78 protein-coding genes are annotated in these 89,550 nt (G+C 48.3%); 52 read left to right on the forward strand and 26 right to left on the reverse strand.

Annotated features, from left to right (window positions below):
* The first annotated feature begins 159 nt into the window (after positions 1 to 159).
* From ABEW34_RS24935 to ABEW34_RS24950, 4 genes are all read left to right on the forward strand, one after another.
* On the forward strand, positions 160 to 2,298 hold the full coding sequence (locus tag ABEW34_RS24935) for a discoidin domain-containing protein (RefSeq protein WP_430162370.1): 2,139 nt from the start codon (positions 160 to 162) through the stop codon (positions 2,296 to 2,298).
* 135 nt (positions 2,299 to 2,433) lie between these two features.
* Positions 2,434 to 3,324, forward strand: a complete 891-nt coding sequence (locus ABEW34_RS24940) for a carbohydrate ABC transporter permease (protein WP_430162372.1) — start codon at positions 2,434 to 2,436, stop codon at positions 3,322 to 3,324.
* A 1-nt stretch (position 3,325) separates the two neighbouring features.
* Complete coding sequence (locus ABEW34_RS24945) at positions 3,326 to 4,165, forward strand: carbohydrate ABC transporter permease (RefSeq protein WP_430162374.1); 840 nt, start codon at positions 3,326 to 3,328, stop codon at positions 4,163 to 4,165.
* A gap of 102 nt (positions 4,166 to 4,267) precedes the next feature.
* A complete protein-coding gene (locus ABEW34_RS24950; protein WP_430162376.1) occupies positions 4,268 to 5,350 on the forward strand; it encodes a peptidylprolyl isomerase in 1,083 nt (360 codons plus the stop codon).
* A 181-nt stretch (positions 5,351 to 5,531) separates the two neighbouring features.
* Here ABEW34_RS24950 and ABEW34_RS24955 read toward each other — a convergent pair whose 3' ends face one another.
* The gene (locus tag ABEW34_RS24955; RefSeq protein ID WP_430162378.1) at positions 5,532 to 6,389 is read right to left on the reverse strand and encodes an SDR family oxidoreductase; all 858 of its coding nucleotides are present in this window, start codon (positions 6,387 to 6,389) and stop codon (positions 5,532 to 5,534) included.
* A 157-nt stretch (positions 6,390 to 6,546) separates the two neighbouring features.
* Positions 6,547 to 6,963, reverse strand: a complete 417-nt coding sequence (locus ABEW34_RS24960) for an Rrf2 family transcriptional regulator (RefSeq protein WP_430162380.1) — start codon at positions 6,961 to 6,963, stop codon at positions 6,547 to 6,549.
* 211 nt (positions 6,964 to 7,174) lie between these two features.
* On the opposite strand from ABEW34_RS24960, the gene ABEW34_RS24965 reads away from it, so the two are divergent.
* From ABEW34_RS24965 to ABEW34_RS25000, 8 genes are all read left to right on the forward strand, one after another.
* Positions 7,175 to 8,341, forward strand: a complete 1,167-nt coding sequence (locus ABEW34_RS24965; protein WP_430162382.1) for a TerD family protein — start codon at positions 7,175 to 7,177, stop codon at positions 8,339 to 8,341.
* A 404-nt stretch (positions 8,342 to 8,745) separates the two neighbouring features.
* Complete coding sequence (locus ABEW34_RS24970; RefSeq protein ID WP_430162384.1) at positions 8,746 to 9,633, forward strand: carbohydrate ABC transporter permease; 888 nt, start codon at positions 8,746 to 8,748, stop codon at positions 9,631 to 9,633.
* Positions 9,634 to 9,651: 18 nt separating this feature from the next.
* Complete coding sequence (locus ABEW34_RS24975; protein WP_430162386.1) at positions 9,652 to 10,509, forward strand: carbohydrate ABC transporter permease; 858 nt, start codon at positions 9,652 to 9,654, stop codon at positions 10,507 to 10,509.
* A 56-nt stretch (positions 10,510 to 10,565) separates the two neighbouring features.
* Positions 10,566 to 11,840 (forward strand): ABC transporter substrate-binding protein, encoded by a 1,275-nt coding sequence (locus tag ABEW34_RS24980; RefSeq protein WP_430162388.1) that lies wholly within the window; start codon positions 10,566 to 10,568, stop codon positions 11,838 to 11,840.
* Between the two features lie 36 nt (positions 11,841 to 11,876).
* On the forward strand, positions 11,877 to 13,478 hold the full coding sequence (locus ABEW34_RS24985; RefSeq protein WP_430162525.1) for a glycoside hydrolase family 43 protein: 1,602 nt from the start codon (positions 11,877 to 11,879) through the stop codon (positions 13,476 to 13,478).
* Between the two features lie 4 nt (positions 13,479 to 13,482).
* Entirely contained in the window at positions 13,483 to 14,538 is a 1,056-nt protein-coding gene (locus ABEW34_RS24990) for an NAD(P)-dependent alcohol dehydrogenase (RefSeq protein WP_430162390.1), read from the forward strand.
* An 80-nt stretch (positions 14,539 to 14,618) separates the two neighbouring features.
* Positions 14,619 to 16,391, forward strand: a complete 1,773-nt coding sequence (locus tag ABEW34_RS24995) for a sensor histidine kinase (RefSeq protein WP_430162392.1) — start codon at positions 14,619 to 14,621, stop codon at positions 16,389 to 16,391.
* Entirely contained in the window at positions 16,366 to 17,136 is a 771-nt protein-coding gene (locus ABEW34_RS25000; protein ID WP_430162394.1) for a response regulator transcription factor, read from the forward strand. The genes ABEW34_RS24995 and ABEW34_RS25000 overlap by 26 nt, the downstream gene beginning before the upstream one ends.
* A gap of 145 nt (positions 17,137 to 17,281) precedes the next feature.
* On the opposite strand, the gene ABEW34_RS25005 is transcribed toward ABEW34_RS25000, so the two are convergent.
* A complete protein-coding gene (locus ABEW34_RS25005; protein WP_430162396.1) occupies positions 17,282 to 18,136 on the reverse strand; it encodes an alpha/beta fold hydrolase in 855 nt (284 codons plus the stop codon).
* 571 nt (positions 18,137 to 18,707) lie between these two features.
* Between ABEW34_RS25005 and ABEW34_RS25010 the strand changes: the two genes are divergently transcribed.
* Genes ABEW34_RS25010 through ABEW34_RS25040 form a run of 7 tightly spaced genes read left to right on the forward strand, consistent with a single transcriptional unit; the run spans position 18,708 to position 24,847 of the window.
* Positions 18,708 to 21,593 (forward strand): Na+/H+ antiporter subunit A, encoded by a 2,886-nt coding sequence (locus ABEW34_RS25010; RefSeq protein WP_430162398.1) that lies wholly within the window; start codon positions 18,708 to 18,710, stop codon positions 21,591 to 21,593.
* 2 nt (positions 21,594 to 21,595) lie between these two features.
* Positions 21,596 to 21,934 (forward strand): Na(+)/H(+) antiporter subunit C, encoded by a 339-nt coding sequence (locus ABEW34_RS25015; protein ID WP_430162400.1) that lies wholly within the window; start codon positions 21,596 to 21,598, stop codon positions 21,932 to 21,934.
* A complete protein-coding gene (locus tag ABEW34_RS25020) occupies positions 21,927 to 23,405 on the forward strand; it encodes a Na+/H+ antiporter subunit D (protein ID WP_430162402.1) in 1,479 nt (492 codons plus the stop codon). The genes ABEW34_RS25015 and ABEW34_RS25020 overlap by 8 nt, the downstream gene beginning before the upstream one ends.
* Positions 23,406 to 23,410: 5 nt before the next feature.
* Positions 23,411 to 23,890, forward strand: a complete 480-nt coding sequence (locus ABEW34_RS25025) for a Na+/H+ antiporter subunit E (protein WP_430162404.1) — start codon at positions 23,411 to 23,413, stop codon at positions 23,888 to 23,890.
* On the forward strand, positions 23,887 to 24,156 hold the full coding sequence (locus ABEW34_RS25030) for a Na(+)/H(+) antiporter subunit F1 (RefSeq protein ID WP_430162406.1): 270 nt from the start codon (positions 23,887 to 23,889) through the stop codon (positions 24,154 to 24,156). The genes ABEW34_RS25025 and ABEW34_RS25030 overlap by 4 nt, the downstream gene beginning before the upstream one ends.
* The gene (gene mnhG / locus ABEW34_RS25035) at positions 24,149 to 24,526 is read left to right on the forward strand and encodes a monovalent cation/H(+) antiporter subunit G (RefSeq protein ID WP_430162408.1); all 378 of its coding nucleotides are present in this window, start codon (positions 24,149 to 24,151) and stop codon (positions 24,524 to 24,526) included. Before ABEW34_RS25030 ends, mnhG begins: the two co-directional genes overlap by 8 nt.
* Positions 24,527 to 24,544: 18 nt before the next feature.
* Positions 24,545 to 24,847, forward strand: a complete 303-nt coding sequence (locus ABEW34_RS25040; RefSeq protein WP_430162409.1) for a hypothetical protein — start codon at positions 24,545 to 24,547, stop codon at positions 24,845 to 24,847.
* A 57-nt stretch (positions 24,848 to 24,904) separates the two neighbouring features.
* Here the strand turns inward: ABEW34_RS25040 and ABEW34_RS25045 are convergent, their stop codons facing one another.
* Positions 24,905 to 25,849 carry a helix-turn-helix transcriptional regulator gene (locus ABEW34_RS25045; protein WP_430162411.1) on the reverse strand — a complete coding sequence of 315 codons (945 nt, stop codon included), beginning with the start codon at positions 25,847 to 25,849 and terminating at the stop codon, positions 24,905 to 24,907.
* A gap of 138 nt (positions 25,850 to 25,987) precedes the next feature.
* Here ABEW34_RS25045 and ABEW34_RS25050 point away from each other — a divergent pair, with 138 nt between their 5' ends.
* From ABEW34_RS25050 to ABEW34_RS25065, 4 genes are all read left to right on the forward strand, one after another.
* Entirely contained in the window at positions 25,988 to 26,323 is a 336-nt protein-coding gene (locus ABEW34_RS25050) for a hypothetical protein (protein WP_430162413.1), read from the forward strand.
* Positions 26,324 to 26,331: 8 nt separating this feature from the next.
* The gene (locus ABEW34_RS25055; protein WP_430162527.1) at positions 26,332 to 27,195 is read left to right on the forward strand and encodes an NAD(P)-dependent oxidoreductase; all 864 of its coding nucleotides are present in this window, start codon (positions 26,332 to 26,334) and stop codon (positions 27,193 to 27,195) included.
* A gap of 223 nt (positions 27,196 to 27,418) precedes the next feature.
* A complete protein-coding gene (locus ABEW34_RS25060; protein ID WP_430162415.1) occupies positions 27,419 to 27,949 on the forward strand; it encodes a sigma-70 family RNA polymerase sigma factor in 531 nt (176 codons plus the stop codon).
* Positions 27,939 to 29,231, forward strand: coding sequence for a hypothetical protein (locus tag ABEW34_RS25065; protein WP_430162416.1), 1,293 nt, complete (start codon positions 27,939 to 27,941; stop codon positions 29,229 to 29,231). The genes ABEW34_RS25060 and ABEW34_RS25065 overlap by 11 nt, the downstream gene beginning before the upstream one ends.
* 88 nt (positions 29,232 to 29,319) lie before the next feature.
* On the opposite strand, the gene ABEW34_RS25070 is transcribed toward ABEW34_RS25065, so the two are convergent.
* The 4 genes from ABEW34_RS25070 to ABEW34_RS25085 all read right to left on the reverse strand — a co-directional run bounded on the left by ABEW34_RS25070 (position 29,320) and on the right by ABEW34_RS25085 (position 33,611).
* Complete coding sequence (locus tag ABEW34_RS25070; protein WP_430162418.1) at positions 29,320 to 29,796, reverse strand: hypothetical protein; 477 nt, start codon at positions 29,794 to 29,796, stop codon at positions 29,320 to 29,322.
* Positions 29,797 to 29,952: 156 nt separating this feature from the next.
* Complete coding sequence (locus ABEW34_RS25075; RefSeq protein WP_430162420.1) at positions 29,953 to 30,723, reverse strand: hypothetical protein; 771 nt, start codon at positions 30,721 to 30,723, stop codon at positions 29,953 to 29,955.
* Between the two features lie 57 nt (positions 30,724 to 30,780).
* Positions 30,781 to 32,601: a prenyltransferase/squalene oxidase repeat-containing protein gene (locus tag ABEW34_RS25080; protein WP_430162422.1), complete on the reverse strand. Its 1,821-nt coding sequence runs from the start codon at positions 32,599 to 32,601 to the stop codon at positions 30,781 to 30,783.
* 17 nt (positions 32,602 to 32,618) lie between these two features.
* Complete coding sequence (locus ABEW34_RS25085; protein ID WP_430162424.1) at positions 32,619 to 33,611, reverse strand: S8 family serine peptidase; 993 nt, start codon at positions 33,609 to 33,611, stop codon at positions 32,619 to 32,621.
* A gap of 237 nt (positions 33,612 to 33,848) precedes the next feature.
* Between ABEW34_RS25085 and ABEW34_RS25090 the strand changes: the two genes are divergently transcribed.
* Positions 33,849 to 33,953, forward strand: coding sequence for an ATP-binding protein (locus tag ABEW34_RS25090; protein WP_430162426.1), 105 nt, complete (start codon positions 33,849 to 33,851; stop codon positions 33,951 to 33,953).
* A 199-nt stretch (positions 33,954 to 34,152) separates the two neighbouring features.
* On the opposite strand, the gene ABEW34_RS25095 is transcribed toward ABEW34_RS25090, so the two are convergent.
* Positions 34,153 to 34,773: a TetR/AcrR family transcriptional regulator gene (locus ABEW34_RS25095; protein WP_430162428.1), complete on the reverse strand. Its 621-nt coding sequence runs from the start codon at positions 34,771 to 34,773 to the stop codon at positions 34,153 to 34,155.
* Between the two features lie 217 nt (positions 34,774 to 34,990).
* Positions 34,991 to 36,454, reverse strand: coding sequence for a DHA2 family efflux MFS transporter permease subunit (locus ABEW34_RS25100; protein WP_430162430.1), 1,464 nt, complete (start codon positions 36,452 to 36,454; stop codon positions 34,991 to 34,993).
* Positions 36,455 to 36,739: 285 nt separating this feature from the next.
* Between ABEW34_RS25100 and ABEW34_RS25105 the strand changes: the two genes are divergently transcribed.
* The 10 genes from ABEW34_RS25105 to ABEW34_RS25150 all read left to right on the forward strand — a co-directional run bounded on the left by ABEW34_RS25105 (position 36,740) and on the right by ABEW34_RS25150 (position 50,191).
* Positions 36,740 to 37,630, forward strand: coding sequence for a carbohydrate ABC transporter permease (locus ABEW34_RS25105; protein ID WP_430162432.1), 891 nt, complete (start codon positions 36,740 to 36,742; stop codon positions 37,628 to 37,630).
* A gap of 15 nt (positions 37,631 to 37,645) precedes the next feature.
* Positions 37,646 to 38,482 carry a carbohydrate ABC transporter permease gene (locus ABEW34_RS25110; protein WP_430162434.1) on the forward strand — a complete coding sequence of 279 codons (837 nt, stop codon included), beginning with the start codon at positions 37,646 to 37,648 and terminating at the stop codon, positions 38,480 to 38,482.
* Positions 38,483 to 38,514: 32 nt separating this feature from the next.
* Complete coding sequence (locus tag ABEW34_RS25115) at positions 38,515 to 40,287, forward strand: sensor histidine kinase (protein WP_430162436.1); 1,773 nt, start codon at positions 38,515 to 38,517, stop codon at positions 40,285 to 40,287.
* Positions 40,284 to 41,909, forward strand: a complete 1,626-nt coding sequence (locus ABEW34_RS25120) for a helix-turn-helix domain-containing protein (protein WP_430162438.1) — start codon at positions 40,284 to 40,286, stop codon at positions 41,907 to 41,909. The genes ABEW34_RS25115 and ABEW34_RS25120 overlap by 4 nt, the downstream gene beginning before the upstream one ends.
* Positions 41,910 to 42,052: 143 nt before the next feature.
* Positions 42,053 to 43,468, forward strand: a complete 1,416-nt coding sequence (locus ABEW34_RS25125) for an ABC transporter substrate-binding protein (RefSeq protein WP_430162440.1) — start codon at positions 42,053 to 42,055, stop codon at positions 43,466 to 43,468.
* A 107-nt stretch (positions 43,469 to 43,575) separates the two neighbouring features.
* Positions 43,576 to 45,591, forward strand: coding sequence for a heparinase II/III family protein (locus ABEW34_RS25130; protein WP_430162442.1), 2,016 nt, complete (start codon positions 43,576 to 43,578; stop codon positions 45,589 to 45,591).
* Positions 45,592 to 45,610: 19 nt separating this feature from the next.
* Entirely contained in the window at positions 45,611 to 48,019 is a 2,409-nt protein-coding gene (locus ABEW34_RS25135) for a hypothetical protein (RefSeq protein ID WP_430162444.1), read from the forward strand.
* Positions 48,020 to 48,069: 50 nt separating this feature from the next.
* Positions 48,070 to 48,384, forward strand: coding sequence for a cupin domain-containing protein (locus ABEW34_RS25140; protein WP_430162446.1), 315 nt, complete (start codon positions 48,070 to 48,072; stop codon positions 48,382 to 48,384).
* Positions 48,385 to 48,728: 344 nt separating this feature from the next.
* Entirely contained in the window at positions 48,729 to 49,301 is a 573-nt protein-coding gene (locus tag ABEW34_RS25145) for a DJ-1/PfpI family protein (RefSeq protein ID WP_430162448.1), read from the forward strand.
* A 101-nt stretch (positions 49,302 to 49,402) separates the two neighbouring features.
* Complete coding sequence (locus tag ABEW34_RS25150) at positions 49,403 to 50,191, forward strand: hypothetical protein (protein WP_430162450.1); 789 nt, start codon at positions 49,403 to 49,405, stop codon at positions 50,189 to 50,191.
* Positions 50,192 to 50,338: 147 nt separating this feature from the next.
* Here the strand turns inward: ABEW34_RS25150 and ABEW34_RS25155 are convergent, their stop codons facing one another.
* Positions 50,339 to 52,357 (reverse strand): methyl-accepting chemotaxis protein, encoded by a 2,019-nt coding sequence (locus ABEW34_RS25155; RefSeq protein ID WP_430162452.1) that lies wholly within the window; start codon positions 52,355 to 52,357, stop codon positions 50,339 to 50,341.
* Positions 52,358 to 52,771: 414 nt separating this feature from the next.
* Positions 52,772 to 54,022, reverse strand: coding sequence for an MFS transporter (locus tag ABEW34_RS25160; protein ID WP_430162454.1), 1,251 nt, complete (start codon positions 54,020 to 54,022; stop codon positions 52,772 to 52,774).
* 126 nt (positions 54,023 to 54,148) lie between these two features.
* Between ABEW34_RS25160 and ABEW34_RS25165 the strand changes: the two genes are divergently transcribed.
* Positions 54,149 to 55,954 (forward strand): ABC transporter substrate-binding protein, encoded by a 1,806-nt coding sequence (locus tag ABEW34_RS25165; RefSeq protein ID WP_430162456.1) that lies wholly within the window; start codon positions 54,149 to 54,151, stop codon positions 55,952 to 55,954.
* 84 nt (positions 55,955 to 56,038) lie between these two features.
* Here the strand turns inward: ABEW34_RS25165 and ABEW34_RS25170 are convergent, their stop codons facing one another.
* A complete protein-coding gene (locus ABEW34_RS25170) occupies positions 56,039 to 56,644 on the reverse strand; it encodes a TetR/AcrR family transcriptional regulator (protein WP_430162458.1) in 606 nt (201 codons plus the stop codon).
* Positions 56,645 to 56,822: 178 nt separating this feature from the next.
* Between ABEW34_RS25170 and ABEW34_RS25175 the strand changes: the two genes are divergently transcribed.
* Positions 56,823 to 57,581 carry an SDR family oxidoreductase gene (locus ABEW34_RS25175; protein WP_430162460.1) on the forward strand — a complete coding sequence of 253 codons (759 nt, stop codon included), beginning with the start codon at positions 56,823 to 56,825 and terminating at the stop codon, positions 57,579 to 57,581.
* 116 nt (positions 57,582 to 57,697) lie between these two features.
* On the opposite strand, the gene ABEW34_RS25180 is transcribed toward ABEW34_RS25175, so the two are convergent.
* Positions 57,698 to 58,849, reverse strand: coding sequence for an S-layer homology domain-containing protein (locus tag ABEW34_RS25180; RefSeq protein ID WP_430162462.1), 1,152 nt, complete (start codon positions 58,847 to 58,849; stop codon positions 57,698 to 57,700).
* A 185-nt stretch (positions 58,850 to 59,034) separates the two neighbouring features.
* Here ABEW34_RS25180 and ABEW34_RS25185 point away from each other — a divergent pair, with 185 nt between their 5' ends.
* Complete coding sequence (locus ABEW34_RS25185; protein ID WP_430162464.1) at positions 59,035 to 59,460, forward strand: MerR family transcriptional regulator; 426 nt, start codon at positions 59,035 to 59,037, stop codon at positions 59,458 to 59,460.
* Between the two features lie 438 nt (positions 59,461 to 59,898).
* Here ABEW34_RS25185 and ABEW34_RS25190 read toward each other — a convergent pair whose 3' ends face one another.
* Both ABEW34_RS25190 and ABEW34_RS25195 read right to left on the reverse strand, forming a co-directional pair.
* Positions 59,899 to 62,343 (reverse strand): ABC transporter permease, encoded by a 2,445-nt coding sequence (locus tag ABEW34_RS25190; RefSeq protein WP_430162466.1) that lies wholly within the window; start codon positions 62,341 to 62,343, stop codon positions 59,899 to 59,901.
* Positions 62,344 to 62,348: 5 nt separating this feature from the next.
* The gene (locus ABEW34_RS25195; RefSeq protein WP_430162468.1) at positions 62,349 to 63,107 is read right to left on the reverse strand and encodes an ABC transporter ATP-binding protein; all 759 of its coding nucleotides are present in this window, start codon (positions 63,105 to 63,107) and stop codon (positions 62,349 to 62,351) included.
* 118 nt (positions 63,108 to 63,225) lie between these two features.
* On the opposite strand from ABEW34_RS25195, the gene ABEW34_RS25200 reads away from it, so the two are divergent.
* Complete coding sequence (locus ABEW34_RS25200; RefSeq protein ID WP_430162470.1) at positions 63,226 to 63,432, forward strand: hypothetical protein; 207 nt, start codon at positions 63,226 to 63,228, stop codon at positions 63,430 to 63,432.
* Positions 63,383 to 63,919: a GNAT family N-acetyltransferase gene (locus tag ABEW34_RS25205; protein ID WP_430162472.1), complete on the forward strand. Its 537-nt coding sequence runs from the start codon at positions 63,383 to 63,385 to the stop codon at positions 63,917 to 63,919. The genes ABEW34_RS25200 and ABEW34_RS25205 overlap by 50 nt, the downstream gene beginning before the upstream one ends.
* An 11-nt stretch (positions 63,920 to 63,930) precedes the next feature.
* On the opposite strand, the gene ABEW34_RS25210 is transcribed toward ABEW34_RS25205, so the two are convergent.
* Together ABEW34_RS25210 and ABEW34_RS25215 are read right to left on the reverse strand one after the other, a co-directional pair.
* Positions 63,931 to 65,397: an ATP-binding protein gene (locus ABEW34_RS25210; RefSeq protein ID WP_430162474.1), complete on the reverse strand. Its 1,467-nt coding sequence runs from the start codon at positions 65,395 to 65,397 to the stop codon at positions 63,931 to 63,933.
* A 3-nt stretch (positions 65,398 to 65,400) separates the two neighbouring features.
* A complete protein-coding gene (locus ABEW34_RS25215) occupies positions 65,401 to 66,114 on the reverse strand; it encodes a response regulator transcription factor (protein WP_430162529.1) in 714 nt (237 codons plus the stop codon).
* A 180-nt stretch (positions 66,115 to 66,294) separates the two neighbouring features.
* Between ABEW34_RS25215 and ABEW34_RS25220 the strand changes: the two genes are divergently transcribed.
* Positions 66,295 to 67,611, forward strand: a complete 1,317-nt coding sequence (locus ABEW34_RS25220) for an AAA family ATPase (protein ID WP_430162476.1) — start codon at positions 66,295 to 66,297, stop codon at positions 67,609 to 67,611.
* 29 nt (positions 67,612 to 67,640) lie between these two features.
* Complete coding sequence (locus ABEW34_RS25225) at positions 67,641 to 67,961, forward strand: RloB domain-containing protein (protein WP_430162531.1); 321 nt, start codon at positions 67,641 to 67,643, stop codon at positions 67,959 to 67,961.
* 141 nt (positions 67,962 to 68,102) lie between these two features.
* Here ABEW34_RS25225 and ABEW34_RS25230 read toward each other — a convergent pair whose 3' ends face one another.
* The 7 genes from ABEW34_RS25230 to ABEW34_RS25260 all read right to left on the reverse strand — a co-directional run bounded on the left by ABEW34_RS25230 (position 68,103) and on the right by ABEW34_RS25260 (position 77,915).
* On the reverse strand, positions 68,103 to 68,441 hold the full coding sequence (locus tag ABEW34_RS25230) for a L,D-transpeptidase (RefSeq protein WP_056033554.1): 339 nt from the start codon (positions 68,439 to 68,441) through the stop codon (positions 68,103 to 68,105).
* 173 nt (positions 68,442 to 68,614) lie between these two features.
* Positions 68,615 to 69,928 (reverse strand): uracil permease, encoded by a 1,314-nt coding sequence (uraA, locus tag ABEW34_RS25235; protein ID WP_430162478.1) that lies wholly within the window; start codon positions 69,926 to 69,928, stop codon positions 68,615 to 68,617.
* 181 nt (positions 69,929 to 70,109) lie between these two features.
* The gene (locus ABEW34_RS25240; protein ID WP_430162480.1) at positions 70,110 to 72,953 is read right to left on the reverse strand and encodes an Ig-like domain-containing protein; all 2,844 of its coding nucleotides are present in this window, start codon (positions 72,951 to 72,953) and stop codon (positions 70,110 to 70,112) included.
* A 111-nt stretch (positions 72,954 to 73,064) separates the two neighbouring features.
* Complete coding sequence (locus ABEW34_RS25245; protein ID WP_430162482.1) at positions 73,065 to 74,990, reverse strand: S-layer homology domain-containing protein; 1,926 nt, start codon at positions 74,988 to 74,990, stop codon at positions 73,065 to 73,067.
* Positions 74,991 to 75,061: 71 nt separating this feature from the next.
* Entirely contained in the window at positions 75,062 to 76,396 is a 1,335-nt protein-coding gene (locus ABEW34_RS25250) for an Ig-like domain-containing protein (protein WP_430162484.1), read from the reverse strand.
* Positions 76,397 to 76,598: 202 nt separating this feature from the next.
* Positions 76,599 to 77,354, reverse strand: coding sequence for an exodeoxyribonuclease III (locus ABEW34_RS25255; RefSeq protein ID WP_430162486.1), 756 nt, complete (start codon positions 77,352 to 77,354; stop codon positions 76,599 to 76,601).
* A gap of 57 nt (positions 77,355 to 77,411) precedes the next feature.
* A complete protein-coding gene (locus tag ABEW34_RS25260; protein WP_430162533.1) occupies positions 77,412 to 77,915 on the reverse strand; it encodes a metallophosphoesterase in 504 nt (167 codons plus the stop codon).
* A 117-nt stretch (positions 77,916 to 78,032) separates the two neighbouring features.
* On the opposite strand from ABEW34_RS25260, the gene ABEW34_RS25265 reads away from it, so the two are divergent.
* The 11 genes from ABEW34_RS25265 (at position 78,033) to ABEW34_RS25315 (ending at position 89,391) form a co-directional block, all read left to right on the forward strand.
* The gene (locus tag ABEW34_RS25265; RefSeq protein ID WP_430162488.1) at positions 78,033 to 78,845 is read left to right on the forward strand and encodes an undecaprenyl-diphosphate phosphatase; all 813 of its coding nucleotides are present in this window, start codon (positions 78,033 to 78,035) and stop codon (positions 78,843 to 78,845) included.
* Between the two features lie 613 nt (positions 78,846 to 79,458).
* On the forward strand, positions 79,459 to 80,475 hold the full coding sequence (locus tag ABEW34_RS25270) for an ABC transporter ATP-binding protein (RefSeq protein WP_430162490.1): 1,017 nt from the start codon (positions 79,459 to 79,461) through the stop codon (positions 80,473 to 80,475).
* Positions 80,462 to 81,400 carry an ABC transporter ATP-binding protein gene (locus ABEW34_RS25275; protein WP_430162492.1) on the forward strand — a complete coding sequence of 313 codons (939 nt, stop codon included), beginning with the start codon at positions 80,462 to 80,464 and terminating at the stop codon, positions 81,398 to 81,400. Before ABEW34_RS25270 ends, ABEW34_RS25275 begins: the two co-directional genes overlap by 14 nt.
* A 2-nt stretch (positions 81,401 to 81,402) precedes the next feature.
* The gene (gene opp4B, locus ABEW34_RS25280; RefSeq protein ID WP_430162494.1) at positions 81,403 to 82,365 is read left to right on the forward strand and encodes an oligopeptide ABC transporter permease; all 963 of its coding nucleotides are present in this window, start codon (positions 81,403 to 81,405) and stop codon (positions 82,363 to 82,365) included.
* Positions 82,366 to 82,386: 21 nt separating this feature from the next.
* A complete protein-coding gene (locus ABEW34_RS25285; RefSeq protein WP_430162496.1) occupies positions 82,387 to 83,277 on the forward strand; it encodes an ABC transporter permease in 891 nt (296 codons plus the stop codon).
* 20 nt (positions 83,278 to 83,297) lie between these two features.
* Entirely contained in the window at positions 83,298 to 85,142 is a 1,845-nt protein-coding gene (locus ABEW34_RS25290; RefSeq protein ID WP_430162498.1) for an oligopeptide ABC transporter substrate-binding protein, read from the forward strand.
* Between the two features lie 219 nt (positions 85,143 to 85,361).
* Positions 85,362 to 85,880 (forward strand): DinB family protein, encoded by a 519-nt coding sequence (locus tag ABEW34_RS25295; RefSeq protein ID WP_430162500.1) that lies wholly within the window; start codon positions 85,362 to 85,364, stop codon positions 85,878 to 85,880.
* 31 nt (positions 85,881 to 85,911) lie between these two features.
* Positions 85,912 to 87,357, forward strand: coding sequence for a DEAD/DEAH box helicase (locus ABEW34_RS25300; RefSeq protein WP_430162501.1), 1,446 nt, complete (start codon positions 85,912 to 85,914; stop codon positions 87,355 to 87,357).
* A 179-nt stretch (positions 87,358 to 87,536) separates the two neighbouring features.
* Positions 87,537 to 88,124, forward strand: coding sequence for a TetR family transcriptional regulator (locus tag ABEW34_RS25305; RefSeq protein WP_430162503.1), 588 nt, complete (start codon positions 87,537 to 87,539; stop codon positions 88,122 to 88,124).
* Positions 88,125 to 88,366: 242 nt separating this feature from the next.
* Positions 88,367 to 89,110 carry an SDR family oxidoreductase gene (locus ABEW34_RS25310; protein WP_430162505.1) on the forward strand — a complete coding sequence of 248 codons (744 nt, stop codon included), beginning with the start codon at positions 88,367 to 88,369 and terminating at the stop codon, positions 89,108 to 89,110.
* A gap of 59 nt (positions 89,111 to 89,169) precedes the next feature.
* Positions 89,170 to 89,391 carry a GNAT family N-acetyltransferase gene (locus tag ABEW34_RS25315; protein ID WP_430162535.1) on the forward strand — a complete coding sequence of 74 codons (222 nt, stop codon included), beginning with the start codon at positions 89,170 to 89,172 and terminating at the stop codon, positions 89,389 to 89,391.
* Here the strand turns inward: ABEW34_RS25315 and ABEW34_RS25320 are convergent.
* Positions 89,339 to 89,550, reverse strand: a 212-nt coding sequence (locus ABEW34_RS25320) for a hypothetical protein (protein WP_430162507.1), incomplete at its 5' end; no start/stop codon positions are given. The genes ABEW34_RS25315 and ABEW34_RS25320 overlap by 53 nt on opposite strands.

Raw genomic sequence — 89,550 nt, forward strand, 5'->3', positions numbered from 1 at the left:
CTTTTTGTTCATTTGGTTAACGCGCTAATGAATTTATACTGAAGCTCAGGCTTTCGATTGGAGAGGGGCTGATCAGCATGTAGCGATATTCGGAATCAAAAGGCAATCCATTGCTCAGCTTTGCGTCTGAATCAAATACATGTGGGAGGAAGCAATAGAATGAAAAAACGCATGTCAGGCTTATTGGTATTGCTGATTTTATGTTCCTCTATTTTCATGATTGGGCCGGTGGCGGTAAGCGCAGCAAACACGACGTATTATATTGATTCTGCTGGTGGGAATGATGCGAATAATGGCACCTCGACAGCTACTGCTTGGAAAACGTTAACGAAAGTGAATGCGACGACGTTCCAGCCTGGTGACCAAATTTTGTTTAAATCGGGCGGGGTATGGAACGGGCAGCTGTGGCCCAAGGGCTCAGGAGCAGCGGGTTCTCCTATCAAAATCGATAAATATGGCGGAACTGCAAAGCCGATTATTAACGGCGGCGGAACGCAAAGGGATTATCAAGCGACGGGCGCCGTCATGCTGCGCAACCAGCAGTATTGGGAAATCAGCAATCTGGAAGTGACGAATGATGACAACTTTAACGTGGATTTGGTAACGACTACTTATGCAAACAGCAAGCCTACCAACATAAGAGACGGCATTCTGGTTGTGCTGGATACGAATCAAGTAGCGGCAGGCGGCGACACGATCATGGATCATATTTATATTCATGATAATGATGTGCATGATGTCGATAGTCCGAACGAATGGCCGAACCAGTATGGTAACGCCTCGTTCAATGGCGGCATTATGTTTTATGTCATTGGCGCCTTAAAGGCCAACATGACGTTCAATGATGTCAGGATTGAAAATAACACCATCGAGAAGGTCGATCTGCTCGCCATTGCCAATTTCAATTACACGACGACAACGGCGTTCCAAGACGAAATTGAACCGTACAACTTGTGGCAAACGAATATTTATATCGGGCACAACTACATGCGCAATATAGGCCAAGGCGCCATTGACGTATGTGATGCGAAGGGTGCCATCGTCGAATACAACGTCGTAGATGGCTGGTCCAAGCGCTATAACGCGGAGAGCGCGGGCATTTATCCGTGGAAATCTCAAAATGTAACGTTCCAAAATAATGAGGTTTACGGCGGACCGACGACGACGGGGGCTAATAACGGAGATGGAACCGCCTTTGATTTTGATTCGCCCAACAGCAATATCGTCTATCAATTCAACTATACCCATAACAACCCCATGGGCTGGATGTCCTATCTGGGCAGAAGCAGCAATAATATTGCAAGATACAACATCAGTGACGATAACGCTGCTTATTTAATCAAGTTTGGCTGGTTCGACGTCGATAGCTCGGCTGCGTATTTCCTGAACAACGTCTTTATTTATAATGGCGGCGTAACGAAATTCACGAATTCCAACGCTAACCTTGCCTCTACTTATTTCAAAAGTGTGCCATATTATTTTTACAATAACGTTTTTTATGACAAAAATACCCCTTCCTCCAGCTTTTGGCCGAGCAGCTCCGGCAGCTATGGAACGGCTGTATTTAGAAACAATGCGTTTTATGTAACTACCGGCAGTCATGCGGCTGGCGAACCGAATGATCCGGCGAAGGTGATTGCGCCGCCTCAAATGGTGAGTCCTGGGCAAGCGCCGACCTTAGGAGCCAATGGCTTCACAAGCGGTGCCACCGTATGGGAGGGCTACAAGCTGCAAGCCACTTCTCCGCTCATTAATGCCGGATATAATGTGCCGCAATTAGGAACGACCGATTTTTATGGAAATGCCTTATTTAATGGGGCGGCTCCGGATATTGGCGCTTTTGAATCGACCGTCACAGGCGGCGGAGGCGGTGGACCGACATCGGTCACGGTAGGTGGAACGGTAACGGCGAGCTCCACAAGCAGTCCGTCAGGAGAAGAGAAGGAAAAAGCCTTTGATGCGAATATTTCGACCAAATGGCTCATCACAACCGGAACAGGCTGGATTCAATATAAATTTGTAACCGGTGTCTCTCATATCGTGACGTCGTATGCGATAACGTCCGCTAACGATGTGCCGGCGAGGGACCCGAAAAACTGGACGCTGCAAGGCTCGAACGACGCAGCGAACTGGACGACGCTGGATACGCGCACGAATGAAGCATTTGCCACCCGTTTCTTAACCAAGACGTATACGTTCAGCAATTCGACTGCTTACTCGTATTATCGCTTGAACGTAACGGCGAATAGCGGTGGTGCAGCACAGCTGCAGCTCGCTGAAATTGGTTTGTTTACGTAAAAAAAGAAGGAGTGGGCCGCTGTTTGCTGCTCGAATGGCGGCCTCTGCAAATAGAATCATAAGCCCGGCATAGACCATTGTGCAGCCATAAGCCTGCAAGCATGAGCGTATCACCTGGGGCAGGGGGAAGGAATGATGATGATGACTATGAAAACAAAAAGAACCTTGTTCATCCTCGTATGTTTATTGCCAGGACTATTGCTGTTCTCCTTGTTCAAGGTGTATCCTACGTTTCAAATTTTTCAAAAGTCGCTGTACCTGTGGACGGGGCTCAGTGATGAGCCGAAATATATCGGACTTCAAAATTTTACGGATATGCTTCACGATGAGACGTTTCTGCTATCTATGCGCAATACGGGCTTTTTAATGCTGGTCGTGCCGATTATTACGATTATGATCGCTTTAATTAATGCCTCTATCTTAACGCAATCGAAGCTCAAGGAACGCGGCTTTTACCGCACCGTTTTCTTTTTTCCAAGCATCTTGTCATTCGTTGTTATCGCTATCCTGTGGTCCTTTATTTATCACCCTACGATGGGCTTTGTGAACACTGGCCTAGAGATGATTGGACTTGGGGAGTGGGCGAAGCCATGGCTGGGCGATCAGCGCACCGTCCTTTGGGCATTGGCGATTACCTTGATCTGGCAGGCGGCCGGGTATTACATGGTCATGTATATGGCAGGGATCGACAGCATTTCGCCGGAGCTTTATGAAGCTGCCGACCTTGATGGGGCAACCCGCATACAGCAATTTTTCCGCATAACGATTCCGATGCTTTGGGAGATTATCCGCGTCACGATTATTTTCAGCATTAACGGGGTCCTTAGCATTAGCTTTATCATAGTTTCGATTATGACGGGGGGTGGGCCTGATCGGCATTCGGAAGTCGTGATGACTTATTTATATGCCCAAGCTTTCACGAACTCGAATTTTGGCTATGCGATGGCGATCGGGGTTGTCGTATTTGTCATTTCGATGCTGCTCGCGCTTGTGAGCAATAAATTAACGGAAAGGGGATCGTATTAACATGCCCTCTGTAACATCCATTCCGGGGAAAATCGTTCTTCGCCTCTTTCTGCTCGTGCAGGCGCTCTTAGTCGTCTATCCGCTTGTATGGAATGTACTGGCATCCTTCAAAACCAATACGGAGGTTATGGAAAGCCCTTGGCGGCTGCCGTCGAGCCTAAATTGGAGCAATTATGTTCATGCTTTTACGACGGCGAAAATGGGCGATTACATGATCAACTCCGTTATTATCGTTCTATTATCGATGGCGGTGCTGCTGCTTGCGGCGGTTCCCTCTGCCTATGTGCTGGGGAGGATGAAATTCCGCTTGCGTGGATTTATAGCGCAATTTTATATGGCAGGGCTGTTTATCGGGGGCGTGTATATTATTGTGCCGCTGTTCATTTTAATGAATGAATGGCATATGCTCGATAATCGCTTTTGGTTAAGCACCGTTTATGCGACAGGCAGCTTGCCGTTTTCTATTTATTTGCTTACCGGCTTCATGAAGTCGATTCCGCACGATTACGAGGAAGCCGCCATGATGGATGGCTGCGGCTATTTTGGCATTTTGCTGCGCATTATTGTACCGATGGCCCGGCCGGGCATTATTACGCTGACTGTCTTCAGCTTCTTCGACTTTTGGAATGAATACGTGCTGGCGATGACCTTCATTACGAGCGACAGCAAGAAGACGATTCCAGTCGGCTTATCTAATCTGATGCAAATCCAGCAATTTGCTACCGATTGGGGCTCCCTTTTCGCCGGCCTAGTCATTGTACTTGCACCCACCATTATCGTATACGCGCTGCTGCAAAAAAAATTAACGAATGGCATGTCGCTTGGTGGAGTGAAAGGCTGAGTGAAGGGTCATGTGAAAGGTTGAGTGAAAGGCCAAGGGAAAAGCGGAGTGCAGCTTTAACTGAGTGGAGCAGGGGATATTGGATGCGAATGGAGGAGAAGGATGAATCGGAGTGGGTCTAACCAAAGGTTTTTCAATACGGCTGAGTCTCGAATTGTGCTATTCGCTGTCGTTATTGGAGTAGTGGCGGTTATTTCAATCGTAGGATTAAGAGCCTTGCTGCCCCCCGAGCCTCAAGGAGAGGAGATCATCCTGGAGGTGGGCGGCTTGCCTGTGACCAATGCTGAGTTTGTGCTTTATATGGAGAAGGAAAAAGGAGCCGTTACCAACTATTTTAACGTGACCTATGGGGCAGAAGATAGCGAAGCCTTCTGGACGGAAACGTTCGGAGCAGAGCGTCCGATTGATAAGCTTAAACAGCAGGCAATGGACGAGGCTGTCAAAGGAAAAACCTTGCAGCTGCTGGCCATAGAGCAGGGGCTTGCGGCAGACAGCTCCTTTCGAAGCTTCGCTGAACGATGGGAGAAAAACAATGCAGAGCGCGGCGAAAGCAAAGAGCAGGGAAAGGCGATTTTTGGCCTGGCCCAATACGATCTCAGCCAATATTATTTCTATTCCTTAAGCCAATTAAGGCTGGACCTGGAGGAGAAGCTGGGAGAAGGGGCATTGATGGTAACGAAGGACGAAGTGAAGGAACGTTATCAATTTCATGCGGCAAAGTTTGAAAATCAAACCCAAATTACCTTTAATGAACTTTCCGTCTCCTATAGCCATGAAGAACGGAAAGCGGCAGGCGAGAAAATAAAGCTGGCTCTTAAGCAGCTAGACTCCGGTACGCCTTTTGCGGAAGTGGGGAGGAAGTACGGCAAAGACGGCATACGCCAGAGCTCGCTCGTTCTAGAGCAGCAAGCCTCTCCGCTCAAAGCAGACACCTTGCTGAAGCAGGCTGCTGAAACATTAAAGATTGGCGAGCATTCCGCCATTATTGATCAGGGCAGCAGCTTCTCCATTATTCAGCTGATCGACAAAAATGAACAGTATGCGGTTCCGATTGCGAGTCTGGAATCCCAGTTGCTAAGCGAAGTGCTTCATCATAAATTCGAGCGTTATTTTGAGGAAAAGGTAAAAGCAGTGGACATTGCTGTAAATCAGGAAGCCTTCGATCGGTTGAAGGCAGGAGCGTGAACAGCCAAACGGGAGCAGACCCTTTCGGTATGTATGATCACCTTGACAAGGGGTGGCATGTATCAAAGCCCTTTCTCCAGACGTTTAACGTAAAACGAGGCTGTCCCGGAGGTCATTTGTGACCTTTCGAGACAACCTCGGTTCATTAGCTTACCCTGATTATCCTCTTAGCGAGGAAAGCTTAACGTCCAGAAAGAGCGGTAACAAATGCGCTGAGTGGAGCAGCCGGACGTCCAAGCAGCGTTTCCAGATCATTGCTTTCCACATCGAGGGAGCCTTCACGGATTGGGGCTTGTAAATCAACAATCATCGCTACGACAAAATCAGGAAGCCCTGCTTGCGTCAAAGCTTGGGCGAATGCAGCATCATCTACATCAACGACGTTGATTTCTTTGCCCAATGCTTCACCAGTGATGGCTGCAAGCTCAGCTTGCGTACGCGGCTTGCCCGACAGCTCATAAACCGTATTGTCATGGCCTTCGCCAGCTAGAACAGCCGCCGCCGCTTCGGCATAATCGCTCCGTAATGCATAGCCTGCACGCGCGGTACCAGTGGCATTCAGCCAAGGTGCTCCGTGGATGGCGCCCTGTACGCTGCCAGCTTCGTTTTCAGCATACCAGTTGTTACGCAGCAGCGAATAAGGAATTCCCGTTGCAACAATCGCTTTTTCCGCAGCGCGGTGGACTTCTGCGAGCGAGAGCGTGCTCTTGTCTGCTTTGGCAACGCTTGTATAAGCAATGAAGCCTACGCCTGCTTTTTTAGCGGCATCGATAGCGGCTTGATGCTGGCGAATACGCGTAGCATTATCTGCATCAGCGGAAACGATGAGCAAACGGTCTACACCGGCAAAAGCTTTATCGAGGGTTTCGGGCTGATCGAAATCACCGTAGCGAACGTCAACGCCTTGTGCCTGCAAATGCGCGGCTTTTTCTGGTGTACGCACACTTACCGCAAGCTGTTCAGCGGGCAGCTTTTTCAACAGGGAATTGATTACGTGGGAGCCAAATTGTCCAGTTGCGCCAGTTACTAAAATTTTCATGATTCATTCCTCCATGGGGTGGTTTTGTGTGTAATTAAACGGAATTCCACTATCGAAATCCCCTTGTAGCCTAGCTTTATTTACTATTGAAACTTTCAATGTTATAACTTAAGTGGTTACAACGAGCGTATAAAAAAAGCTGCTGCAAGAGCTTTTCTCATCCTACTTGTCCCATCATCTTCGCGATGCTCACGCTGCTTAATTTCTGCTCCATAGCAGCTTGGGCTTCCGCCAGTTCTGTCGTAAGCGAGGCTTCAATGGTTCTGCCTACAGGGCAGCGTGGACTAGAATTTTGATGAAAATGGAACAAGGGTCCCTCATCAATGACTTCAACCGCATGATACACTTCCAATAAGCTAATAGATGCGGGGTCTTTCAAAAGAGTAGCACCCCCAACACCGGGCCGGACGCTTATCAAGCGGGCTTTTTTCAGCTGGGCCATAATTCTTCGGATGACGACGGGATTCGTATTCACGCTGCCAGCAATAATATCCCCTGTGCAATCTCCCGGCATAACAGCAATCAACGTCAGAATATGGACTCCCATCGAGAAGCGGCTGCTGAGTTGTTTCATTGTTATCACCACCGTTGTAACTATCATAGTTACTTCTCGGCGGAAAGTCAATCCTGTTATTTTATTTTTTTGTGTTTGGGTTCATTGCTTTTGCATGACTTGGGCGAAGAGAAATCCAAGAAGCTGTTACGATGTCTATAGTCATTAATTCGTGTGATATACTAAAAATGTGTCATTTTGTAAAATAGGAGATCGATAAGGGGGGCTATCCATGATCCTAACAAAAGGTCAAAAAATGGATGTTACAAAAGGTCGCGGGATTACTGATATTGTCATTGGGCTTTCTTGGCAGGCGGCAGATGCGGCAATTGATATAAATGCATCAGCTTTTCTCTTAAATCAAGCAGATGTATGTGCTCAGGATGAAGATATGATCTTCTACAATCAACAGTTCAGCCGGCAGCATGCCGTTGTGCACTCAGGTCCAGCGAATGGTGATCGAGAGCTTATAAAAATTTCGGTAGGAAAGATACCGAGTGATATACATAAAATCGCGGTAACACTCACCATTCATGATGGGGAATTGAACGGCCAAGCCTTTTCCCAAGTTCGCAGCGCTGTAGGGCGAATCTATAACCCGATCAACGGCGAGGAGATAGGAAGATTTAACTTCGGAGAAGGCCTTAGCATAGAAACAGCTATCGTTGTTGGGGAATTTTATCTTCATAAGGGGGAGTGGAAGTTTAGCGCCGTCGGAAGCGGGTTTGAGGGAGGGCTCGCTGCTCTTGTTAGCAACTTTGGACTCAAAGTATACAGCGAATCACATGCGGAAGTGGCTGCTGCTGCTGAACCCGCTGTTTCCCCTGCAAAGCCACACCAACTGCTAAAAGTGGAGCTCAAGAAGAAAGAAAGCATTAACATTCAAAAGTCGGCCAAGGTTACGGCGACTCTGGAATGGCAAACGGATAAGGATTTGGATTTGTATTGTTTTTATGTAACAAAGGACAGGCAGGTTGGCAAAATCTATTATCGCAACTTTGGATCGCCACATACTGCACCGTACATTCAACTGGATGGGGATGCTTTGGGGCATGGTAAAGAAACGATTGTCATTCATCGGCCGGAAGCGTTAAGCTTCGTTTTATTTGCTGCCTATAGCGCATTAAGCAATGGAACGGGCAGCTTTAAATCGATGAAGGTTCGCGCAATTGTTGATAATCATCAGGGCCAAACCGTAACAGCACCACTGCTCGAGAAAAACGATTACGCCTATTGGGTAGCAATTGCCCACATCGATTTCACAGATGCCAAGCAAATGCGAGTCAGTCACGTTGAAAAATACTCCAAAGACGGGGAAGAGCGTAGTCCGCTTCTTTATGCAAATGGAGATTTTAAAATGGATGTTGGCCCTGAAGAGTTTAAGGATGATTGGGACTGAGGTTCCGCTATTCTGGCTTTTTATGCGATTTCGGGTCGTATGCGGACAGGAGATCCGTTATTGGCCTCATTATCCCCTCAAAATAGCGATTTTTAGTGCAATAGCTGCTCCTGAGTCCGCGAACTATGCTATAACCAGTGATTCGGTTGAAATAGCGGCTGCTGTGTCCAACAAGCTTATTGGAGTTACGTTCAGCACCAATTAAAAGCATTATCCCAAACAACTGCATTCAGACGAATGCGGTTTTTTTGTTGTATTCCCTCGCCCTGCCGGATGAACTAATGAAAGTGCTATTTTACCTAATCATCGTGTCATTACAATGATTTATGTCATTGATAAAATGATGAAAACGGATACAACAGAGCAAGGCATCATGCGCATTAAGCTAGGAGAGGGTGTTACGGATGAACGAGACAGGCGTCAGACGCTTGGGCAGCAGACTGTTTTTCATGGGTCCTGCGCTGTTGATTTTTTTGGCAATCGTTGTTGTGCCGATCAGTATGAGCATTTATTATAGCTTCTTCCAATGGGATGGAGTTTCGGCAAAGATTTTTATTGGAGGAGACAATTTCAATCGGCTGATTCATGATCCGATCCTTTGGACCTCGCTCAAAAACTCCGTGTATTTAACATTGGGAGCGCTTTTCATTCAGCTGCCAGTCGGTTTGTTCTTTGCCATTGTGCTTAGCTACAAGCTGAGAGGATCACATTTTTTGAAAACGATTTATTTCACGCCGGTTATGCTGTCTACAGCCGTGCTTGGCATTTTGTGGGGGCAAATTTACGATCCGAATTTCGGTCTGCTGAATAATTTGCTGATGCAGCTTGGGCTCGACAGCTGGGCACATGCTTGGCTCGGAGAAGAAGCGACGGCGCTAGGGTCGGTAATCGCGGTTGTCGCTTGGCAGTTTATCGGCTTTTATATTATCGTCTATTTCGGCGCGCTTCAGGGCATTTCCGAAGAGGTGCTGGAGTCGGCACGAGTAGAGGGCGCTGGGGAGTGGAGAATTATTTTCAGCATCCAAATCCCGCTCATCTGGCCGACCATTACGTTCACGGTGCTGAACTGTGTGATCAATTCTTTGAAATATTTCGACCTGATTTATATTATGACGGGCGGCGGGCCGAATAATAGCAGTGAAGTGCTAGCAAGCTATATGATGAAAAATGCCTTCCGCATGATGGACTTCGGTTATGGCAGCACCATCTCGACATTCCTGCTGCTGTTCGGACTGTGCCTCGCATTTATGATTTCCAAGCTTCTGAGCCGTACAGGCGCCAGATTCGAATAAGAGAAAGGAGAGATGAAGGTGAGCGCGACGCAAACAATGCAGCCGGCGGGGACGCGCGGCAAAGGTTTTTCCCGATTGCTGCTGTATGTGCTGTTACTGGTGCATCTCGTATTTACAGGATATCCGTTCGTATGGATGGTCATTTCCTCATTCAAAACCAACAAAGAGTATTTCGCCAACCCTTGGGGTCTGCCGGAATCCTGGCATTTCGATAATTTTGTGCAGGCCTGGAACCAAGGCATCAACGGCTATTTGTTCAATAGCTTGTACATTACTTTCTTCTCGGTTGTCGGGCTGCTGGTCGTATCGACGCTGATTGGCTTTTACTTATCGATTCGGCCGTTTAAAGGCTCGAAGCTGCTGCTGGGGGCCTTTTTTCTCGGCATGATGATTCCGATCCACAGCACCTTGATTCCATTGTTTACGATGGCGAACAAGCTGGGTATGTATGACTCGTTCTGGGCGTTATTTTTCCCTTATGTCGCCTTTAATCTTCCGGTCGCTGTCTTTATTGCCCATGGCTTCTTTCAAGGGGTGCCGAAGGAGCTGGAGGAGGCGGCGATGATTGACGGCTGCTCGATTTACCAGACGTTTTTCAAAGTGTATTTTCCGATTGCGAAGCCCGTTCTGGCAACGATTACGATTCTTTCCTTTTTCAACATTATGAATGATTTCGTCTTTCCGCTCGTTATGGTTTCCAAAGAATCGCTCAAAACACTGCCGCTCGGCCTTATGATGTTCAAAGGCAACTTCAGTGCCGATTATTCGCTCATCAGCGCGGCATTGGTCATTACGACAGCTCCTATCCTTATTTTATATATGTTTCTGCAAAAGTATATTCAAAAGGGGGTTGTAGCGGGCTCGGTTAAAGGTTGATCGAAACATCTATTTATGAGCTGCGGCATTCGACACTATCCAAGGGGGAAACAAACATGAAAAAGGGTCTTATTTTATTGTTGGCAATGATGATGGTAGTGATGGCAGGCTGCTCTAGCGCTGGAAACAAGGCGGAAGGCGGATCGACAGAGGCTGCATCGGGCGATGTAACCAAGCTGACCATGTGGAGCATGGAGACGAGAAACAAGGCTATTATTGAAAAGTCGATCAAGCAATTCAACGACGAGCATCCGAATGTGGAGCTTACGGCTGAGTTTTTTGAAGACGAGGCTTTGAAAACAAAAATGAAAGTAGCCATTACAGGCAACCAGGTGCCGGATATTATTACGTATTGGAGTGGCGAGACTTTCGATACGCTCGTATCCAACAGCATGCTGGGCGATATTACGGAACCGCTTAACAAGGATGAGGCGTTCAAAAACGACGTGCTTAACGGCGGATTGGAAACGTTCTCTTACGACGGCAAAAACTACGGCATTCCCGTTCTGTTCAGCGGCGTATCCCTGTGGTACAACAAGCAAATTTTTGATGAAAATGGGCTGACTCCTCCGACAACCTACGCAGAGCTGCTAAGCGTTGTAGATCAACTGAACGCTAAAAATATCGTTCCGATTACAGTTGCAGGCAAAGACCGCTGGCCGGTTCTGCACTGGTTCTCTTATCTGGCCCAGCGCATCGGCGGCATGGAGCCGTTCGAGAAAGCGAAAAAAGGCGAAGCCGACTTCACTCAGGACAGCTTTGTGAAAGCGGGCGAAATGCTGCGTGAGCTTGCTGTCGATCATAAAGGCTTCATCAATGGTTTCCTTGGTCTTGATTATGCAGCAGCGGAATCGTTGTTCACGAACGGCAAAGCTGCGATGTATTTGCAAGGCGAATGGGCAATGAACTCCTTCCTGGATGGCGACTTTGCCGATAAAGTCGGCTTCGTGCCATTCCCGACCGTAGATGGCGGTCAAGGCGGCATTAACACTTACCAAGGCGGCTTCGGCGCAGGCATGGCGATTTCCTCCAAGACGAACCAGGAAGCTGCTTATGAAGCGATCCGTTTCCTTACGGACTCGCTGCAGCGGAAGGAAATTAATGAGGGCGCGAACATCAGCCCGATGAAAAATCCAGGACTTGAAGAGGCAAAAATGAATCCGCTCGCGTTTGCCTACGACAGCTCGATCAGCAGCAGCCTGGAAGGCTTCTTCAGCTACTACGACCAAGCGCTGGACGCGAAGCGTGCCGAGCAGTTCCTGAACTCGGTCGGTGCGATCGTCGGCCAAAATGCAAGCAGCGTTAAAGACGAGCTGGCAAAAATCAAGTAACAACGGCTGGAGCTCACGAGACAGGAGGCGTTTACGATTAACGTAATTAACAATCCGATATTGCGGGGCTTCAACCCCGATCCTTCAATCATTCGTGTCGGAGACGACTATTATATTGCGACCTCGACCTTCGAATGGTTTCCCGGCGTTCAAATTCATCATTCTCGCGATTTGAAAAACTGGCGGGTGCTAACGCACCCGCTTACTCGGGCGAGTCAGCTCGATATGATCGGCAATCCCGACTCTGGAGGAGTATGGGCGCCGTGCCTCAGCTACGATAACGGCACCTTCTATCTGGTGTTTACCGATGTAAAGAGCCATATGGGACCGTTCAAGGACACACATAACTATGTCGTCACGGCAACCGATATTATGGGGCCTTGGTCAGAGCCGATTTATTTGAACAGCAGCGGCTTTGATCCTTCTCTGTTTCATGATGAGGATGGCACCAAATGGCTGGTCAATTTGACATGGGATCACCGAAAAGGGAAAAATCCGTTCGGCGGCATCGTCATTCAGCAGTATTCCGAGGAGCTGAAGGCGCTAACGGGACCGATTCAAACGATATTTGACGGCACGCAACTTGGTTTGACGGAAGGTCCTCACCTTTACCGTCATGACGGCTATTATTATTTGATTACCGCCGAGGGCGGCACGCGCTTTGGCCATGCGGCTACAGTTGCCCGCTCACGGACGCTGCTTGGCACCTATGAGGCCGATCCGGCTGGGCCGCTCCTTACGTCAGCGGACCGCCCAGAGCTAGCGCTGCAAAAGGCGGGCCATGTCAGTCTGGTCGAGACGCAGGATGGGCAGCTGTACATTGCCCATCTGTGCGCGCGGCCGCTCAGCCCTTCGGGAAGCTGCACACTAGGACGGGAAACGGCCCTTCAGAGGGTCGTTTGGACGGAGGATGGCTGGTTGAGACTTATCGGCGGAGGCCACTCGCCGGAAATTCAGGTGAGCGCGCCTGCACTGCCGGAGCATCGTTTTGCGGCGGAGCCGGAGCTTGAGCATTTTGACGGGGATGCGATTAGCATTCATCTTCATACGCTGCGCGAGCCGCGGAGTGAGCAATGGGCAACGCTGAAGGAGCGCCCCGGCTATATGAGGCTGAAGGGAAGAGAATCGCTGTATTCCTCCCACCGGCAGAGCCTGATAGCGCGCCGCCAGCAATCGTTCACAGCAGCTGCTGAAACGGTGGTTGAATTTGAGCCAGATACTTATCAGCAGCTTGCTGGGCTTGTATACTATTATAATACAAAGAATTATTATTACTTATGGATCAGCCGCGATGAGCAGCTGGGCAAATGTCTCGGCATTATGCAGAGCGACCGCGCCGTATATGATGAGCCGCTTGAGCAGCCCGTATCGATTGATGGGGCAGAGCGCTGCTATTTGAAGGCGGAAGTCCGCCATGAGGCGCTGCAATTTTACTATTCGCTGGATGGAGCAGCTTGGCAGCCGATTGGCCCTGTTCTGGATGCCAGCAAAATATCGGATGAAAACGCCGAGCTGGTGAAGGACGGCATTGCGCTGGATCAAGGCTTCACCGGGGCATTTATCGGCATTTGCGTACAGGATTTAAGCGGACGAGGCAAGCATGCGGACTTTGATTATTTCAAGTATTCTGAAAGGTGAGCTGATGATGAGCATAAACGTAATGGATGCAGCCGTAATGAACAAACCGCTGGATATCGAGATTCAAAAAGTACCTGTTCCGACGCCGAAAGACGATGAGGCGCTCGTCAAAGTATATTGTATTGGCGTATGCGGCTCGGACGTTCATTATTATGAGCACGGAAGAATTGGCCGCTACGTCGTGGAAAAACCAATTATTCTCGGCCATGAGCTGGCTGGCGAGGTCGTTGCTGTCGGCGCACGCGTATCCAATGTCGCGATTGGCGACCGGGTCGCGGTAGAGCCGGGCGTAGCATGCGGCCGCTGTGAATATTGCAAATCGGGCCGTTACAATTTGTGCCCGGACGTTGTTTTTATGGCAACGCCGCCGGTTGACGGAGCATGGGCTGAGTATGTAGCTGTACGCAGCGATTTCCTATTCAAGCTGCCGGATGAAATGAGCTTTGAGCAGGGCGCGCTTCTGGAGCCGTTGTCCGTAGGCCTTCACGCGATGAATCGCGCAAAGGTTACTCCGGCAGACCGTCTGCTCGTAACGGGTCTTGGCCCGATCGGCTTGCTGGCGATTCAGGCAGCAAAGGTTTTTGGCGTGAGTGAAATTTATGCGACGGACGTTGTGCCCTTCCGCCAGGAGCTGGCGAAGGAAATGGGCGTTACGGCGGTTATTGATCCGATGAAAGAGGATGTGCAGGCGCGCATTGCTGAATTGACTGGCGGAAAAGGCGTCACGGTTATTGTTGAGACCTCTGGAAACGGACGGGCTATCGCCGATGCGGTTCGCACCGTCAAGCGCGGTGGACGCATTGTGCTTGTCGGCATGCCGGCAGCCTCCGAAATTCCGGTTGATGTGAACGCGATCATCGATGCGGAGGTAGATATGCTCGGATTGTTCCGTTATGCCAACACCTACCCGGGCGCCATTCAAGCACTCAGCCAGTCCAGCGTAGACATCGAGAAGGTCATTACCCATAAATATGCGCTGCGAGATACGAAGGCAGCAGTAGAAATGGCCCGTACGCAGAAGGACACGAGTATAAAAATTATGATCTACCCTAATAAATAACCATATGCGGACAAAGCCTATCCTTTCACGAACTTTCGAGAGGGTAGGTTTTGTGCAAGTTTCACTGGAGGAAGCAGCAAGTGGGATACTTCAAAAAAATAGGGCTGGATCAGACGAGAGGCCAAATTTTTGTCAGCTTTATTTTGACCATGTCCATTGTCCTGCTCATTATCGTAAGCAGCCTTTATGTGCTGCTGTCCAAGGTGCAGCGGGAAAATGCGGCACTGTACATCGACGAGATTGCGCTGCAAGCAAGCGGGAGGCTGGAATCGCAGCTTAACGAGGTTAACGTTCTGACGCTGCAGCTGGCCATGGATGACCGGATACAAGAAGCGCTCAGCTTGGAGAAGCAGGGGCACTTGGCGGTCTATGACGAACGAATGAAGCTGAGAAGGCTGCTCATCGAGAAGACGGCCTACTCAGATACGATAAAGGATATTGAGCTTTACAGCTTGTCCCGCAGCCTCTACCCCATTGTGGAGAAGAGTATCGCAGAGCGGATAGAGGCGCGTTATTTGCAGCAGGCGGATGAAATCCATGAGGCCGGAGCGATGATATGGATCGGACGCGATCCAGGCAATCCGGAATATTTGCTGGCTGTCAGGCAGGTCAAGCTGGAGAAGGAGAAATATGCGAAGGGCGGCTATTTGCTTATCCGGCTTAAGCCTTCGATTATTGATCTGGCGACTACGGACAAGGCGAAGGACAAAGGCCGGGTGATGCGTCTTCTTGACGAGAACAACAACAGCATGAACGTGGGGGAAGACAGCGGACTGCTCTTGTCTGTCGGCGCACTTGAAGGAGAGAGCAGTGATTACGTAACAGTAGAACGGGCCATACGATCGACAGGCTGGAAGCTGCAAATTTTGATTCCCAAGCAAACGCTGACCGCCGATATTTACTTTTTGCGTGATGTGCTGCTGTGGGCGAGCGTACTGAGCATTTTCGTGTTTGCGCTGCTGTCTTATTATTTATCCAAGTTTATTACTTCGCCAATCAGAAGCCTGACACGCATTATTCAAGGCGGCAAGCACGGCAGTCCGCGGGAAAATCCCGACCAGTATTTCAACCGTGAGGTTAATCAGCTGAATATGACGTATAACCAGATGGTTAAGCAGATTAATTATTTGATTAAATCCGTCTACGAGATTGAAATTGTAAAGAGCAAAAGCGAAATTAAAGCGCTTCATTCACAAATCAATCCGCATTTTTTATTCAACACGCTCGATTCGCTCTACTGGGATCATATCCGCAAAGGAGAGCAGGAGCTGGCGCAGACCGTTATTCAACTGGCCGACTTGTTCCGGTATACGATTCATTCAAGCACCCAGGACGGATTTGTCACTATTGATGAGGAGCTGGAGCAGGTCAAGCGGTACGGCGATATTATGAAAATGCGCTGGCGCAACAGGCTCGCCATTGAAGTCGACTGCGAGCAGCAGCTTGGCGGCGTGCGAATTCCCAAGCTTGCGATTCAGCCGTTGGTTGAAAATGCCATCGTGCATGGCATAGAGCCTATGGAGCATGGCGGCATCATCAAGCTGCGCGTAAGGGAGGAAGCAGGCGTTATTTCCTTTACGGTGCGCGATAATGGCATAGGCATAGACCCGGACCAGCTGCATCAAATAAGAGAACGCTTACAGAATGATTTGAGCATTGCCTTTGTAACGGGCAAAAACGGGATCGGCCTGTTCAATGTATGCAAGCTGATTCAGCTTCATTACGGCAAGCAATACGGCTTAACCATTGACAGCGCACCGGGCGCCGGGACGATGATCGTATTGAAAATTCCACTAAAGCCCGAGCCGGAGAGGGGAGCTTCTGACGATGAATCACAGCATATTGGTCGTTGATGACGAGTACAACTCGCGCATGGGGGTGGCCTTCACTTTGGAGCAGTGGGGGGAGGACAAGGTGCAGGTCGATATGGCCGACAATGGGAAGCAGGCGATCCGTCTGCTCCGGGAGAAGCCTTATGATCTGCTCATTACCGATATTCGGATGCCGATCATGACGGGCATCGAGCTGCTTGAGGCGCTGCGCGGTGAGCAGAATGACATAAGTACGATTTTGCTCACCGGCTTTGCTGAATTTGAGTATGCCCAGAAAGGGCTGAAGCTTGGCGCTGCCGATTATTTGCTGAAGCCGATTCGGCAGGAGCAGCTCATACAGGCGGTCGGAAAAGCGTTTCAATCCAAGTCGGAGGAAGCGGCAAACGGGCTTTCCTATGGCGTGCCATCCACGAATGCTTACATTCTTAATGCCGTTAAGTATATCCATGAAAGTATTGGCATGCCTTTGTCCATCAAGGAGGTCGCCCAGCATGTCCATCTGAATCCGAGCTATCTCAGTGTGTTGTTCAAGGAGGAGACGGGCGTAAGCTTCAGTGACTATGTCATCCGGCTGCGGATGAAACGGGCTAAGGAGCTGCTCTATCATTCTCCCCTTAGCTTGGACGGTATTTCGGAGCAAATCGGCCTGCAGACGGCGAGCTATTTCATCCGGATTTTCAAAAAATATGAAGGCATTACGCCGAAGCAGTACCGAGATCAGCTTAAGATGATGGCAGCTCACGGGAGCCAAGGTTCGCTTTCCTAAGTGAAGGGATGCAACCCTTTTTGTGGATGCTTTTCCCTCGGCATGAAATCGCTCCCTGTAAATGTTATGTTACTTTCCAAGCTTGACGTATTGCAAACCCGTTCATTATGGTTTTAATAGCTATGCTTTAAGGGAGGCGGGCTGTTTATTTATTTTCAGCTAAAAAGGCAATCTGCTTGCGATCAAATTCGGCAGCGTGCTTGCCTATCCAGATCAGGTGGCCCCATGCATCCAGAATAAAAGCTTCAGAATGTACAATATGGGCTTCGGCATATTCAGCATGGCTGGGCGCAACGGAACGATCATTTTTGCTATGCATAATTAGTGTATGAGCTTTAATGGAACGTAGCTCTCTCGTATAATCTTTCTGGGTTTGCTCGAGATCAATAAGAAAGCCTTTATATGAACGCTGTCTGTTGTTCATTTTGCGAAATAATTCTACAGCAAGATTATCCAGTCTGGCATACGCCTCAGCTTGTGTTAGGGTAGAAAAGGAAGAAAGCAGCATTCTAAACGTGAGCCGCGGCAGAAGATTATTCATCCTAGCCAGTATGAGCCAAGTTCCTTTTTCCACCCCGGGTTTGAAAATCAGCCTTCCAATGCGATAGGCTGTATCGCTTGAAGAGAGCCAGGGCTTGGTGATTGCACATTGCAAGGTCAGGCTTGCCACTCGTGTAGGAAATTGCGCACAAAAAAGGATGCCTGTCGGCCCACCCGCTGAAACTGCAATAACATGAACTTTAGTAATATGCAGGTGATCCAGCAGAGCCATGTATAGATCACAGGCTTGCTGCAGCTCGGGAACAGGGGAGGTCTGACTATAGCCTGCTCGGGATGGGGTGATAACGGAATAGCCCGAAGTGATAAGATTCTGGTAACCGAACTCTTCGTAGCAGTTGGAGTGCCCGCCATGAAAAAGCAGTAGCGGCGGTCCCTCGCCGACAATAGAGTATTCAAGCACGTATTCACCTAGATGTATCGTGCTCACTTGACGATTCATGGCGATCCACCCTTCCTATCCGCTGCTCGTATGTGCTGCCCATATTAAGGGGAAATAAGAAATTTGTCAAAGCGGGCAAGGAGAGCTTTCAATTTCTAGTAGTCATTATTTTCCGTCCTTTGAATACGGACATATTCCCTGGATTGGAATGGGAGCGGCGGAAAATCTCTGTTTTTCCAAATCGAGGCTTGATAAAGCGTATAGGACGGCCCAGTTATGGGGGGCGAAGCAGTTGTATATCTTTTTTGCTCCAATCGGTTATTCATGACAGCTCCTAGACCGATCAGCAAAACAAAGATGGATAAGCAAACGATTATTTTGATTCGCAGCACAGGGAAGCACCTCTTTTATTAAAAAGTAATTCCCTGTCCAGCCGTTTTTCATGCCCCAGCTGCCTAGATTCACAGGTTTGACAAAATAGTGGGCTAAACCTATAATTAAATATAGTTGTGTTATAAAATCGCATATTGCTTTATTCGGAGGAGCCTGCCAACAGCGGGCTCTTTTTGCGTTTTTTTGGAAAAACTGATGTAGAAAAGAGCTTTAAACGGGGTTAAGGAGGATGAGAAAGTTGTCTTTACTGCATGTGGCTATTATTTTGCCTTTTCTATTTGCCGGCGGCAGCGCAGTATGCCATAAGCTGCTGCATCGGATCCATACAGGCTGGTTCGTTATTCCCGTTCCTGTGCTGCTATTTATTTATTTTTTGCTGCAGCTTCCGCTCATTCAAGCGGGAAATTCACTCACGGAAACGATTCCATGGATACCGTCGCTTGGCATCGACTTTACGGTTTATTTGGATGGGCTGGGGTTATTATTCGCCCTGTTGATTAGCGGAATAGGCTCCTTAGTGGTGTTATACTCGATCTTTTATTTAGACAAGAGAAAAGAGGCGCTTCCGTCCTTTTATGTCTATTTGCTGTTGTTTATGGGAGCCATGCTTGGCGTAGTGCTCTCGGACAACGTCATTGTATTATACGGGTTTTGGGAATTGACGAGCATTTCTTCTTTTTTACTAATCGCCTTCTGGCACAATAGGGACAAATCCAAATATGGCGCGTTAAAATCGATGCTCATTACGGTGCTCGGCGGTCTCGCCATGCTCGCTGGATTTATTCTCCTGTACACGATGGCGGGGACTTTCAGCATCAGAGAAATGATAGGCAGCTTGGATGCTCTTACTGCCCACTCGTTATTCCTTCCGGCGCTGCTGCTTATATTGCTGGGTGCCTTTACGAAATCAGCGCAATTTCCGTTTCATATTTGGCTGCCTGATGCAATGGAGGCACCGACACCGGTCAGTGCCTATCTCCATTCGGCGACAATGGTGAAGGCTGGCTTGTACCTGGTCGCCAGATTCAGCCCTGTTTTCGCGGGGCACGCGGTATGGTTCTGGCTAGTCTCGCTTGTCGGCTTGATTACGTTGATTTATGGCTCTTATCGGGCGCTCAAGCAAACGGATCTGAAAGCGATGCTCGCCTTCTCAACGATTAGCCAGCTTGGATTAATCATGAGCCTGCTCGGGCTTGGCTCTGCCGCTGCATACTATACGGGCGTCAACGATTCCTTGTTTTATACGAAGGCGACGATGGCAGCGATTTTTCATCTCATTAATCATGCCATCTTCAAGGGAGCCCTGTTTATGGTCGTCGGCATTGTGGATCATGAGACCGGAACTCGGGATATGCGCAAGCTTGGCGGGCTACTTTCGGTCATGCCCATCACCTTTACGATTGCGCTCATAGGCACCTTCTCGATGGCAGGCTTGCCGCCGTTCAATGGCTTTTTAAGCAAGGAAATGTTTTTCACAGCTGTGCTCGGTATTATGGAAATGGATGTCATGAACATGCAGTCCATCGGGGCTGTCTTTCCCATTATTGCTTGGGTCGCCAGCATATTCACGTTTGGCTACAGCATGGTTCTATTATTCAGAACGTTTACAGGTCCCGCCCAGTTTGAAAAGCTGGCTAAAAAGCCTCATGAGGCGCCAATCGGCCTGCTGTTGTCTCCGGTCGTCTTAGCATCTCTGGCGATTGTATTCGGGCTGTTTCCGAATTTGCTGGCTTATTCGTTAATTGAACCGGCAATGGCGGCTATCCATCCGGGCCTTCTGCTTCCGGGTGACCGCTTCGTCGTCTCGATCCATATGTGGCATGGCTGGACGCCGGAGCTATACATGACGATGGGAGTGGTAGCCGCTGGAATCATGGTGTATCGCTTCCATCAGCGCCTGCGAGTGCTTCATCAGCCGCTTTTTTACCGGGCGACCCTGAATGCTGCCTATGACACGGGAATCAGGCTGCTGCATGGAGGATCACGCCGTCTGACCAACCGCTATATGACGGGCTCTATCCGGCACTATTTGATCTATGTTTTTATTTTTTTCATCCTGTCCCTCGGCTCAGGGTTGTATCGCAGCGGCGGCATTGCGCTTGATTTTACTGCTTTTGCCCCCGTTTCGCTATATGAAGTGGTCATCAATCTGGTTCTTATAGCTGCGGTAATAGCGATTCCGTTTGCAAGCTCTCGAATAATCGCGATTATATTGACTGGCGCCGCAGGCTACATGGTCACTTTGTTTTTCGTTATTTTCCGGGCGCCGGATCTGGCTTTGACCCAAATGATTGTCGAGACGGTGTCGGTTGCCTTGTTCCTGCTCTGCTTCTATCACCTTCCGAAGCTGAAGAAGGAGGAGATAAAGCTTCCGTTTAAGCTGACTAACCTAATCATCTCGGTTTCGGTTGGGGCGATTATGACACTCATTGCGCTGAGCGTAAGCGGCAGCAAGCTGTTTGATTCCATATCGGATTATTATTTGAAATACAGCTACAAGCTCGCTGGCGGGAAAAACGTCGTGAACGTCATTCTTGTGGACTTCCGCGGCTTCGATACGATGCTGGAAATCGTCGTGCTGGGCATTGCGTCTTATGGCATTTATGCGCTGATTCGGCTGCGGCTCGCTAACGAGGCGGATGGTACCAGCCGAGCGCCCATCACGGCCATTCCTGAAAATCGACTTTCGGCTGCTTGGCGAGGACAGAGCAATGACGTGATTTTGCAGACGATTTCCAAGGTAGCGGTATTTATTATTATAACGTTCTCCTTGTACTTGTTCTTTGCCGGGCATAACGAGCCGGGAGGCGGCTTCATCGGCGCCTTAATGACTGCGGCTGCTCTTATATTGCTGACGATGGCCTTCGGCATAAAAACGATACGCGAGGTCATTCCTCTCGATTTCAAAAAGCTGACCGCTCTAGGGTTATTGGTCGCTGTTCTAACGGGCATAGGCTCCTTCTTATTTAAGGCGCCTTTCCTAAGCCATTCCTTTGGTTATTTCGACCTGCCTCTGCTCGGGAAAACCGAGCTGGCAACGGCCGTATTGTTTGATTTGGGCGTATATATGACGGTTGTCGGCATTACGATGACGATCATCCTTACGATAGGGAGGGATAAGTAAGTATGGAGCTATATATGTCGCTAACGATCGGTGTACTGTTTACCGTCGGCGTTTATCTTATTTTGTCAAAAAGCCTGCTGCGCATAATTTTGGGCACCTCCTTGCTTACGCATGGCGTCCATTTGCTGCTGCTGACGATGTCCCGGCTCAAAACAGGATCGGCGCCCCTGCTGGGGGAGAAAGCAGCGGCCTATGTCGATCCGCTGCCGCAGGCGCTTATTTTAACCTCCATCGTTATCAGCTTTGGCGTGACCTCCTTCTTCTTTGTATTGGCCTACAAGGCGTATCAGAAGCTGGGCACCGATGATATGGAGCAGCTGAGGGGGCAGGACGATGAATAATTTGCTCGTACTCCCGCTGCTGATTCCCTTGTGCACGGCTATTCTTCTATTGTTTCTCAAAAATCAGGTCCGGCTCCAGCGCTGGATCAGCGCGATTGGCGTGCTGCTTCAAATAGCGGTGTCCTGCCTGCTGGCCATTCAAGTTCGTGCTGAAGGCATTCAGGTGCTGCGCATGGGGGGCTGGATGCCGCCATATGGCATTGTATTTGTTGCCGATATGCTCGCGGTGCTGCTTGTATTAACGGCATCGGTCGTCAGTGCCTTCTGCTTGTTTTATTCCTTCGGCACGATCGGGAAGGAGAGGGAGCGCTATTACTTTTATCCCTTTTTCCAGTTCATCCTTGTCGGCATCAATGGCTCTTTCCTGACCGGCGATTTGTTTAATTTGTTCGTCTGCTTCGAGGTCATGCTCATTTCCTCGTACGCCCTCATCGTACTGGGCGGGACAAAGCGGCAGCTTAGGGAGACGCTAAAGTATATTCTCATTAATATTTTATCCTCTACGTTGTTTGTCGCAGCCGTTGCCTATTTATACGGGGTTGTAGGCACGCTAAACATGGCCGATTTGTCCGTTAAAATCGCAGAGGCAGGGCAGAGCGGAATCCTGCATGTCATCGCACTGCTGTTCATGATTGTATTTTCCTTAAAAGCGGGGCTCTTCCTGTTTTTCTGGCTGCCCGGCTCTTATGGCGCTCCTCCCGCAGCCGTAACGGCATTGTTCGCTGCACTGCTCACAAAGGTAGGAATTTATGCGCTGCTGCGGACGTTTACGCTGATTTTTCATACGGACCTGGCGATCACTGAAAGCTGGATTAAATGGATGGCTATTGCAACCATGCTGTTAGGCGCCTTCGGTGCGGTCGCCTATCAGGACATCCGGCGCATTATGAATTATAACGTGGTCATTAGCGTAGGCTTTATTGCATTAGGGCTAGCCGTATCCTCTAAGGCTTCCTTGGATGGAGCTGTGTTTTATCTCCTGCATGACATGCTTAGCAAGGCGCTGCTGTTTATTTTAGGGGGCCTGATCATTCAGGCTTCAGGGACAGCCAGCCTTCAGCATATGGGAGGTCTAATCAAGCGTTATCCGCTAATGGGCTGGCTGTTTTTTCTCGCGACACTGGCGATTGCGGGCATACCACCCTTCAGCGGCTTTACGGGCAAGCTGCTTCTCCTTCAGGGAGGCTTGCAGAAAGGGGAATACCTCCTGACCGTAGTTGCGCTAGCATCTAGCTTGATCGTGCTTTACTCCTTGATTCGGATATTTATGGCCGCTTTTTGGGGGGAGGAGAAGCGCGAGCTGAAGCAAATGCCGCTGTTAAGCAGCAAGCTGCTGCTGCCTGCCGTAGGCTTAAGCGTCTTCGTTATTGGAATGGGGCTGGGCTCAGAAGTGGTATACGGATGGGTGTCCGTGGCCGGAGATACGCTCCTTCACCCTTCAACCTATATTGATGCCGTATTAAAGGAGTAGATGGGATGGCCTTTCAAATCATATTAAATCTGATTATAGCTTTCGTCTGGATGCTGCTAAATAATGAATGGTCCATGATGCAGTTTACCGTCGGTTATTTGATCGGCATAGGCTGCATAGGGCTGCTCCGCCGCTTCTGGCCGCATGACTTCTATATGAGAAGAGTATGGGCGATTTTCAAGCTGTTCATCCTGTTTAATAAGGAATTGCTCCTGTCCAGCATAGCTGTGATGGTGCAAATTGTTAAGCCGAAGCTAACCATGCGCCCTGGCATCTTTGCTTTTCAGACGGAGCTGAAATCCGATTGGGAAATAACGGTGCTTTCCTGCCTCATTTGCCTTACACCCGGCACGCTTACTTTAGATGTATCCTCTGATAATCAAACCTTGTATATCCATGCCATTGATATTCACGATGCAGAGCTGCTGGCGGTACAAATTAAAGATACGTTTGAGAAAGCGATTATGGAGGTGACGAGGACATGATCACCTATCTGCTTCTTATATCGCTAGCGATATTGGCCTTGGCCATATTGGGCTGTATGTACAGATTGCTGAAGGGGCCTTCCCTGCCGGACCGAATTGCTGCCTTGGATACGATTGGCGTCATTTTGCTGTCCATGGTTGCGATCCTTTGCGTCCTGCTTAGAACGACGGCCTATATTGATATTGTTCTATTAATCGGCGTATTAAGCTTTATTGGGACGACGGCATTTGCGCGATATATGGAAAGAGGTGAGGTCATTGAATAGCGGACTGCTTAGCGGGGCAGGGGAAATCGCGATAGGAATCATTATTTTGCTTGGAGCCATCATTAGCTTAATCAGCGCATTTGGCCTCATTCGGCTCCCTGATGTTTATTTGCGATCACATGCGGCGACCAAAAGCGCAACGCTAGGTGTTTTGTTTATTTTGGTCGGTGCCTTCCTCTATTTTTTGTTTTATGAGGGGCATGTCAGCGTTAAGCTGCTGCTTGGCATCGTATTCGTCTTTTTGACCTCTCCGGTGGCGGGGCATTTAAATGGAAGAGCTGCTTACCGTTCGGGAGTGCCGCTATGGAAGAAGAGCGTTCAGGACGATCTTGAGCAAGCGATGGCCAAAGAGCGGGTGAAAGGACAATAACGATAGGGAGGCTTGCTAATGCCTGAAGCGATTGCGGTTCATCCTTATTTTAAAATGGAGAGACAAGTGACTGCTACCGAGCAAGTGATCATTTTCCATGAACGCACCATCTGCTTGTATGAGCTGGAGATCGTAACCGGCTATCGGGTATTTGCTCTTCATGACGTATACGATATGTCCTATCGCCGCATGGGGGAGGAAGAGGGTATTTTATATTTGCATACGAAACAAGGCGTATATCCCTACAATGTGAAATCCAATCCACAGTTTTTTATAGAAGCCTTCATGCAGTTGACGAAAAAGCCTTATACGGCTGAATAACCGCCTTTCCCTGAGGGGGGATAGGCGGTTATTTTTTTGTTTAATTTTATATTTTGTTTAATGGCTGTATTGCTGCATGAGCTGCTTGAGCTTGTCCCCAATGGCAACGCGCAGCTGAAGGGGCTGCTTTACATTCGCTTCCGTACCGAAGCCTAGGAAAAAATGCACTGCCCACGGCATATAAGAGGCGCTTATTTCCGTATGAATCGTTCCTGAACCGTCCTCATGCAAGGCAACAGCCTGCGACAGCCACAGCTCCGACTGGCATCTCCGCACCCCTTCAGGCGTTAAATCCACCTCTAGCTGAAACAAATCGCTCTCATCCATTCGCATAATCCAAGGCTGGATATGCTCCTCCGGTTTTTCGAGCTGCATCGTTTGATCTTCTTGCAGCGACAATGCCTTGATCCGGTCCACACGAAAGACGCGATTATCTGCGGCAAGGAAGCAATACGCCTGGCAGTACCATAACCCATTCATCGTATACAGCCCGATGGGCTGGATCATGCGTTCGCGCCGTGAAGCTGCTTCATAAATGATTGTGATAACCTGTTGTTCCAATGCGGCTTCAAGCAAAGGCTGCAAAAAAGGGATATCCATCTGATGCGGGGGAATCCAGAATACGAGCCGCTGCTGCATCCGTTCGATTTTTTGCTTAGGCTCGCTCGATAGGTAGTGCATAAACTTTTGAAGTGCGGCATTTACTTCATTTTCGAAAGGGAGCGATTTGTAATTTTGCAGCGATTGGCAGGCGAAAAATAGTGCGGTGGCCTCGTTTTCAGTAAAGCTGATCGGCGGCAGCAGCTTTTCGCGTAAAATCCGGTAGCCGCCTCCCGGACCGACTTGGGGATAGAGCGGCACGCCCAGCTCGCTAAGCTCCATTAAGTCGCGAATCATCGTCCGGCGCGAGACGCCAAACTCTTCGCTAAGCTCCTGTATCGTAAATTGCTTACGCTCATTAACCACCATGATGAGCTGAATGAGCCGCTGTGCTTTGTTCATCGGCAGTGTCCCCTTTATGGGTAGATAAATTTCATTGAAAAGCTCAAATAATAGTGCCATTAGATGGCACTATTATTTCGTATAGTTAACCTTGTAGTCAAGATTATGTTTTCGCAAATGGAAAGGGAGATTGGAAAAATGGAACAGAATCAACAAAATTACGTGCTGGAGCTCGTCTTAATCACCTTAAAGGAAGGGACAGAAAAATCGCTTTTTTGCCAGGCAGCCTCTGCTTTAAGTGAAGCGCTGAAGGCACAGGTGCCAGGTTTTAAAAAGCGTTCCCTCATGCATACAGCGGATGAATCCCAGTGGACGGATATGGTTTACTGGTCGGATATGAAGTCAGCCATGGCAGCGCTGGGGCAGTTAAAGGCTTTGCCGGAATTCCGTTCTTTTGCAGCTATGATCGACACCCGTGAAATAACGATGCGGCATTTAATTCCGGCTTTAGATACGAAGGAGGAAATCCGATGAAAACGAAAATGAATGAGGTAACGATAATCGGATTAGGGGCAATGGGCTCTATGCTTGCCCGCACCTTGCTTCAGAAAAATTATCGCGTCACCGTCTGGAACCGCACGACAGAGAAAGCAGAGCAGCTTGTGAGCGAGGGGGCAAGCTTGGCGCCAAGTGTAGGGGCTGCGATTAGCGCAAGTCCGGTGACGATTGTCTGTGTTTCTGACTATCAGACCTCCGATCAATTGCTCGATACGGAGGAAGCCAAGTCCGCTTTTGCAGACCGAGTGCTCATACAGATGAGTACGGGAAGTCCGCAGCAAGCGCGTGACAATGAAGCGTGGGCCAAAGCACTGGGGATTGAATACCTCGATGGCGCAATAGCAGCCTCGCCGTCACAAATCGGCCGAGAGGATGCGGTTATTTTTACATCGGGGTCAGCATATGCTTTTCAAAATAGTGAGGAGGTTCTTAAAAGCTTGGCTGGAAGCGTGCCTTATCTTGGCGAGCAGGTGAGTGCGGCAGCGACGACGGATCTTGCTTTTCTGTCCTATTTATTTGGTTCCTATTTGGGCTTCTTCCATGCCGCTCGCATAATGGAGTCGGATGGCCTTCAAGTGAGCGCCTTCGGTGCTATGCTGGCCCAAATTTCTCCTGTCATCGGCGAGGTTATTAAATACGAGGGAGAATTAATCGAAGCTGAAAAATATGATAATCCACAAAGCTCCTTGAACATTTGTATGGTTACGGCAAAGCTGCTCATGAAGCAGGCCCGAGAAGCTGGCATTAACAATGAATTCCCGGCCTTTGCCGAGCAGTTGTTTGCGAGAGCGCTTGATGCGGGCTACGGCAACGAGGAGGTTGCCGCTCTTATTAAAATATTGAGATAAACAAAAACCGCCTTGATGATGCTCCCCATCGTCAGGGCGTTTTTAATGAACGGATATAAAGAGGATCGCTTTAACCGATACGCTTCTAATTCATATACAATTGGAACAAACGAACTTTTAGAATCGAGGGAAGTCTGCCCTCAATAAGGATCAAATTTTTTTGTGGTGATAAAGCCAAATTATGGTCCTATACGTCTAATAAATACAGTTAAGGATGGGGGTGATGTACATCGATCATCTGATTAAGAGTGCACAAAGAGGAAATGGCCAGGACTATTTAACGCTTTTTCAGAAACATGAAGAAGCTGTCTATCGAATTGCCTTTATCTATGTGAAAAATCAAGAAGATGCTCTGGATGTCGTGCAAGAAACTGCTTATCGATCATTTAAATCCATATCGAAGCTAAAAGACGCAAGGTATTTCAAAACGTGGCTCATTAAAATTGCCATTAGCTGTTCAATTGATTTGCTTCGAAAACGACAAAAAATGCTGCAGCTTCAACCTGAATATCAAGATCTTATTCAGGAACCCAGCAATATGGATATTTCGCTTACCTTGTCTTTAAGAGAATTAATCGAGACTCTAGATAAGGATGAAAAAAGCGTAATTATGCTGAGATTCTATCAGGATTTCACCTTAAGAGAGGTCAAGGATATATTGGGAATTCCGCTTGGTACTGCTAAAACCATTCTTTATCGAGCATTAAGAAAACTGCGTTTGCAGGTGAATGAGGAGGATGTTTATGAACGGTAAGCTAAAGCAGGAGATCGAGCAAATTCCAATCCCCCCCGAGCTGCATCAAAGAAGTGAAATGGGGGTTCAACAAGCTGTTGACGAGTTGGAACGAAAGGAAACGGCTGTTTATAAAATTTTTCGAAAGATGAAGGCCCCCTCTAGCAAAGTGCTCATTGCAACGATATTAGGACTTACCATCGTATCGACTGCTCTATTTAATTCACAGGTTAAGGCTGCAATTCAGCAAGCCCTGCAGTTTGTTCCGGGTATTGGGGTTTTTACGCAAACGGAAGAGCAGTCGGAAAGATATGTGCTTCCTAACCAAATAAAGACTCAGATTGAAGGAGGATCAATAACCATTACAGGTTTGATGGTTGATGAAGAAATGACCTATATTACGGTTCAAGCGACAAATTTAAGTGAGCTGCGCAGTCTGACTGTTATTAATGATAAGGGCACTACCTACACTCTTCCAGCAGCCCAGCTTACCTTCACGAAGGAAAAGTGGGCAGGGTCATTCTGGTACAATGGAAAAATCGATATCCAAGAACAAGCACAAATTCAAATCGATGCATACCCGACAGTGTCTATTCCGTTCAAACTGGTCAAGGCTCAGACCGTTAACAATTATGAAGAGCTTGGAAAGACGGTCATTGTAGACAATATACAAATTACCGCGATTGCCACTCCATCTGGAGAGAAGGCGAGAGTCAGCTTTGTTTCTAAGCATCCAGAAGCCTATAAAATCGATGATTTTGGCTTGAATTTTATAGGAAGTGAGCACTCGCCAATTAGTCAGGTCCACGTATGGGATGATACGGGGAAATCATATTCAATTAATCGTTCTATGGGCATCTCTAGCCCTGCCAGTGAGTTCTATTTCGACTTGTTACAAACCGATCAAAAACGTTATTTTGTATCCATTCCTGAAATTAACGTGATTTATCAGGACGAGGTGACCGTAACGCTTGAACTACCTGATACAACAAAGAAAGAAATTAACCATACCTTTAATCTGGCTGGATATCCGGTGAGTATCTCCAATATCGAACGAGTAAACGAGAATGGAGAGGAATGGGCAAAGGTTTACGTAGATGTTCATAGTCAGGATAACGTCCGTGCAACACTGCGTGATTTTAGTATCGATGGAAGAACGCTCAATGAAAAGACAGGGGTCATTGAATATTTCTTGGTAAAAATAGATCCAAATCGTAAACAACTTCAATTCACCATCACGGATCCTGAGGTGGTTATTAGTGGGCCATGGACATTTGAGTTCCCGGCTGACTTGAACAAATAGATGCCAAAAGAAGGTCGTTTGATTCAGCAAGCTGAAAGACGACCTTCTTGCTTTGATCCTGTCAGCGTACTTTCGTATATGCGTATTGCTAGTTATGATTTTTTAGCTCCTCAATAAAGGATTTTAATTCCTCTTGTTCAACTTTATAAGTAGTGGACGATTTATCAGTTCTAGTTACGTAAACATCCGTTGAATCATACTGGATCCTAACTTGTGTTCGGTCAACCATTGTAATCAATATACCTAATACAATGTTACTTTTAACAGAGGGGACGGCAAAGACTCGGTTTTCCTGTACATTATTAAATAACTGAATTAATTGATGGATTTCCTCTTGTGTTAATGCGATTTCGTGGTTCTCCACTTTTACGCTTTCTCCATTTCTAACATATGTCACTGTTGTGGCTTTTACGTTAAGGATATCAATTTCAGTTATTGTCTTGTGGATAACTGTTCTAGAATCCTCCCATGTGTATTGAATAAGTTTAATCCAGCTAAATACAGCGATTACAACAATGACTATAATGGACACCAGAATTGCGAAACGCTTAGTTGATACAGCCATTTAGGAATCCGCTCCTCCTGCAAAAGATTTTCTTACAAACATGAAGGGAGGGAACTGTCGACTATAGGCGATTTGGCCTTAAGTTGAACAGTTCCCTTAGTTTAATGGGAAGTGGATTGGATATTAAAATTTCATTTTACGATTTGTTTTAAAGTTCTATAGACCATTTGTAAAGCGGACGGAATTGGTTGGGCGATAAATCGTTGAACCCACTTTTACATCCGCAGAATCGTTGTAGACACATGACGTAACATATCCGCCCTGGATATCCTGTTTATTGAATTGTACCGTGCCGTGCTCAGCTCCAAGAATGTTGACGTTTGTAATTGAGTCAGAGTACCACGATGCAGTAGAAGACGATTTTGTAGGTGTTACCGACATGCTAGGTGGCCACCCAACGGTCAGTGTAGTAGATGCATTGCTTACGTTTAACGTAACGCTTTGATAAAGTTTAATATATGCAGCTGTTCCGCTTCCATTCCATGCTGCGCTTTGGCCTCCCCATGTTTTGTCAGTCCCGGTAGTAGGGAATGAGGCGCTCGCGTTATATTTCGCCCAAGTATATCCCATAGCATTATTGTTGGCAGAGCTATATCCGTATTCGCTCCCATAGAAGTCGGTACCTGTAGAGGTAACATTTACGGTCTGTTGTTCAACGGCACCTTTTTCCATAAAGCTATTTAAAATTTCAAAGGCTTTTCGTTTTTCATTCGGAGTCTGAGCACCGGTGACCGTATATAATTTTATGCCATTATCGTCATAAACGGACAATTCTGCTACAGTGGAATTAACATTACTCTTATTGTCGCTCAAAGAAATGGCCACTTTTTTTACAAGCTTACCGCTATGATTTGCTGCAGATACACTGGAGGCCACTAAAGGGATTGCCAGCATAGTAACTAGAACTGCTGATACGATTTTCTTCATGAATATAAACACTCCTCTTTTTTTTCCTACTTCCCATTTATACTATCAATGAAAATATTAGTTCGTTTGGCGAATAATATTTTCATATACCCACACTCCATAAAAAACAGACTTTAAGTCGATGTTTCCTTGATCTGAAGAATAACTAAAAAGACCATTGCCGATATAACAAGCAGCAAGTGTGTTAGCGATTGAGTCACGGAAGGATGCATTCGCAATCATATCTTCAAATTCATTCAGATCACTTTGCTTCAAGGTTATTAAACTAAAATAAAGGTATTCGAGTTCATCTTGAGTTAGATTAGTGACATTTTTGAGGTTATTTGCAAATTCCCGATTAATGTCTTTGACTGGTAAAAGCTCTTGCTCACCTAATTCGACTAGAATCAACGCTAAGAAACTTAATGTAGCCATTTCTGTATTTGCTTTATTAAGAGCTGTTTCTAATCCCTCTTCCGAAGCGGCAATTACCTTGTTTTTTACTTCTATGTCAATAGGGATTTGAAGATCATTCATAATTGAAAGGAAGGTATGCAACTCGATTGCTTCATTGCGGCCACTGTGCTCTGTAAAAGCATCGGCAGCCTTTATAAACAACTTGCTAATCGATATTTTATCTATTTTAGTCAAGTTCTTCTGAGCGTACGTTACCTTCATAGCCCAATAATAAGGGTGCTCTTTTAACTCTTCATGATTGTTCAAGTATTCCTCTATGTGTTCGTTCACAGAATTATTTCCTGCTAATTCTGCAATTTTGAGAGCGTAATAAGTAGAGACGATATCACTTTCAATATAATTGATAGGAATGTAAAAATTGTTGAAAAGCTTGAAACGTTCAATGAATGCCTCAATTTCTTTCTCGGAGTCTTCTAGACGTTTATAATCGTTCAGTAACTTAACTGCTAAATAAGTAGGCAACGCATTGGATTTATCTGAGAGAAACAGGCTGAATCCACCATCGGCTTTTTTATACTGCTGAATGGTATGGATAATGTTCTCCTCAGATAGTATGGTCGAAAAGTTGAGCCTTTCAGCCAAATCTAAGAATATGGATAGGTTGGACAATGGCTGTTCAGCATCTGCTGGAGAGATCATATATTTCTGATATTCATTTAATAGGATAAGAAGAGTTTCATGGTAATTGTCGACTATACTAGGCGATATAATATCTGCCAAATCTATTAACACCTTGATCTCAGCCATTTTTTCAATTTCACCTGCATTGGGAGATAATACTTCCGAGTTCAAGGCGTCTTCAATCCAGCTTCGATTTCCTGACATATCATAGTCTGGATTAATTGTACGGATCGCATAAAGAGCCATGTAGGTAGAAAGGTAGTCTTTCTGACCTCCGACCAGCAGGTCTTTATCGGCTACGCTTGGTGCGAAGGTGCCATCTTCGTATCTCATCTTTAAAATAAGGGTTTTAATCTGATTTCCAAGCTCTTGATTATTTTGAAAATCGTTAAAAATTGAGCAGTAATAATAGATGTTGGTTAGTGGAATTTTGTCAGTATCACCCTTTAACAATTCGAATCCCGTTCGATCAGGAAGTGCAGGTGATTTCTTAGTTAGAAGCTCCATTGACTTCAGTGCATAGTATGTACTGTATAAATCCGCCAAATTTGTTGCCTCTTCCGTTAAATAGCCGTACCCCTTATCAGAGGTCTGCATTAGACTCAGCTTAGATGCTAAGGGAGTGAGTGTGATTGGCTCTCTTTGCACATATTCTTGCGGAGCATCATTGATCTTATTCTCCTTATTGATGGAAATAGTATCATTTGAATAAGGAGGTGGTTGTAAAATTGCAAATGTTACTAAGATTAGGAGCACGGATATGACCGCGACCACTACTGTTTTTCTATATGGAATTCGCATAACGACAATGACCTCACTTATTCAACCGGAATATCTAGTATCCGGTTCTCTCTATTTTTAATTACAAAATCTATAATTTCTTCACTTGTAAGATGAGGATAATGATTCATAATCCAAGCAATTTGACCGCATACTAAAGCGGCAGAGTAAGAGGTTCCGCTAACAACTGTATACGCATTTTTCTGCTCCGCACTGGTAGTAATGATTTGTTCACCAGGGGCATATAGTTCGGGTTTGATTGATGACGATACACCATTTATTTTCGTGCTAGAGAAATCGGAAATCTCCGCGCTGGAAATATTTTTATCGATTAAAGGCTGGTAGTTCAAACTTCCTACTGTCAAAACGCCTGAGTACGTGCCAGGAATCGTAATTTCGCCATTTTCCTCACCGTTATTTCCTGCTGAGGTTATAATGATGATACCGTTCTGATGTAAACGTTCTATTAGATTCTCCATGACAGAGTTATTGAATATTGGAGAGACATCAAAGCCAAAGGACATACATACCAATTTAATCTTGTAGGCTTGTTTATTCTCAATAATCCAATCAATGCTGTCAGATAAGGCAAATAAATCTCCGTTGCCATCGTTGTCAAAGGCCTTTAAGACGATGAGTTTCTGCCCCGGGACCACCCCGCTGTATTTCTTGGCAACTCCAATACCATTACCAGAAATAATACCGCTTACTTCAGTTCCATGACCGTTATCATCGTAGGGCTCTGGGTTATGATTGATAAAATCTTTAAATAACAAAAGTGATTCATCCAGATTTTCATGTCGAGCAATGCCAGTATCAATAACCGCTACAGCGGTTTCTATGACTGTTGTAGGATCTAATGGGACAAGTGGAGAGGGAGTAAGATCAATGGCAGAATATCCTTGTAGAGTGTTTGTATTACAACCTCCGATAATAAAAGAAAAAAATGATAAAACAATCAAATAAATACGGATTTTATTTTTTGGAAGAATTCTAAAAAATATGAAATGTATAAGAAATGAGTTTTTCATAATATATATTTTAGATTAACACAGCATGTAATTTCCATAGTAAAAATTACCTTTATTTACCTCATTATATTGGTTAATTCGACATTATGTGACTCTTTTTTGGTTAATTTATAAAATGAGATGGTTCAGGGGTTCAGCAACCCGAACTTTAAAGATGCAATTACGAGAGTCGCACGTTCTCCTATGTGCAAGTTCTCCTACAGACCGATTAAGAAGGTGCTTTATATTAGGAAGGTGATGAGCGGATTCAATTCAGCTAGGCAAAATACGGAGGGCGCTGGTCTTGGACTGGCCATCGCTCGCAAAATCGTCGAGCTGCACGGCGGCCGAGTGTGGGCTTAGTATCGCAGCGATACGCTCTCGCTTCACGTTGCGCTTAAGCGGGCAACAACGGAGCAGGTGTTTAAAATGCAATAGGTAATTAAACTATTGTATATAATAGAAAAAGGGTGTCCACGGCTATTAAAGCCGGCTGGACACCCTTTTCTTTGAAAGCTGGATAGGCTTGCATTTCATAGCTGAGCTGACTAAGGGGGGCAAATCAGTTGCCGTCATAGTCCGCCTCTGATGCTTCTAAAAACAATGGCTCTATAAAAGTCGCTCTACATTGCTCGGAAATAAACTCCTTACTGTAGCCCTGTTCTTCGAAATGAGCCATCAGCTCTGGTGAAAACGAGGAAATGAGCAGGGATGCGGCGATGGTTGGCAAAATTTGCGGCCGCAGTTGACGTGCTGCTGCGGCTTCCTCCAGCAATCCGCTGATCGTCGCATGCATGAAGGTATATGGCTCAGCTTGGAACCAGTCCTGGTTGTTCTTATCGTCGGTGCAAATAGCGGAAAGAATAGGACGTATATACTCCCGCAGCTCAAGCGAAAAGAACAGTAGGCCTTGGATAAAAGCCGAAAGGCGTATGACGACGGGCTCCGCGGCTTTATCAGTTAGTTCCCGCATCATATTCGCCTTGAACTGCTCGAATTGGCTATCCAAAACGGACATGCACAGCGCGCCCTTGTTTGGAAAACGCCGATAAAGCGTGCCCTGACCGATGCCTGCCTTTTTCGCAATTTGGTGCATATTGACCGCTTCAACGCCATGCTCGTTAAAAAGCTGGCGGGCCTTCTCGATAATATCCCGGCCCACCTCATCCATTTCAAAATTCAACTAGCTTTCACTTCCTTTATGCTCACTGCAAGGCCGCTCCGAGGGAGCAACGCATAACCGACTTTCTCGGAAAAATGCTTCGAAGAGGAATAACAAAAAAAACGAAAAGGCCCGTTTTTTTGTTATTCCTGGGTCGTAAATTAAAACTGAAAACCCCAGTTTTACTTTACTCCCTGGTCGAAACGTGAAGCCGGAGCAATCGGCTTTGCGTTTCGACCTAAGCCGCTCTTTTCTCCTCCACCTCAGGTGCTTTGGTGCGCCGGATGAACAAGCCCAGCCCAAAGGCGATGAAGGCAATAATAAGTCCAACCAGAAACGCGCTGTGCATGCCGGATACGAAGCCTTTGACCTGCTCAAGCGGGGAGCCCGGATCAGTGGAGCTTTCCAAATATTTTTTTGTGCCGGATGACATAATGCTGATGAATAGGGCAGTGCCGATTGCGCCGGCAACCTGCTGCAAGGTGTTCAAGATTGCTGTGCCATGCGGGTACAGCTTACGCGGCAGCTGATTGAGCGCTGTCGTCTGTGCTGGCATCATCACCATGGAAACGCCGATTAGCAGCACAACATGGATAAAGATAATATAACCTATACTTGTCAGCTCGTCGATGCCGTTAAACATCCATACCGCTGCCGCTGTAATAGCAAGCCCCGGAATGACGAGCACCCGTGGTCCAAACTTGTCGAATAGCACGCCGGAAACCGGAGCCATCAGGCCGTTGATAATTCCGCCCGGAAGCAAAATGAGTCCGGCAGCCAAAGCGGTTTTGCCAAGCGCGTTTTGCAGGAAAAGCGGCAGCAAAATCATCGTGGAGAACAGCGTCATCATCATCACCAGCATGAGCAAGGCGACGAGGCTGAACATCGGATATTTAAAGGCGCGCAAATCCAGCAGCGGCTGGCTCGACATGAGCTGCTTCACAATAAACAGCAGCAGGGCGATTGCGCCGACGACGATAGACCAAATGACGATGGAGCTGCCCCAGCCATCCTCACCTGCTTTACTAAAGCCGTAAATCAGACCGCCAAAGCCGATGGATGACAATAAAATGGATACTATGTCAACCTTTGGACGAGTGATATCCGAAACATTTTTCAAATAAACCGCCGCAAACAAAATGGAGAAAACGGCGAGCGGAATAACTAAGAAAAACAACCAGCGCCAATTGAAGGATTCAATAATAAGCCCCGACAGCGTCGGGCCGATAGCGGGTGCGCTCATAATGACGAGGCCGATCATGCCCATGGCGCCGCCGCGCTTTTCCGGCGGGAAGATAACCAAAATCGTATTCATCATGACCGGAAGCATTAAGCCGGTGCCAAGCGCCTGAATGACGCGGCCAACAAGCAGCATAGGGAAGACGGTTGCCGTGCCGCAGACGATGGTTCCGACAAGAAATAAAATCATTGCTGACAAAAACATTTGCCGGGTTGTAAACCATTGCTGAAGCAGTGCCGTAATCGGAACCAAAATGCCAACTACGAGCAAATAGGCCGTCGACAACCACTGAATGGTCGCGTAGCTAATATCAAACTCCTTCATTAAATCGGGGAAAGCAATATTAAGCAGGGTTTCGTTCAGTATGGCAACAAATGCGCCTATAATAAGTGCCGCTACAATAGGTCCTCTTTTTATTCCACTCAAATCCTTGGGTGCTGTCTCTAGACTTCCTGTGTTCAAAATCGTTCCTCCTCATGCCTTTCGTTTGTGTGCCAATGCTGCTGTTTCTCTAAAATAAGTATGTCCCCGCTCCCGCCGGTTCACTCAGCCTCCATTCAGGCAGCTCGCGCTGCCCATTGCTTGCGGACAATTGTCCGCACTACTGAAAATAATTCTACCGGACAATTGTCCGCAAGTCAATAACGACAAAAGTCGTTTCGTCCCCCCAGCATCATTGATTGCCCCATCCCGTATGGAAGGCGGCATCCTATACAATGAAGCTACAAAAGAAGGGGAGATGAAGGCATGCATAAAAATCGAATCGGGGCGTATTTGTTCAGCTTTCCAAGCTTTTTTCTAACCATGGCGCTCGGCATTTATCCGGTTGTATGGGCGCTTCGATATATGTTTTTTGATTATCAAGGGTTCGGGACGCCGAAGTTTATCGGACTTGAGAACTTTGCGCGAGTGGGAAGGGATACTGAATTTTGGCACTCTGTTTTGAATACTTTCATCTACGCGGGTGGAAAATTAATGATTACGCTGCCGCTATCGCTCATATTGGCGGTTATATTGAATCGGAAGCTGCGGGGACGGCATGCGTTTCGGGCGATTTTTTTCCTGCCAACGATTTTCAGCGCCTCTGTCATGTCCATCGTTTTCTATATTGTGTTTAACTCCTACAACGGCATTATTAATCAGTATTTAATGAAGCTGCACATCGTATCCGCTCCAGTGGACTGGTTGGGCGCTGCACATGCCATGACGACGATCGTCATCATTGCGGTGTGGGGAGCAGTCGGCAACTATATGCTACTATTTATCGCCGGTCTTCAGAACATTCCAGAGGATGTGTATGAAGCGGCATCGCTCGATGGCGTAAACCCGGTGCAGCGGATGTGGTACATTACGATTCCAATGCTCGGTCCTGTTCTGCAAATGATTATTATGCTGGCGATTACAACGTCGCTTAAAGGCTACGAGAGCATTATGGTATTGACGGAGGGCGGTCCTTTCGGCAAAACCGAGGTTATGTATTTATACCTCTACAAATTGTTCTTCCCGCTGACGACGTCAGGCACCTCCGTGCAAAATATCGGCTACGGCAGCGCGGTCGGCTTCACAACGGCTGTTATCGTCGGTATCGTCACATGGCTGTATTTCTGGATGTCGAAAAAGCTTAATAACGTTTATTAAAAAGGGGGAACGATCATGACCATTCGTAAAATAGTACTTCGTACACCAGTATGGCTGCTTCTGCTTGTGACGGCAGCACTGATGCTTTTTCCAATCGTAATCGCGCTATTCGGCTCCCTCAAGACGAACCTGGAGCTGACAACCGGAGCGACGTTTCTTCCTTCCTCCTGGCAGTTTAAAAACTATTTACAGGCGTGGAATCAAGCTGATTTCTCCGCTTATACCTTCAATAGCTTATATGTAGCTGTGTTCGTTACGGTTGGCACTTTGCTCGTATCCTCCATGGCTGCTTATGCGGTTGACCGTGTTGCCTTTAGAGGAAAAAAGCTGTTTATTCTACTTCAATCCTTCACGTTGTTCATTTCGATCGGTGCGGTTGTGCTGCGCCCACAATTTGATTTAATGGTATCCATTGGTTTGCAGAAATCGCTGTGGGGCGTCATAATTATTCTAATTAGTGCGCATGCAACTGCCTTCTTTATGGTAATTGGCTTTTTCCGCGGCATTCCGCGAGAGCTGGATGAAGCGGCGCTCATTGATGGTTGTAATTTCTACTCCACCTTCTGGCTCATTATTTTACCGCTCCTGCGTCCGGCGCTGGCTGTCGTATCGCTATTCACCTTCCGTAATGCATGGAATGAATATATATTGCCGCTCGTCTTTTCCCTTTCGCGTCCTGATCTACAAACCTTGCCCGTGGGACTTGCGAACTTGCGCTACGGGGCGGGAGCCGCAGTTGAAAATCAACTGATGCTCGCCGGCGCATGTATTTCGATTTTACCTATGCTCATCGTATATATTTTCGCTAACCGTTCATTTATGCAAGTTACGGCTGGCTCGGTGAAAGGCTAATAAACTCCATATGCATTGAGGCGATGAACAGCATGAATCGTTTATTTAGAAAAATGTCGCTTAAAAGACGGCTGTGGGTTTCGTTCGTTTTATTAACTGTCGTTTGTATATCCGTCACGGGAACTTATGTTTCCGTGTTTTTTTCTCGTGAAATGGAATCACAGGCAACGAAAACGAGTCAGGATACGCTTAATAAGTCGGCGAGGGTGCTGGATGAGCGCTTGAAAAATATTGTCGTGCTCGTCTCCACCCTCATGATGGGCGAGCCCTTCCAGCGCACGCTGAAGGATGTGCAGTCAAGCAGCAAGAAGGAATATTATAATCGGCTTTCCGAGCTGCAAACGCCCTTTGCCCAGCTAATGCTGGCTGAGCAGTCGATTGACTCCGTGCTGGTGCATACGCCGATCGGCGATTTTTATCCAACGGGAAACCGGCGCAGCCCGAAAAGCGATTTTGAGAGCACGATTATTAATCAGAAAATAACGGGTACGCAGGAAAAATGGAGCAAGCTATGGGTGCCGGGACATGCCGATGAGCTGTTCAGCCGGAAAAGCTCCGTTATTACCTTAATTATTAAACCGTTTTTTGATATCCAGCTGCCAGGTGTGTATGTCATTGTCAATATCCGTGAGGATCACCTGCTGGATTTGATTCAGGCGGATATGCAGAGCGCCAGCCTCAGCCAGCTTGTGGTTGATCGTATGGGGAAGAACGTTCTTGCTTCCACAGTGGGCATGCCGCAAAGCAATCAGCAAATCTATGAACGTGTCGGGTCCAGCGCGAGAGGGAACTTCGAATATACAAGCCAGAGTGGAGATGCGTATCTGCTCAATTACGCGGCGCTTGGGATGAATCCGGATTGGATATTGATCGGCTATCAATCCAAGTCCGAGCTGCTTGAGCCTGTTCAGCGCATGCGCTGGACGATTCTTACGATTATGGGCGGCTGCGTCGTACTGGCGCTCATTATGTCCAGCATGCTGTCGGAACTGCTGCTTAAGCCGCTGTTCAAATTGCGCAATCTCATGGTAAAGGTGGAGCAGAATAAGCTGGACGTCAGGTTCGAGAGCGTATTTGAGGATGAAATCAGCCAGGTCGGCCACAAGTTCAACCGGATGCTGGAGCAAATTGGCGAATTAATCGAAGAGGTGAAAGCATCCGAGCAGGACAAGCGCAAATCGGAGATCAAAGCGCTGCAGGCGCAGATTGATCCTCATTTCTTGTACAATACGCTGAATACGATTTATTGGAAAAGCGAGATGGAGGAGCAGCAGGCGGTCAGCGGCATGATTGTTTCGCTGTCCCTGCTGTTCCGGCTGGGCCTGAACAATGGCCGGGAAATTACGACGCTGCGGCAGGAGCTGGAGCATGTGGCGCAATATTTGAATTTGCAGCAAATGTGCTATCCGGATTTGTTTCGTTACAGCATACAGACGGTTGATGAGAAGCTGCTGGATACGCCCGTGCTCAAAATTTTGCTGCAGCCGCTGGTTGAAAATTCCATTTTGCACGGTTTTCAGGAGCTGCCTCATGAGGGGGTTATCCGAATCGAGGTGGAAGCCGATGCTAATAAGAGCTTGCTCATACTAACCGTTACAGACAATGGTACTGGGATGGAAGCCGAGCGTGTGGAGAAAATGCTGAATGGTCCAGAAGTGGAGCGGACGAGCTACGCATTGGTGAATGTACGAACGAGGCTGTCCCTGTATTACGGATATAAAGCTTCCATGGAGCTTGAAAGCGAGCCGGGCGTGCAGACTTCTGTTAAGCTAATTATTCCCATTCAAGAGGTGATAAGCGAATGAGCGAAATTACGATGTGCATTATAGACGATGTAAAGACGGTCATCGATGGCATAGTGTCAAAGATTCCTTGGGGGGAGCACGGCATTAAAATCGTAGGAACGGCTGCGAATGGCAATGATGGCTTGCAGCTTATTAAAGAAAAGCATCCGCATATTGTGCTGACCGACATCCGGATGCCGATGCGCAGCGGCATTGATATGGTCCGTGAGTTGAAGGAAAGCGGAGAGCCGGAGGCAAAGGTTATTTTCTTCAGCGGTTTTACGGATTTCACCTATGCCCAGGAATCCGTTCGGCTTGGGGCCTTCGATTATTTGGTTAAGCCGTTTACGACGCAGCAAATTGTCGAGGTTGTACTCCGCGCTAAAGCGAAGATTGAAACGCAGCGGCTGGAGCAGTTGGACCGGATGACGCTGGAGCGCAAAGTGAGGGAAAGCCTGCCGTATTTGCGCCAGGAGTATTTTCGGCTGCTGATCCGGCATGATGAGCTGCCCGAGCGGGCCTGTGACAAATGGGAATTTCTCAGCATCGATATGGATACCCGCCGCTTTGTTGTGATGTCTGTGCAGATCGAGGGGCTAATGGATGAGCATTCCCCGCTGTCCGTGCGTGAGGTGGAGATCACCCGCTTCGCTGTGCAAAACATTATGGAGGAAACGATTAAAAAACAGGCGAAAGGTGTCGTATTTCGGGAGCATTTGGGCCAATTTGTCATCTTGCTGAATCCCAATGAGGAAGAGGAGATGCTGGCGCTGGCAGAGGCGTGCCGGGATAATGTGAATCGCTACGCGAAGCGAGACATTTCCATTGGCGTCGGAAGCTGCGTGGAAGGAATCAGCGAAATCGCTCTATCCTATAATCAGGCGAAAACAGCGCTCAGCTACCAGTTTTATTCCGGCAGCGGCTGTGTTATCTCCTATAGCGATATTGAACGGCAAAATCATATTTCACCGCATTATTCCGCTGACAAGGAAGTGGAGCTGCTTTATTGCTTGCGCTCAGGCAACCGGGAAGGAACAGAGAAGCTGCTGGTGAGCATTGCCGAGGAATGCCTGCGTTATCCGACGCCGCCTGATCCCGATGTGATGACCAATTTGTTTTATGGACTGGCCTTCTCGATTTACCGTGTCATAGCCGAGAAGGCGGATAGCAAGCAGCGCATGTGGCTTGACGAACGGCTGAGCGTCATTAAGAAAGGGCGGTATTTATCCACCTCCGAGCTGATTAAAGATGTGAAGGAATTGGGACTGACAGGCTGTGATTGGCTTCAGAAGCGCCAAAAAAACAATGTCGGCCAGCTCATCCATCAAGCTATGAATTATGTGGGTGGACGGCTCGGCACCGATTTGACGGTACAGGAATGCGCGAATGTCGTGCATTTGAGCCCGAGCTATTTTTCCAATTTGTTCAAAAAAGAAACGGGGATGACATTTATGCAATACGTTACCTCCGCACGGATGGACAAGGCAAAGGAGCTGCTGCTGGAAGGCATGCAGGTGCAGGATATTACGTATGAGCTTGGTTATCGGGACCGCCCTTATTTCACCGAGCTGTTCAAAAAACATACGGGGCTGACGCCTACGGAATTCCGCAGCAAATATGAAAGCTCGGAACCGGAAGCGTAATCATAGTCATTTTGCCCTCCCAGAATCGTGTTTTTGTCCTTCATGGACAAGCGCGCAACGGTGCTACAATGAGGTCAGCAGGAGGGGCTAGGTGGTAGACACCGCTTGAACGCCGCTTGCCAAACAAAGGGGAGGTACGACAGATGAAAAAAAGATTCGCAACGAAACGCTCGTTCTTGCTTTGCAGCTTGCTGGTAATAGCTTTGATGCTAGGGGCATGTTCGACGGGTAACGGAACGAACGCCGCACCAGAAGCAAGCGCGGGCACTAACGGTGCAAGCAGCGCAGCAAAGACGAAAATTTCCTATTGGACAATAGATCGTCATGATATGGATTATATGCAGGAGCAGGTAGACAAATATAACGCAACGAATACAGATAACATTGAAGTAGAAATGAAGGTTATGGCGGATAACTACAATCAGGCGATTGAGGTTGCATTCGCGAGCAACCAGGCTCCAGACATTTTCCGCAGCGGCGACTTTCAGACTTATGTAAGCAAAGGTTATTTTGCCCCACTGGATACGCTGCTCAGCAAAGAGTTTCTGGCGAAATTCGACGGCTTGCTGGTAGAGGATGTGTATACAAAAGACGGACATGTGTATACGCTTCCAAACTCAGGCCAATTCTGGCGTCTGCTGTACAATGTAGACCTGCTGGAGAAGGCTGGCTACACAGAGCCGCCAAAGACGCTTGACGAAATGGTTGAGATTGCGAAAAAAGTAACAGAGCAAGGCAAGGCTGAAGGCATTTACGGCTTCGCCAGCAATTTCAAAAATGGCTCCGGCTTTACGCGTCCGGCATTTGCATCGGGCTCGCTCAGCTCGGAAACAAGCCACGAGGGCTTTAATTACCAAACCGGAGAATTTGATTTCGGCATGTACCGTGATATTGCTGAGGCGCTGCACCAAATGAAAGCTGATGGCAGCATGATTCCTGGCGCTGAATCACTGGATATTGATCCGCTTCGCGCCCAGTTTGCACAAGGCAAAATCGCGATGTATGTGAACCACTCCAGTGAGCCAGCAGTCTACACGTCGCAATTCCCGACAGAAATCAACTGGTCGTCGACGCTTGTACCGACTAAAGACGGTCAAATCAACGGTGTTACATGGGTTAATGCAGGCGGTTACATCGGAATTAATGCACAATCGGACAAGCAAGCAGCAGCTGTTAAGTTCTTAGAATACCTGTACAATACGGAGCTTCGTACGGAATATCAAGAGAAGGGTCTTGGACTTTCCGTTCTGCCTTATGTGAATGAAGCAGCAGGCAAGCCTGAACTGAAGGGCATCGAAGGCTTCCTTCCAACGAAATATGACGGCATCTATCCAGCAACTCCGATTTCGGTTACAGAAACGAAGCTGGAAGGCAAAAAAGCAAGCGATGTATTTATTGAATACATTTTGACCAGCAATCAGGATTTGGAAGCAGCGATTAAAGATTTGAATACGAGATACAACAAAGCGCTAGCAGCGGCTCGTACGGAAGGGCTGACTAATATTCAGGCTAATCCGTCGTTCAGCGCCAAGAGCCTGCAAGGCTCGCTCGGCCAGTAGTCGTATAGCTGAAGCCGTATAGCTGAAGGAAAAGAGGGGCTGCCTGCGGGCAGCCTCTGTTTTTAAAATATAGGGAAAAGTAGAGAGAGGGAGGAGCGAGTACCTAAATGGATCATTTGTATTTTAGTCCGAAGCAGAGAAGCGATTGGGGAGCAAGCTTTCAGCAGCATTTTCCGCAGCAGGCGGCCGCTGCAATTGCTCAGGCAGATCGCTGGTGCGAGGATAAGCCTATTATTTGGAAAGGTTTTGAAATCGATCTGGGCCAGCCTATCAATTGGCTTTACAACCCAACTGGAGACAAGGAATTTACTTGGGGCATTAACCGCTTTAAGCATCTTCGCTCCTTAGGCACCGCCTATGCGTGCACGGGAGACGAGAAATATGCGGCTAAAGCGCTGGAGCATATTTTAGGCTGGATCGATACGCAGCCATGTCCGCGGAATTTGCCGGCAGAGGAGCTGACCTATTTTCAAAGACCGGGTCCGTGGCGTCTGCTGGAAACGGGTCTCAGGCTGCGCCAATGGATATATGCCTATCATTTTTTCGATGAATCGGACAGCTGGAAGGGCGAGGCGAAGCAGCGGTTTCTCCAATCGGTAAAAGAGCATGCTTGGTTTCTCTCCACCTACAAAGCGAGCATTGAAATCAATCATTCGATTATGCATATGATTGGGCTGCTGGGCGCGGGGCTGACCTTTGTGACGTGGGAGGAAAGCGCGGAGTGGCGCAGCATAGCGATGAAGCGGCTGGAGGAATGCATTCGCGTGCAGGTGCTGCAAGATGGCGTCCATTCGGAGCTTACCCCGCACTACCATATGGTATCGCTGGAGCTGTTTGTCGATTGTGCCGTTATGGCGAAAAAGCGTGGGCTTGCGTTCTCAGGCGAATACGAGCGGATTGTAGCCGGCATGACGCGTTTCGCAAGCCTGATGATCAGACAGGACGGCAGCATGGCGCCGTTTGCTGATTCCTTCGCGAACCAGCCGCCAGATTTGAATGCGGCGGCGCTGTATTATGATCGTCCGAGGCTGCTGCTGGAGGATCAGCTGTACGAGCAGTTTTGGACGGTCGGCCCGGAGGCCATCGACCGCCTGATAGCGGCGGCTGCTAATTCGCCAGAAGCAGAAGCAGAAGCAGAAGCAGCAGCAAAGTCGCCAGAAGCGGCAGTATCGCAGGCGGCTTTAACACCAGGCGAAGCAGAAGCGACGAGCGCCCATGTGGAGGAGCGGCTGCCGTTTGCATTCCCTGCGGCAGGCTATTATGGGCTTGGCGATACGGAGCAGCAGCTCATCTTCGATGCGGCTGCACTTGGCGGCCCTCATGGCCATGCCGATGCGTTGTCCTTCGAATGGTGCGCCTACGGCGAAGCGCTGTTCGTCGATCCAGGCACGTATACGTATATGGAAAATCCATGGCGCCGTTATTTCAAAAGCACTTCTGCCCATAATACCGTTCTGGTGGACGGGCAGGATCAGACGCCTTATTTGCGCACCCAAAGATGGGGCGTGCCAGAGGCCGCCGTTTCCTTAATCGCTTGGGAGCCGAATCAACAAATGCTTTGCGCAGAGCATGACGGATATGCTTCTCGCGGCGTTACGCATAGGCGAGCCTTATGGTTTCTGGATAGCGGAGAATGGGTCATTTATGACCGCTTGGTTAGTACTGGCGAGCATACGTATCAGCACCGGCTGCACACTAGGCTGCTGAAGTGGGAGACGCAAAGGCTGGCGAAGGAAAGCGGTTCCTCGACAGATCAAACGCGTTCCCATGCTCAGCCTGCCTGCTACTATGCTAAAGGCAGCAGCTTGGCCAATGGAGCCGAAGCTGCTACTGCTTCGCCGCTCGCCTGCGAGCTGCTCGTATTTGGACCGCCGGAGCTGGAGCTTGACGTGGAGGACAGCTGGGAATCTGTGCACCAAATGAAGATGCAGCCGCTGAAGGTGCTTCAGGGATTGCTGACAACGGAAAATGAAGGTGCATGGTTTATTACCGTGATGAAGCCCACACTTGGCACGCAGCAGCTGGCGATCTCTGAATGGAGCGTTGCCATGGACGAGCAGGGCCGCCCTGTTCTGAGCTTAAACCGTGACGGGCACCTTACCGTATTTGCGATGCCTGAATGAAAAGATTGGAGTGAAGCATGTGGATAAGCAAAACGGATTTATTACTCATTATCTAACTTCAGGACTGCGGTTGAATGATTTTATATCGGACAAAACCGACAAAAACCAAATACGCTACGAGCAATATTTGCGCTCGATTGTCGCGGACAGGGATCTTCCAGCGCCTGCGGGATCAGAAGCCATCCAAATCGGTGCTGAGAGCGAGCTGGGGCTGCCTTGGGAATATCTTTACCCTTGCAGCGGCTTCGTTAATTTCAGCCAGTTTTCGTTTACGCCCCAAAAAGTCGAGCTGCTTGCCGCCACCGCGCTTGTGGCGGAAGAAGACCTTGTCGTCTTGGCAAATCTATGGACTTATACGGCGATTGAAGTATGGCTTAATGGCGAGAAGGTAAGCTCTGTTGCCGTACCGGTGTATAAGCCGATTAATAAACAGGAACTGCAGCTGCCTTTGCGCAAAGGCAGCAACACGATGGTCATCCGCATGCAGAATTTGGCGGTACGTGATACGCGGAACATTTTCGGCATTCAATTATTGGAGCATTTGGATCAGATTACGGTGACGCTGCCGGATGCGGATCAGGCCGAGCCGTTTTTAGCGCTGGACCGCTTTCTATCGGGCATTACGCTGAAGGGCAATGAGCTTTGCTTCCCGGCGGGAGCGCCTTGCAGCATCTATCTGGCATACGGAGAAGAAGTAAATGATAGTCTGATCTGCGAGGACATTAGCGGCAAGAGCAGCGTGAAGCTTGACGAGGGTGCGCCAATGGCCATTGTATATGGTGAAATCGGACCAAGAAAGCTGATTCGCAAAATCGAGCTGCTGCAAAACAAAAAGCCGATTTACCGCAAAGGAGCGGCAGCGGCCGAGGTTAAAGGCGCTATGTTTGAGGAGATTGCCACAATAGGCACAGAGAAGGCGTTTCAACCGCTGCGCTTTGGTTTGTTTTACGTGCTCGCACGCTGGAACCTGGGGCAACAAGGTATTAATGATGAACAGCATATTTTGCACGCGCTTGGACAAATTGAGCGGCGTGAGGATTGCTCGGACTTTATCCTTGCTGGCTTGCTTCGCCTCATGCAGCAGCAAGAGCTTCCGGCTCATTTAACGGAACGAGCCAAGCAGGCGATTTTAGACTACCGCTTCTGGATGACCGAGAACGGCTCAGATGGCATGTGCTTCTGGAGCGAGAATCACGCGCTGATGTTTTATATTTGCGCTTATATGGCGGGTCGCGAGTACCCGGATCAGCTATTCGCAAGATCGGGCCGCACAGGCGTACAGGCAAGCGAAGTGGCGCTTGGCAAAATCCGCGAGTGGCTGGCAGATGTTGAGAAATACGGCTTTGAAGAGTTTCTCAGCGCGGATTATATGTGCGTGACGCTGGGTGCGCTCCTAAATGTCGTTGATTATATGGACGAAGAGGAATCCACTCGGGCTGGCCGATTAATTGATGAGATGCTTAAATCCTTTGCTTATCATACGTTCCGTGGTTCAATCGTCGCGCCGCAAGCGCGTATTTACCGCTCCGTCATTTTGCCGTTTACCCAGTCAGCCCAGTCTTTAATTCATCTGCTGAATCCTGATACACCTATGGGCAACAGCGAATGGATCGTGTTTCTGATGAACAGCAAATACGTGATGCCGCAGCATTTTACAAGCCTGATGAATGGGTCCCAGGAGCTGGAGTACCAGACTGGGAACGCATGGGTGAAGCTCAACAAGCAGCCTGATTATATGCTGACCTCGGTTCAATCTCCGAGATATGATGCTAATCCAACCTTCTGGCAAAATGTTAGCTTTGACGAGTCCGTTGACATTGAATCGGGCGATTATGTTAAATCGTTCAATGAGCGTTTTCACGGCACCTCGCGTTTCGAGCCGGGCGTGTACGGGTATCAGCAGCATATGTGGTATGCGGCGCTGGACAATGATACGGTGCTGTATACGAACCATCCAGGAGAGCTGGCTGATGATGGCGGCATGCGGCCGGGCTATTGGTATGGTAATGGCATTATGCCAGCGGTCAAGCAGCAGGGCAGTGCGCTCGGCGCGATTTATGAAATCGGGGAGGAGCATCCGGTCGCGTTTACGCATCTCTTTTTCCCGGAGGCAAAATTTGATGAATTTGTCCAAGACGGACACTGGCTGTTTGGGCAAAAAGGCAGCGGCTACGCCGCGATCTGGTGCAGCGAGCCGATGGTTCCCCATCACGACCGCCTATTCCATTGCGAATACCGGGCATACAGCCGCAAAAATGCGTATTTCTGCAAGCTGGGCTCGGAGCAGGAGTTCGGCAGCTGGGAGCAGTTTAAAGCGGAATGCTACCGGCTTGCTCCTGCCTTCGATTGTTCAGCCCTCAAGCTGACCGCAGCGGATGATTATGAGCTGAGCTTCGTCCGCAGCAGCAACAAGTCGCAATATGTGTAAACGAAATAGGTGTAATTTAATCCGATAATAGTTGAGAGGAATGACGAATCATGAGCAGGTTGAACAATTGGGAAAATGCCGAGCCAGGCGTAAAACGGAAAATTTTCACACCGGGCGAGACGATTATGATGATGGAGGTGCATTTTGAGGAAGGAGCGGAAGGTTATTTGCACAGCCATGTGCATGAACAGTTTTCCTACTGCCTGGAAGGGCAGCTGGAGTTTTCGATCAATGGGGAGAAGACGATCATTTCCGCAGGAGAGACGATCTTTATTCCTAGTAATGCAGAGCATGGCTGCCGCGCCTTGAAGGCAAGCAAGCTGCTCGACACCTTCACGCCGCTTCGGCAGGATTTGATCAATTAACGCCTTAGCTTGTCATTCAAATAATTAGCTGTGCCGAGCTGCGTTTTTACAGCGGCAAGGGCTGCACCCAGTCAAAAGTCATGAGCTTTTGACTGGGTACAGCCCTATTTTTTTTGAAATATAGGAAAGTGTATGATTTTTCCATCCTTTCTCTACATTAACTAGGGATGAAACGCGCCGTGCCGCCAAAGGCTGGCGACAGCCGTTTCACCGTTTTACCTTGTTGCAAGGTTTTCCATCTCCGCATGTAGAAGTTAATGATATGGATTAGTTGAAGGGGCGAGCAGAGGTTGCTTACATGAGCTGCTTGCTCAAAATCAACTATTTTATGGAGGGGATCAGTCATGGGGAAAATAATTTGTTTTATATCAGAGGATTTTGCTGATTTTGAGATTACTTTGGTCCTGCACAAAATTAAAAATGTGGGCAACAGGGAAATAATAGCTATGGGATATAAGGATGAACCAGTAATGAGTGAATCAGGCTTATATTACAAACCTAATGTCACAGTTGCCGAAGCGTTAAAGCTTGAAGATATTGAAGGGCTTATTGTCCCAGGGGGACCGATTCGAAGCCAGCAAAGCTCATTAACGGAGCTCATTATTAAACTTGATCAAGAAGAGAAAATGCTGGCTGCAATATGTAACGGACCGCAATATCTAGGGAGATCTGGTGTGCTGGACAGCAGAGCATTCACTACTTCTTGCACGATTGAAAGAATCGATAAATTAGGGACAGCAGATCCATTTCCACGTGACAATTGCATAGATAAGAGGGTAGTTAGAGACGGGCATGTAATAACTGCAAAAGGACGTGCATTTGTTGATTTTTCATTTGAAATATTCGATTATCTAGGGATTTATCAAGGCAGGGAGCAGGATAAAGGGCAATTATTTAACGACATTATGAATAGATGAACGAGTTAGGACAGTCTTATTTTTCATGGCGCGGATGCTGATTTTGAATCTTCTGGAACATCGGATAGAGTAAAGGCGTCTATGAAAATGAGGTGATAAAAATGAATGTACTCAAGCAGTTACTAATCTTGCTGCTCCTTATGCTGGGAGCTGCCGGCTGCGGCGCTGGAGAAAAAGGGGGAGTTATGGAAAGGCCGGAAGTATCTCCTTCGCAAGCTCCGGTGAAGGCTGCTTTGCCAGAAGCCGAGGAACCGTCTGAAACTTGTAATGCGATTGTCGAGTGGGTCGATTTTCTGATGATTAATGGCATCAAATATCAATACAACTACGAGGGAAGCGAGAAGGTATCTGACGATCAGCTTGGCGAAAAAGTAGGCGAGGTAACTTATATGCTGAACGATCATGCTTGCACGGATTATGTGGAGAAGGATGGCAATGCCGCCTTTTTGCCTATCGGCACAGAGATTTATGCGATAAAGGGCTACAAGTCGGAGTTCCGTGTCGTAGCATTCAACAAGGTTTATGAGGTGATGGATAATCCAAAGGCGGCAACGCTGGGACAATTGCTCGATATCGAAGGCAAAGTTGATAAAGTAGGCCTGGAAAGTGCCGAGGATGGCAGTCCGATCGGCGACTTTAGTGCAGAAGCGTCTGCACAATTTATTCAGGAGCTGCTTCCTCTGCAGCATGTGGGGTTTAAACAGGTTTATGAAAAAACGAAGCATGAATCCGGTATTTTTCTAAGGGTATACTTGCTGGATGGCAGCTCTTTCCGGCTCGTGTATTATCCCGAAGGGAATGGCTTTCATACTGGCGCATTCGGAACAGACAGCCTGAAAAAATTGATTATGGAGCAGCGGGCCCAAATCAAAGCAGCAGCAGGCTTATAGAGCTGCGTCGTCGAAATGGCATTAGCGCTGCTGGAAAGCTTTTTGAATGGATTGGAAGCTGAAAAATCCCGATGAACCGTCAGCAGCAAAAGCATGAGGCTTTTGCTGTTTTTGACGATGCACCGGGACGGTTCGTTCAACTCAAGACTACAGCTTGAATTTATTAATTTGAATACGCAGCTTCTCGGCCATATTCGCAAGCTCTGCGGAGGATGATGCTACTTCCTCCATCGAAGCCATTTGCTCCTCTGCGGCAGCGGACACGTTTTGTGATTCGGCTGCCGTTTCACTGGCCGAGTCGGAGATGAGGCGAATGGATTCCACCAACGTAGTTGTACCGGACACCATCTCGCCGGATGCTGTTGATACGCCTTGAATGCTCACGGCTACCTCCTGAATGGAAGAGCGAATGCGGGCGAACAGTTCACGGGCTTCTTCACCCGTATGTCTGCCTTCAGCCGCTTGGGTGACGGTCTGTTCGGAGGCTTGCAGCGTCCGATCAATTTCGAGGCGGATGCTTCCGATAAAGCCAGCAATTTGCTCGGCTGATTCCATCGACTGGCCGGCAAGCTTGCGAATTTCATCCGCTACGACGGCAAAGCCGCGTCCCGCTTCTCCCGAGCGTGAAGCCTCAATGGCTGCATTCAATGACAAAATATTCGTTTGGCGGGCGATTTGGCTGATGCTGCTGACGACATCGCCGATTTTGCCGGACAAGCCGCTGAGCGCATGAATCGTTTGGGCAAGCTCGCCAATGCCTTGCTCCATCTCGGCCATTTTCCCATTAAGCTGATCCATGGAAGCCGCTCCGTCATCGGAGAGAGTAGAGGCTTCGGAAGCGATGTCGGCCGCATTTGTACTATAAGAAGCGATACCATCAATTTGTATAGCAATGCTGTCGGCTGCTTGGCTTCCATCCTGCAAGCTGGATGTTTGGCGCTCCGAGCTTTCGGCTACGACGAGAATCGCTTCGGATATGCTTTGCGCGGCACGTGCGCCTTGATCCGCTCCCTCAGCAAGCTGCTTCGCAGAATCCGTCAGCTGCTCGGATAAGCCGTTAACCTCCTTCATCAACAGCTGCATTTGATCGCCAGCGGCATTAAAGGAATGCAGCGCCCTGCTAATATCGGTTTTGCCCTTCACCGGAATGCGATACGTTAAATCGCCTTGCGCCAAAACATCAATGCCATGTGTCAACTGACGAATCGGATACACAATCCGCAGAGCAATCAGAACCGTCATGATTAAGGCAAGGATGATAATGCCTGAACCGACCAAGACGATCAAACTTAGCAAAGTATCGACTGGCTTTAAAATTTCACTTTCGTCCGCGAACATCGTAATGACCCAGCCCAGGCCAGTCACACTCATAAACCCAATTTTATTAACGCCATTTTCCTTATAATGAATCGGGGCGGTATGGCCTTGGGTCGCATTGGCGAGCGCTTGATCAAGTGCAGCGATGCCCAGATCGGACAGTTTTTTGTTTAACACAAATGATTCATCCGTGTACGAAAGGAATGTCCCGTCAGCTAACGTCATATAAGCTTTTCCGGTCTCGCCGAATTGAGCTTTGCTGACGCTTTCTACCGCTTGGCTAATCGAATAGGAGGCTCCATAAAATCCATAAGCTTTGCCATCTTTGATTAGTGGAGCACCGACAACAACAACCATCGTGCCCATCGTTTTGGAAATAACCGGCTCAGAAATGAACGGTTTGCCTTCCTTGGCAAGCTTGATGTAAGGCCGATCGGCTAGATCGACGTCCGTATTTTTAATGTTAACAGCGTTGGCGCCAATTAAATCAAGCGAGAAAAAAATCGATTCAAATTCGGGATGCTGATTATGGGCTTGAACGAGAAAATCAAGCTGCTGCTGCCGGTCTGCTTCCACCTTGGAGCCCTGCTCCGCAATGACCTGCATAATCGCCTGCTTTTCAACTAAATTGGCATCAATTTCTTTAGCCAGAAGGCTGGAGTAAAGCTCCATTTGTTTTTCGGCTTGGGATTGGACTTCTCTGGAGGTTGGAACGTAGAAGGTGTAGGAGAGCACGGAGACACAAACGACGATAATAAGCAGTGTGGACAATACAATTCTACCTGCTGTCTGACGAATCGAACCAAGAATGAGCAAATTACGAATAAAACGCGAGTTCTTTAATGACATTACTATTCTCCTTTGTATAAAGTGTGTGTCCTATTAATATCGGTTGATACATGCTATTTTATTACTGCTTTTCTCACGTATTGCTCGTATTTTTGATTTATTTTCAATTTCAATATGTAAGCCTTTACAAGAAAAAAGTAATGATACAGGAATTTAATAAATATATAACAGGTGATTTTTTAATTGTTAAGATTTACTAAATATTTACCAGGCATTGTTCATCCCCTTCGGCAGCAATGGGAAAGTTCGCGTTCAAAAGCAAGGCAGCCCCTAAATGCGGGCTGCCTTTATTATAATGCTACGTTTTATATCCAATACTTCTCGATAATCGCCTCGCGACCGGAGTAAATACTTTAAACGGACTGACCATACAACAGAAACAGCCTTCGGCAAACGTTGCTTTTTGTATCATATTTAAAGCAAGCTTCGCTGCTTTTCCCATAGCGGGCTAAAGCGGCAGCAAACGAACAAAATCAAGTTGATGAGCATAGCCACAAGAAAGACGATGGATGGCGCGGTGAACACGGAAATCCAGCCAGCCGCCGCGACGGCGAAGGGCATGCCAAGCTTGAACAGCGAGCCGGTAATGCCGCTGATTCTTCCGATCAAATGCTGCGGCGTCGTTTCCTGGCGGAACGTCCAAATGCAGACGACGCTGATCGTTTCGAACCAGCCATTTAGAAACAGCGACACGCCTAGCATGGCAGCAGAATGGGAAAGGTACATCATGAAATAAGTAAGGGCTAGACCTAAAGTTGTTAGCGTAATTAACGTTCCAACCTTAAGCCTGCGGCGCAGCCAGCTGATGATGAAGCTGCCGAGCAGGCCGCCAACCCCAGCCGCTGACCATACGAGTCCCAGCCCGAAATTGCTCAGCAGCAATGCGTCCTTGGCATAAAAAATGACCGTTGTATCGACCATGCCGGAGGCGCAATTGAGGAAAATCACCGTTAACGTAATCAGCCACAATAAGCGGTTGCGGCGCAGCTCGCGCCAGCCCTCCAGCAGCTCCTTCCAAAAGCTTGATTCCCGCTGCGCCCGCGGCTGCTCATTCGATTGCAGAAATAATAGCAAAATGAAAGCAAAGCCGAACGCCACCGCCGTCACGAACAAACCATCATGAAGCCGCGGCAGCATGAGCATAAGCCCCGTCAGTACGGGCCCAATGATGCCGATCAGCGTCGTAATGAAATTGAGCGATACGTTGGCCGAGGTAAGCAGCTCTATAGGAATCGCTTGCTTGACGATCGCTACCCGCGCATTGGAGAAGGCATAGCCGAAGGTCATTAGCAGGAATCCGCCTGCGTAGAGGACATACAGCGAAGGGTCGCCATAGGCAAGTGCGGCATACAAGCCGAGTAGAACGAGCATTTGCAGCAAAATCGAAGCAAGCGACCAGTTCTTTTTATGCACCCGATCCACTAATACGCCAATGAACACGGCCAGCAATAAGTTCGGCAGAAACTCGATGCCTTTCATCGTCGACATGGCGACAGCCGACTGCGTCAAATCATATAAAATGAGCGGCAGCGCCAGCTCATAGATTTTATTGCCGAAGGCTATGATGCCGCTAGTCAAGAAAAGAATAAGAAAGTTCCGATGGCCCCATATGGTCGTGTGCGACTGCTGCCGTGACAGGGGAAGACGATTGGTTTTTATGAACATGTGCGGCTGCTCCTCTTGACCGTATTTATGGATCAAAGTATACTTTCGAAAAAGACGAAGGAAAAGCGAAAGGTGAGGATTTTGTTTTTCGCCTTTTAGCGTTTGCCTATTGGAGAAGGAGTCTAAATGGACGTCCACGACTATTACGGCCAGTTAAGGAAGCATTATATTGACATGCCGAAGCGGCAGCGGTTTGCTGTATCGATGGAGGAGCTGAGCGCGCTGCTTGCCTGCACACGCCGCAACACGCAAATGCTTTTGCATAAAATGACGGAGCTTGGACTTGTTGAATGGACGCCAGGGCGCGGACGGGGAAATTTATCGCAGCTGGCATTTCTGAAATCCTGTAGAGAGCTGGCGTTCGCCAAAGCGCAGGAGCTGGTTGAAAAGGGGAAAATCAATGAGGCATGGAAGCTCATGGAGCCATTTGAGGATCAAGCGATTAAAGCCGAGTTCATGGCATGGCTGACCCGGCAGTTTGGCTTGCAGCAGGATACGGAGGAAAAGGATGTGCTGCGCTTCCCGTTCTACCGTCCTGTCTTAAGGCTGGACCCTGCCTATGTGTTCCGGCGTACGGAGTCGCATTGGGTTGAGCAGATTTTTAATACGCTGGTCAAATTTTCGCGGGGGACGTTTCAACCGCAGCTGGCCCACTATTGGGAAAGCAATGAGGAGCATACGCAGTGGTCGTTTTTTCTGCGCAAGGGCGTGCGTTTTCACCATGGGAAGCGGCTGACCGCGCGTGATGTTGCTTTTACCTTTCAGCGGCTGATGGCAAGCTCTCCTTCGGAGTGGCTGACCTCGATGATTGAAGCGATCAACATAACCGGAACGTACAGCCTCACCATCACGCTGAAGGAGCCGAATGCTTTGTTTATGCACAGCTTGTGCACGGAGCGCTTCAGCATTGTGCCGGAGCATGCGGGCGAGCTGGGGGGAGCGGACGATTTTGCCAAAATGCCGATTGGGACAGGGCCCTTCCGCATGCTCCGAAATGATGAATCAATGCTCATTGTGGAGGCGAATGAGCTGTATTTCGAAGGCTGTCCCCATTTGGACCGCATTGAAATGTGGGTGTGGCCAAACTATGAGTCAAGCGAAGGGTGGACTGTTCCAGAGCAGCAGTCGCAGCTGGCCTATTTTGAAGCGCAGCTAAAGCAGCAGGCGGATGGGAAGAAGGAGCAGTTGGAGCAAGTGGAGCAGCTGGAGCAGGGCAGTACCTATTTAGCCTTTAATCTTGCGAGAAAAGGAGCGCTGCAATCGCTTAAGCTGCGCCAAGCGATTCATTACGGCTTGAACCGCAAGCAAATGATTGCCGATCTGGGCGGCATTCGCGAGCAGGCGTCAACGGGCTTCTTGGAGGAGGGGATGGATGCTGACTATGGCTCCAGCTATGATTTCTCCTATGCGGTGCAGCTGGTAAGCGAATCGGGTTATGCAGGCGAAACGCTCAAGCTGTACACGTATGAGATGCCCAGCAATGAGCAAAGTGCGGAATGGACCCGGAAGGCATGCGAGAAGCTGGGTATTCGAATCGAAATGGGGGTGTTCCCAATTGAGGAGCTGGTGGCGTGTGCTGAGCATCGGAAGGAAGCCGATATTATTTTAGGCGGAGAGGTGCTGGGGGAGCAGCCGGATATGACGCTAATTGAGCTGTATAAGTCGGATACGAGCTTCGTAGCTAGCGGTCTTTGCCTTGAAGACCGCGCCTTTGTCGATGAGCATATTTCATTATGTTTGCGGGAGCAGCAGCCGGATGCCCGATTGGACATTTTAATGTGCATTCAAGAGCGGCTCAAGCAGCAGTTCAGCCTGTTGTTTCTGCATCACAGCCGGCAGCTGGTTGGGCATCACCAGTCTTTGCAGGGCATTGCCTTGAATGCCTGGGGCAACATCAATTATAAGGATGTCTGGTTTCGGAGAACGACATGACAGGTGCAAGGGATATGCAGTGCGAATGCTCCTGCAATTAGGTCGAATATTTGGAATGGGGGCAGCGTTTTGTTAAGACAGCTATTAGGGCCGCTTTCCTGGACGCGCCATATTTGCATCATTGGGATTCATATTAACGATCTTAACGAGCTGTTCCTGCATATATTCAGGCGGATGCTTAAAGCCGGTTTCAATCCAGTGCCATACGAGGCCAAGCACAGAACTCATGCTATAGGTGGCTAACAGCTCCGGATCAATATCATCCGTAGGGTTCAAAAGCTCCGCCATCGAAATTTGCTTAAGGACATGAAGCATTTTTTCCTTCATATTGGGCAGCACATCATTTTTCATTAGAATCGTGTAGACGCCCGAATGCTCGTAAATATGTCTGAAAATCGTGACTGCATGGGCAGGAAGCTCACTAACGTTAAACACCTCGACATGCTCGTAGGGTGCCCGAAACGATTGCAGCAGCTTATCGAGCAGCTCATTCGTAATCTCATCCAGCAGTGCTTCTTTACTATCATAATTGGCATAAAAGGTTCCCCGGTTGTAGCCAGCGCATTCTACAATCTCCGTAATGGAGATCGCTTGGAAGGGCTTATTCGCCATTAGAGTGAGCAGCGCTTCCCGCATGGCACGTCTGCTGCGCAAAGTTCGGCGGTCGATTTTTGGATTGTTTTCAGACATTATGCTCCACCTTCTTGACGTGTTTATATACAAAAAACCGCATTGTGTCTGTTACCGGGCAAATGTGGTTTTTTTGCTGATTGTTTCTTAACGCTACGTTTTATTATACTCGAAGTAACAGATGTTCTGTAATGAGCATGTGTTTATTGTATCCTTGATTCAAATGGAGGAATGAACCGTGAGACTAACAGGAAAAGTAGCTGTCGTAACTGGCGCAGCTTCAGGTATGGGTAAAGCGATTGCCGAGCTGTTCGCAGCTGAGGGAGCTAAGGTTGTCGTTTCCGATCTTCGCATAGATGCTGCTCAAACGGTTGTTTCCGCTATTGAAGCAAGCGGCGGACAAGCGATTGCAATCGCTGCCAATGTAGCGAAGGAAGAGGACGTTCAGCAATTAATCGATACGACTGTAGCGAATTACGGTACAGTGGATATTTTAGTTAATAATGCGGGAATTATGGACAACTTTGTTCCAGCAGGGGACTTAACGGATGAGCTATGGGAGCGGGTATTCGCTATTAATACAACGGGACCGATGCGTACGATCCGGAAAGTGCTCCCTCTTTTCACCGAGAAGAAGAGTGGGGTTATCGTCAATATCGCTTCTGCTGGAGGCTTGCAAGGCTCTAGAGCGGGCGCAGCTTATACAGCTTCCAAGCATGCTGTCGTGGGCCTCACGAAAAATATTGGTTTCCAATATGCCGACCTCGGCATTCGCTGCAATGCGATTGCACCTGGCGGTGTGAAAACGAACATTGCGGCGTCGCTAACGGAGCCTAACGCTTTCGGAGCTTCGCGTGCGATGGCAGGCATGGGCCTCAACCCGCGTACGGGCGAGCCGGAGGAAATTGCAAAGGTTGCTCTGTTCCTAGCATCCGATGATGCAAGCTTCGTCAACGGCACGGTTGTAACCGCTGATGCGGGCTGGCTGGCTTACTAAGCTTTACAATTACAAGCAGAAGCAGAAATCCCCTCTGGTTGACCCGTTTCCCATACAAATCGTGGGGAAGGGGGGAACTGGAGGGGATTTTATTATATAAGATGTGAAAACATAAGCTAAGAATCATCCCCACTGATTGCAGGCAGCCAAAAAGACATGATGAGATCGACTTTCAATGTTTCTTCCTCGAAGAAGAAGGCAAAGCCATAGGTTTTGTTTCTGTTTTTAATAGGAGTATCATTGAATAATGGATCAAGCGAAAAATAGCTGCCGTCCTCCGCCTGCTCATAAAAGAGGTACGCTTTGCCTGGTCTTAAATAGCCCGCTGTTCCATATTGTAGAAGGACATCCCTTAATGTGCTTTTTCCGACTATTATACCTTTGCTGGTAGAGAAAATCTTACTAGTGTCCGTATATTCTGAATCAGTAGATATAGACCAAACGCCTAACAGATCCGCTTTATTGTATATAACTGAGAAGGAAGGATACTGGTTAAATCCAAATGAGACGGTCTGAGACTCCCCAAACCGTGCATCGATAGACGATTTCGTATCCCCAAATTTCACTGTCGAATTAGGCTCGGTTCCGATTAAATCAAAATCACCTTTGGTTAATGGCTGCGTGCTGAATAGGGGCAAAGGTTTTGGCGCATTCACCAGACTCGGCAGCATGCTGCGTTTGGAGAGGGATTTTGGACGCTCCTCGATACCCATCATTCCTGCAACCGTCAACTGCCTAATCCATTGAATAGCCTCAGCCCGTGTCAAAGGAGAATAGGCTTTAAAGGTAGACAGCGAGGCGGCATCACCGTGTACCATCCCATGTCCAATTAGATAAATCAGATTATCCTGTCCCTCAAAGTGGACGCCATTGGCTGAGGCAATAATCGCGGCTGCTTGTGCTTGAGTGATCGGTGCTGTACGAAGTTCTGTCTTGGCTGCTCCGACAACGGGATGGTTCCATTCTTTCGCAAATTGATATAGCGTGTTTACCCGACTTTTAATTGTCCCATCCGTTTCAGCATTCCTCAACAACCCATTATCGAACGCCTCATACAATATTTTTAAAAACTCTGCCTCGCTTACAAGTCGATCCGGTTGAAAGCTTCCATCCGAATAACCCTCAATGATGCCATTTTCTCTGGCCCATTGCATTAATGTATCTGACCATTGATTGCTTGGTCCATAGGTTTCAGCAGCAGCGATGCTTCCCCCAAGCATGCTGGAAACCACCATAAGACAAATGAACGTCCGACGGACGATAGACATGTATACCTCAACCCTTCTTATTTTTAAAGTTGTTGTGAATGAATCTTATTACATATGTATTATCGGTTGAAAAGTGGCATTTTGTAAGGTTTTACCTTAGGGATCGTTCCCTATCTTATAAACTGGCAATTTCCCCGAAACCTTGTTACGCTTTCTATATCTATGTTGAAACAGGGGGAATCGGGATGGCGGAAGGAAAGAAAACGATGGAAATGAAGCGGGTACAAGATAGTGGAAAGATTTACACCATTAAGGAAGCCGCGAAGCTAGGAGGATTATCAGAGGATACAATCCGTTATTATGAGAAAATCGGCGTTTTGCCGCAGGCGGAGCGTAAAAACAACACCCATCGTTTTTACCGGATGAAGGATATTGAAACGATGAAGATGCTGGTCTGCCTGAAGAAAACAGGCATGTCGCTTGACGAGATAAGACCGTTTATAGGTGTGTCCTTCATTAATATACCGTCGGATTACCCCGAGCTGGTGCAATTAATGCTGAACCATAAGCAGCAAATTCGGCAGCAAATAGCGGATTTGCAGCAGGTGCTGGACTTTATTGATGACAAGCTGAAAATCACCTCTTTTGAGCAAGGGGGCTGCCCTCAGTAGCTGCAACAACTAGGGCAACCCCTTGACCCAAATCAAAATGAAGAGGATGAGCAAGGGGAATTAATTTTGGGCAGCGCACCTTGCATTTTGAAGGACTGAGGAGCCGCTATTTTAGCATTTTATGTGATTTCAGCCTGTGAGCGGACAGGAAATCCGTTATTGTCTCCATAATCGCATAAAAATGAGTATGAGGCGCTCATTAGCGTCTCCTGAGTCCGCGAGTACCGCCAAAAACCCTGATTTGGTTAAAATAGCGTCGTCTGTGTCCGCCAAATTTCCGCTGCCGACTTTGCCCGGTTATTAAGCCACTTCATATCGTCTCCGCATACTTATCCGAACGAGCAAACCTACAGCTTTGATGCATCTGAGCATATCTAAGTCTATCTGCATCTATCTGTGCCTATTTATGTCTATCTAAACCTATCTATGCCCCCACGTCTACTCCATCACGAGAATACGTGGGGTAGCCTGTTTAATAGCTTTCGACGAGGCCCATGAGCCAAGCGCCGCCGAGAAAATGCTCAGGCACGAGACGACGAGCACGCCAGCCCAGCTGAAGGTCAGCGGTATAGCGACGATGCCGTAGCCGGACAAAATCGTTTCAAGCAGCAGCGGCAGCGCATAAACGCCTGCGAGTAGTCCGATCAAGGCACCAAGCGTCGATAAAATCCCAATACCGAGGGTGATGGAGAGTCGGATGCGAAATGAGGTCAGGCCGAGGGATTTGTAAATCCCGTAGGTTTTGCCCTCTTTCCGCATATGAATGCGGCAGGTGCTGTACGTAATGAGAAAGGTGACCACCATAAACAAGAGACCCATAAGGCTCATCGGGTAGATGAGAATAGCGGTTGCTTCTTTGAACACGGAGTCGAGCAGCATCTGCTGCGTCACAACCGTAGCCGAGGCTTTATAACGCGTATTCAAATCCTGGGCAAGCGCTTCTGACTGTGCAGGGTTTTTGGCATTAATAAAATACACATCCATATCGGAAAAAGCAGGCTTGGCAGCTCTTACCGCATCGGCTGTTACTCTTGCTGAATTGGACATATTGGCAATCGCTTGATAAATGCCGGTGACGGTTAGCGTCTGTTTATGTCCCGCGATATACGCATCGACCGTATCCCCTACACTTTTGCCTAGATTGCGGGCGGCGTTTACACCGAGGGCAATTTCATTTTTTTGCCGCGGATTGTAGCCAGAAATCGTTTCAAAACCAAGCTGCTCGTACCCCCCTTGAACAATCGTCAGATTGAGGCTGATGGAGGATGAAGCCGCACTAATACTGCCATTATCGTTGCTGTACACCGTTTCCGTCCCCGCAACCCCCGAGCTGATCACACTACTCAAATTAGCCTGCCAGCCAAAGTTTTTCACTCTGGGATCGGCCTGCAGCGCCTCTTCAAACTTGGCTTGGGAGAAGGCGGTTTTGTTGAACAACAGGGCGGCCACGTTGGCATTATCATAGCCCCATTTCGCAGCGGTTTGCTGGATGTTCATGATGCTGGCAAGCAAAATATAGCCCAGCACAAGCACGGAAGATGCCGTTACCGTAAGTACGATCATGAAGGCGGAGCTTCTCCCATTTTTGAAAATATTCCTCAGCCCCATGGCGGCTGCCAGCGGCAGATGGAAGTCCACCAGCTTGCTTGTCAGCGTGGTGCCCATTCTGCGTGCTTGTTTATTATTATCGGCCTCTGACATGCCGAAACGGATCGCCTGCACAGGCTGCACGTTGCGTGCTTTATTAGCGTAAAAGAAGGCGCATAACACGACTAGTCCAAACAGCAGCAGGCCCACCGCAAGGACGGTTACTGCGGCGTTAACGGGAATTGCCTCCGTACCTGTTTTCAGCGAAGACAGCGACAGATTCATAATAAACCCGGATAAGAAGCGGCTTAGCGCAAGCCCGGGGATAATCGAAAGGATAGCGAGAAACCCGTATTGTAGCACGTAGGTGCTGATCATTTTGGACGAGGACAGCCCTAACGCTTTTAGGACGCCTATCGTTTTATAATGGGCTAGAATCGCATCGGATATCGTAAAACCAACGGTGAACAGCGCAATCAGCATCATAATGATACCGAGAAAAATCATAATAAAGCCGATCACCTGGTTCATAATTAAATAAAAGGACGATATTTCCTCAAACTCCATTTTAGATTCCAAATAGGGCGTTCCCCATTGCTGCTCGAAACGGCCCCAATCGTCCAACTGCTCGCTATAATCGGCAAAACGAAGGCCAATCATATAGCCGTCTTTACCCGCTGCGGCTGCAGTTGTCCATTGATCAGCATAATCCTGCGGATTCATCCAAATCCGGGCGGTGTTGGAGAAGGGTGCGCCATATGGAATGTCCACAACGAACGCTGAAATTTTCAAGTTCAGCGGCCCAGAGCCTGCCTGAACCTGAAGCGTATCGCCAACCGCCATACCGTTCGTGTAGGCAAGAGAGGTAGGAACCCAGATCGTTCCGTGCTCAGGAGTAGGGGTTGCCGTTCCTTCAGCAAAAATCAGCTCATCGACGCCAAAGGGCGGCTGCGGCGTATCCATCATTAGCAAATACATGTTAGGAATATCCTGTCCCTTGTATTTCATGCCGGATAACGTCTGGTAACGAAGCAGCTTGGAAACATCTACGCCTGTCTGAGCTTTCCACCAGGCATAAACCTGTTGCGGATCATGAATGCCTTTTTCGAGCGTTAACAGCTGATGCGAGCCATGTGTTTTCTGGTGTTTGTCTGCGAATAAATTTCCCGTATTGGTGATGAGGATCGCGGCGGTTGCAATCAGCAGGGTAGCGAGCAGGAGGAGCAGGGCGATGAAGATGTTTTGGGTTTTGTTTATAGCAAGGCGAGAGCGGCATAGCGTCCATACGGCATACATAGCGTCTACTCCTTCCCCGTTACAAAAGCGAAAATGACCGCTTCACGATCCTGCATCGTACCCAGTCCAAACTTCTCGAAATCAAGCGTACCACCGACTTTTCCATCCCGGATAAAAATAAGCCGATCGGCGCGGCAGGCCGCTTTCATATCATGGGTGACCATAACGATCGTCTGCCCTTGACGATTCATATCGGTTAGCTGGTCGAGCACAGCGATGCCCTGATCATAATTAAGGCTGCCTGTCGGCTCATCGGCAAAAATCAAATCGGGCGAATTAATAAGCGCCCTTGCGATTGCGGCCCGCTGCTGCTGGCCTCCCGATGTTTGTGCGGGCAGGCGCTGGCTTTGCCCAACAAGTCCCATCGCTTTCAGTAGCGACTGGGCTTTCTCTTGTACGCTCGCTTTGCCACCCCCAGCGATATAGCCGGGCAAAGCGACATTTTCAAGCAGGGAAAGGTCGGGCACAAGATTCATGCTTTGATAAATATAGCCGATGCGCTTCGCCCTGAAGTCAGCTAATTGCTGCTCCTTATACTGATCAATGCGCTGCTCGCGAAAATACACCTCTCCCGCCGTCAACTGATCCAGCCCGCTCAGCAAATACAGCAGCGTCGACTTGCCGGAGCCGGAATTGCCCATAATGACAGTAAATTCGCCCTCATAAATGTCTAAATCCACATTGCGGATGGCATGATATTGCTCGCCGCCTGTCGAATAGGTTTTACATAGGTTTCTAGCACGAATAATCGCTTGCTTGGTCATGCGTCTCTCTCCCGAAAGTCTGTCGTAACCCCATTATAAATACGCAATATTTAAAAAGGCTTATCAAGTTATTAATAAATCATTACAGTGAAGTGCACTTCAGAAGGAGGCAATTGCTATGTATGAGCTAACAGCAGCAGAGTTTAATAGGGTCAATACAATGCTTGAAGAGGTGGGAAACAAAGCTGTCTATGCTTTATCGGCAATCCAGCAGTTGCAACAAGGAAAGGTGTTTGTAAACGATAAGAAAAATCCCGCAGCAGCGTTCATAACGAGTGTTGGTGGATTCTATTGTTTATTGGGAGCAACTGCTGGAAGAAAATAATTTGATAAAGGCGACCAAAATTAAACGGGCTTATTACCAATTCAACAAAGGGAAATTTCTACAAACTTATCGCGATTATTCATTTATGCTCAACCCTGAATTCAACGAAGAAGGGTTAAACCTGGAAACAGCAAGTCAATATCGAGAGGAATTTTATCCGTATTATAAAATAGTTTGGGATTCAGCCCAACAATTTATCGATCATGGTGTCGGTCATTTTGTGACGAAAGAAGATAAGATTATCAGTGTTTGTTCCTCACCCTATGTTGGGGGAGGTTATGCTGAAATTGACATTATTACAGTAGAAAAATATAAACAAAAAGGCCTCGCTACATCGGTTGGTGTCCGTTTTATTAAGGAGTGTCTTCACAAAGGACTGACGCCAAATTGGTGCTGTCATTCCGATAACTTGGAGTCCTTAAGAATTGCCCATAAGCTTTGTTTTGAGCAAATAGATGAGCGTCCTATGTATTGGTACAACGGTTAGCCATTATGCGACTAGCATAGGGGAATGGTGAAATGAAAAACGGTGCCACTGCCGTTTTTGCTTTTGAACGCAATGGAGCCGCCATGTGCTTCTACAATATTTTTGCAAATTGCTAGTCCTAGTCCCGTACCTTCAGGCGCTGCCGCATCCCCGCTCGTATCCATTCGTCCCCGAAACGAGCGGTCGAACACAAAGGGCATATCTTGGGGACGGATGCCCCGCCCGGTATCCGCTATTTTAATCATAAGCTGCTCCTTGCTCGCACTCAGCTCGGTCTCTATACGGATCGTATCGCCTGGGGAGGTTGCTTTCAGCGCATTCGCCACTATATTGGCAAGCACCTGCTCAATACGCGCTTGATCAATAGAGATCAGCACATCGGGAATATCCGGGCTCTGTTCAAAAATAACGCCGCTCGTCCGTACCATATGGCCAAGCGGTTTGAACATGGGCAGCAAAGCCTGCCTGCTGTATTGCTCGACGGGCTGGACGGTAATTTCACCCAGCTCCTGCAAAGCATGTATGAGCAGATCATCGATGAGCCGCGCCATTTTGTTGGTATTTGTCTGCATCACCTCCATATATTCCATCATTGTGTCTGGGTCGGAGCAGACTCCGTCCTGTATGGCGTCTATATAGGCTTTTACCGTTGTCAGCGGCGTTTTAATATCATGCGAAAGATTGGAGATGAGCTCCTTCTGCGCTTTCTCCTGCTTCATTCTCTGCTGACCCAAATGGAGCATCTCCAGCCTCATTTGATCAAACATGGCGAACAGCTCGCCCAGCTCATCTGACCGATGGTAATGGATTTTCTCCGTGTAATAGCCTTTCAAAAGCGTTTCGGCATGCTGCTTGAGCTCATGAACAGGCGCAATATAATGGTGCTTCAGTTTATAGCTCATCCAAAGCAGCAGGAGGACGGCAAGGATAAATAAGACTAGCATCGCTGCTAGCAAGCTGATAGGCAGCGTATGTGAGGCTTTTGGAAAAATGCGGTTTTCGGGAAGGGTGAAAATTGCATTTCCGACCTGCGCCTCGCTCCGTTCACTTATGATCGGGAAGGCGATCTTAAACTGATCTACCTCCAGCTTCGCATTATATAAATCATAATGCAGCGATGTATGTAAATTGATTTTCCTTAAGGAAGAATGAGTGGGAGCAGCGATTGGCGGCAGGGCGGAATCGAAAACGGCCGTTCCGTCCAGCTGGACATAGATTAGGCTGATGCCTCTGGCAGCAGACATCATCCGCAGCTTCTCCTGAGCGGCAGCATTTTGTGCGAGTTGGTCGACATTTTGATTAAGATAGAGCACCAAGTCATTCACCTGTAGGCGAACTTGGTTAATGACATATTTTTCACCAGCTTGCTGTTCTGGCTTTAGGTGCAGCCACAACAAGCAGGCACCGCAGCCTGCCATTATGATTAAACAGCTTATTACAGCGAGCAACCATCTATGAAGTAGATTGCGTAAAGGCATGCTTCATCTCCCATCGTCCTGGCTGAATTTATAGCCCACGCCCCATACGGTTTTCAGATAGACGGGAGCGGAGGGCTTAACTTCAATTTTCTCGCGGAGGCGGCGAATGTAAACGGTGACGGTGCTTTCATCTCCATAGGAGGTATAGCCCCAGACGGCATCAAGCAGCTGTATTTTGGAAAACACCTGATTCTTATGGCAGGCTAGGTAATAAAGCAGTTCAAACTCCGTGGCGGAAAGAGCGACCTCCAGGCCATCCACCGTCACCATATGAGCCCGCTTGTCGATGGTAATCGCGCCTAATTGGAGCAGGTCCTTGTTTTCTGGTGCTGGCGGTAGAAGCATGCTGTCATAGCGGCGAAAATGGGCATTAATACGGGCGAGCAGCTCGCTTAATGAAAATGGCTTCGTCATATAATCATCGGCACCGAAGCCAAGTCCCAGCACTTTATCGGTATCGCTGCCGCGGGCGCTTAAAATTAGAATGGGAACATTGCTGCGGCTGCGAATTTCCCTGCACAAATCAATACCATCCATGTCGGGCAGCATCATGTCCAAAATCATATAATCAGGCTGCAGCAAATCCATCATTAGCAGCCCATCGTGGGCATTTTCAGCAATCGCAATCTCGTAGCCATACTTGGACAAATAATCCTTCAGAATGCGCGAAATCGCAGGTTCATCTTCAATGATGAGTATTTTACGAGTTTGATTGATCATGTTTGTCTCCATGAATTTTGATTTGAAATGAAAGATAGAATATTTCGTATTCTATTGATTTTAAACGATTTTTGCAAAATTGAATACAATATTTGACCTTGGGCTAACATAGAATATATATTGAGTGTAATTCAAATCATACATTCTGCGTAAATCATGCAAAACGGAGGTCTTCTTATGCTACTAGAATTTAGAGCGAAGAACTACAAAACGTTTCAGGATGAGCTTGTTTTTTCGATGATACCTGCTCCCAAACAGAAGGGACTGGACTACAGCATCTTAAGCGAGAAAATCGGCTCCAAAACATATAAGGCTTTAAGTTCAGCTGTCATTTATGGCCCCAATGCATCGGGGAAAAGTAATATTATTGGAGCGATGGAGGTTTTGAAATCCATCCTCCTAAACGGATATATTCGTAATGGCAATGGCGAATCTGTAGCGAATGCCGCTGTCAATCTTCTGGAACTGATTCCGAATAATACTTTTGAAGAGAGAAGTCCCGTTTGTTTTTCTATTACTTTCATCGAGAGTGGGCTGTTTTTTGAATATAAACTATCGCTTGATCTGGGAGTGTTTTTAGATGCGAGTTCTAAGCGTAAAATATTATCCGAAATGTTGACTGTAAACGGGAAAAGTGTTTTCTCAAGAGAAGGTTCCTTGCAATTTGGTGATTTTAAAATGATTAAATCATATTTTATAGATGATTTTGAGGCTGAGTTTCTAACTGTTGCAATGGCTCTAGCAAAAAAAAATCTTCATGATGAAGAGCTTTTTTTAATGAATGGCTTCAAAGCCATGTTTAGTACAGAACTAGTAAGCATCATAAGCAAATGGTTTGATAAAAAATTCATGGTTTATTATAGAGCAGATGCGATTCAACTCACGAAGAAGTTTCCAGATAATAAGAGGAGAACGATCTATGTAGACAAGAGCATGAATGAGGCTGCCAGGGTATTTGGGCTTCATTCCAATGCTATTGGTTATATCACACAGGAAGAGGACTCTGAGCCGGAACTCTATTCTTTACTGGATAAAGAAAATGCGATAAGGGCGGAAATATTTGAATCTTACGGAACGCTGCGTTTTTTGAATATTTTTCCTATTATTGTTAATTGTCTGCTTAATGGAGGGACTCTAGTTATTGACGAGTTTGATGCTTCCTTGCATCCGGTTGCTTTAATTAGTATTATAAATCTCTTTCACAATGATGATCTTAATAAGAAAAACGCACAGCTTATTTTCAACACACATAATCCGATATTTTTGAATCCTAATGTGTTTAGACGAGATGAAATCAAATTTGTAGAGCGCGAGGACATAACGAATGGAAGCAAACATTATTCATTGTCGGATTTTGGGTCCTCTGGTGAAAAAGGAGTACGTAAGCATGAAGACTACATGAAAAACTATTTTGTGAGCCAATATGGCGCAATCCATGACATTGATTTTACCCCAGTAATCGAAAATTTGCTGCAAGACAGGGACGAGGGATAAAAGATGTCTAAAATGAAAAAGACTCATAAATATTATTTCTCAGTAGCAGGGGGAAACAGAAAAGTGGTAAGAAAAAAACGGCAACAATAGGGAAACAGCTTAAATATCATTTAGGGTATAGTAATTTTACTTTTGAATTATGGATCATTTTGCATAAATCCGAATGTAATGCTTCTTTCTCTCATAGACGTGAATATCTTAAGCCCATAAACAAAGCTTATGATGAACATTTCACAAACCTTGTTCAATACAAACAGGAAGCCAAATTTAAAACGGAAAACCCTTCTCTAAGCATCTGGCAGAGTATAGAAAAAATATTAAAAGATTGCGGTCTATTACAAGCGCCTTAATTGACGGTATCATCTGTATTCCTGCTATTGTTAGTCCGATATTTTAATTGGAATTATTAAATAACAAACAGAGCTGCCAAGGATGCTGCTACAGCCATTCGGCGGCTCTGTTTATTTAGCTTTCAGATCCAAGGTCAGCCGTTACTCCCGAATGGTCACGCGGGTATTAATCGGAACCAAATGGGCGAGGGCGACCACGTCGTCATTGTACATGCGGATGCAGCCATGCGACACCATGCGCCCGATCGAGGAAGGGTCATTGTTGCCATGAATGCCGTAATGCGGCTTGGACAACCCCATCCAGAAAGCGCCGAACGGCCCACCCGGATTGGGCTGCTTGTTAATAATCGTAAATTCGCCGAGCGGCGATTGCGTCAGCATTTTGCCGATGCCAACAGGATAGGCGTTTACAACCGTATTGCCATCAAGCAAATACAGCCTGCGGTCAGATAGATCAACGATAATGCGGTATGAAGGCATGAAAGGTTTCCCTCCTTTGCTTCTATCCTATGTAAGAGGGGGAGGGAGGGCATTAGGCATTGTCCTATAGGCATGAAATCGCGGAGATTCGGAGGTAGACCGCCTATAGCAATGAGGACTGCCATATAGTTGGCAGCCCTCATTTTTAAGAAAAGCGTATATTGCGTCAGCGGCTAATGCCCCGATGCCTCATGATCGTTGGACAGCTTCAGCACATCAAACAGCTTGAACAGCAGGCTTAGCAAAATCGCTACGACTGTCGCAAGCGCCATGCCGGAGATGGAGAAATCACCCAGCTTGATGGTGACGCCGCTGAGTCCGGTTACCATAACAACCGTCGTCAGAAACAGATTAGTCGGCCTGCTGTAATCGACCTTCGATTCCACAAGCATCCGGAAGCCGGATGCGGCGATAACGCCGAACAGAAGCAGGGAAACGCCGCCCATGACAGGAGTCGGAATGCCCGAAATGAGCGCCGAGAATTTTCCTGAGAAAGAGAGCACAATGGCGATGACGGCCGCGCCGCCAATGACAAAGGTCGAATAAACCTTTGTAATCGCCAGTACGCCGATGTTTTCGCCGTAGGTCGTATTAGGCGTAGAGCCGACGAAGCCGGAAATCATCGTTGAAATACCGTTGCCCAGCATGGAGCGGCTCAGCCCCGGGTCCTTCGATAAATCCTTTTCGACGATATTGCTCGTCACGACCAGATGGCCGATATGCTCGGCTATGACGACGAGCGCAGCGGGAGCGATGGCAAGAATGGCTGCCCACTGGAAAACTGGCATCGTAAACTGAGGAGACTGCAGCCAGCCGCTTTCACTAACACCGGAAAAGTCAGTCATGCCCATAAATTGAGCAAGAACATAGCCGGACACAATTCCAATTAGTATCGGAATAATCTTCATAAACCCACGGAACAGCACCGAGCCGAACACAGTTATAGCCAGCGTAATGGTAGACAATGCGACCGTTGAACCGTCCATCGTCCAGTTTGCCGGGTCCTTATAGTTGTCCGGCATAATCCAGCCAGCCATTTTCGCTGCGACCGGAATGAGCTCCAGCCCGATAATCGCGACAATCGCGCCCATCGCCGCAGGAGGGAATACGACGTTAATCCAGCCCGTTCCCGCATAATGAATAATTAAGGCGACAAGTGTGAAAATAACGCCTGCGGCAATAAAACCGCCCAAAGCTGCGGCATAATTGCCCGGCTCGCCAGCTGCATGTTGGCCGATTACCGCTCCGGCAGGAGTGATAAAGGCAAAGCTGGAGCCAAGATAAGCGGGGATTTTGCCTTTGCAAATCCATAAATAAAGCAAGGTGCCGATTCCGTTCATAAGCAGGCACACAGCCGGATCGACGCCGAGCAAGTTCGGCACAAGCACGGTGGAGCCGAACATGGCGAATAGATGCTGCAAGCTCAGCATCAGGCTCTGCCCTAGCGGAGGACGATCCATAATTCCAATTGCATTACGGTTTTTCATAAACCAATGATCCTCCCGAGTGTTCTATGTCTATAATCCTTGTCGATTCTACCTAGTTCAGTGGAGGTTGGCAAGCTTTTTTTCAAGCGGATAAAAAAAAGAGACCGGAGCCGTCCCCGGAACGGACTCCAGCCTGATGCCGTTAGCTATATGAGCCTTGCACCATGTTGGTTTTCAATATTTACGGTGTGTGATGCCCCATATATTGGTACGTCTCATTAGGATAATAAGACCACTGGCTCGTATCGTACAAGCTCTTGCCGATTTCCCCCGATTTGCGGACCATAGTACCACCGCTTGGGAACAGGGTGCTGGTTAAAGCTCCGTTTGAGCTGATATCGCCAGCTACATCAACGACCACGTCATTGTTCTTAAGAGCGATGCCGCTCACGATAAATCCCCATTCTGGAGCAAGTTTTTCTTCAAGGTTGTAATAGAAAGCATTGGTTAGATAAAAAAAGTCGTACCACGCCGTATCTATTATAACGGTGACTCCGTTCGGAGTGAGTTGAGGAAGAGCCAGCTCTTTCTCGTAATATTGCCCATTGGTAGAGCTGCGTCCGTAAACAAACAAGCTATAGCCTGTAAGGTTGTTGCTGTTGCTATAAATTTCTACGGCTGCCCGGTTTTCATCCTGAAGTAAAAATTCAGAAATATAAACGGGCGACGTTGTGAATGGCGGAGCGTCAGCAACCGTCGTAAACGTCCACTGCGTCTTTGAGGTTATTCCCGGCGATGCCAGCCCATTGCTGTCCTGAAAGCTGCCAGCAGCAACCTTTACATAATAGGCGGTCGCGCCTGACAGCCCTGAAATCTGGACCTCAGCTGTATTGCCGTTAAACGTCACCTTAGTCGAATCATCGAGTGCAACGCTGGCAGCGATGGAATCGTCGGATGCTTTATACACGGTAAGCGTATGACCCGCTGTCGCGAGAACAGGCCGATTAAACGTAAGCGAGAGCGTCAAATCTTTACTCACGTCCATCGCTTGGCTGGCAGGAGACAGGCTCGTGATATCCAGCTCATTCGTTGCGCCAATCAGCATGTCAGCAGTCGTAAGCGCGCGTCCGCTAGTCAAAGCACTTGCCTTGGCTGTAATGCTGAAATTTGTAATATCCGTATCGAAGTCGGTGCCATCGTAATCTACCGATAGCCAAATTTCATTGGCGGATAAAGGAATCACACTCAGTATGGTCATGCCTGGTGGAGCATGATTCAGCTCGAAGTCGCTTGTATCTGCAGCCATCTCGAACGTATCCTCTTCTAATGTAACAGTGAAAATAGCTCCGCTGGAAGCTCGCAGTTGATCCTCCGTCAAATCCTCAAGATCGACAGCCGTTAACGTTCGCGCATCTGCGGTCAGGAACGTCCAGACTGCATCATCGCTGATGCCTGCAAATGCATTGCCATGCACATCTGTAAATGCGCCTTCCTCAACCTCTACGTAATAAGCAGTTATGCTCGTGAATTGAACAAGTTGTGAAGAGGGATGGAGAATCGCTTTACCGCCTTGAATCGTAACCTGCTCGGATTCAGATACGATGTAGGTTTGTACGATCGTATCGTCTGAGGCCTGCCGAATCGTAATTTTTTTGCCTGTGACCGGAACGATGTCCTCGTTAAAGGACAGGGAAGGCTCGGCTGACAAAGCATAATTCGGCTCCTGATTTGCAGGAGAGGTCTGCACGAGCAGAGGAGCGGTTACATCGGCAGTTGTAAAGCTCCAAGCTGAAGAGCTGCTGATGCCTTCAAAGGCATTGCCCGCCTGATCGATGAATGCACCAGCGTCAATCGTGACGGAATAGCTTGTCTCGCTGCCTAGATCGGCATGCTTAATCGAGATATTTTTGCCATCTATGATGATATGACTAGCATCGTCTGCATCATAGGCCAAAACATCAAGCGGATTCGCCGCATTTGTAATATAGATTTTTTTACCGGAAACAGCTGTAACGGGCTTATTCATTGTCAGCTCCAAATCGGCAGCTACGCTAATGTCACCCGCTGAATGGGCCGGAACACGGCTCTGAATATAGGGTGCGGACGTATCTGGCACTACCGTGCTGGTTGCCAGCAAGAAGGATTGCCCATCAGTTGTGCCTGCCGCCGCAACTGGTGTAGCTTCGACAAACAGATAGTAGCCGACGTCTTCAGAAGCAACGGGATAGGCTGGCGAAGTTGCGCCGGCAATGGCCGTGCGGTCCGAGCCATCTGCCTGCGTGCCGCGGTACCATTGGAAGCGGGAAGCGGCTTCGGCGTCATTTTCAGCATCAAAATAATCATATTGCAACGTCATCATTTCGCCTGCTTTCAGCAAGCCAGCGAGCAAAGCGCCGTGCAGCACAGGAGCATCGTTGATAGAGCTGAGCGTGATGATGTAATTGGAGCTGGCTGCCGAGGAGCCTTTGCCCGCATAGCTGCTTAGCAGCTTGGTTGCGTCCGCAGCGGTGACCACGCCGTCACGGTTAATATCGAGCAGATTAATCTCTTCCGGCGTCAGTACAGCGCCGCTGTTCACGACCTTCATGATGTACAGGGCGTCCGCAGCGGTGACAATACCGTCGCCAGTCGTATCCCCGATGCGGGTTACGGTCAACTGGAACTGCTCCGTCAGTTTCTCAAGTGTTGGGGTTTGCGCTTCAAGCGTAATCGTAGTTGTCCCCGCCGATATAATCTCTAATTCTGTATAAAGCTGGTAGGCATTTGCCGTAGCAACGGCGGAATCGCTGGACGAGGCTGTCAGCTGGGAAAGGCCAGCAACACCGGAGAACAGCACACTTGCATCCAAGGAAATACGGGAGCTGTGATGCTCGATAGCCGCACCAAATGGGGCGGTAGAATCCGAGGAAGGCTTAATCCAGGGAATGTCCTTGTTGACAATCGGGGTGAAAAAGTTGGAACTGACTGGAGTTGCATTTGCTGCATTTGGCAGCGGCAGAGCGGTCCCCAGCATAGTCGCGCACAAAATAATCGCTGGTCCTTTGCTGCGGGAGAAATGAGCCATTTTACGCCAATAATTATTCATTCGTCCAGATCTCCTTATAAGAGGATTGATGAGATATTATAATCGAAGGAAAAGGCTGCAAAATTCTAGCGATAGAATTTTGCAGCCGGATTGAAATCATGCGGATCAAGCTTAACCGTTAATTAGACCAGCTTTAACAAGCAGGCGCTTTACAATTGCAGCTGTCTCGGCGCGGGTCACATTGGAATCCGGATTCAGAGAACCGTCAGCTCCCTGCACAATGCCGTTTTTCAAAGCGCTGGCAACAGCGGCTTTCGCATATTCGGACACAGAAGCGCTGTCCTCGTAAGCAGCCAGCAGGCTGTCAATTTGAGCGGCGTCGTTCACTTGCGTTAAGGTAGTGAGCGCAAGGGCGCGGTTCAAAATAATCATCGCTTCTTCGCGAGTGATCAAGCCGTTTGGACGGAAGGTGCCGTCCGAATAGCCGCTGATCAGCTTGTTTGATACAGCAAGCTTCACTTCATTTTCATACCAGCTGCCTGCTTTCACATCGGAGAAGGAAACCGCTGTGCTGCCGGAAGCGGCATGGATGCCGAGTGCTCGCAGCAGGGTTGCCGTAAACTCAGCACGAGTAATGGAAGCGTTCGGTGCAAATTCAGTTCCCGATACGCCTTTCATGATCAGGCGGGAGCCGAGATCGTTGACGTCATTTTTGCTCCAGTGATTTTCAACATCCTTGAACGAAGCCGGGGTATAAACGACCGCATAGCTGCTGTTCGTTAAGCTGTTAATGCTCGCCCAATACGTGCTGCCCGTAACGGAAATATGGGTCGGTACATGGTGCAGGGTGCCATCAGAGCCCAGCACTACGCCTGTTGTAATCGCTGTGCCGTCAGAGCCGGCAGGAAGAGCGATCGCACGTTCTACATAATGATTAAATTGGTTAACGACAATGCTTTTGCCGTTATAATGCGCAATGACTTCAAAGTCAACTGGCGTGCCAACAACGCTCAGCCCTTGCTTGGCGGCTTGGGATTTTACTGCGCTTGTCGCTGAGCTATCCGCTGTTGTGATGGAAATCGTGATTTTAATATCTGACAGGGCAACCGAAGCTCCAACCTGTGCGGAAATGCTGTCAATGTTGATGTCGATGGCTGGCAGCGTGTAGGTAGCCGTTGGCGTTTGGATTTTAACAGCTGCGCCGCGGCTTTCCAGCTCTTTCACCAGTTGACCATTCAGCTCGCCAGTTACAATAGCAGCAGTTGTATCTTGAACTGGAAGCAGCAGCTCTTTAATGCCGGTAGTACTGATTTGCTTGATCACCTTGTCATTGTCTACATTCAGCTGAACCGTTTTGCGGCCATTTTGAACGGATGCTTGAGCCGTTGCGAATTGCGGCTGCTCCTTGCCATCGATGTAGACGATGACAGGTGTTGATGTTGTGGTCGGAGCTGGCGTGCTTGTAGCAGGAGTCGTTGTAGAGCCGCCGCCCGACGAGCCAGAGCCTGAACCCGAGTTCGAATTGGACTTCGAAATGACAATTTCTCCACCATTGACTGTAGACGGGATCGTATACGATGAGCTGCGGTAGACCGCCCATTTCTCATCGTCTGAAGTATCTACAGTCAAATGATAGGTTCCCGTCGTTTCGCTGCTGAGCGATTTGACTTCAATAGCGAACAGTTGAATCGGATCATGAATGAGCGCATTGCCGCCCGTGGAATCGATCCAGATGACGCGAGCCCAGCCGGCCGTATTATCAAAGTTGGACTGGAAATAGCCTGTATCCGATGGAGCACCATCTTCCGGAGCTACTACTCCATAAGTAGGTGTAATACTGACAATGCTCAACACAGAAGGATCGAAGTCGATTTGCATATTGTAAGCGCCGACACCGTCTCCTGGATCTGTGAGCATGACGGGGACAGTTGCCGATTGTCCGGCTGTTACATTGGTATTCGTAATCGTAACCTTCGCAGGGGCGTCTGATGCAGCATGTGCGGCAGATGGGATAAGAAAAGCTGGTAGTACGAGCAGGCAGCTCAGCATGAGCAGCAGAAGGCGTCTTGCAGGAGCTTGCTTCAATAATGTTTGCATAATAACCTCCATGATTGTAAGGGTAGATGTGTGGTGCTTGAGTATTTTGACATTGGGTAGTTATTACAAGATTAACCTGCGTATTGGGTGGTGAAGACCCATTCAGCAAATGCAGTGCCTGCAAAATCAACGCCATCAATATCTTCAAAGGCGCCGTCATCAATGATAATGCTGAATTGTGTATCGGATGGCAGGAACATGGTTAAACCGCTAATGGTAACCGTATTTCCGCTAATGATAACGTGAGCCGGATAGTCGGCTGGAAAGCTCAGCACTTCACTGTTAGTTGAGGTATCAATAAATTTGATCTCTTTACCAGCAACAGCGGAAATGTCTCTATCAAACGTGAAAACAATATCATCATATTGATTGACATTGACGCTTCCGTGTATAGGGGTGCGGCTAACAATGAAAGGGGCAGCGCTTGCTACGGTAGCATTTGACTTCAAGAGGACAGTTTCGCCCGTCAGCAGATCGCCTGATGCGGCAACTGGCGTCACTTCTGCGAACACATAATAATTTAGATCGGTTTGCTGAAGAGTATAGCTGTTAGACGTTGCGCTTATGATTTCCGTACGGTTTGATCCGTCAGCTTGCAGGCCGCGGAACCATTTAAAGCGGGTATTGCCTTCGAAATCATTTTCAGGATCAAAATAACTATATTCCGCGGTCACCGTTTGGCCTGGTGCCCATGTATCGGCGCTTAAAGAGCCGTTATATATAGCTGGAGCATCGTCAATGGCGCTTAAGGTGACGATATATTTTTTAGATGAGTCTGGAACGGTTTTGCCAGTGTAGAGGTCCATTAAGGTGGAAGCGTCCGCTGCCGTTACGGATCTGTCGCGGTCGATATCATATAAATTGAAGTGTCCGGGAGTAAGGGTGGAATTTCTGCTTAGCTCTCGAACGATGTGAAAGGCATCCGCTGACGTAATAATGCCGTCTTTATTCGTATCGGCGAAGAGGTCTACCGTCACGCGAAAGTGTTCGGTCAGCTTTTCATTTTCAGAGGTAACGCCTTCAACCCTGATTTCAGTCGTTCCCGGGCCGAATATTTCCATCTCAAGGTTGGGCAAATAAGCGTTCGCAGACGCGACGCTCGTATCGCTGGAAGTAGCAGTTAACATCGTTATGACGGTTGATGGGGGGAAGAGCTTCTGTGAATCCAATGAGAAGTAGCTGCCATAAACGTTAATGGTTGATCCCATTCCCGCATTCGCATTGGAATCATTTTTAACCCAGTGCAGATCATTGTTTACTACAGGAAGAAAGTAGTTCGAAGGTTCTGGAATTGCATATGCCGGAGCAGATAGTGACAAGGTGGTTCCCAATACTGCAGCACAAACAAAAAGAGAGGGGCCCTTTTTCAGGGATAATGCGGTCATTTTGCGCCAATTATCGTTCATTTGTCCGAGTCTCCTTGTTGCGAATAGTAGGATGCTTAGCTTCATTTTACTTTTTAGGGCTGAACCGATTCTGAACGGATGTGTCTAATTGGAAAGAATGAAGTAGCAAAACGTCGAATCATGTTGAAATAAAAAAGAAAAACACAAAAAAACCGTCAATATCTGCAAGCAGAATTTAACGGTTCAAAATAAGATTTCTTCATTAAAGGTCAATATCGAGCAGCACCGGACAATGATCGCTTCCCAAAATAGCGGAATCAATGGCCGCATCCTTCAGCAGCGGAGCTAGTCGCTCTGAAATCAGAAAATAGTCAATCCGCCAGCCGACGTTTCGCTCACGTACCTTCGGCATGTAGGACCACCATGTATAGGCATCGGTACGGTCTGGGTAGAGGTGGCGAAAGCTGTCGATAAAACCGGCCGCCAGCATCTCGGTCATTTTGCCGCGTTCTTCCGGGGTAAAGCCGGAATTGCCGTGGTTGGCTTTGGCGTTTTTGAGATCGATTTCCTGATGGGCGACGTTGAGATCGCCGCAGACAATGACGGGCTTCACCGCATCAAGCTGCTGCAAATAAGTGCGGAAGCGATCCTCCCATTCCAGTCGATAGTCCAGCCGCAGCAAATCGCGTTTGGCATTAGGCGTATATACATTAACTAAATAGAAGCCCTCAAATTCCAGCGTCAAAATACGGCCTTCCGGCTCTTCATTTTCTTCAATGCCGTAGCGGACGGAAAGCGGCGGTTTTTTCGTAAACACAGCCGTACCAGAATAGCCCTTCTTCACGGCATAGTTCCAGTAATCCGAATACGCCTCGCCAAGCTCCAGCGAAATTTGCCCCTCCTGAAGCTTCGTCTCCTGCAGGCAGAAAATATCCGCGTCCATCTCGGCAAAATAATCATTAAACCCTTTATTCACACAGGCTCTCAGCCCGTTAACATTCCATGAAACCAGCTTCAATGCGAAACCTCTCCTCTGTTGGCATTTATATAAAAATAGCTAAAAGCAGTGCGTTTACTAGGCGCGTAGCAGGATGAAAACTTTTCCATCGGCATTCAAAATCTGGCTTCCATTGCTAAGCGCGGCATAGGGAAGCTCCCAGTGCGAGTGCCCGCAAAACACGAGCGTCTCCGGCAGCTGTTCAAGCGCAGCGCGAATGGCGCTGTTCCCCTCAAGTCCAAGCGCCGGCTCATCCGGTCCCTGATGCAAAAGCAAAGCGTGGGGCTGCTTCATAATAAGCTTGCGAAGCCACTTCACATAATCGTGCTGGGACATGCGATTAGGCTTGTCCGCTCGTCCGATAATGCCGCCTAGACCGGCAAGGCGGAGTCCTAATACTTCGGTCAAAGCTGGCAGGTCCATGTAATGCATGCAATCGCTAGCAGCGAGCATATTCATATGCGCAGACTCCATTATATCATGGTTGCCGGGTACACCTGCGACCCAGCCGAATGTTTCACCGAAAGCGAGCCAGACAGGAAGGGGCTTGCCGCTGCTGCCCCTTTTGCAACTAGAAATGATTTATGCTTTCGCTATTTATACCATGATTGCGAGTGGCGGGCAACATAGGAGATTTGATCATTTTTACTAGGGTGCGTTATGATAGGGGAGGTAAATACAAGCAAAAAAGGAGACGGTATGGACAATTTCGTATTATGGCTGAAGTATTTAATTCTCGGTATTATTCAGGGCTTTACAGAGCCGATCCCTGTATCATCAAGCGGACATTTAATTATTGCCCAGCAGCTGCTAGGCGTAGATCAACGAGGACTGGCATTTGAGATTTTAACGAACACGGCATCGCTGATTGCGATTGGCTACATTTTTCGCCAGGATATTAACCGGCTAGTCGTTAACACTATCAAATATATGAGAACACGGGACAAAGCTTACAAAAACGACTTCCTGTTCGCGATGTATGTCGTCATTGGGACGGTGCCTGCGGTCATTATCGGGCTGCTGTTCAAGGATCAAATTGAGTCTTATTTCTCCTCTGTCCGCACGGTGGCGATATCGCTGCTCGTAACGGGTGTTGCGCTCTGGCTCATTCGCAATCTGCGAGGACGCAAGCGGGATGGCGATCTGACGGTCAAGGACGCTTTAATTGTAGGCTTGGCGCAGGCGGTCGCGCTCATTCCCGGTATTAGCCGCTCCGGATCAACGGTCATTACTTCGATAGCTGTCGGCATGAAGCAGGAGACGGCGCTGCGGTTTTCATTTATGCTGTATATACCGATCAGCTTGGGCGGCTTGGTGCTGGGTATCACGGATGTGGCGAATGATCCGAACCGTACTTCGCTGATGATTCCTTATCTCATTGCCTTTATAGCGACCTTAATCGTGACCTATTTCTCTATGCGCTGGTTCATGAACATTATGGCGCGCGGCAATTTGAAATATTTCTCCTATTATTGCTTTGTCGCCGGCATCCTGCTGCTCATTTTTCTCTAGGCTCTGCCTGGAGGGAGAGAAAAGCAAACAAGGCGCAGATTGAACAAAATAGAATTTTAGCAGGCTGGCATCCCGAGGTGGATGCCAGCCTTTTTAGTGCAGACTCAGCGGATTAAGCAGGCTTGCCGCATTTATGCATGTCCGCGAATAAAGATCAGGCAGACGTAAATGAAAAAATATGATTGTTACAGCCGAATTTACAACTTTTTCCTGACGTCGCAAAGTGGAATTCCGTTATTTCTTTATGAAAAACGAACAATATCTAAATTCAGGAAGAATTATAATTAAGAAATATATTGAATTAATTATATTATTAAATAACAGGCATGAATATTTATTTAAGGATTTAAATAAATGTTATCCGTTCTAATATGTTAATACTTGACTAACATTATCTCTTAAATCGAACTAGATGTTAAAAAAAGAGAGAAAGATAAATAAAAAGTATTGTAACTCTATTCTTAATGATATAAAATGTGACATAGATTGAGTCTCATGATGTTACATTCGAACAGCTAGATTCGCCTGATAATGCCGAGCTAAGCCCGTCATTATTTTCAGAATTATCAATTTAATTAACACTCAAAATTATAATTCGTTAGGGTGATTAAATGTGAGTGAGGAATTGCTGAGAATGGAGCATTTAACGACGTCCTTCCGGATCGCTGACCGCTATTATGCAGCAGTGGATGACGTTACGTTAACGGTCAAAAAAAATGAAATATTAGCGATTGTTGGTGAATCCGGCTCGGGAAAAAGCGCATTGGCCTTTTCGATTATGGGGCTTCATACGCGGGCAAAAATCGAAGGGCATATTTATTATAAGGGCCAGGATTTGGCTCATCTGCCTCCAAGCAAATTAAACAAGCTGCGCGGCAAGGAAATGGGCATGATTTTTCAGGACCCGTTGTCGGCTCTTAATCCGCTCATGATTGTTGGCAGCCAGATTGAGGAGGCTTTGCTGCTCCATAACGACAAGCTGACGGCGGAGCAGCGCAAGGCGAAGGTGCTGGAGCTGCTGGGTAAGGTAGGCATTCCGCGCCCTGAGCATACGTATCAGCAATATCCGCATGAGCTGTCCGGCGGCATGAGGCAGCGCGTCGTCATCGCCATTGCGATTGCCAATGAGCCGGAGCTGCTCATTGCGGATGAGCCGACGACCGCGCTTGATGTGACGATCCAGCTGCAAATTTTGGAGCTGATCCGCAAGCTGAAGAGCGATATCGGCGCCGGCATCATCCTCATCACCCACGACCTCGGCGTTGTGGCGGAAATGGCGGATCGCGTAGCCGTTATGTATGCGGGACAGATCGTGGAAATCGCCGATATTTATACGCTCATTTCAAATGCGCAGCATCCCTATACGAAGTCGCTGCTCAGCTCGATCCCGGCGGCCAGTGCCGAGAAGTCTCGGCTGCATGTCATTCAGGGCATCGTGCCCTCCTTGCAGAAGCTGCCCCGCGAGGGCTGCCGCTTCCGCTCCCGCATCCCGTGGATGCAGGAAGCGGCGCATGAGGCGGAGCCTGCGATGCACGAAGTAAGTCCCGGTCATTTCGTCCGCTGCACCTGCTATCGGACTTTTTATTTTCCTAAAGTGGACGGGAAGGGGGCTGACTATGGCGCTTCTTGATATGAAGGATTTAAAGGTGCATTTTCCGATCCGCGGCGGCTTATTCGGCAGAGCGGTTGGCGAGGTCAAAGCGGTAGACGGCGTAAGCTTATCTATTGAGCAGGGCAGCACCTACGGACTCGTTGGCGAGTCCGGCTCGGGCAAGACGACGACGGGGCGGGCGATTATCGGCCTGAATGCGATTACGTCCGGCAGCGTCATATTTGAAGGCCAGAACTTGAACGAAGGCGGCAAGCGCGGCTTGCTGAATGCCCGCCGCGATATTCAAATGATTTTTCAAGATCCGTATTCCTCGCTCAATCCGAAGAAGCGCGTCATTGATATTGTAGCGGAGCCGCTGCGCAACTTCGAGCGGCTGTCTCCGCAGGAAGAGAAGCGGCGCGTGCGTGAGCTGCTGGAGCAGGTAGGCCTAAGCGCCGAGACGATCTATAAATATCCGCATGAGTTTTCCGGCGGCCAGCGGCAGCGGATCGGCATCGCCAGGGCGATTGCTTTGAAGCCTAAGCTGATTATCGCCGACGAGCCTGTATCGGCGCTGGACGTATCCGTACAAGCGCAGGTGCTTAATTTTATGCAGGACATCCAGAAGGAATTAAACCTCACGTACTTGTTTATCAGCCATGACCTTGGCATTATCCGGCATATGTGCGATCGCATCGGCATTATGTACAAGGGCAGACATGTTGAGCAAGGCACAACCTCAGATATTTTTCATAACCCTCAGCATATTTACACCAAGAGGCTCCTTGCAGCCATTCCTGATATCGACCCTACACAAAGAGAGAAACAGCGACAGTTTAGAGCAGCGGTAAAAGCCGAATATGATCAAGCCTACAGAGACTATTTTGACGAAGAGGGCCTGGCCTATTCACTAAGGCCGATCTCAAGCACGCATCTGGTAGCTCTGCCTGGGAAAGGTGGATAGCGATGTGGAAAACGATTGCTCGCCGTATATTCATTATGATTCCGCAATTATTTTTACTCAGCATTCTCGTCTTTTTGCTCGCTAAAGCGATGCCCGGCGATGCGCTCACAGGCCTTGTTGATCCGAGTCTTGATCCCGCGGCGCTTGAAGCGCAGCGCGAGCGGCTTGGTCTGAATGATCCGTGGCATGTGCAGTATTGGAACTGGATGATCCATGCGCTGCAGGGCGACTTCGGACAATCGTTCCGCTTCAAAATGCCCGTGTCCGAGCTTATTGGCCAGCGGATTTTCAATACGATCTGGCTGTCGGTCGCGACGCTGATATTGACTTACTTAATCGCGATTCCGCTCGGCATTACGAGTGGCCGCTACAACGATACTTGGGCGGACCGCCTGATTACGGGCTATACCTACTTGGGTTTTGCTGCGCCGCTGTTTATTTTTGGCTTGGTCATGCTGTGGCTGTTCGGCTTCCACTTTGACTGGTTCCCGACAGGCGGCAGCGTGAAGCCGGGGGTAGAGCCTGGCACGGTCGCGTATGTATTTAGCAAAATCTATCATTTGCTGCTCCCGGCTTTATCGATGGCGCTGATTACGACCGTGACGACGGTGCAGCTGCTGCGCAGCGAAATTATTGATACGAAGCAGCGCGATTTTATTTTGACCGCAAGGGCCAAGGGGGCTTCGGAATCCCGTGTCTACAACCGCCATATTTTGCGCAACTCTCTACTGCCGATTGCCGCTTTTTTCGGCTATGAGATTACGGGCTTGATTGGCGGCACCGTATTTATCGAGAGCATCTTCAGTTATCCCGGCATGGGCCAGCTGTTTCTAAGCTCCATCTCCTTGCGGGATTTCAGCGTCGTGACGGCGCTGGTGCTGCTGTATGGGCTCGCATCGATTTTGGGAGCTCTTATTTCGGATATGATTTTGAGCATTGTCGATCCGCGGATTCGGATCAAATAAGCGCGCAGGGAGGCTTAAACTATGGGCAAGCTTGCAATCGCCGAGGCGGATCGTAGTCCCTCCGGCTGGAAAATCATCTGGCGGGAAATTGTCCGCGACAAGGTGGCGTTTGCTTCCTTTCTTTTTCTAGGACTCATTATCGTCTTTGTGTATGGCATTTCACTTGTGCTGGATCAGAAGCAGATCGTGACCGTCGATTTGTTCTCGCTGTACAAGCCGCCTTCCGCCGAGTTTTGGCTGGGGACGGACTATGGCGGGCGCGACGTGTTCGGACAGCTGATTATCGGCACGCGCAATTCCTTGTCCATCGGCATAATCGTGACGCTGATGACCGGGATAATCGGCATTCTGATTGGGCTGCTGTCGGGTTATTTTGGCGGCAGCGTAGACAATGTGTTTATGCGCTTCGTCGATTTCTTTATGATTTTGCCGACGCTCATGATTGTAATTGCGTTCGTGACCGCCGTGCCTAAATACAGCATTGTTTCGTTCTCGCTCATTATGACGGCATTTCTGTGGATGGGCATTGCCCGGCTGATTCGGTCGAAGGCACTGCAGGAGCGTGAGCTGGACTACATTCAGGCTTCCAGAACGCTTGGTTCCTCCCATTTGAAAATCATGTTTACGCAGCTGCTGCCGAATCTCAGCTCCATCATTATTGTGACGATGACGCTGAATCTGGCAGCGAACATCGGTCTTGAATCCGGCCTTTCCTTTCTTGGCTTTGGCTTTCCTGAAAGTACGCCGAGCCTCGGTACCTTAGTCAGCTATGCGAGAAACCCGCAAACCCTGGAGAGCAGATGGTGGATCTGGTTACCCGCATCAGTGCTGATTTTGGTATTGATGTTGAGTATAAATAATGTTGGTCAAGCGCTAAAGCGTGCGACGGACGCAAGACAAAGAAAAGGTTAATAAAAGGAGGAGATGGTGTAATGGGAAAGGGTAAGGGGACAAGGTATGTTTTCGTATCGCTGATGCTTGTGCTTGCGCTAATGCTGGGGGCTTGTACATCAAATGGCGGGAGCGGAGCTGCCGAGAGTGCAAGTCCTGGGACGAGTGCTGAGCCTGCGGCTAGTGCAAGTGCAGCGCCAACTGAAGATGACGGTCTTTATTCGATTGAGGATTTCAACAAGGTGAAAATTAATGAAGGAACGGCGCTGAAGGGCGGCTCCGTCACTTACGGCTTGGTGTCCGATACGCCATTTGAAGGTACGCTGAACTACAATTTCTATTCGGCAAACCCTGATGCAATGGTCTTGCAGTGGTTCGATGAGGGAATGCTGACTTGGGATGCAAACTACGTCTACACGAATGACGGTGCAGCGACCTATGAGGTTTCCGAGGATGGCCGGACGTTTACCTTCACTATTCGCGACAATGTCAATTGGCAGGATGGCGAGCCGGTGACGGCGGAGGATTGGCTGTTTGCGCATGAAGTGATTGGCAATAAAGCTTATGATGGTCCGCGTTACGACTCCAACTTTACGAATATTGAAGGCATGAAGGAGTTTCATGATGGCAAGGCAAAGACGATTTCCGGCATTAAGGTGCTTGGAGACAAGCAGCTGCAAATTACGTATATCCAATCTACTCCGTCCCTGCTGACGGGCGGCGTTTGGACGTATCCGCTGGCGAAGCATATTTTTGGCGATATGGATGTAGCGAAGATTTCCGCTTCCAAGGAAGTGCGCGAGAAGCCGATCGGCTTCGGACCTTTTAAAGTGAAATCAATTGTACCAGGCGAATCGGTTGTGTTTGAGAAAAATGCCGATTACTGGCGCGGGGAGCCCGTTCTTGACGAGGTTGTGCTGAAGGTCATTAACCCAACGACGGTTGTACAGCAGCTTGAGAGCGGTGGCGTTGATCTCGTCGATTCGTTCCCGGTTGACCAATATCCGGACAATGCGGGTATGTCGAACATCGAGTTCCTCGGGATGATCGACCGCGCATATACGTATATCGGCTTTAAGCTTGGTACATGGGATAAAGAAGCAAAAGTTGTTAAGCCGAATGACAAGGCGAAAATGGGTGATGTGAATTTGCGCAAGGCGATGTGGCAGGCAGTTGACAATGATGCGGTTGGCAATAAGTTCTATCACGGCCTGCGCTGGAATGCGACGACGCTGATTCCACCGTCCCACCCAGAGTTCCATGATTCTACGAACAAAGGTGTAACCTACGATCCGGAAGCGGCGAAAAAGCTGCTGGATGACGCAGGCTACAAAATGAACGGCGAATTCCGCACCAATCCAGACGGCAGCGAGCTGGTCATTAACTTTATCTCCATGACTGGCGGAGATATTGCTGAGCCGCTGGCCCGCTATTATGTGCAATCATGGGCAGCAATCGGTCTTAATGTTAATCTGGAGATGGTCGAGTTCAACTCCTTCTATGACCGTGTAGGCTCTAATGGCGATGATGATCCTGCCGTGGATATCTATCAAGCAGCATGGCAGGTAGGCATCGACGTTGACCCGGCTGGTCTATATGGCAAAGATGCGATTTATAACTTCCCGCGTTTTGAGACGGAGGAGAATAGCAGGCTGCTTGCCGAGGGCGTCTCAGAGAAAGCCTTTGATGTAGAGGTACGCAAAGGCATTTATAAAGAATGGCAGCAGTATATGGTTGATCAGGTTCCGGTATTCCCGACCCTGTACCGCTCCGAGCTTGTTCCGGTGAATAAGCGCATTATGAACTATGCAATCGGCGATGGTACCGGCATTTATTTGCATCAGCTGGCTGTATCGCAAGATAAACCGTTTGTAGCAACGAAATAGCGTATAATAGAGCTTAGAGTAGCAAAAAAGATAACAGGCAGGGCTTAAGTCCACCTGTTAGACGAGGGCTGTTCACTAGGGCGGAGGATTCCGCCTTGGGGAGCAGCCCACTTTGCGATTGCAGGGGGAGGACGCGGCAGCGCTCTTTTCAAACGGGGGCGGGAATGCTACAATCTCTGAAACTGAAGCTTTGAAAATAAAGAAAGGCAGGTAACGAATATGAGCAATCGACCTTCTATTAATGACTATAACCCTTTTTATCAAACATACATTGAAAAGGTGCCGGAAGGCAGCATTAAGGATGTGCTGCTTGAGGCACAGCAGGCGACAAGCGAGCTGCTGGCAAGCATTCCGGAGGAGCGCGGCAGTTTTAAATACGCAGAAGGCAAATGGAGCATTAAGGAAGTTATTGGCCATATTAATGATACCGAGCGCGTGATGAGCTATCGCCTGCTGCGGGTTTCGCGGGGCGATTCGACACCGCTGCCTGGTTTTGAGCAGGAGGTGTTTGTAGCGGGTGCGAGGTTTAATGAGTATACGATTGCGGAGCTTGCTGAAGAGTATCGGGCGATCAGGCAATCGACGCTTAAGCTGATCGACAAGCTTTCCGATGAGGAGCTGTCACGGCGTGGCAACGCAAGCAGCTTCGAGGTAACGGCATTGGCGCTGGCCTACATTATCGCCGGTCACGAGCTGCACCATTTGAGCGTATTGAAGGAACGATATTTAATTGACTAGCTAATACAACAGTCACCAAAGGAGCTCTATGATGAGTGAAGCAAGCTTTAAGGATTATCAATTAAGTGAAGACATTACCCGGGCGCTCGACAGCTTAGGCTACAAGCAGCCGACCATTGTACAACGCGAAGTGATTCCAATTGCGCTGAGCAAGCGCGATCTTACGGTCAAGTCACATACCGGCAGCGGCAAGACGGCGGCCTATGGCATTCCCATTTGCGAGATGGTGGATTGGGATGAAAATCGCCCGCAGGCGCTCGTTCTAACACCGACACGCGAGCTTGCCGATCAAGTAACCGAGGACATCACGAATATAGGCCGTTACAAAAGAATTAAAGCGACGGCGATTTATGGCAAGCAGCCCTTTGCTCCGCAGCGCATGCAGCTGACGCAAAAAAATCATGTGGTTGTCGGTACGCCTGGCCGTATTATGGATCATATCGAAAAAGATACGATCGATCTGGAGAAGCTGCGCTTCCTCGTCATTGACGAGGCGGACGAAATGCTGAGCATGGGCTTCATCGAGCAGCTGGAAATGATTATTCAGGAGCTGCCGAAGGAGCGGGTGACGCTGCTATTTTCCGCTACGCTGCCGAAGGATGTAGAGCGGCTGTGCCATCGCTATATGAATGATCCGGTGGATATTGCGATTAAAGCTGAAGGCGCCGCGAAAGCCGAAATTGATCATTCGTTGTATATCGTGCGGGATAACCGCAAGCTTCAATTGCTGCAGGATGTGACGGTAATGGAAAACCCGGACAGCTGCATCATTTTTTGCCGGACGCAGGTGAATGTCGATGAGGTGCATCATGAGCTGACCCAGCTCGGTTATCCAATTGGCAAAATCCATGGCGGAATGGAACAGGATGATCGCAATCGCGTAATGGGCGAATTCCGCAGAGGCGAGTTCCGTTATTTGGTGGCGACTGACGTAGCGGCGCGAGGCATTGATATCGATCGGATTACCCATGTGATCAACTACGATTTTCCGATGGAAAAGGAAAGCTATGTCCACCGCGCAGGCCGAACTGGACGAGCAGGCAACAAAGGCAAGGCGATCTCGTTCGTGACGCCAAATGAGGATTCCTTTCTCGCGAATGTTGAGGCGTACATCGGGTTTAAAATCCGGCAGGCAGAAGCCCCGCCTGAAGATGTCGTAGACAGCCGCAGGGAAAGCTTCGAGCTGAAGCTGAAAGCAAGTCCAGAATTGAAGCAGGACAAGAAGTCACAGCTCAGCGCAGACATCCTTAAGCTTCATTTCAACGGAGGCAAGAAAAATAAGCTAAGAGCGGTTGATTTCGTGGGCACCATTGCGAAAATCGAAGGCATGACTGCTGTCGATATCGGCATCATTACGATTGAGGACAACAAGACCTATGTGGAAATTTTGAATGGCAAAGGCAGCCTTGTGCTGCAAGCGATGAAAAATACGACGGTTAAGGGCAAGCTGCTTAAGGTGCAGCCTGCAAGGAAATAACAGGTAATACCGATGGCGATCAGCAGTTAAGGTAGAGGGAAGGGCGTACTAAGCAACACGCACCTCCCAGCCTCTGTACTGCATCGTTATCGACTGACAAAGTTGAGCTTTTGACATTTGTATTGGGCTGGACCATATGATATGGTTGAAGCAGCAAAACGTACAAAGAGGGGATAACAATGGCAAATGAAACGCCGCTAACGAGGGAAGCCATATTGGACGCTGCGGAACAGGTGCTTCGGCGGTATGGCCCCGATAAAACGTCGGTTACGGATATCGCGAAGTTTCTCCAGGTCAGTCATGGTACCTTATATCGGCATTTTGCCAGCAAGGCTGCGCTTCGAGAAACAGTTACCGAGAGATGGCTGGATAAAAGCGTATCAGAGCCCCTGGAAGGGATTGCGACTGCAACGGACGGAAGCGCTGCTGTACAATTGCGCTCATGGCTTGACGCGCTTATGCAGAAGAAGCAGATGTATGCGTTTGAGGATGCGGAGATGTTTGCGATGTACGCTGCGGTAACGCTGGAAGCCGTTGATTTAATTGCGGAGCATGTCGATCACTTGGTCAAGCAGATCGCCGTCATTGTAGAACGCGGCATGCACAGCGGCGAGTTTAAGCCGGGTGATGCACATGCGATGGCAAGGGCTATTTTTCTGGCGACGACGAAATTTCATCATCCGGCTTTTGTTCGCGAATGGTCGAGCAAGGAAATAGCTCAGGACTTTGATGCGGTATGGAGCTTGCTGCTTGCCGGATTACAATAAATACGCCTTTAGAAACAGATCGGATTACTCCGGGAGCCGTTTCTAACAGGCGTATTTTTTTGCGTTCAATAGGGAAAAAACAGAGGAAAACGTGAAATCATTTCACGGTGAATTTTTAAAAGAACGCCAGCATACAAATGACAAAAAATAATATTTGTTATTTGACAGTTGTAACATGCCAGTATATACTCTAATCAATAACAACGAGGCACAGCTCCTCGCGACAAAGGATGGAACCACAGATGGAGAAAAGTTTAACGGGCAAAGTGGCTTTAGTTACGGGCGCATCAAGAGGCATTGGGCAGAAAATCGCTGAGGATTTGGCACGGCATGGAGCCAAGGTAGTGGTCAATTATGCAAGCAGCCCAGCAAAGGCGGACGAGGTAGTCGCTGGAATTAAACGCAATGGCGGGGAAGCGACAGCAATTGGAGCGGATATCAGCAAGGTGGCGAAGATTGAAGAGCTATTCCACAAAACATTGGAAGCCTATGGTCAGATAGACATTTTGGTTAACAATGCAGGCATTATGATCAACAAGCCGCTCGCAAGCATAACGGAAGAGGATTTTGACAAGCAGTTTGAGATTAATGTCAAAGGCACGTTTTTTGCCATCCAGCAGGCAGCGCTGCATATGAAGGAGAACGGACGCATTATTAATTTCTCAACGTCGGTGGCGGGCCATATGTTCCCGACTTACAGCACCTATGCAGGAACGAAAGGCGCGGTGGAGCAGTTTACCCGCCAGCTTGCGAAGGAGCTTGGACCGAAAGGCATTACGATCAATGCCATTGCACCGGGACCTGTAAACACGGAGCTGTTCAAGGTAGGGAAGACGGAGGAGCAGATAACGGCGATCGGCAATACCAATTCCTTTGGACGGCTAGGCGAGCCGGAAGACATTTCTCAAATAGTGCTGTTTCTGGCAAGCAAGGAGTCGCAGTGGGTAACGGGGCAGACGATGCGAGTGAATGGCGGCTTTATTTAAAAGGATAGTTTGAAGCTTATGAGGCATCCATCTTCAGCAAGCTCATCTACATTTGGGAAATAGCAGGCGTCCATACCCGGGAGCGCTGGCGCGGGCAAGGCTTGGCGAGGCAGCTCGTGGCGGCCGCCTTGGAGCATTTGAGGCAGAGAGGGCTTAGGCCGAGATACCATGTGCTGGACACGAATGCCGCCTCAATCGGGCTCGCCGAGTCGCTAGGCCTCCACCCCTTCATGCAGCTGACGCATCATACGATGCGAAGCCCTGCCGCGAAACCGCGGTAAATTTAAGAACACCAACAAAAGGGGCTGTCCAGAAAGTCAGTGAAAGCTGACTTCTGGACGCCCCGTTTTTTTTGAATGTTAAAAATAAGCACAAAAAAATCGTCTTTTCTTGTAAAATGGAAGTTACCACACACCCATTCAGGAGAGGACGATTTTTTT

It is taken from the genome of Paenibacillus algorifonticola (assembly GCF_050481745.1).
Classification (GTDB): domain Bacteria; phylum Bacillota; class Bacilli; order Paenibacillales; family Paenibacillaceae; genus Pristimantibacillus; species Pristimantibacillus algorifonticola_A.

Excerpts from the sequence above, each read along its gene's own strand:
- ABEW34_RS25000 (WP_430162394.1), top strand. The coding sequence starts at position 16,366 with ATGAATCACAGCATATTGGTCGTTGATGACGAGTACAACTCGCGCATG.
- ABEW34_RS24940 (WP_430162372.1), top strand. The coding sequence starts at position 2,434 with ATGATGATGACTATGAAAACAAAAAGAACCTTGTTCATCCTCGTATGT.
- ABEW34_RS25080 (WP_430162422.1), bottom strand. The coding sequence starts at position 32,601 with ATGCGAATTCCATATAGAAAAACAGTAGTGGTCGCGGTCATATCCGTG.
- ABEW34_RS25145 (WP_430162448.1), top strand. The coding sequence starts at position 48,729 with ATGGGGAAAATAATTTGTTTTATATCAGAGGATTTTGCTGATTTTGAG.
- ABEW34_RS25310 (WP_430162505.1), top strand. The coding sequence starts at position 88,367 with ATGGAGAAAAGTTTAACGGGCAAAGTGGCTTTAGTTACGGGCGCATCA.
- ABEW34_RS25285 (WP_430162496.1), top strand. The coding sequence starts at position 82,387 with ATGGGCAAGCTTGCAATCGCCGAGGCGGATCGTAGTCCCTCCGGCTGG.
- ABEW34_RS25020 (WP_430162402.1), top strand. The coding sequence starts at position 21,927 with ATGAATAATTTGCTCGTACTCCCGCTGCTGATTCCCTTGTGCACGGCT.
- ABEW34_RS25105 (WP_430162432.1), top strand. The coding sequence starts at position 36,740 with ATGCATAAAAATCGAATCGGGGCGTATTTGTTCAGCTTTCCAAGCTTT.
- ABEW34_RS25245 (WP_430162482.1), bottom strand. The coding sequence starts at position 74,990 with ATGCAAACATTATTGAAGCAAGCTCCTGCAAGACGCCTTCTGCTGCTC.
- ABEW34_RS24950 (WP_430162376.1), top strand. The coding sequence starts at position 4,268 with ATGAATCGGAGTGGGTCTAACCAAAGGTTTTTCAATACGGCTGAGTCT.
- ABEW34_RS25170 (WP_430162458.1), bottom strand. The coding sequence starts at position 56,644 with ATGTCTGAAAACAATCCAAAAATCGACCGCCGAACTTTGCGCAGCAGA.
- ABEW34_RS25115 (WP_430162436.1), top strand. The coding sequence starts at position 38,515 with ATGAATCGTTTATTTAGAAAAATGTCGCTTAAAAGACGGCTGTGGGTT.
- ABEW34_RS25275 (WP_430162492.1), top strand. The coding sequence starts at position 80,462 with ATGGCGCTTCTTGATATGAAGGATTTAAAGGTGCATTTTCCGATCCGC.
- ABEW34_RS25040 (WP_430162409.1), top strand. The coding sequence starts at position 24,545 with ATGCCTGAAGCGATTGCGGTTCATCCTTATTTTAAAATGGAGAGACAA.
- ABEW34_RS25060 (WP_430162415.1), top strand. The coding sequence starts at position 27,419 with ATGTACATCGATCATCTGATTAAGAGTGCACAAAGAGGAAATGGCCAG.
- ABEW34_RS25070 (WP_430162418.1), bottom strand. The coding sequence starts at position 29,796 with ATGGCTGTATCAACTAAGCGTTTCGCAATTCTGGTGTCCATTATAGTC.
- ABEW34_RS25090 (WP_430162426.1), top strand. The coding sequence starts at position 33,849 with ATGAGCGGATTCAATTCAGCTAGGCAAAATACGGAGGGCGCTGGTCTT.
- ABEW34_RS24970 (WP_430162384.1), top strand. The coding sequence starts at position 8,746 with ATGAACGAGACAGGCGTCAGACGCTTGGGCAGCAGACTGTTTTTCATG.
- ABEW34_RS25290 (WP_430162498.1), top strand. The coding sequence starts at position 83,298 with ATGGGAAAGGGTAAGGGGACAAGGTATGTTTTCGTATCGCTGATGCTT.
- ABEW34_RS25265 (WP_430162488.1), top strand. The coding sequence starts at position 78,033 with ATGGACAATTTCGTATTATGGCTGAAGTATTTAATTCTCGGTATTATT.
- ABEW34_RS25160 (WP_430162454.1), bottom strand. The coding sequence starts at position 54,022 with ATGTTCATAAAAACCAATCGTCTTCCCCTGTCACGGCAGCAGTCGCAC.
- ABEW34_RS25005 (WP_430162396.1), bottom strand. The coding sequence starts at position 18,136 with ATGAATCGTCAAGTGAGCACGATACATCTAGGTGAATACGTGCTTGAA.
- uraA (WP_430162478.1), bottom strand. The coding sequence starts at position 69,928 with ATGAAAAACCGTAATGCAATTGGAATTATGGATCGTCCTCCGCTAGGG.
- ABEW34_RS24990 (WP_430162390.1), top strand. The coding sequence starts at position 13,483 with ATGATGAGCATAAACGTAATGGATGCAGCCGTAATGAACAAACCGCTG.
- ABEW34_RS24960 (WP_430162380.1), bottom strand. The coding sequence starts at position 6,963 with ATGAAACAACTCAGCAGCCGCTTCTCGATGGGAGTCCATATTCTGACG.
- ABEW34_RS25165 (WP_430162456.1), top strand. The coding sequence starts at position 54,149 with ATGGACGTCCACGACTATTACGGCCAGTTAAGGAAGCATTATATTGAC.
- ABEW34_RS25180 (WP_430162462.1), bottom strand. The coding sequence starts at position 58,849 with ATGTCTATCGTCCGTCGGACGTTCATTTGTCTTATGGTGGTTTCCAGC.
- ABEW34_RS24955 (WP_430162378.1), bottom strand. The coding sequence starts at position 6,389 with ATGAAAATTTTAGTAACTGGCGCAACTGGACAATTTGGCTCCCACGTA.
- ABEW34_RS25045 (WP_430162411.1), bottom strand. The coding sequence starts at position 25,849 with ATGAACAAAGCACAGCGGCTCATTCAGCTCATCATGGTGGTTAATGAG.
- ABEW34_RS25220 (WP_430162476.1), top strand. The coding sequence starts at position 66,295 with ATGCTACTAGAATTTAGAGCGAAGAACTACAAAACGTTTCAGGATGAG.
- ABEW34_RS25025 (WP_430162404.1), top strand. The coding sequence starts at position 23,411 with ATGGCCTTTCAAATCATATTAAATCTGATTATAGCTTTCGTCTGGATG.
- ABEW34_RS25015 (WP_430162400.1), top strand. The coding sequence starts at position 21,596 with ATGGAGCTATATATGTCGCTAACGATCGGTGTACTGTTTACCGTCGGC.
- ABEW34_RS25230 (WP_056033554.1), bottom strand. The coding sequence starts at position 68,441 with ATGCCTTCATACCGCATTATCGTTGATCTATCTGACCGCAGGCTGTAT.
- ABEW34_RS25150 (WP_430162450.1), top strand. The coding sequence starts at position 49,403 with ATGAATGTACTCAAGCAGTTACTAATCTTGCTGCTCCTTATGCTGGGA.
- ABEW34_RS25240 (WP_430162480.1), bottom strand. The coding sequence starts at position 72,953 with ATGAATAATTATTGGCGTAAAATGGCTCATTTCTCCCGCAGCAAAGGA.
- ABEW34_RS24945 (WP_430162374.1), top strand. The coding sequence starts at position 3,326 with ATGCCCTCTGTAACATCCATTCCGGGGAAAATCGTTCTTCGCCTCTTT.
- ABEW34_RS25050 (WP_430162413.1), top strand. The coding sequence starts at position 25,988 with ATGGAACAGAATCAACAAAATTACGTGCTGGAGCTCGTCTTAATCACC.
- ABEW34_RS25030 (WP_430162406.1), top strand. The coding sequence starts at position 23,887 with ATGATCACCTATCTGCTTCTTATATCGCTAGCGATATTGGCCTTGGCC.
- ABEW34_RS24980 (WP_430162388.1), top strand. The coding sequence starts at position 10,566 with ATGAAAAAGGGTCTTATTTTATTGTTGGCAATGATGATGGTAGTGATG.
- ABEW34_RS25295 (WP_430162500.1), top strand. The coding sequence starts at position 85,362 with ATGAGCAATCGACCTTCTATTAATGACTATAACCCTTTTTATCAAACA.
- ABEW34_RS25250 (WP_430162484.1), bottom strand. The coding sequence starts at position 76,396 with ATGAACGATAATTGGCGCAAAATGACCGCATTATCCCTGAAAAAGGGC.
- ABEW34_RS25190 (WP_430162466.1), bottom strand. The coding sequence starts at position 62,343 with ATGTATGCCGTATGGACGCTATGCCGCTCTCGCCTTGCTATAAACAAA.
- ABEW34_RS25110 (WP_430162434.1), top strand. The coding sequence starts at position 37,646 with ATGACCATTCGTAAAATAGTACTTCGTACACCAGTATGGCTGCTTCTG.
- ABEW34_RS25125 (WP_430162440.1), top strand. The coding sequence starts at position 42,053 with ATGAAAAAAAGATTCGCAACGAAACGCTCGTTCTTGCTTTGCAGCTTG.
- ABEW34_RS25120 (WP_430162438.1), top strand. The coding sequence starts at position 40,284 with ATGAGCGAAATTACGATGTGCATTATAGACGATGTAAAGACGGTCATC.
- opp4B (WP_430162494.1), top strand. The coding sequence starts at position 81,403 with ATGTGGAAAACGATTGCTCGCCGTATATTCATTATGATTCCGCAATTA.
- ABEW34_RS25055 (WP_430162527.1), top strand. The coding sequence starts at position 26,332 with ATGAATGAGGTAACGATAATCGGATTAGGGGCAATGGGCTCTATGCTT.
- ABEW34_RS24965 (WP_430162382.1), top strand. The coding sequence starts at position 7,175 with ATGATCCTAACAAAAGGTCAAAAAATGGATGTTACAAAAGGTCGCGGG.
- ABEW34_RS25300 (WP_430162501.1), top strand. The coding sequence starts at position 85,912 with ATGAGTGAAGCAAGCTTTAAGGATTATCAATTAAGTGAAGACATTACC.
- ABEW34_RS25185 (WP_430162464.1), top strand. The coding sequence starts at position 59,035 with ATGGCGGAAGGAAAGAAAACGATGGAAATGAAGCGGGTACAAGATAGT.
- ABEW34_RS25305 (WP_430162503.1), top strand. The coding sequence starts at position 87,537 with ATGGCAAATGAAACGCCGCTAACGAGGGAAGCCATATTGGACGCTGCG.
- ABEW34_RS25140 (WP_430162446.1), top strand. The coding sequence starts at position 48,070 with ATGAGCAGGTTGAACAATTGGGAAAATGCCGAGCCAGGCGTAAAACGG.
- ABEW34_RS24935 (WP_430162370.1), top strand. The coding sequence starts at position 160 with ATGAAAAAACGCATGTCAGGCTTATTGGTATTGCTGATTTTATGTTCC.
- ABEW34_RS25075 (WP_430162420.1), bottom strand. The coding sequence starts at position 30,723 with ATGAAGAAAATCGTATCAGCAGTTCTAGTTACTATGCTGGCAATCCCT.
- ABEW34_RS25155 (WP_430162452.1), bottom strand. The coding sequence starts at position 52,357 with ATGTCATTAAAGAACTCGCGTTTTATTCGTAATTTGCTCATTCTTGGT.
- ABEW34_RS25200 (WP_430162470.1), top strand. The coding sequence starts at position 63,226 with ATGTATGAGCTAACAGCAGCAGAGTTTAATAGGGTCAATACAATGCTT.
- ABEW34_RS25210 (WP_430162474.1), bottom strand. The coding sequence starts at position 65,397 with ATGCCTTTACGCAATCTACTTCATAGATGGTTGCTCGCTGTAATAAGC.
- ABEW34_RS25065 (WP_430162416.1), top strand. The coding sequence starts at position 27,939 with ATGAACGGTAAGCTAAAGCAGGAGATCGAGCAAATTCCAATCCCCCCC.
- ABEW34_RS25130 (WP_430162442.1), top strand. The coding sequence starts at position 43,576 with ATGGATCATTTGTATTTTAGTCCGAAGCAGAGAAGCGATTGGGGAGCA.
- ABEW34_RS25195 (WP_430162468.1), bottom strand. The coding sequence starts at position 63,107 with ATGACCAAGCAAGCGATTATTCGTGCTAGAAACCTATGTAAAACCTAT.
- ABEW34_RS25085 (WP_430162424.1), bottom strand. The coding sequence starts at position 33,611 with ATGAAAAACTCATTTCTTATACATTTCATATTTTTTAGAATTCTTCCA.